Annotated in this window: 105 protein-coding genes, 1 tRNA gene, 2 pseudogenes and 1 riboswitch (1 of these 109 only partly in view); of the genes and pseudogenes, 10 read left to right on the forward strand and 98 right to left on the reverse strand. The window is 47.1% G+C overall.

Annotated elements, in window-relative coordinates:
- Positions 1-261: 261 nt before the first annotated feature.
- From ACRYI5_RS02770 to ACRYI5_RS02825, 12 genes and pseudogenes are all read right to left on the reverse strand, one after another.
- Complete coding sequence (locus tag ACRYI5_RS02770; RefSeq protein WP_448224195.1) at positions 262-804, reverse strand: SAG1386/EF1546 family surface-associated protein; 543 nt, start codon at positions 802-804, stop codon at positions 262-264.
- 54 nt (positions 805-858) lie between these two features.
- Positions 859-2,370: a RecQ family ATP-dependent DNA helicase gene (locus ACRYI5_RS02775; RefSeq protein WP_448224196.1), complete on the reverse strand. Its 1,512-nt coding sequence runs from the start codon at positions 2,368-2,370 to the stop codon at positions 859-861.
- Positions 2,336-3,394 (reverse strand): helix-turn-helix domain-containing protein, encoded by a 1,059-nt coding sequence (locus ACRYI5_RS02780; RefSeq protein ID WP_448224197.1) that lies wholly within the window; start codon positions 3,392-3,394, stop codon positions 2,336-2,338. Before ACRYI5_RS02780 ends, ACRYI5_RS02775 begins: the two co-directional genes overlap by 35 nt.
- 146 nt (positions 3,395-3,540) lie before the next feature.
- Entirely contained in the window at positions 3,541-4,140 is a 600-nt protein-coding gene (locus ACRYI5_RS02785) for an ECF transporter S component (RefSeq protein WP_448224198.1), read from the reverse strand.
- 138 nt (positions 4,141-4,278) lie between these two features.
- A riboswitch (FMN riboswitch) is annotated at positions 4,279-4,402 on the reverse strand.
- A 56-nt stretch (positions 4,403-4,458) separates the two neighbouring features.
- Positions 4,459-5,199, reverse strand: coding sequence for a pseudouridine synthase (locus tag ACRYI5_RS02790; protein WP_407879479.1), 741 nt, complete (start codon positions 5,197-5,199; stop codon positions 4,459-4,461).
- A 3-nt stretch (positions 5,200-5,202) separates the two neighbouring features.
- Positions 5,203-5,841 carry an SMC-Scp complex subunit ScpB gene (gene scpB, locus ACRYI5_RS02795; protein WP_407879478.1) on the reverse strand — a complete coding sequence of 213 codons (639 nt, stop codon included), beginning with the start codon at positions 5,839-5,841 and terminating at the stop codon, positions 5,203-5,205.
- Positions 5,828-6,634: a segregation and condensation protein A gene (locus tag ACRYI5_RS02800; RefSeq protein ID WP_448224304.1), complete on the reverse strand. Its 807-nt coding sequence runs from the start codon at positions 6,632-6,634 to the stop codon at positions 5,828-5,830. Before ACRYI5_RS02800 ends, scpB begins: the two co-directional genes overlap by 14 nt.
- 64 nt (positions 6,635-6,698) lie before the next feature.
- Positions 6,699-7,058 carry an N-acetyltransferase gene (locus tag ACRYI5_RS02805; RefSeq protein ID WP_407879477.1) on the reverse strand — a complete coding sequence of 120 codons (360 nt, stop codon included), beginning with the start codon at positions 7,056-7,058 and terminating at the stop codon, positions 6,699-6,701.
- Positions 7,059-7,090: 32 nt separating this feature from the next.
- On the reverse strand, positions 7,091-8,008 hold the full coding sequence (gene xerD, locus ACRYI5_RS02810) for a site-specific tyrosine recombinase XerD (protein ID WP_407879476.1): 918 nt from the start codon (positions 8,006-8,008) through the stop codon (positions 7,091-7,093).
- Positions 7,992-8,888 carry a CvfB family protein gene (locus ACRYI5_RS02815; RefSeq protein ID WP_448224199.1) on the reverse strand — a complete coding sequence of 299 codons (897 nt, stop codon included), beginning with the start codon at positions 8,886-8,888 and terminating at the stop codon, positions 7,992-7,994. Before ACRYI5_RS02815 ends, xerD begins: the two co-directional genes overlap by 17 nt.
- 213 nt (positions 8,889-9,101) lie before the next feature.
- Positions 9,102-10,517: pseudogene (pyk, locus tag ACRYI5_RS02820) on the reverse strand (pyruvate kinase); the annotation flags it as partial.
- 181 nt (positions 10,518-10,698) lie between these two features.
- Positions 10,699-14,103 carry a DNA polymerase III subunit alpha gene (locus ACRYI5_RS02825; protein ID WP_448224200.1) on the reverse strand — a complete coding sequence of 1,135 codons (3,405 nt, stop codon included), beginning with the start codon at positions 14,101-14,103 and terminating at the stop codon, positions 10,699-10,701.
- Positions 14,104-14,274: 171 nt separating this feature from the next.
- Here ACRYI5_RS02825 and ACRYI5_RS02830 point away from each other — a divergent pair, with 171 nt between their 5' ends.
- Complete coding sequence (locus ACRYI5_RS02830; RefSeq protein WP_407879471.1) at positions 14,275-14,466, forward strand: YjzD family protein; 192 nt, start codon at positions 14,275-14,277, stop codon at positions 14,464-14,466.
- Between the two features lie 86 nt (positions 14,467-14,552).
- On the opposite strand, the gene ACRYI5_RS02835 is transcribed toward ACRYI5_RS02830, so the two are convergent.
- The 20 genes from ACRYI5_RS02835 to ACRYI5_RS02930 all read right to left on the reverse strand — a co-directional run bounded on the left by ACRYI5_RS02835 (position 14,553) and on the right by ACRYI5_RS02930 (position 39,515).
- Positions 14,553-15,140 (reverse strand): TetR/AcrR family transcriptional regulator, encoded by a 588-nt coding sequence (locus tag ACRYI5_RS02835; RefSeq protein ID WP_448224201.1) that lies wholly within the window; start codon positions 15,138-15,140, stop codon positions 14,553-14,555.
- A 304-nt stretch (positions 15,141-15,444) separates the two neighbouring features.
- Positions 15,445-16,683, reverse strand: a complete 1,239-nt coding sequence (pepT, locus tag ACRYI5_RS02840) for a peptidase T (protein ID WP_448224202.1) — start codon at positions 16,681-16,683, stop codon at positions 15,445-15,447.
- A gap of 56 nt (positions 16,684-16,739) precedes the next feature.
- Complete coding sequence (locus tag ACRYI5_RS02845; protein ID WP_448224305.1) at positions 16,740-17,543, reverse strand: Nif3-like dinuclear metal center hexameric protein; 804 nt, start codon at positions 17,541-17,543, stop codon at positions 16,740-16,742.
- The gene (locus ACRYI5_RS02850) at positions 17,518-18,234 is read right to left on the reverse strand and encodes a tRNA (adenine(22)-N(1))-methyltransferase (protein WP_448224203.1); all 717 of its coding nucleotides are present in this window, start codon (positions 18,232-18,234) and stop codon (positions 17,518-17,520) included. Before ACRYI5_RS02850 ends, ACRYI5_RS02845 begins: the two co-directional genes overlap by 26 nt.
- A 177-nt stretch (positions 18,235-18,411) precedes the next feature.
- Complete coding sequence (gene rpoD / locus ACRYI5_RS02855; RefSeq protein ID WP_407879464.1) at positions 18,412-19,545, reverse strand: RNA polymerase sigma factor RpoD; 1,134 nt, start codon at positions 19,543-19,545, stop codon at positions 18,412-18,414.
- Between the two features lie 65 nt (positions 19,546-19,610).
- On the reverse strand, positions 19,611-21,446 hold the full coding sequence (gene dnaG, locus ACRYI5_RS02860; RefSeq protein WP_448224204.1) for a DNA primase: 1,836 nt from the start codon (positions 21,444-21,446) through the stop codon (positions 19,611-19,613).
- Positions 21,447-21,649: 203 nt separating this feature from the next.
- On the reverse strand, positions 21,650-22,033 hold the full coding sequence (locus tag ACRYI5_RS02865; protein WP_448224205.1) for a DUF488 domain-containing protein: 384 nt from the start codon (positions 22,031-22,033) through the stop codon (positions 21,650-21,652).
- A 98-nt stretch (positions 22,034-22,131) separates the two neighbouring features.
- On the reverse strand, positions 22,132-24,222 hold the full coding sequence (glyS, locus tag ACRYI5_RS02870) for a glycine--tRNA ligase subunit beta (RefSeq protein WP_407879459.1): 2,091 nt from the start codon (positions 24,220-24,222) through the stop codon (positions 22,132-22,134).
- Positions 24,222-25,196 (reverse strand): glycine--tRNA ligase subunit alpha, encoded by a 975-nt coding sequence (gene glyQ / locus ACRYI5_RS02875; RefSeq protein ID WP_407879487.1) that lies wholly within the window; start codon positions 25,194-25,196, stop codon positions 24,222-24,224. Before glyQ ends, glyS begins: the two co-directional genes overlap by 1 nt.
- A gap of 311 nt (positions 25,197-25,507) precedes the next feature.
- Entirely contained in the window at positions 25,508-26,194 is a 687-nt protein-coding gene (locus tag ACRYI5_RS02880; RefSeq protein WP_448224206.1) for an SDR family NAD(P)-dependent oxidoreductase, read from the reverse strand.
- 24 nt (positions 26,195-26,218) lie between these two features.
- Positions 26,219-27,088, reverse strand: a complete 870-nt coding sequence (gene recO / locus ACRYI5_RS02885; RefSeq protein WP_448224207.1) for a DNA repair protein RecO — start codon at positions 27,086-27,088, stop codon at positions 26,219-26,221.
- A 73-nt stretch (positions 27,089-27,161) separates the two neighbouring features.
- A complete protein-coding gene (gene era, locus ACRYI5_RS02890) occupies positions 27,162-28,100 on the reverse strand; it encodes a GTPase Era (protein WP_407879454.1) in 939 nt (312 codons plus the stop codon).
- Positions 28,101-28,123: 23 nt separating this feature from the next.
- Positions 28,124-28,525: a diacylglycerol kinase family protein gene (locus tag ACRYI5_RS02895; protein WP_448224208.1), complete on the reverse strand. Its 402-nt coding sequence runs from the start codon at positions 28,523-28,525 to the stop codon at positions 28,124-28,126.
- Complete coding sequence (gene ybeY / locus ACRYI5_RS02900) at positions 28,503-28,985, reverse strand: rRNA maturation RNase YbeY (RefSeq protein WP_448224209.1); 483 nt, start codon at positions 28,983-28,985, stop codon at positions 28,503-28,505. The genes ACRYI5_RS02895 and ybeY overlap by 23 nt, the downstream gene beginning before the upstream one ends.
- A gap of 25 nt (positions 28,986-29,010) precedes the next feature.
- Positions 29,011-30,021, reverse strand: coding sequence for a PhoH family protein (locus ACRYI5_RS02905; RefSeq protein WP_407879448.1), 1,011 nt, complete (start codon positions 30,019-30,021; stop codon positions 29,011-29,013).
- Positions 30,022-30,166: 145 nt separating this feature from the next.
- A complete protein-coding gene (locus tag ACRYI5_RS02910) occupies positions 30,167-36,439 on the reverse strand; it encodes a mucin-binding protein (protein ID WP_448224210.1) in 6,273 nt (2,090 codons plus the stop codon).
- A gap of 367 nt (positions 36,440-36,806) precedes the next feature.
- Positions 36,807-37,250, reverse strand: coding sequence for a GatB/YqeY domain-containing protein (locus ACRYI5_RS02915; protein WP_448224211.1), 444 nt, complete (start codon positions 37,248-37,250; stop codon positions 36,807-36,809).
- Between the two features lie 121 nt (positions 37,251-37,371).
- Positions 37,372-37,560, reverse strand: a complete 189-nt coding sequence (gene rpsU / locus ACRYI5_RS02920; RefSeq protein WP_017261952.1) for a 30S ribosomal protein S21 — start codon at positions 37,558-37,560, stop codon at positions 37,372-37,374.
- A 131-nt stretch (positions 37,561-37,691) separates the two neighbouring features.
- Positions 37,692-38,618, reverse strand: a complete 927-nt coding sequence (locus tag ACRYI5_RS02925) for a deoxyribonuclease IV (protein ID WP_448224212.1) — start codon at positions 38,616-38,618, stop codon at positions 37,692-37,694.
- Between the two features lie 21 nt (positions 38,619-38,639).
- Entirely contained in the window at positions 38,640-39,515 is an 876-nt protein-coding gene (locus tag ACRYI5_RS02930; protein ID WP_407879442.1) for a YitT family protein, read from the reverse strand.
- Positions 39,516-39,637: 122 nt separating this feature from the next.
- Between ACRYI5_RS02930 and ACRYI5_RS02935 the strand changes: the two genes are divergently transcribed.
- Positions 39,638-40,255: a hypothetical protein gene (locus tag ACRYI5_RS02935; protein WP_407879441.1), complete on the forward strand. Its 618-nt coding sequence runs from the start codon at positions 39,638-39,640 to the stop codon at positions 40,253-40,255.
- A gap of 138 nt (positions 40,256-40,393) precedes the next feature.
- On the opposite strand, the gene ACRYI5_RS02940 is transcribed toward ACRYI5_RS02935, so the two are convergent.
- The 4 genes from ACRYI5_RS02940 to hisS form a co-directional block, all read right to left on the reverse strand.
- Positions 40,394-41,731: an NAD(P)H-dependent oxidoreductase gene (locus ACRYI5_RS02940; RefSeq protein WP_407879440.1), complete on the reverse strand. Its 1,338-nt coding sequence runs from the start codon at positions 41,729-41,731 to the stop codon at positions 40,394-40,396.
- Between the two features lie 13 nt (positions 41,732-41,744).
- Positions 41,745-42,353 (reverse strand): NADPH-dependent FMN reductase, encoded by a 609-nt coding sequence (locus ACRYI5_RS02945; RefSeq protein WP_407879438.1) that lies wholly within the window; start codon positions 42,351-42,353, stop codon positions 41,745-41,747.
- Between the two features lie 188 nt (positions 42,354-42,541).
- Positions 42,542-44,329 carry an aspartate--tRNA ligase gene (aspS, locus tag ACRYI5_RS02950; RefSeq protein WP_407879436.1) on the reverse strand — a complete coding sequence of 596 codons (1,788 nt, stop codon included), beginning with the start codon at positions 44,327-44,329 and terminating at the stop codon, positions 42,542-42,544.
- A gap of 22 nt (positions 44,330-44,351) precedes the next feature.
- Complete coding sequence (gene hisS / locus ACRYI5_RS02955) at positions 44,352-45,647, reverse strand: histidine--tRNA ligase (protein WP_448224213.1); 1,296 nt, start codon at positions 45,645-45,647, stop codon at positions 44,352-44,354.
- A 394-nt stretch (positions 45,648-46,041) separates the two neighbouring features.
- On the opposite strand from hisS, the gene ACRYI5_RS02960 reads away from it, so the two are divergent.
- Complete coding sequence (locus ACRYI5_RS02960; RefSeq protein WP_448224214.1) at positions 46,042-46,908, forward strand: N-acetylmuramoyl-L-alanine amidase; 867 nt, start codon at positions 46,042-46,044, stop codon at positions 46,906-46,908.
- Positions 46,909-46,979: 71 nt separating this feature from the next.
- Here ACRYI5_RS02960 and dtd read toward each other — a convergent pair whose 3' ends face one another.
- From dtd to ACRYI5_RS03115, 31 genes are all read right to left on the reverse strand, one after another.
- Complete coding sequence (gene dtd / locus ACRYI5_RS02965; protein WP_448224215.1) at positions 46,980-47,417, reverse strand: D-aminoacyl-tRNA deacylase; 438 nt, start codon at positions 47,415-47,417, stop codon at positions 46,980-46,982.
- 31 nt (positions 47,418-47,448) lie between these two features.
- Entirely contained in the window at positions 47,449-49,692 is a 2,244-nt protein-coding gene (locus tag ACRYI5_RS02970; protein WP_407879432.1) for a RelA/SpoT family protein, read from the reverse strand.
- 239 nt (positions 49,693-49,931) lie between these two features.
- The gene (locus ACRYI5_RS02975) at positions 49,932-50,336 is read right to left on the reverse strand and encodes a hypothetical protein (RefSeq protein ID WP_448224216.1); all 405 of its coding nucleotides are present in this window, start codon (positions 50,334-50,336) and stop codon (positions 49,932-49,934) included.
- A 109-nt stretch (positions 50,337-50,445) separates the two neighbouring features.
- Entirely contained in the window at positions 50,446-51,204 is a 759-nt protein-coding gene (locus ACRYI5_RS02980; RefSeq protein ID WP_407879429.1) for an RsmE family RNA methyltransferase, read from the reverse strand.
- A gap of 2 nt (positions 51,205-51,206) precedes the next feature.
- Positions 51,207-52,157: a 50S ribosomal protein L11 methyltransferase gene (gene prmA, locus ACRYI5_RS02985; RefSeq protein WP_407879427.1), complete on the reverse strand. Its 951-nt coding sequence runs from the start codon at positions 52,155-52,157 to the stop codon at positions 51,207-51,209.
- A gap of 26 nt (positions 52,158-52,183) precedes the next feature.
- A complete protein-coding gene (locus tag ACRYI5_RS02990; RefSeq protein WP_407879486.1) occupies positions 52,184-53,209 on the reverse strand; it encodes a zinc-binding alcohol dehydrogenase family protein in 1,026 nt (341 codons plus the stop codon).
- Positions 53,210-53,349: 140 nt separating this feature from the next.
- Positions 53,350-53,691 (reverse strand): hypothetical protein, encoded by a 342-nt coding sequence (locus tag ACRYI5_RS02995; RefSeq protein WP_407879426.1) that lies wholly within the window; start codon positions 53,689-53,691, stop codon positions 53,350-53,352.
- Between the two features lie 33 nt (positions 53,692-53,724).
- A complete protein-coding gene (gene lepA / locus ACRYI5_RS03000; RefSeq protein ID WP_448224217.1) occupies positions 53,725-55,569 on the reverse strand; it encodes a translation elongation factor 4 in 1,845 nt (614 codons plus the stop codon).
- A 309-nt stretch (positions 55,570-55,878) separates the two neighbouring features.
- On the reverse strand, positions 55,879-57,000 hold the full coding sequence (dnaJ, locus tag ACRYI5_RS03005) for a molecular chaperone DnaJ (protein ID WP_448224218.1): 1,122 nt from the start codon (positions 56,998-57,000) through the stop codon (positions 55,879-55,881).
- Positions 57,001-57,148: 148 nt separating this feature from the next.
- Complete coding sequence (dnaK, locus tag ACRYI5_RS03010) at positions 57,149-59,002, reverse strand: molecular chaperone DnaK (protein WP_448224306.1); 1,854 nt, start codon at positions 59,000-59,002, stop codon at positions 57,149-57,151.
- A gap of 24 nt (positions 59,003-59,026) precedes the next feature.
- The gene (gene grpE / locus ACRYI5_RS03015) at positions 59,027-59,602 is read right to left on the reverse strand and encodes a nucleotide exchange factor GrpE (protein WP_448224219.1); all 576 of its coding nucleotides are present in this window, start codon (positions 59,600-59,602) and stop codon (positions 59,027-59,029) included.
- A 45-nt stretch (positions 59,603-59,647) separates the two neighbouring features.
- Complete coding sequence (gene hrcA, locus ACRYI5_RS03020) at positions 59,648-60,697, reverse strand: heat-inducible transcriptional repressor HrcA (protein WP_448224220.1); 1,050 nt, start codon at positions 60,695-60,697, stop codon at positions 59,648-59,650.
- Between the two features lie 188 nt (positions 60,698-60,885).
- Positions 60,886-61,851, reverse strand: coding sequence for a riboflavin biosynthesis protein RibF (gene ribF / locus ACRYI5_RS03025; protein ID WP_407879421.1), 966 nt, complete (start codon positions 61,849-61,851; stop codon positions 60,886-60,888).
- 39 nt (positions 61,852-61,890) lie between these two features.
- A complete protein-coding gene (gene truB / locus ACRYI5_RS03030; RefSeq protein ID WP_448224221.1) occupies positions 61,891-62,799 on the reverse strand; it encodes a tRNA pseudouridine(55) synthase TruB in 909 nt (302 codons plus the stop codon).
- 179 nt (positions 62,800-62,978) lie between these two features.
- A complete protein-coding gene (rbfA, locus tag ACRYI5_RS03035) occupies positions 62,979-63,341 on the reverse strand; it encodes a 30S ribosome-binding factor RbfA (RefSeq protein WP_407879418.1) in 363 nt (120 codons plus the stop codon).
- 35 nt (positions 63,342-63,376) lie between these two features.
- Positions 63,377-66,196 carry a translation initiation factor IF-2 gene (gene infB, locus ACRYI5_RS03040; protein WP_448224222.1) on the reverse strand — a complete coding sequence of 940 codons (2,820 nt, stop codon included), beginning with the start codon at positions 66,194-66,196 and terminating at the stop codon, positions 63,377-63,379.
- 13 nt (positions 66,197-66,209) lie between these two features.
- Positions 66,210-66,521 (reverse strand): YlxQ-related RNA-binding protein, encoded by a 312-nt coding sequence (locus tag ACRYI5_RS03045; RefSeq protein WP_407879415.1) that lies wholly within the window; start codon positions 66,519-66,521, stop codon positions 66,210-66,212.
- Positions 66,518-66,820 (reverse strand): RNase P modulator RnpM, encoded by a 303-nt coding sequence (gene rnpM, locus ACRYI5_RS03050; protein WP_407879413.1) that lies wholly within the window; start codon positions 66,818-66,820, stop codon positions 66,518-66,520. The genes ACRYI5_RS03045 and rnpM overlap by 4 nt, the downstream gene beginning before the upstream one ends.
- A gap of 31 nt (positions 66,821-66,851) precedes the next feature.
- Positions 66,852-68,018 carry a transcription termination factor NusA gene (gene nusA / locus ACRYI5_RS03055; RefSeq protein ID WP_407879412.1) on the reverse strand — a complete coding sequence of 389 codons (1,167 nt, stop codon included), beginning with the start codon at positions 68,016-68,018 and terminating at the stop codon, positions 66,852-66,854.
- Positions 68,019-68,058: 40 nt separating this feature from the next.
- Positions 68,059-68,541, reverse strand: coding sequence for a ribosome maturation factor RimP (gene rimP / locus ACRYI5_RS03060; protein WP_407879411.1), 483 nt, complete (start codon positions 68,539-68,541; stop codon positions 68,059-68,061).
- 151 nt (positions 68,542-68,692) lie between these two features.
- Positions 68,693-73,012, reverse strand: coding sequence for a PolC-type DNA polymerase III (locus ACRYI5_RS03065; protein WP_448224223.1), 4,320 nt, complete (start codon positions 73,010-73,012; stop codon positions 68,693-68,695).
- A 75-nt stretch (positions 73,013-73,087) separates the two neighbouring features.
- A complete protein-coding gene (locus tag ACRYI5_RS03070; protein WP_448224224.1) occupies positions 73,088-74,797 on the reverse strand; it encodes a proline--tRNA ligase in 1,710 nt (569 codons plus the stop codon).
- A gap of 67 nt (positions 74,798-74,864) precedes the next feature.
- A complete protein-coding gene (rseP, locus tag ACRYI5_RS03075; protein ID WP_448224225.1) occupies positions 74,865-76,127 on the reverse strand; it encodes an RIP metalloprotease RseP in 1,263 nt (420 codons plus the stop codon).
- Positions 76,128-76,199: 72 nt separating this feature from the next.
- Positions 76,200-76,979 (reverse strand): phosphatidate cytidylyltransferase, encoded by a 780-nt coding sequence (locus ACRYI5_RS03080; RefSeq protein WP_448224226.1) that lies wholly within the window; start codon positions 76,977-76,979, stop codon positions 76,200-76,202.
- 52 nt (positions 76,980-77,031) lie between these two features.
- On the reverse strand, positions 77,032-77,799 hold the full coding sequence (locus ACRYI5_RS03085; protein ID WP_448224227.1) for an isoprenyl transferase: 768 nt from the start codon (positions 77,797-77,799) through the stop codon (positions 77,032-77,034).
- A 288-nt stretch (positions 77,800-78,087) separates the two neighbouring features.
- Positions 78,088-78,651: a ribosome recycling factor gene (frr, locus tag ACRYI5_RS03090; protein WP_407879404.1), complete on the reverse strand. Its 564-nt coding sequence runs from the start codon at positions 78,649-78,651 to the stop codon at positions 78,088-78,090.
- Positions 78,652-78,653: 2 nt separating this feature from the next.
- Positions 78,654-79,376, reverse strand: coding sequence for a UMP kinase (pyrH, locus tag ACRYI5_RS03095; protein ID WP_407879402.1), 723 nt, complete (start codon positions 79,374-79,376; stop codon positions 78,654-78,656).
- A 92-nt stretch (positions 79,377-79,468) separates the two neighbouring features.
- Positions 79,469-80,344 carry a translation elongation factor Ts gene (gene tsf, locus ACRYI5_RS03100; RefSeq protein ID WP_448224228.1) on the reverse strand — a complete coding sequence of 292 codons (876 nt, stop codon included), beginning with the start codon at positions 80,342-80,344 and terminating at the stop codon, positions 79,469-79,471.
- A 106-nt stretch (positions 80,345-80,450) separates the two neighbouring features.
- Positions 80,451-81,209 (reverse strand): 30S ribosomal protein S2, encoded by a 759-nt coding sequence (gene rpsB / locus ACRYI5_RS03105; RefSeq protein ID WP_407879400.1) that lies wholly within the window; start codon positions 81,207-81,209, stop codon positions 80,451-80,453.
- 177 nt (positions 81,210-81,386) lie between these two features.
- Positions 81,387-81,665, reverse strand: a complete 279-nt coding sequence (locus ACRYI5_RS03110) for a GIY-YIG nuclease family protein (protein WP_407879484.1) — start codon at positions 81,663-81,665, stop codon at positions 81,387-81,389.
- On the reverse strand, positions 81,665-82,432 hold the full coding sequence (locus ACRYI5_RS03115) for a tRNA1(Val) (adenine(37)-N6)-methyltransferase (protein WP_448224229.1): 768 nt from the start codon (positions 82,430-82,432) through the stop codon (positions 81,665-81,667). Before ACRYI5_RS03115 ends, ACRYI5_RS03110 begins: the two co-directional genes overlap by 1 nt.
- A 156-nt stretch (positions 82,433-82,588) precedes the next feature.
- Between ACRYI5_RS03115 and ACRYI5_RS03120 the strand changes: the two genes are divergently transcribed.
- Both ACRYI5_RS03120 and ACRYI5_RS03125 read left to right on the forward strand, forming a co-directional pair.
- On the forward strand, positions 82,589-83,323 hold the full coding sequence (locus ACRYI5_RS03120; RefSeq protein ID WP_448224230.1) for a lysophospholipid acyltransferase family protein: 735 nt from the start codon (positions 82,589-82,591) through the stop codon (positions 83,321-83,323).
- Between the two features lie 135 nt (positions 83,324-83,458).
- Positions 83,459-84,157 (forward strand): annotated as a pseudogene (locus ACRYI5_RS03125) (MerR family transcriptional regulator); the annotation flags it as partial.
- Between the two features lie 131 nt (positions 84,158-84,288).
- Here the strand turns inward: ACRYI5_RS03125 and ACRYI5_RS03130 are convergent.
- The 4 genes from ACRYI5_RS03130 to ACRYI5_RS03145 form a co-directional block, all read right to left on the reverse strand.
- Positions 84,289-86,133, reverse strand: coding sequence for an ABC transporter ATP-binding protein (locus ACRYI5_RS03130; protein ID WP_448224231.1), 1,845 nt, complete (start codon positions 86,131-86,133; stop codon positions 84,289-84,291).
- Complete coding sequence (locus tag ACRYI5_RS03135; protein ID WP_448224232.1) at positions 86,133-87,884, reverse strand: ABC transporter ATP-binding protein; 1,752 nt, start codon at positions 87,882-87,884, stop codon at positions 86,133-86,135. The genes ACRYI5_RS03130 and ACRYI5_RS03135 overlap by 1 nt, the downstream gene beginning before the upstream one ends.
- An 82-nt stretch (positions 87,885-87,966) precedes the next feature.
- Complete coding sequence (locus ACRYI5_RS03140; protein WP_407879393.1) at positions 87,967-88,191, reverse strand: YneF family protein; 225 nt, start codon at positions 88,189-88,191, stop codon at positions 87,967-87,969.
- A gap of 103 nt (positions 88,192-88,294) precedes the next feature.
- Positions 88,295-88,534 carry a DUF896 domain-containing protein gene (locus ACRYI5_RS03145; RefSeq protein WP_407879392.1) on the reverse strand — a complete coding sequence of 80 codons (240 nt, stop codon included), beginning with the start codon at positions 88,532-88,534 and terminating at the stop codon, positions 88,295-88,297.
- Between the two features lie 235 nt (positions 88,535-88,769).
- On the opposite strand from ACRYI5_RS03145, the gene lexA reads away from it, so the two are divergent.
- A complete protein-coding gene (gene lexA, locus ACRYI5_RS03150; RefSeq protein WP_407879391.1) occupies positions 88,770-89,399 on the forward strand; it encodes a transcriptional repressor LexA in 630 nt (209 codons plus the stop codon).
- 61 nt (positions 89,400-89,460) lie between these two features.
- Here the strand turns inward: lexA and ACRYI5_RS03155 are convergent, their stop codons facing one another.
- Positions 89,461-89,901: a nucleoside 2-deoxyribosyltransferase gene (locus tag ACRYI5_RS03155; RefSeq protein WP_448224233.1), complete on the reverse strand. Its 441-nt coding sequence runs from the start codon at positions 89,899-89,901 to the stop codon at positions 89,461-89,463.
- Between the two features lie 288 nt (positions 89,902-90,189).
- Between ACRYI5_RS03155 and ACRYI5_RS03160 the strand changes: the two genes are divergently transcribed.
- Positions 90,190-90,816, forward strand: a complete 627-nt coding sequence (locus ACRYI5_RS03160) for a hypothetical protein (protein ID WP_448224234.1) — start codon at positions 90,190-90,192, stop codon at positions 90,814-90,816.
- Positions 90,817-90,906: 90 nt separating this feature from the next.
- On the opposite strand, the gene ACRYI5_RS03165 is transcribed toward ACRYI5_RS03160, so the two are convergent.
- Positions 90,907-92,073 carry a hydroxymethylglutaryl-CoA synthase gene (locus ACRYI5_RS03165; protein WP_448224235.1) on the reverse strand — a complete coding sequence of 389 codons (1,167 nt, stop codon included), beginning with the start codon at positions 92,071-92,073 and terminating at the stop codon, positions 90,907-90,909.
- Positions 92,074-92,307: 234 nt separating this feature from the next.
- Here ACRYI5_RS03165 and ACRYI5_RS03170 point away from each other — a divergent pair, with 234 nt between their 5' ends.
- The 3 genes from ACRYI5_RS03170 (at position 92,308) to ACRYI5_RS03180 (ending at position 94,328) form a co-directional block, all read left to right on the forward strand.
- On the forward strand, positions 92,308-92,616 hold the full coding sequence (locus tag ACRYI5_RS03170; protein WP_448224236.1) for a hypothetical protein: 309 nt from the start codon (positions 92,308-92,310) through the stop codon (positions 92,614-92,616).
- An 80-nt stretch (positions 92,617-92,696) separates the two neighbouring features.
- Positions 92,697-92,785: transfer RNA gene (locus ACRYI5_RS03175), tRNA-Ser, on the forward strand.
- 778 nt (positions 92,786-93,563) lie between these two features.
- Positions 93,564-94,328 carry a MucBP domain-containing protein gene (locus ACRYI5_RS03180; RefSeq protein WP_448224237.1) on the forward strand — a complete coding sequence of 255 codons (765 nt, stop codon included), beginning with the start codon at positions 93,564-93,566 and terminating at the stop codon, positions 94,326-94,328.
- Positions 94,329-94,417: 89 nt separating this feature from the next.
- Here ACRYI5_RS03180 and ACRYI5_RS03185 read toward each other — a convergent pair whose 3' ends face one another.
- The 25 genes from ACRYI5_RS03185 to ACRYI5_RS03305 form a co-directional block, all read right to left on the reverse strand.
- On the reverse strand, positions 94,418-95,014 hold the full coding sequence (locus ACRYI5_RS03185) for a CadD family cadmium resistance transporter (RefSeq protein ID WP_448224238.1): 597 nt from the start codon (positions 95,012-95,014) through the stop codon (positions 94,418-94,420).
- Between the two features lie 189 nt (positions 95,015-95,203).
- On the reverse strand, positions 95,204-96,079 hold the full coding sequence (locus ACRYI5_RS03190) for a peptidoglycan amidohydrolase family protein (RefSeq protein ID WP_448224239.1): 876 nt from the start codon (positions 96,077-96,079) through the stop codon (positions 95,204-95,206).
- Positions 96,079-96,498 (reverse strand): phage holin, LLH family, encoded by a 420-nt coding sequence (locus tag ACRYI5_RS03195; protein ID WP_448224240.1) that lies wholly within the window; start codon positions 96,496-96,498, stop codon positions 96,079-96,081. The genes ACRYI5_RS03190 and ACRYI5_RS03195 overlap by 1 nt, the downstream gene beginning before the upstream one ends.
- Positions 96,491-96,721, reverse strand: coding sequence for a hypothetical protein (locus tag ACRYI5_RS03200; RefSeq protein ID WP_448224241.1), 231 nt, complete (start codon positions 96,719-96,721; stop codon positions 96,491-96,493). The genes ACRYI5_RS03195 and ACRYI5_RS03200 overlap by 8 nt, the downstream gene beginning before the upstream one ends.
- Complete coding sequence (locus tag ACRYI5_RS03205) at positions 96,714-97,124, reverse strand: hypothetical protein (protein ID WP_448224242.1); 411 nt, start codon at positions 97,122-97,124, stop codon at positions 96,714-96,716. The genes ACRYI5_RS03200 and ACRYI5_RS03205 overlap by 8 nt, the downstream gene beginning before the upstream one ends.
- 168 nt (positions 97,125-97,292) lie before the next feature.
- Positions 97,293-97,592 (reverse strand): hypothetical protein, encoded by a 300-nt coding sequence (locus ACRYI5_RS03210; RefSeq protein ID WP_448224243.1) that lies wholly within the window; start codon positions 97,590-97,592, stop codon positions 97,293-97,295.
- A gap of 20 nt (positions 97,593-97,612) precedes the next feature.
- On the reverse strand, positions 97,613-98,062 hold the full coding sequence (locus ACRYI5_RS03215; RefSeq protein ID WP_448224244.1) for a hypothetical protein: 450 nt from the start codon (positions 98,060-98,062) through the stop codon (positions 97,613-97,615).
- Positions 98,062-99,120: a hypothetical protein gene (locus ACRYI5_RS03220; protein WP_448224245.1), complete on the reverse strand. Its 1,059-nt coding sequence runs from the start codon at positions 99,118-99,120 to the stop codon at positions 98,062-98,064. Before ACRYI5_RS03220 ends, ACRYI5_RS03215 begins: the two co-directional genes overlap by 1 nt.
- Before the next feature lie 45 nt (positions 99,121-99,165).
- A complete protein-coding gene (locus tag ACRYI5_RS03225) occupies positions 99,166-100,221 on the reverse strand; it encodes a hypothetical protein (RefSeq protein WP_448224246.1) in 1,056 nt (351 codons plus the stop codon).
- A 174-nt stretch (positions 100,222-100,395) separates the two neighbouring features.
- Positions 100,396-101,526 carry a hypothetical protein gene (locus tag ACRYI5_RS03230; protein ID WP_448224247.1) on the reverse strand — a complete coding sequence of 377 codons (1,131 nt, stop codon included), beginning with the start codon at positions 101,524-101,526 and terminating at the stop codon, positions 100,396-100,398.
- Positions 101,526-103,151, reverse strand: coding sequence for a phage tail protein (locus ACRYI5_RS03235; RefSeq protein WP_448224248.1), 1,626 nt, complete (start codon positions 103,149-103,151; stop codon positions 101,526-101,528). The genes ACRYI5_RS03230 and ACRYI5_RS03235 overlap by 1 nt, the downstream gene beginning before the upstream one ends.
- Positions 103,148-103,978, reverse strand: coding sequence for a phage tail domain-containing protein (locus ACRYI5_RS03240; protein WP_448224249.1), 831 nt, complete (start codon positions 103,976-103,978; stop codon positions 103,148-103,150). Before ACRYI5_RS03240 ends, ACRYI5_RS03235 begins: the two co-directional genes overlap by 4 nt.
- A 13-nt stretch (positions 103,979-103,991) precedes the next feature.
- The gene (locus tag ACRYI5_RS03245; RefSeq protein WP_448224250.1) at positions 103,992-108,215 is read right to left on the reverse strand and encodes a tape measure protein; all 4,224 of its coding nucleotides are present in this window, start codon (positions 108,213-108,215) and stop codon (positions 103,992-103,994) included.
- A complete protein-coding gene (locus ACRYI5_RS03250; protein ID WP_448224251.1) occupies positions 108,216-108,380 on the reverse strand; it encodes a hypothetical protein in 165 nt (54 codons plus the stop codon). It abuts the gene before it with no gap.
- A 47-nt stretch (positions 108,381-108,427) separates the two neighbouring features.
- A complete protein-coding gene (locus ACRYI5_RS03255) occupies positions 108,428-108,892 on the reverse strand; it encodes a phage tail tube assembly chaperone (protein ID WP_448224252.1) in 465 nt (154 codons plus the stop codon).
- A gap of 84 nt (positions 108,893-108,976) precedes the next feature.
- Entirely contained in the window at positions 108,977-109,666 is a 690-nt protein-coding gene (locus tag ACRYI5_RS03260) for a phage tail protein (RefSeq protein ID WP_407881248.1), read from the reverse strand.
- A complete protein-coding gene (locus ACRYI5_RS03265) occupies positions 109,659-110,060 on the reverse strand; it encodes a DUF806 family protein (RefSeq protein ID WP_448224253.1) in 402 nt (133 codons plus the stop codon). The genes ACRYI5_RS03260 and ACRYI5_RS03265 overlap by 8 nt, the downstream gene beginning before the upstream one ends.
- Positions 110,060-110,458 carry an HK97-gp10 family putative phage morphogenesis protein gene (locus ACRYI5_RS03270; RefSeq protein ID WP_407881245.1) on the reverse strand — a complete coding sequence of 133 codons (399 nt, stop codon included), beginning with the start codon at positions 110,456-110,458 and terminating at the stop codon, positions 110,060-110,062. The genes ACRYI5_RS03265 and ACRYI5_RS03270 overlap by 1 nt, the downstream gene beginning before the upstream one ends.
- 5 nt (positions 110,459-110,463) lie before the next feature.
- On the reverse strand, positions 110,464-110,805 hold the full coding sequence (locus tag ACRYI5_RS03275; protein ID WP_448224254.1) for a phage head closure protein: 342 nt from the start codon (positions 110,803-110,805) through the stop codon (positions 110,464-110,466).
- Position 110,806: 1 nt separating this feature from the next.
- Positions 110,807-111,109: a head-tail connector protein gene (locus tag ACRYI5_RS03280; RefSeq protein ID WP_448224255.1), complete on the reverse strand. Its 303-nt coding sequence runs from the start codon at positions 111,107-111,109 to the stop codon at positions 110,807-110,809.
- A 56-nt stretch (positions 111,110-111,165) separates the two neighbouring features.
- The gene (locus ACRYI5_RS03285) at positions 111,166-112,338 is read right to left on the reverse strand and encodes a phage major capsid protein (protein WP_448224256.1); all 1,173 of its coding nucleotides are present in this window, start codon (positions 112,336-112,338) and stop codon (positions 111,166-111,168) included.
- 3 nt (positions 112,339-112,341) lie between these two features.
- Positions 112,342-113,031 carry a head maturation protease, ClpP-related gene (locus ACRYI5_RS03290; protein WP_448224257.1) on the reverse strand — a complete coding sequence of 230 codons (690 nt, stop codon included), beginning with the start codon at positions 113,029-113,031 and terminating at the stop codon, positions 112,342-112,344.
- A complete protein-coding gene (locus ACRYI5_RS03295; RefSeq protein ID WP_407881236.1) occupies positions 113,021-114,172 on the reverse strand; it encodes a phage portal protein in 1,152 nt (383 codons plus the stop codon). Before ACRYI5_RS03295 ends, ACRYI5_RS03290 begins: the two co-directional genes overlap by 11 nt.
- A 5-nt stretch (positions 114,173-114,177) precedes the next feature.
- Positions 114,178-114,363: a hypothetical protein gene (locus ACRYI5_RS03300; protein WP_407881235.1), complete on the reverse strand. Its 186-nt coding sequence runs from the start codon at positions 114,361-114,363 to the stop codon at positions 114,178-114,180.
- A gap of 9 nt (positions 114,364-114,372) precedes the next feature.
- On the reverse strand, positions 114,373-115,343 hold the 3' portion of the coding sequence (locus tag ACRYI5_RS03305; RefSeq protein WP_448224307.1) for a terminase TerL endonuclease subunit. It continues 907 nt past the right edge of the window; the window shows 971 of its 1,878 coding nt (coding positions 908-1,878); its start codon lies beyond the right edge, outside the window — the gene reads right to left on this strand; the stop codon is at positions 114,373-114,375.

Consider the following 115,343-nt stretch of genomic DNA (forward strand, 5'->3'; position numbering starts at 1 on the left):
TGAGTGTCATTGTCGTGTCTTCTTTCTAATAACGGTTATTCTAAACGTTCCCGCCTTACTTCAACCGCTGGCACACGTCAGCAATTATTAACGATTGGTCACTGTTGGTTCAAGTTTATCATTAAAGCGCCGGCGCATCCTCTGATGTTCGTAACTAATGCTTTGATACGCGCCTAATGGTGCCAAAAAATGGCCAAATAAAAAGCAACCTTCCGATCAAGATTGCTTTTACCGAAAATTCGGCCGTTATTAAATTCAGTCTTACTTAACCCGCAATTGTTGTCCAGGAGCAACCTGCGATGAACTGCTTAATCCGTTCAACGTCAGTAATTGCTGTAACGTCAACCCGTTGTTCACAGCGACCCGGTATAAACCCTGACCAGATTCAACGGTAACGTACTTTTCGTCACTGCTGCTACTGCTGCTCGAACTACTTTCTGCTGAGCTTGATGTCGCACTTGACGCCTCTTCTGAAACAGACGAACTGCTTGATTCAGACTTTGCTGATGAAGACTTCGCACTGCTTGCTTTTTTGGATGACGACGATGAACTTGACGCCTTCTTCTTAGAAGATGACACGGCCACCTGTGCAGAATTTTGGGGATGGTTAAATGTGTTCATGTTTGACACAAAGTACCAAACCGGAATGGCTGCTAAACAGATGATTGCCAACACAAGCACCGTTGTGATCCATGAATTATGGCTGTTTCGTTTGCGTGCTGCGGTTCGTGATGATTCACCGTTATCCTCTGTAAATTGTTTGTCCCACGGCTTTTGGTCGCGGGGGTCGTTATTCTGGCTCATGACCGTTCCTCCCTGATGACTATACTACCTAATATCTTAGCATAGTCTGCTAGTTCAGTTAGTAAAGTTTTCGCTAAAAAGTGTTTGAAATTGTGTTTGCCATGATGGTAACGCCGGGGTCGCCGTCGTCGCCTTTTCCTCACGGGCAAGCCCTAACGCCGGTAGATCCACCGGCACACTGCCGGGTGCGCAGCAGGTTTCTGTATGCGGTTCACTCGTTTCACCAAACGCCTGGCGTAGCTGACTGCGTAAACACGTTTGATTTTGAGCGTAGTTGACGATCTGACTAAGGGCGTCTTGTCGCCACCGCCGCCGTTCGTTAAACCGGTCAATCACCGCCGTCTCACTCGCGCCATGATCCTTGTAATAGGCCACTAGACCAACGGCACCATCAGGCTGCTTTCCCGTTCCGTTGGCAAAAACATGGTGGATCACCCGCTCGTCCGGTAGTTGCATCTCTGTAAATGCCGCTGGCAGTTGCGAATCCCCTGGTGCGAGTAACAGTAGCGCAACACTTTGATTCCCGTCACGGCCGGCCCGGCCAATTTCCTGAACGTAATCGGTTAAGTTGCCTGGTAAGTGGTAATGGATCACAAACCGAATGTCAGCCTTATCAATGCCCATTCCAAACGCACTCGTCGCACACACCACTTGGAGTTGATCCTGCATAAACTGTTGTTGGACGGTAAACCGCGTTTGAGCGTCTAGCCCTGCATGGTAACTGGCCGCTGAAATCCCGGCTTGAACCAGCCGTTCCGCCCATTCATCCGCCTGGTTTTTACTAGAAAAGTAAACAATGCCCGGCATGACCAATTGCTGCACTAATTTAAGCAGCCGCTCATCCTTGTCTTGTCGCGATTGACATTGCTCAACGTCCAGGAAGATGTTCTTTCGGTCCACCGAATACAGTAATTCTTCGTGCGTTGAAGATAGTTTCAAGCACTCACAAATATCGGTTCGAACGTGCTGATCAGCCGTTGCAGTGAGTGCCAGCGTCAAGGGCTGGCCAAGCGTTTGCCGAACCGCACCTAAACTTAAGTACGCCGGCCGAAAGTCTGGGCCCCACGTTGAAATACAGTGCGCCTCATCCACCACAAACAGGCGTAATTGCACGCGTTGCAGCGCACTAATAACCTGCTCGTTTGCTAACATTTCTGGTGAGACATAAATGAAGCGATACGTCGCCAGTTGGTTTAAGACTGTGAGCTGCTCGGACCGGTTCAACGTTGAATTAATGGCGACGGCCCGCCGCTCACCCCGGGCATTTAACCGCCCAACCTGGTCTTGCATTAAGGACAACAACGGCGACACGATCAGACACCGACCGTTTAACAGATAGGTGGCCAATTCGTACACAAGTGTTTTTCCGCTCCCGGTGGGCAACACCGCAAGGACATCACGGCCGTGTTGCAAACTATCGAGCGCTTCAGCTTGGCCGGGGTGAAACGTTGAAAAGCCGAAGTGATCACGTAATGCGGCGTTGCGCTCTCTGGCAAAATCGACCGCGGATTGCGATAACTTTAAGCGCGGATCATTCGGTTTCACGTGGGTTGGTTCCTGAGTCATGTTTTGTCTCCCAAATTTGAACAAGTCGAAACGTAAAAAAATCGGCTGCTGCGGTTTGTGTTTCATACTGCCACTCATCAATGTTTTGCGGTTGCTGTTGACGAACTTGGTTAATAACGTCTGCGGTCAGCAACCGCTTATAAGGAAATTCATCCGCTGGCAACCAAATGGCTGCTTCCAACAAATGTTCATTGATGGTGCTAACCTTCAATCCGCGCTGCTGTTGAATCTGGGTTTGCGTTAGCCCTTGCTTGAGTGCGGTCAGTGTTTGATCCAGCGAAGGGGCTAACATCGGTTGCCAAAATGGCGCCACCAAGAGCGCAAGCCCGGTTGCTTCTGACTGTAAAAACACGGCCAAACTTAACCAATTGGCAATTTGCTGCAACTGGATCGTCCATCCAGGCACTGACCATAGCTGGCTAAGCTGCGTCGTGGTCGTTCCCGGATGTGCGGGGCCAACCAATTGACTGACAAATAGCTGTGCTTGGCGATCTGGTAAGGTTAGTAACCAATCGTGCAGTTGTCGCGGCACTTGGTCGACCGTCTTGGTTACCGTAAGTGTCTTAAACCATTCACGAACGTGCGCCCGCGCTTGTTCCGTAACACTAACCGGAAAATAGGTCATCTCGTGGTGCTGGGCCTGTGCGACTGCTTGGAGTCCCAACAAACCTGTTTCACTGACCTGTTGCCACGGCAGCCACCGTGCCTGTTGTCGGAGTGTTTCTGGCACGAGTTCAGTCATCGTCGTCACCGCTGTTTGCCATGCTGGAACGGCCGGTTTGGCAACCACCAATTGGCCATCCGGCGTCACAAGCACCTGCTGGCGTTTAACCAACTCATCAATTGCGTTCGTCATTTCTGCCCACGTTAGGTTTGGCAGAACGTTTGACCACGAGAGGACATCATACCGCAAACTCCAAAAAAGAATCGACACGGTCTTCCGGCCCTGTAAACAGTTAAATAGAACCTTTGGTCGGCGCGGTTGCGTCGGTGAAAGTAGTGCTAATAAAAGTGTCGGTGCCACGCGACCATCCTCCTGTCATTTTTTCGCTGGTGTTAGTGTAGCACATTCGCCGTCATCACCGCGATAAAGTCCCCGTTTGAATCTACGTAAACGATGTAAAAACGACTACCCAACACATCTGCTGGGTAGTCGTCTAACGGTTTATTTTAATGAACGTCAGCATGTGACTGACTTAACTGCTGGTGTTGCCGATTGAGCCAGGGCTCCATGCGAACGTAAACAACCCAGAAGGCGCCGCCAATAATGAGCCCCTTTAATAGGTTGAACGGAACCACAACGGAAACCAATAAGGCAGCAATATTGGTTGTCTGTGGTAACCCTCCCGCTTGAATGTACAGTGGAAACATGAGCCAGCCGTTTAGCACCGTCATGATGACCGTCAGCAGGACGGTGCTCACCAGAATGCCGACAGATAACGTGACACCCCGCCGCCATGGCGCTTTTTTCAATAGCCAGTAAAGTGGCAGGACGTACGCGATGTTTGCAACAAGGGCGATGCTGTCACCGATCAAACTGAACGGATTAACACCCTTAAACAGGAGGTGTAAGACGACCGCAATCACAGCGATCAGGACCCCATCCCCCAAACCATATAAAATGGTCCCAAGCAAGATGATCAACAAACTTAAATCCAATTTCATAAAGGTTGCCCCCGGCAAAATTGGAAATTCGATGAACATCACCACGGCAGCGACCGCCCCCAAGACGGCCACCCCAATCATTCTTCGTAACGCTGTGTTTCCCATAACCATGTCCTCCTAAATTAGTCCGTAAACCATTTAGGATCATCTTCGTTGGTTGACCACAAAAAAAGTCCACCCCTTGCTTCTTCAGGAAACAATGGATAGACAAATTAACCCACGTTAAGAACCACGTGAACTGTTGTCAATCTTCTTTATACCAGACTTTACTGTCGGCCTCGGAATTCCACCAAGATCAATCCTAATTACTTAGGAGTCGCGGGCTATCACCGCCGGTCGGGAATTACACCCTGCCCTGAAGACGAACCAATTTAATTTAATTTACTAGTGCAGTATAACACAATATTGTTAAACCGCAACTAATTACCGTCGCCGAGGAACCCGTTGCTCAGTAACGGCCTCACGCAAGGCAGTGATTTCTGTCGCCTTTAATTCACGGTAATCACCAGACGTCATCCCCAACAGATCAAGGGGGCCGTAGCTATCGCGCCGGAGCTTTTCAACTGGTGTCCCGATTGCCTTTAACATGTTTTTAACTTGGTGATTGTGCCCTTCATGGATCGTTAACTGAATGATGGCCGTTTGCTTTCGCTTATCAACACTCAGGACTTTGCTCCGAGCGGGCGCCGTTTTATGACCATCGACCACTAGTCCATGACGCATTTGTTCCAGGGCTTCATTCGTTGGAATGCCCTTAACCTTTGCAACGTAGGTCTTGTCCACCTTGTATTTAGGGTGCATTAGTTGGTTGGCCAATTCACCGTCATTCGTCATTAACAGTAAGCCGGACGTATCGTAGTCCAGGCGACCAACGGGATAGATGCGTTGGGTCACGTCCTGAAATAGATCCACAACCGTCGTCCGCCCCTTGTCATCATGCGCCGTTGAGACAACACCACGCGGCTTGTACAACAGGTAGTAAACGAATTGTTCTTGTTGAATGGCAACGCCGTCGACCTGAATGGCGTCCTCTGGCCCAACCTTTGTGCCAAGTTCTTTGATCACTTCACCGTTCACCTTAACGTGACCGGAAGCAATGAGCGTCTCTGATTTACGCCGGGACGCAATCCCCGCCTGTGCCATAACTTTTTGTAGTCGTTCCATGTTTTAGTCCTCTTGACTTTCTTCTGACTTCTCGTCAGTATCTTCATTCGTCGAACCAGTTGCCTTGGTCAGCTGATTAGTGAACGCGGCCAGGAACAAATCACCCGTTTCTGGTTGGTCCTCATCCAACTGCTCCGTTTCTGGCAGTGGTGGTAATTGATCTAAATTGGTAAGTCCAAAGTAGTTTAAAAAATAGTTGGTCGTGGCATACAGAATCGGTCGCCCAGGTTCATCCTTACGCCCCTTTGTTTCCACAAGGTTGCGGAGAACCAATTTCTGTAGCGTTGTGGTACTGGAAACACCACGAATTTCATCAATATCGACCCGCGTGACTGGTTGCCGGTACGCTGTGATGGCGAGCACCTCCAGTGAGGCCTGCGACAGGTTCGTTGCAAGTGGTGCTTCAAAATAGCGTTTGATGATCGGTGCCAATTCCTTTTTCGTTGCTAACCGGTAGAGGTCATCTGTTTCCAGTAAACATAGCGGTGAATTTTCATCTGTCTGGTACCGAGTGGCCAGTTCATCCAACAGTGTACTGATGGCCGGTCGCATAAACCCGGTTGCATGGGCGATTTCGTTAATTGAAATTCCTTCGTCACCCGCCACAAACAGGAGGGCCTCAATTTGCTCAATGTTCGTCATTTGTTGTCTCATTCCCAAAAATTGTTAAATCAGCTTCCGCTAACGCGGCTTCGTTTTGCTCCCCAGCGTACACCATGATCGGCTCATTTGCTTCTGCCTGCTCAAACCGAACCGCACTTAGCTTCGCTAACTCCAGGACGGCTAAAAAGGTGGTCACCACTTCGTCAGTCGTTGGCTGCGCCGTAAATAACGCGTCAAATGTCGTGGGCCGTACCTGATCGAGCTGTGTTAACACGACATGCATTTGTTCGCGTAACGAAAACTGTTCTGTTGCCACCGTTTTAAATAGTGGCTGTGTCACTTGCCGCCGACTGAGCATTTTTTCAAACGCCGCTTGCAGGTCGTCCAAATTAAGACCGGGGGAAATCGGTGCCAGCGTAATGTCGTCCGGCACCGCACTGGCTGCCCGGGTAAACTGTTGCTTACGGTCTTGCTCTTTATCGCGCAACTCATTGGCTGCCTGCTGATAACGCCGGTATTCCAGTAACTGGCTCACTAACTCTGCCCGCGGGTCCAGCACTTGACCATCTTCTTCGGTCAATTCTGGTTCTGCTCGCGGTAACAACATCCGACTTTTAATGGTCATCAACGTTGCCGCCATGACCAGATATTCACCAGCAACATCCAACTTCATTTCCTTCATCTGGTGAAGGTAGCCGAGATACTGGGCCGTAATGGCTGAAATTTGGATATCGTAAATATCCATTTCTGAACTCCGAATCAAATGGAGCAACAGGTCGAGGGGGCCCTCAAAATCGTTAATTTTAATGGTAGGTTGATTTGCCAACGCCAAGTTGATGGCAGCTTCGCGGTCATGTGCTGTTTGTCCGCGCCGCTGGCCACTTGACGGGGTCTGATCAGCGGCCGTCAAGGTTCTGCCACCGGAGAATTGTTGGCGTCATTTCGATGGTTCCCATGATCCGGCGTTCCGGATACAACTTGGCAACGGCATCAAGGATGGCGTTTCTCGTACTATCGTTCCGTTCTTGCGGTGACAAGACCAGCAGGCGAACCAGCACAACATCGCCCGTTAATTCCACACCAAGAACCCCTGTAAACTGTTGATGGTCATTACGCCACAAATACATTTGTCGCGCTGAAACCTCGGTGTACCACCGCATCTCCGTTTTCAAATGGTCCATGTTTCGAAAATCCGGTAAGAAGGCTAACAAGCCCATTGTGGTTTTCTCGTAATCATCGCGATACTTCACTAACACGTCGTTGTTGCCTCCCATCATGATTTGTTTGGTTAAGCCCGGGGATGTGCCTTTCGGTAAACATCCGCCAAGCGCTGTTTTGAAATGTGCGTGTAGATTTGGGTGGTCGAAATATCAGAGTGGCCCAGCAATTCTTGAACCACCCGCAGATCGGCCCCGTTTTCTAAAATGTGCGTAGCAAACGAATGCCGCAACGTATGCGGCGTTACATCCTTATCGATATCCGCTGCCCGAACCATGGCCTTTAAATTTTTCCAAACCCCTTGACGCGTCAATTGGCGCCCGTGGGCATTCACAAAAATTGCCGTTGTTGGCTGGTCCTTGATCAGCTTCGGGCGGATTGTTGTCATGTACGTCGTCAACCACTCACTGGCCAGATCACCGATTGGAATGATGCGCTCTTTGTCACCCTTCCCAACCGTTTGAATGAAACCCAGATCAAGGTGAAGGTTGTCACCCGTCAGGTTAATGACTTCGCTGACCCGCAGCCCCGTTGCATACATCACTTCAAGCAGTGTTCGATCACGGATGCCCAGCGGCTTCGTGACATCAGGCACCTGTAACAAACGATCCACTTCCGCCGTCGTCAATACCTGTGGCAAATGGCGTGCAGGCTTCGGTGGATCCACCTTTAGCATGGGATTTTGCGCAATAACACCATCCCGGGTTAAAAACATGAAGTATTTTCGCAGTGCTGATACCGTATGAATGACACTAGCACGCGCTTTGTCCGCCTCATCTTCTGCCTGCAAATAATTTAAAATCACGTAACGATCCACCCGACGGAGGTCCGTAATGTGGCGCCGCATTAAAAACGCATTAAACGCGCGTAATTCCTGCGCGTAACTCGTTAGACTATTCTTCGCTAACCCCCGCTCAACCTTAACGTAGGTGAGGTAGTCAGCCATGGGATCTGCCAGACTCGTTGGAACCTTACTTGGCGTTGTCATGACTTGCTGCCTTGAGCCCTGCCGCTGTTAACGTGATCCCCGTTGGCCCTTGTATGATCAAACGGTCCTTTAATAAATGACCAAGGGCGCGTTTAAACTGACCCTTACTGATCCCGAAGTATTCCTTAATGGCGTCTGGACTACTTTTATCCGTAAAGGGCAAGGTATGTTCTGCATCATGACTTAAGGCTGCTAAAAGCTGCCCGGCGTCATCACCAATTGCTTGGTAGGCCCGCGGCTTCAGTGAAATATTCATCCCACCATCGGGACGAACGCCAATCACCCGGCCGGTAACGGATTCACCAAGCCGTGGTTCGCGTTCACGTTCGGATGGATGAACAAATCCAAGGTAATAATCATCCGTTAAGACCAGCGTCCCAGCCAATTTTAACCGGTAAACGGTCGCCGTGACGTCCTGATTTTTCAGTTGTGGCGTCGCCCGCCGACTAATGGCCGTAAAGACGTCACTATCTGCCAAGTGTCCCCACAAGCGGTTCTTATTGTCCACGACCAGGCTGATCATCAACCGATCGCCCTTTTGTGGCATTAGGTTGGCAACCGTTGGTAATTCATCGACTGAAACGACGAAATCCTTGTTCGGTAAACCAACATCCACGAACACCCCAAGGCCATGAGCAGACCGGACAACCGTGCCAAACGCATAGTGCCCCACCTGGGCTTTAGGAATGTGGGTGGTTAACTGATAATCATGATGTTCATTTTCGTAGGCAAATCCCACCACTTGGGCACCGATCCCCAGTTTGTGGTCTGCTTCTTCTTTTGCAAATAGGAACGAAAAGCCGTTACTTTGAACGACGTAATTCTCGTCATTTTGATCGATCACCTTTGCTTCGATGACCCGACCGAGTAAATCATGCATAGCTGCCTCCACGTTGTCGTTTTCGTTTGTCCCATTATAGCAGAATGCGCGCCATCACGCGACCGCCGCCCGACTAACTCGCCACTCATTTTTCTTGAAATAAAAATGGCTGACTTCCTGAACTCAGGAAGTCAGCCATTTCAACTTGAAATTAATTCTCTAAACGGTCTTATGCCATAATTCCGTTTATTGTTAACGTAATAATGCTTAGTCGATCCGCATAACGCGCATGATATTCGTTGTGCCCTTAGTTCCAACAGGAACACCGGCAGTCACGATGATCGTGTCACCCTTTTCAGCCAAGCCTTCTTCAACAACACGCTTCTTCGCTAATGCGAACATGTCATCAGTACTTGCTGGAGCAGTGTCGATCACTGGGTAAACACCCCAGTTGATCATCAAACCACGTTGTGTGCGTTCGTCGAACGTTACGGCCAAGATGTCTGCGTTTGGACGGTACTTACTGATCATCCGGGCAGTGTGACCTGAAGCAGTCGCAGCAACGATTGTCTTAACGTGCAAGTTGCTTGCAGTCCGGGCAACGGCAGCAGCAACGGCTTCCGTAACATCTGAAGTGTCATAGTTGTGAACGGCGTGACCATCAACACTCAAGTCGTTTTCAGCCTTGATGTCGATCCGGTTCATGGTAGCAACGGATTCTACTGGGTAGTCCCCGTTAGCTGATTCACCAGACAACATGGTTGCGTCAGTACCATCAAAGACGGCGTTGGCAACGTCAGAAGCTTCCGCACGCGTTGGGCGTGGGTTTTCTTGCATGGAGTCCAGCATTTGGGTTGCCGTGATAACTGGCTTGCCCAATTCGTTACAACGACGGATCAATTCTTTTTGAACCAACGGAACGTTTTCAGGTGGAATCTCCACACCCATGTCTCCACGAGCAACCATCAAACCGTCAGAAACTTCAAGAATTTCATCGAAGTTGTCGATTCCTTCTTGTGATTCAATCTTAGGGAAGATTTGAACGTGTGGCATGTTCTTTTCTTCAAGTAAAGCACGGATGTCCAAGACATCTTGGGCCTTACGAACGAATGAAGCAGCAATGAAGTTGATTTCGTTATCTAAACCGAAACGAATGTCAGAAGCATCCTTTTCAGTGATCCCAGGTAAGTTGATGGAAACACCAGGTGCGTTAACACCCTTCCGTGAGCCCAACAGCCCGTTGTTTTGAACGGTCGTTACCAATTCCTTGTTAGCGTCGTCCTTTTCGTCGATCTTCATGTCGATCAAACCATCATCGAATAAGACGTGGCCACCAACATGAACGTCGTCGTACAAACCAGGGTAAGTAACGGCGATCTTATCGTGTGTTCCTTCAATGGAGTCGTCCATTGAGATCCGAACCGTGTCACCAATCTTGTAGGCGATTTTACCATCTTTTTGAACAGTGGTCCGAATTTCGGCACCCTTGGTGTCAAGCATGATCCCAACAGTCTTGCCAGTAATCTTTTCGGCTTCATGAACATTGTTCAAACGACCAAGATGTTCTTCATGATCTCCGTGAGAAAAGTTAAACCGGAAAACGTTGGCACCGGCCTCAATCAACTTAACGATCGTGTCGACATCTGTACTAGCAGGTCCCAGCGTACTAACGATTTTAGTTTTTTTCATAACAAAAATCTCTCCCTTTGAGTTGTGCCATCAAGTGGCGATTTTAAGGAAACACAATCATTTCCCTTTGAATACGGTACTTAGTTTAACACTTTTGTGCTCGGATTGTCGCCCTTTTCATCAGTTTTCAAAAATATTAATGAAAACGGTTGGCTTATTTTCATAACTTTGATGACGGTTTTTAAGATTCCGTCTGTTTCGGCCGAAAAACCACGTTTTTTTGACCAAAAATGTCCATTAGCTGTGACTGAATGATTGTTGGATCAGCCAGCCAAAACGCAGGTTGTAATTTAATCGTTGAATCATTGGTCTGGTCATGGAAAATGACCGGATTAGGACCTGCTAAGTGCGTCACCTGCTGACTAAACGTAGCCTGCGCAGTGGCTTTAGTCGCCGCCGTCACCTGTAAATACCAGGTTCCTGTCGCCGATTGTTGTGCTGGTTGTGGGGACTGATCTGACCCGGGCGCTTGCTGCATGTCACTGGCGAGTTGCAATTGGTCCGCCACGATTTCCATTTGGCGACCGGTATCGATCCGGCCACTGACCACCACGACTTGTTCAGACCGCAGCCACTCACTAACGGCTTTGTACAGTCGTGGAAATAATGTGATCGATAATTCACCAGACGGATCATTTCCACTTACAAAGGCCATCTTATCGCCCTTTTTGGTTCGAATTTCCCGAATTCTACTGGTGTATAAAACAACCGTGGCGCGATCACCAACCGTTAGATCAACCACCGGAACCGCGTGAAGGCGCTGACTAAGACCGGTATATTGTTCAACCGGATGCCCTGATAAGTAAGCACCAAGTACCTCGGCCTCGTGGGCAAGCTTTTTTTTGAGGGATAGATCTGGTTTATGGGCCACCTTTGACTTCATGCCTGCAATATCATCAAATAAATCAATGTTAATTTGGGCCCCGGAGATCACCCGTGGTAGGAGATCTAACAACTCGGCTCGGTTCAACCCAAAGTCATCGAACGCGCCGGCGTAGATCATTGCCGTCAACGGCTCTTCCTTTCGGTATTGCGGATCAATGTGGGTCACAAAGTCATCTAGATCCGTAAAGGCCCCGTGATCTGCCCGCACAGCCAAGATATTTGCCACAAAGTCGCGGCGCAGGCCCTTGATGTCGCCAAGACCAAATAAAATTTGGCCGTTTTTTAACGAAAAGTCTGGCTGACTCACGTTGACGTTTGGCCCGGCCACGTTTACCCCGTGCTGTTTTGCTTCTAATAGGTACAGTTTGATTTTAGCGGCGTTCCCCAAAACAGAGTTCAGCAGTGCCATAAAGAACGCGGCCGGATGGTGCACTTTAAGGTACGCCAGTTCAAACGCCATCTTACTGTACGCCACCGCGTGTGAACGGTTAAAACCATACGAAGCAAAGTTTTCGATGTAGTCATAAACTTGAACCGCAACGGCCTGCGTAAACCCTTTTTCAGTGGCGCCGGCGATAAACTCATCACGTAAGGCATCAATTTTTGCGTGGTCTTTCTTACTCATAGCCCGGCGCAAGAGGTCGGCTTTTCCAAGTGAGAAACCACCCATCACGGCCGCAACCCGCATAACTTGTTCTTGATACACAATGATCCCGTACGTTGGTCCGAGGATCGGTTCTAACACCTGTGCCGGATAGGTCACCGGTTCCTGCCCCTTTTTACGGGCAATAAACCGGTCGATGTTTTCCATCGGTCCTGGTCGGTACAGGGCATTCACGGCCACAACCAGTTCAAACGTCTCTGGATGTAACTTTCGCAAAACGTTCTTGATTCCGCTGGATTCAAACTGAAAGACGCCGTTTGTATCGCCGCGCTGGAAGAGGGCCAGCGTCTCTGCGTCGGTGAGCGGAATGTCGTTGACAGCCAGTGGTTTATCCGTCGTCTGTGCCACGGCGGCTAATGTTGCTGCCAAAATGGTGAGGTTACGAAGGCCAAGAAAATCCATCTTCAGCAGTCCTAACGCTTCCACCGTGTTCTTTGGAAACTGGGTGATCAGTAAACCTTCTGACCCTGACTGGACCGGAACGATGTTCGTCAATGGTTCATCACTCAATACGACCCCGGCCGCATGGGTTGAGGTGTGCCGCGGTAACCCCTCCACAGCCAGCGCCGTTTCAAACAATAACTGGTTATCGGCAATTAGATTTCGTAACGGCTGCGACGCTGCTTGGGCCTCTGTCAGTGTAATGCCTAAGCCATTGGGAACTGCTCGACTCCAATCGGCCAATTGGAACGTTGAAAGGCCAAAGACACGGCCCACATCGCGAAGGGCTTGCTTAGCGCCCAACGTTCCAAACGTCAGAATCTGGCCCACTTTATCCGCTCCGTAGCGATCACGAACATAGAGCAACAATTGATCCCGTTTGTCATCTGGAATGTCTAAATCAATATCCGGCATCTGCGCCCGCTGATCATTTAAAAACCGTTCGAACAACAGGTCATACATCAACGGGTCAACCTCGGTGATGGCAAGCGTGTACGCCACCAATGAGCCGGCTGCGGACCCACGCCCAGGCCCCGTTGTAATGTGGTGCTCATGCGCGTAGTTCATCACATCCCATACAATAAGGAAGTAATCATCAAAACCAAGATCGTGAATGACGGTCAATTCATGATCCAACCGCTTTTGGTAGCGGTCTTGCAGTGGGTTGTCGGTGCCGAGCCGCTCGACCAGGCCCTTTTCACACTGTTCCCGAAGAAACATCGCCGCTGGTTGTTCTTCTGGTGTCTTAAAATGTGGTAGTTGCGGCGCCTGAAACGTAAAGTCCACGGTCGCCTTCGTTGCGATGGTCGTTGTCGCAGCCACCGCATCGTGCAATCCAAGTTGTTCATAATGTGTCGTCAACGCCCGGGCGTCGCGTAAATACCAGGGACCCAGTTGTTGGCTGACGGCACCAAGGTTACTAATCTGTTCGCCTTTACTAATCGCCTGCAACACACTTGCCTTAAATTGATCCGTCGCGTCTAAATACTGAACGTGATTAACCGCGACCAGTGCCGTTTGCTGCGTTGTCGCAAACTCGCGCAGGTTTTCAATTGCAGTTGGTGATTGCTGATCGCTCACCCCTAGGTAAACTGCCTCAGCATCACCAGCCGTTTGTTGCGCCGTTAGCACCCGCCCGGCCGCCTGCTGTTGCCCGGTACTGATCAACCGGCCCGCTTCACTTTCCAAGCCGTTAATGATTGTCATGTGGGTCAGCCACGGCGCGATTGTGGCCAATGTGATCGCCAACGGCGCTTCCGCCGTCATTTTGGCAGACGAGATTTGAATGAGATTTTGGTACCCCACTGCGTCGTTTGCGATCAACGTTAGCGGAAACGTCTGGGTCTCATCCACAAGTCCGGTCAGCTCAACGGCTAAACCAATTAAGGGCTTGATCCCCACTGCTTTTGCCGCGTTAAAAAAGTCCACGACGCCGTACAGGACGTTGGTGTCCGTCAGCGCTAACGCACCGTACCCCCTGTCCTTTGCTGCCTGGACTAGGTCTTTGATTCGTGTGGGGCTCTGGAGCAAACTGTAGTTACTCATGACCGATAATGGAACGATTAACGGTGTTTGTTCCGTGTCTGTTTGTGTCACAGATCGGCCTCCTTTCAAACGTTTGTTCGTTCATTTATTATACCAAACCTTCATCTAGATTTCTGAACTTCCAATCCCGGAGCGACCGCTTTTTAATGAAGTTTTCGCTCATGAATTGAATTTCATGGGTAAAGTGGTAAACTACTAATTGAATTGAAAGGTGGTCACATTATGCGCTACTTAACTGTTATTTTTTGGGGCTTCATCTGGGGTGAAGTCATCGGTTACATCGGTGGCCAACTCGAATTGATGACATATAAACCTCTGGAAGTCGGCATTGTTGCTGCTATCGTTTGTTTAGTTGTCAGTGTCTGCACGGTTCTCTTGGCAGACAAGCCTGCACCAGTTGACGCCAATAAATAACGTAAGCTCGTTAGGTTCATTGATTGGCTTACGTAAACGTAAAAAAGCACCGATGGTTGTTATCAACCATCGGTGCTTTTTTGTGTTCATTTGTGTGGCTCAAGGAGCCGTAAAGAGATCATCAACGTCGTTTTGAGGTCTTCCACATCAGGCGTGACGTTAACCGTCGCTAACAGTCCCGTGCGCACATTAAAACAGTAATCGACCAATTCAGCAACCGTCAGCATGGTGGTCACCTCGCCACGCGCCTGCCCAACGGCCAGGGTCTCCGTTAATATTCTGGTGTACCGTTCATGAGCATCGCTCAATAAATCATGAACCTGTCCGTTATCCTCTTTAAACGCAATCAGAGCATTGATATAAAAGTTGGCCGTCGGTAAGTTTGCCGGCGTGAAATCATTCATCAGGAGTAACGCTAATTGTTCAAGGGCGTTTTTTTGCCGACCACGTGTCTGAACGGTGGTCAAAGATGCAAAAATTCCGTCTAAATAAACTTGAAACACCCGGGTGAACATTGCGTATTTATCACCAAACGCAAAGTACAAACTATTTTTCTTTAAGCCCGTTGCCTGTTCTAACTGCGCCATCGAAGCTTGATGATACCCATTTTGATTAAACACCGTGAGCATTTCTTGCAACGTTTCTTCTTCATCAAACGACTTGTTTCGTCCCATCGCTACCCACCTCATTTACTTGCTGAATCCATTTTACCAATACTTTACTGATTGGTAAAATAAGCCTACGATGATTTATGGAAATACTTTACCAATCAGTAAACTAAAGGGAGGTAACTTTATGACCGCACGTCATTTGTTGGGCAAGATTGGGCACTGGCTGGTTCTTGATGCTTATTTAACCTATATGGGGATCAGCACGTCCCATAATCATCCGTTAGATTAATGGTTCAGCACTTATTACGCATAAAAAAGAACCTGATCGTGTTGGCAACTTGCTCACACAATCAGGTTCTTTTTATGATTAATTTTTTGTGTTCAATTCACTGATCTTCAACAAGACATCAACGGCTTGTTCCATCGTTTCTAACGAAACGTATTCAAACCGACTGTGCATGTTTTCGCCACCAGCAAAGAGATTTGGTGTTGGAACACCCATGAAGGAAATCTTGGAACCATCCGTCCCCCCACGAACTGGGTAGATAACTGGCTTAATGTCCAAGTCTTCCATGGCCTTTTGGGCCAATTCAACGGAGGTCATATCCTTTTCCAGAACTTCACGCATGTTGTAGTATTGGTCCGTTAACGTGACGCTGATCCGGTCTTCTTCAAGATCTGCGTTCAGTTTTTCGGCAATGTCCAGCATCTGTTGCTTCCGTTGTTCAAACGTGGCCTTGTCGTGGTCACGAATGATGTACGTTAATTTAGCGTGATCAACCGTGCCGTCCATCTTGTACAAGTGGAAGAAGCCTTGACGGCCTTCTGTTAATTCAGGCCGGTCACCAGCAGGCAGCAGGTTGTGGTAATCAACCCCTACTTGTAAGGCATTGACCATCACACCCTTGGCTGTCGCGGTGTGAACTTCTTTTCCTTGAATGTCGATGACAGCTTGGGCAGCGTTAAACGTCTCGTATTCCAATTCGCCCAGTGGACCGCCATCAACCGTATAAGCAAACTTCACGCCAAAGCCCTTGGCGTCAAAGTGGTCGGCACCAGTTCCGATTTCTTCATCAGGACCGAAACCAACGTGTAAGTCACCGTGCTTAACTTCTGGGTGGTTGACCAAGTATTCCATGGCTGTCATGATTTCAGCAACCCCGGACTTGTCGTCGGCACCAAGTAACGTGGTCCCGTCAGTCGTGATCAACGTCTTGCCCTTGTAGTTGCGCAATGATGGGAATTCACTGACCTTTAAGGTCCACTTGCCATCGTCACTTAGTTTAATGTCGGATTCACCATCATAATCGTTAACGATTTGTGGCGCGATGTTTTCAGCATTAAATTCGGCCGTATCAATGTGGGCTAAGAACCCGATGGGATCACTGTCTCCACCATCATTAGCGGGTAAAACCGCCGTTACATAGCCGCTGTTTGGATCCGACTTGATGTCGGACAGACCGATTTCTGCCAATTCTTCAGCGATTGACTTCAAGAAGTCAACTTCGCGTTGTGCAGAAGGAATGGTCGTTGAATCTGGATCTGACCGCGTGTTGACCTTTACGTACCCGATAAACCGTGAGAGTAATGTGTCATATTTTGCCAAAATTGTCACGCTCCTTAAATTGTTTGTACCTACCTAGTGTACCCGATTTAATCCGCTTACACAAAGATAAACGGGTCGGTATTTGGTTTTGATTCAATAACGTCAATGTGCCACTGCTTTTCAACCGACCACTGCCGAAGCATTGCCGCCAGCTTAGGAATGCAGACCGCTTCAATGTGGTGACCTGGGTCCACCACGGAAAAATTAGCCGCTAACATATCATGACCCGTATGGTAGTAAACGTCCCCGGTGACATACACATCAGCCCCCGTTGCCTGGGCTTCATGGAAAAACTTTCCACCGTCGCCACCTAAAACCGCAACGCGGCTAACCAACCGGTCAGGTTCATGTGAAATCAGCCGTAATCCGCCCACCTTGAATTGCGTTTTACAGTATTCAGCGAACGCTTGCATCGACATCGATTCTGGCAAGGCCCCAACCCGCCCCATTTGTACCGTTGGCGCTTCTGGATTTGGGAGCCAACCACTGACCGCTGTTAATCCCAATGTCTCAGCAAGCCAATCATTCATGCCGCCGGGTGCATTATCCAAGTTGGTGTGCGCTGCGTAAACGGTGATATGATTTGCCACCAGTTTGCCGTACATGGCAAGTTGTGGATCAGCCACAAAATCCAAATTTTTTGCCGGTCGAAACATGACCGGATGATGTGCAAAAATGAAGTCGACGTTTTGGGCAATTGCTTCATCGACCACCTCAGGGCGCACATCCAGGGTGGTCATCACCCGGTGAATCTCCGCATGACGATCACCAATTTGAAACCCGGTTGGATCACCTGCTTCACGGTAACTGAGGGGGGCAAACGTTTCAAATTGATCAATTAAGGTTTGTGCTTGCATCAGATAACACTTCCTTTATTAAGTCTAGTTCACGTTGCAGTGCCCGTTGCTTCTCGGCTGGCACAACTGCGGCATGTGACACAGAAGCCAACACGCGTTCTGTCCGTTGCTGCTCATGTCGCCATTTTTCGATAAAGGCCGCGTTTGGTGCTTGTCGTAAAAACGGTCCAAAGCGTGCATCCAATTCGGTCAACATCACTGGCGCTGCCGCCTTTTCAGCAACCAACACTTCATAAATATGGCCATCATCCTTCATGATGGCTTCGGTCACCAATTCATACTGGTGTTCGACCAACCACTGGCGTAAGTGATATTCACCAACGTTTGGTTGAAGAACCAGACGTTCTTTACCAGTTAATTGCTGCCACCCGCGGGTCAAAATGTCGCTGATCAGGGTGCCACCCATGCCGGCAATGACAATCGCATCGAGATTATCCGTTGGGTTGATGACGGATAAACCATCACCCAGCCGGGCCTCGATTTGATCAGTGAGCCCTTGTGATTGGACCTCGGAACGGGCGTTTTCAAACGGCCCCTTCACGACTTCGCCCGCCACCGCGAACTGAATCAAGCCAGCCTTCGCAAGGTACGCTGGTAAGTAAGCATGATCAGACCCAATGTCTGCCATCCGTGCCCCATGTGGTACGTATTCGGCCACTTTCGTTAACCGTTTTGATAAATGATCTGCGTCCATATGAATCTCCTTCACTGTTTGTCACTTACCAGTATAGCAATCACCGCGTTATCCCGACAGGATTTTACAGAAAAAGTGGCAATAAAAGCCGCGGCGGTCGTCCTTCATCGTCAACCCACAAAAAAGCGCTAACGGATGATTAGACATCCATTAGCGCTTTTTTTGAGTTGTTCATTTTTATTCCAAGAAATCTTTAAGCTGCTTTGAACGACTTGGGTGGCGTAACTTCCGCAACGCCTTGGCTTCGATCTGACGAATCCGTTCCCGGGTCACACCGAACACCTTCCCAACTTCTTCCAACGTCCGGGTCCGACCATCGTCCAACCCAAACCGTAACCGCAACACATTTTCTTCCCGGTCAGTCAGCGTGTCCAGGACACTTTCCAACTGTTCCTTCAGAAGTTCATAGGCGGCGTGATCCGCTGGTGACGTGGCATCCTGGTCTTCAATGAAGTCACCCAGGTGAGAATCATCTTCTTCACCAATTGGCGTTTCCAATGAAACGGGTTCTTGCGCGATCTTCAAGATTTCACGAACTTTGTCCGTTGGCATGTCCATTTCGGCCCCAATTTCTTCAGGAATGGGTTCACGCCCTAAGTCTTGAAGTAATTGACGTTGAATCCGAATCAACTTGTTGATGGTTTCAACCATGTGAACCGGAATCCGGATCGTCCGCGCTTGGTCAGCAATGGCACGGGTAATTGCTTGACGAATCCACCATGTGGCGTACGTTGAGAATTTGAATCCCTTCCGGTAGTCAAACTTTTCAACGGCCTTCATCAAGCCCATGTTCCCTTCTTGGATCAAGTCCAAGAACTGCATTCCCCGACCAACATACCGTTTAGCGATGGAAACCACCAACCGTAAGTTTGCTTCAGCTAATTCTTGTTTAGCTTCTTCATCGCCTTGCTCAATCCGCAGGGCCAAAGCCACTTCTTCATCAGCTGACAGCAATGAAACCCGACCAATTTCTTTCAGGTACATCCGCACAGGATCATTAATCTTAATCCCGGATGGTGCGGCGTCACTTGCCTTTAATTCTTTAGCAGAAACATCGCTCTTCTTATTCTTTAACGCGTGTTCAGAGGGGTCACCATTTTCATCGACAACACTGATCCCGGCGTCCTCAACCTTTTGCATCAAATCATCGATTTGATCTGCGTCCAGTTTGAAGGGCGTCACGAGTTGCTTTTGCAAATCGTCGTACTGAACTTCTTTTGCCTTCTTGTGGTCCTTAATTAACCCATTAACGGCTGTGGTGAACTTTTTTTCATCAAAATTCTTTGCTGCTGTTTCTTGCTTTTCAGACATGCAAGGTCCCCCTTATTATTCACGATCCGATAAGAACAATTAGTTTACACTGACTTAAAAAATAATCAAGCATTCTTCATGGCCTGTTTTTGTTTATACAAATTAACCAGGTCCAACGTTAACTGATTTTGAAGATCACGGTTGTTCAACCGCTTGGCTTCGATCATGGCCAGGTTCTTTTGCCGAATGGCTTCATCTAGTGGCGCCTGGTGCATAATCAAATGCATACAGTCATCAACATCCGTTAAATCATTCCGCGTCACGGTCGGCCGTTCGGTTACCTCAATCAGCACCCGTTGCAAGGCATCATCATTGATGTAATCCAAAAAGCCGGCGATTTGAAGCTCCGCATGCGTTTGTTTAAACCCCTGTGCCAATAAAAACAGCGTTTGGTACTGGTCATGAACAAAGTGAAAATCTTGATTGGCCGTTACATGCAGCCACACACTTTGATCCGTAAGCATCCGTTCCAGTAACAGCTGTTCGGCACGCTCAACCTGCGATAACACAGCCCGTTCTTGCTCCACCTGTCGTGGTGGTGCTGCGGGCGCCAAATGCCCTTCGCCAGCCACTGTCGCTGGTGCTTGCCGTGACTGTAACATCTCAGCCAGCTGCTGTTTTAAACTTGCCTTGTCAACGTCAAAGCGCTCCGCCAGTTGATTGATGTACAAATCGCGCTCAACGGGGGCACGAACGCCAGCAATGATCTTTAGCACCTCATCCAGATACGTCAGTTGATCGCTTTGATTATCGAGGTTCCGACCACGGGCCAGATACCGCAACGCAAAGCCGACCGGCGTCTCTTTGGCCCCTTCATAAACGGCCCGAAAACGTTTCGCATCGTACTTACGCAGGTACTCATCTGGATCAAGGCCCTCCGGCATTTGAACCACGCCAAGCGTCATTGTGCTTTGTTCGCCAATCAATGACAGCGCCCGGTGGGTCGCGTTTTGACCGGCATCATCACCATCATATGAGACATACAAGGTGTGGGCGACCCGTTGTAAGATGCCGATTTGATCCGTTGTCAAACTGGTTCCCATGGAGGCAATCCCGTTTTTAATGCCCGCAGAATAAGCGGCAATCACATCCATGAACCCTTCAAACAAAATCACCGCGTCTGCTTTCCGAATCTCTGGTCGTGCAAGATCGAAATTAAACAGAGTATCACTTTTATGGAAAATATCCGTTTCAGGACTGTTCAGATACTTCGGTGCGTCTGGATCCTTGTGGAGAAGCCGGCCGGAAAAGGCAATCACCTTTCCACGCTGGTTACGAATCGTAAACATCACCCGGTTACTAAACCGATCCCGAAGCTGGCCATCCTGATTTTCAATAAACAAACCAGAACGCCGTAATAACTGATAATCAATCTGCCGCTCTTCAAAGAACGGTTTGAGCAACCCTTCACTGGGCGCAAACCCAATGTTAAACGCTTCGATGGTCTCATCGTCCAGACCCCGATCATGCAAGTATGCCAAGGCCTCTTCGCCTAGCTGGGTGTTAACTAACACGTGGTGATACAACTTGGCGGCATCCTCGTATAACGCGATTAACCGACTTGTTTGTGTATCAACTGGTGCGGACTCAACCTGCCGATACTCAGCCGCAATGTTGATGTTAGCATCATCGGCGACTTGTAAGACGGCCTCCGGGAAGCTGAGGTTATTTAACTCCATCAGGAATTTGAATACATTACCGCCCCGGCCACAACTAAAGCAATGAAAGATTTGCTTTTCTTCATTGACAGAAAATGACGGGGTGCGTTCTTCATGAAACGGACACAGGCCGAACAAATTCTTACCCGATTTTTTTAACTGGACAGTTTGGCCAACGACATCCGCAATGTTGACGGATGTCCGCACTGTTTCAATGACGTCTTCAGGAATTCGTGTTGCCACAACATCACCTCCAGTAACGGTTCATTTCATGAGTTCAGTGTCAATAATGAGCGTAAAAAGGCGCATCTTCCGTCTTCGTCACCAGTCGGCTTCGGGGAAACAAAAAATGCGACTCTAAAAATTGGCCCATTTACACACATAAAATATTATACACGCTTTCCAATCAATGTACAGGACTTTGATTCATGTTCAGAAAGTAATTCTTAGTCGGTCACTTTTGTCAACTTAGCCGGTAATTGTGTCAGCAAGTACGCCTTTAAGACAACGGCATTGTTATGCAACTCATCTTTCGCACCGTAAACAAGGGTCACATTCCCCTGTTCAAGCCCCGTCGCAACCTGTTCAATAAATTTTGGCGTTGCCGGATTGACCGCTAACTCAGCCGTATAGGCCGTGACAAACGTCGGAAACTGGTTTGGGTCATGCCCGAATTGTTGCCGGATCGTCGTGCTGGGTGCAATTGCTTTCGCCCAATCCGTCAACGCCGCCTGTTCTTTTGAGCGGCCACGCGCCCACAACCGGTCCACTAAAATACGCTGGCCGTCCGTCTCCATAACTGGTGCATACACCCGTTTGATTTGTAACATCTGCATCCCCCCATTCACACCAACAAATAAACCGCAAGGAGCGTTGCTCCTCACGGTTTACGATCGATCTTATTTTAACGCACTTTGGCTAATTTAGCTTACTTCACGATCAGCTGTTGTAAATCACCCAATTGAATCGTCAATTGCGTTAATTGAGCCAGCTGGTTCAACCGGTTCCGCCGCACAGCATCATCATCAGCCATGACCATGTTCGCTTCAAAGTACGCTTCAATGGCTGGCCGAAGATCAGCTAAGGCCCGGTAGTTTTCGTCCGGTGTCCGTTCGTCAAAATGACGTTTAACATCATTAACAGCGTCAAATAACGTTTGCTCAGAATCATCGTCAAACAGTGCTGGATCAACTGGTAATTCCGTCTGTGTTAATAACTCATCCTTCGTTAACCGGGCCACCCGGGTCAGTGCTTCAATGGCATCCTTAAAGTCACCATCGTTGGCATGGGCGATCAGTGCGGCTGCGTCGTCTAACATACTCAACACATCACTGGTCTTTGCGTTGGTTACGGCTTCAACGATATCATGACGAACATGCTGACCAGCAAACCACTGGCGAACCCGATCGTTCATGAACGCCTGGATCTGTTGCCGACTGTGATCCAAGTTTGCCATTAATTCAGGATTAAATTCAACGTGCTTATTGGATAAGGCAATTCCGAAGTCTTGCCCCATCTTCATCAGTGGTAAATGCCACTTTTGATCACGCAGAATCCGCACAATTCCAAACGCTTGCCGCCGCAATGCGTACGGGTCGTTTGAACCGTTTGGAATCATGTCGGCCGCAAAGAAGGACACGATGCTGTCGTACTTATCAGCAACCGCTAGCGCTGCCCCAATCCGTGATTTCGGCAATGCGCCTTCAGCAGAGATTGGCATGTAGTGTTCACGAATGGCTTGCGCAACACTTGGCTTTTCACCAAACAGCAACGCGTATTTTTCACCCATGATGCCTTGCAGTTCAGCAAATTCGCCGACCATTCCAGTCACAAGGTCAAACTTATAGATTTCGCTTGCTCGTTGTAAATCAGCAAGTTCTTCGTCAGAGAAACCGATCCGTTGCCCAATCAAATTGGCGATGATCCCGGTCCGCTTCATGTGTTCTGCCATGGACCCGATCTTGTCATGGAAACTAACGCCCTTTAACTTGTTGACATAGAAATCAATGTCGTGCTTTTGGTCTTCTTGGTAGAAGAACATTGCGTCCTCTAAACGAGCCGTCAGCACCTTTTCGTTTCCGGCAATCACATTATCTAAATGTTGGTCGTTCCCATTTCGAACAGAGACAAAGTTTGGCAGGAGCTTTCCTGACGCATCCTGAACGTAGAAGAAGCGTTGGTGGTCACGCATGGAAGTGATCAACACTTCGTCTGGAATCGTCAGGTACTTGTCGTCAAAGTGACCAGCAAAACTCGTTGGCCATTCAACCAAGTTGTTGACTTCTTCCAAAAGATCGTCGTCCACCGTGATCGTCCAACCATTAGTTTCGGCGATTTCAGCAATTTGCTGACGAATCCGGGCCTTCCGTTTGCCAGCGTCTGCGATTACGAATTGGCTAGTCAATGCTTCTTCATAATCAGCAGCCGTGGCTAGGTCAACTTCTTTTCCTAGGAACCGGTGGCCCTGTGTTGTCCGTCCAGTGGTGATGTTTAAAATGCTAAACGGAAGCACCTTATCATCTAACAACGCCACAAGCCAACGAATTGGCCGGACATATTGGAACTTAAAGCTCCCCCATTTCATCATGGTTGGGAACGTCATCGCCATGATCACGTCCTTCAAGCCAGTCAAAACTGTGGCAACTGGTTGGCCATCTTCGTGCTTGTTAACATAAACATAGTCCTCGCCCTTAATGGCCTTAAACGTGATGTCGTCAACCGTGGCCCCTTGGCCCCGAACAAAACCCTGCGCAGCCTTTGTCCAGTTGCCGTCTTCGTCTTGCGCGATCCGTTTAGCTGGACCCTTAACTTCTTCTTCAATATCTGGTTGTTGATCAGCCAGTCCGGAAATCAGGAGGGCTAACCGCCGTGGTGTCGAAAATGACTTAATTGCGTCAAACGTAATTCGTTGTTCATTTAGGTACGTTGTTGTCCGAGCAACCAGTTGATCAATACTAGGTGTGACCACATGCGCCGGAATTTCTTCTAAACCAACTTCAAGTAAGAATTCATGTGCCATTATTTAGCCTCCTTCTTTGTCCGTTTAGCTGCCTTAGCCGCTTTTTTCGCCTGACGGGCTTCCCAATCAGCCAAAACTGCCTGCCGTTGCTTGTCATCTTTGATCAACGGGAAGCCACGCTTAGCCCGTTCATCAATAAACGTTTGGGCAACGGTCCGCGCCATGTTCCGAATCCGGCTTAGATAGCCAGCCCGTTCAGTCACAGAAACGGCGCCCCGAGCGTCTAATAGGTTAAATGTGTGGGAACACTTCAAAATGTCATCGTAAGCGGGGTGCACGAGGCCCTTTGCCAGGTTGGCTTGGGCTTCACGCTCAAAGTCGTCAAACATCCGCAGTAACATTTCCTGGTTACTTTCTTCAAATGAATACTTACTGTGTTCGTATTCAGGTTCTTTGAAGATGTCGCCATACAAAACACCGTCGCTCCATTCCAAATCAAACACGGAGTTTACGTCCTGAATGTAAGAAGATAACCGTTCCAATCCGTAGGTCACTTCGGCAGCAACCGGGTTCATTTCCTGACCACCGACGATTTGGAAGTATGTGAACTGGGTGATCTCCATTCCATCCAGCCAAACTTCCCAACCAACACCGGCACACCCCATTGATGGGTTTTCCCAGTTATCTTCAACGAAGCGAATGTCATGTTCTAATGGATCAATGCCCAATTCACGCAAACTGTTCAAGTATAATTCCTGAATGTTCGCTGGGGCTGGCTTCATCAGCACTTGGAATTGGTGGTGTTGGTACAACCGGTTTGGGTTTTCCCCGTAACGGCCATCGGCAGGTCGCCGACTTGGTTCCACGTAAGCGGCGTTCCATGGTTCTGGACCGATGGCACGCAGGAACGTGTAGGGACTCATGGTTCCGGCCCCCTTTTCGGTATCGTAGGCCTGCATCAGCATACAGCCCTGTGCAGCCCAGTATTGTTGCAACGTAAGAATAATTTGTTGCACGGAAAGCTTTTGATCGATCTGATTTTCCATGATGGTCTCCTTTTAAAATAAAAACGTCCCTACACCAACACAATGTGTGTTGATGTAGGGACGTGACTAATTAATCGACGCGGTTCCACCCTACTTCCCAAAAGAATTCGGGCAGCTTGATTGGTTGTCGACTCGCAAAATGCCAATCGTTCGCAAGGATGACCAGGCTCACACTCTCCCTGGCTCGCTAAACGTCCTCACGACGACCCTTTTTGGTCCATGTCGACGGTATTAAATTACTTAACTCCCTCATCATAGACATTGAACAAACGGTTGTCAATCGTCGATGATTAGTTTTTTTACCATGGCACAATTTGATCCTGATAATCACGGAACCAAACGCCTGGTTCGCCTAAGTGTCGTTCAATAACATCAGCCAGCCCGCTAGCACTTTGCTCGACTGTTAGCGGGGCTTGCCCAGATTGGCGACCAAGATCCGTTTGGACCCAACCGGGATGAAGGAGTAGCAGCGCTTGCTGTGGTGAAGATGCACCGTAGCTTCGAACAAGTTGGTTTAGCGCTGCCTTACTGGCACGATACACATCATCACCGCCACGAACATTAAGACTCACGCTGCCTTGTCGTGAAAACGTCACGGCTAACGTGCCGTGGGCGTTCAACAACGGGGCCATTCGCTCAATGAAACGTACCGGTGCAAACGCATTGGTTAGCATGACCCGACTAAATTCACTTGCTGGCATTTCACTGACTGGGACATCTTTCGGTGCGATCCCCGCATTGACTAAGATCAAATCAAACCGTTGCTCTGCCAATTCACGCTGAAGATCAGTTACCGTTTGGTCAAGCGTAATGTCAACGGTCGCCGTTGTCACGTTCAACGCCGGGTTTGCTGTCGCAAAGGCCTCTAGCTCACTCTGTGAACCTTGCCGAACGGTCCCAACGGTCGACCACTGGCGGTGGGCCAGTTCCTTAACAAGACCAAGGCCAATTCCACGTGAGGCACCAACAATTAACGCTTTGTTCATCTCGTTACCTTCTCTCTTTGCTGACTAGGATTCATGTGACGTTGGCTCACCTGGTTCTGTTGAAGCCGCCGGTGGTTTCGGTGCTTCCTCCGATTTAGCCCGCTGCTTCAGCTGTTCACCGCGCGTCGCAAGTTGATCCTCCCACGTCGCCATCTGATCAATAAACCGTTTCGAACGTAGGTGCAACCCGACACTATTATCATAAATTAAGTCTAGGACACGCCGAAGCCCCCGTTTGGTTTTTGCCGAAACGTTGATCGTCGTTACCTTATCTAAATCGATCACTGAAAATTGCCGCAAGTAGAAGATGGTCCGGGCGTCCAGGTGGAGCCGGTGTTTATCCGTCGCAAAATGATTTTGACAAATGAGCCCACCAGCCGCTTCCGAATAATCAAACGGAAGGTCAGTCCGGCCGCAAATTGCACACCCCTGTAACTCAGGGGCAACCCCAAAGGCTGTCAGCAACTGGATTTCCATAATGTTCGTAATGATCTGTTCGTCGAGCCCCTCATCAATGAGTGTCAACGCCCGTTGCGTCTTCAAAAACCACTGGGGCACCACTTGACCATCACGAAACGCCGCGTCAATCAAGCTTAAAATGTACGTGGCGTAAGCATTCTTGTTGATATCTGCACTGATCGTTCGAAACTGGGTCGTTTGTTTGGCAGCGTTAATGAAACTAAGACCATCATCGTTCACGTTTCCGACGTAAGCGCCCATCATAAATGGTAACAGGGCGCTGTGGAGGCGAAAGCCCCGCCGTTTACCGTCCTTAATGAAAAACATTTTTTTGCCATATTCGCCGGTAAAAATTTTAATCAGCTGATCACGTTCGCGGTAATCCTGACTGTACATGATGATTCCATTAAACAAAACGTTTTGGTACGTTGCCATTCGTGACACCCCCTTAACGCAAGCAAGTCGCAACGGTGGTCTAACGGACCCCGTCACGACTTACTAAACGCAATTAATAGTCTTTTGCTTTATAGCCATATTCACGTAGCGCTGATGGCTTATCACGCCAGTGTTGGACCACCTTAACCCAGAGTTCCAGGTACACACGGTCACCCAAAAGCGGTTCGATGTCGGCCCGGGCACGTGACCCGATTTCCTTTAACATCTTACCACCTTTACCAATAATGATCCCCTTTTGTGACGTCCGGTCCACAACAATTGTGGCCGCAATGTGCACCAGTTCGTTTGGTTGACCATCAGCGTTTTTGCCCGGCCGGGTCTCACGCTTCATGGATTCCACTTCAACAGCAACGGAATGCGGAACTTCATCACGTGTTAACTGAAGGACCTTCTCCCGAACCAATTCAGCCACCACGAATCGTTCTGGGTGATCCGTAATTTGATCATCGGGGTAATACTGAGGCCCCTCTGGGAGATCAGCTGATAATTGAGTCAAAAATTCGTCAACATTATTGCCCTGCAACGCCGAGATTGGGTACACTTCCTTCCAATCCAATGCGTCTTTATATTGTTCAAGAACGGACATTAATTTGTCTGGGTGAATTTGATCGATCTTGTTAATCACTAGGTAAATTGGCTTATGAATGTCCTTCAACCGATCAATGATGTAGTTATCACCCGCCCCACGCATTTGCGTAGCGTTAACCATGAATAACACGGCGTCAACTTCGTTTAACGTTGAAACGGCCGAATTAACCATAAATTCATCCAGTTTACTGGTGGGTTTAAAAATCCCGGGCGTATCAATAAACACAATTTGTTCCGTGTTGGTTGTGTAGATTCCCTGAATTTTGTTCCGTGTTGTTTGGGCCACATTACTCATAATGGCCACTTTTTGGCCGATCACCCGGTTTAAAAAGGTTGATTTACCGACATTTGGGCGACCAATAATGGCCACGAATCCTGAATGAAACGCTGGTTGTTCCTGCATAACTTGTTAACTTCCCTTCGACGTTAAAATAATAGTTGCCAAACCCGTGGTACAAACACTAAACAGCCCGTAATGATGGCAAACATTGCCGCAACCACCACTGCGCCAGCAGCAACATCCTTAACCCGCTTGGCCGCCGGATTATACTGGCCCTGGGTCACTAAATCACTTAGGGCTTCCGCAATTGTGTTCGCAAATTCTGCGAGGATGACCGTAAAAATTGCAAGCGTGATCCATAGCCAATCCACACGGTTGATCTGCAAAATCAACCCACATAATAACGCTGCCAGTGCAAAGATGAGGTGGTAGCGCATGTTTGGTTCCGTATGGATCGTGTCCATGATCCCATCGATCGCGTGATAAAAGGCCTGGATGAAATGATGATTTTTGTCCGTCTGCCGCTTATCTGGTGAGGCCATAATCATCGAGGATCTTCCGTTGAAGATCAAACATCTTCTTTTCGTCTTCAGGCTCCATGTGATCAAACCCGTTCAAATGGAGGAAGCCGTGAATCGTCAAGAACCCAAGTTCCCGTTCATACGAGTGGCCAAGGTACTCTGCTTGCGTACCCACTTTATCAACGGAAATCATGATGTCGCCGATGTTTAGCGGAATCTCTGCACGCAGTTCGTCATCCATGATGATGGCGTCCTCGTCGTCAGGATCCTCTTCAATGGCAAAACTAATGACATCGGTTGGCTTGTCGACCCCACGGCACTCGTTGTTGAGCTTACGCATGGCGTCATTATTCATCAGCGTCACGGACATCTCCGTGTTTTCTGGCAAATCAATTTCTTGACTAGCTTTCTCAAGCACACCGCGAATCAGCGTCAACTGTGCTTCTGGCACACCAGCTTCTGTTTGATCAAAAATTTCTAAATCCATGGTTATCCTTTCATCTCACCCACGCCTATTGAGCTGTGGTTTGTTTCTCGTACGCGTTAATGATGCTTGCCACAACAGGATGCCGAACCACGTCATCGGCGCTAAACGTTACAAAACCGATGTGATCAATGTGTTGTAACAAATGATTGGCGTCAACAAGACCGGAGTGGGTTCCTCGCGGGAGGTCAATTTGTGAAATATCACCGTTAACAATCATCTTTGAGCCAAACCCAAGACGGGTCAAAAACATCTTCATTTGAGCATTCGTTGTGTTTTGTGCTTCATCTAAAATAACAAACGCGTTGTCTAACGTTCGGCCCCGCATGTACGCTAATGGCGCAATTTCGATGACCTCACGATCCAATAACCGTTGCGTGTGTTCAGCGCCTAAAATCTGGTACAACGCGTCATAAATCGGCCGCAGATAAGGATCAACCTTTTCTTTCAGGTCACCTGGTAAGAACCCAAGGCTTTCGCCGGCTTCCACGGCGGGCCGGGTCAAAATGATTTTTTCGACGTCCCCCCGTTTTAACGCAGCGACAGCCATCACCACGGCCAAAAATGTCTTCCCGGTCCCAGCAGGACCGATGCCAAACGTAATGTCATTATGACCAATGGACTGAATGTACTGCCGCTGACCATAATTTTTAACCCGGATGGCGCGGCCACGGTCATCCTTCAACAATGTCTGTTTATAGAGATCTTGGAAATAATCCAGAGTGTCCTTATGCGCCATGTTCATTGCCGAGACAATGTCAGCACTGTTAAGCGTGATGCCCTGTTTCATTAACTGAACTAAATTATCAATAATTTGAATCGTTTGCTTAACGTGATCTTCGTCATCACCGGACACGGTAATCAGGTCACCAAAGGGGTGAATTCTGACGGCCATTCCTTCAGCCAACAACGTTAGGTTCGCGTCATTGGCCCCAACTAAGCCAGCTTCTAAATCTGGTGTTGATAAACGAAAACTCCGTTCAAACGCATCGTGGTTGTCTGCCAAAAATGACACTCCTTTACCATAATATTCAGGCATAATGCCGGTGTGGTTACCCCTTATTTTAGCATAAAGCCCCCTAACAACAAACAATGTGTCAATCTTAGTCGTTCTGAACAACTAAAACTGCCCTGGCCACAAGTTTCATGACCAGAGCAGTTTTAGTTTATCCATTGTTCATTGTCTATTCGTGATGCTTTTTACGAAATAGGCTTAACCCTGCCAATAACGAGACTGCAGAGAGACCGACCAGTTCGGCCAAGGTTTCCGTCCGGTTGGTTTCACCAGTCTCAGGCAAACTAACCTGCTGGTTGTTAACGTCGTGATGGTCACGGCTCGTCTGCCCTGAAGTAGTTGCAGTAGTTGGCACCGTTTCGTGCTGGCCAGATTCAGAGCTGTCTGGCGCTGACGTCGTCGGTGTTGTTGGCGTTAATTGCCCAGGTTCCCCCGGCGTGACCGTTTCACCTGGGGTCGTAACTGGTTCATCACGCGCATAAACCAACGTTTGAACGTCGTCAGCACTTTGTGGCGTCACGTTAACCACGGTTGTTGCCGCCGTTAACGCATGGAAACCAGCAATTGATTTTGCCGGTTCGGCGGTAAACACAAGACCATCCTGTGTCGATGCCCAGTTTCCATACGTTGCTACGTTTGTAACCAAATCAAGTGTACCAGTTCGTGTAAACGAAATCGTCCGCACCAAATCTGGCGCTAATGGATTCCCCGCATCATCTTGATAATGAATGGTTTGGGTGACTGTCTTGGTTAGCTCATCCGCATTGGTTACCGGAACCACCTGATGTTTCAAACGAACGGTGTATGCCTTAGCCACACCATCCTGATCATACACAACACCTGTTTCTGGGAAGTCGGAACCAACCAGAACATAGTGTTTTTGTTCGTACGCCGCAACCTTTTCTGCGGTGGTATAGGCATCAGTTGTCCCATAAGCACCAGTCAGATCATCCACCGTCAACGTTTTCCCGGTTGTCTCATCAACATAAGTCACCGTCGCGGTTTCGTTGTTAATCGTATACGTGACTGTGATCGCTTTATCGGCGTCTCCATGAGCGACCACGCTACCATCCACCTGTGCCTGACTGGCGGTGTAACCCGTTAATTCAGGTGAAACCGTGGTGTCGTAATGATTCTTAGCGGTTGTCCAGTCGCCATAATTACCGAACGCACCTGTAACGGCATCAACCGTCGCCGATCGCGTGTACGTGACTTTCTGACTAACGCTTGGTTTTGCCATGGTGCCATCTGAGTAAACGTAGTTGATCGTCTGGGTGCTCGTTTCGGTCAGTGACTTCAAATCCGTTCCGGCTGGATACTTAGGTCCATCAGGATTGCTTGGATCAATTGGTTGACCCGGCGTCCCTGGGTTATCAGGCGTTACCGTCTTTGTGCCATGCTTTAGAGTCACCGTGTAATTCTGTGGTTCGTCGACATTGTACGTCAAGGTCGGTGGGAAGTTTGAACTAACCAGAACATAACCAAGTTGTTCATACTTAGTGATCTGTTCGGCCGTTGTGTAATCGCTAGTTGTTCCGTAGTCACCACTCAGTTCATCCGTCGCCAAAGTCTTTCCGGTCGTTTCATCAACATAGGTGACTGTGGCAGTTTCGACGTTTGGTGTGTACGTCACTGTGATCGATTTATCAGCGTCGCCGTGAGCGACCACACTACCATCAACTTGTACCTGACTGGCGGTGTAACCCGTTAACTCAGGTGAAACTTGCGTATCATAATGATCTTTTGCAGCAGCCCAATCTGTATACGTCACTTCGCCAGTCACGACATCGAATGTGGCATCACGCGTAAACGTCACTGTTTGCGTCGCGTCTGGCGCCGCCACTGTCCCATCCTTATAAACATACTTAATTGTCTGAGTGCTTGTTTCGGTCAGTGACTTCAAATCCGTCCCAGATGGGTACTTTGGTCCGTCAGGATTGCTTGGATCAATTGGTTGACCTGGCGTGCCTGGGTTATCCGGCGTTACCGTCTTGGTTCCATGATCAAAGATTACCGTGTAGGTCTTCGTCGTTCCATCATCAGTATCGTACTTAATCCCATCGACTGGGAAATCAGAACTAACTAGCACATAACCAAGCTGTTCATACTTAGCAATCTGTTCGGCCGTTGTGTAGGCGCTGGTTGTCCCGTAGTCACCACTCAGATCATCCGTCGTCAAAGTCTTTCCGGTCTTTTGATCAACATAATTGACTGCGGCGGTCTCCGCGTTTGGCGTGTACATCACAGTAACCACTTTGTCCGCATTGCTTTGTGTGACAACACTGCCATCGACTTGCGTTTGATCAGCCGTGTACCCGGTTAAGGTCGGCGAAACCTGCGTGTCGTAAGCATTCTTTGCCGATGCCCAATCGGTATACGTCACTGCGCCGGTCACGACATCAATTTTGGAATCACGCGTAAACGTCACTGTTTGCGTCGCGTCTGGCGCAGCCGCGGTCCCGTCCTTATAAACATACTTAATCGTCTGGGTGCTTGCTTCGGCCAGCGACTTCAAATCCGTTCCGGCTGGGTACTTAGGCCCATCAGGATTGCTTGGATCAATTGGCTGACCTGGCGTGCCTGGGTTATCCGGCGTTACCGTCTTGGTTCCATGTTTTAAGGTTACCGTGTAGGTCTTCGCCGTTCCATCATCAGTATCGTACTTAATCCCATCGACTGGGAAGTCAGAACTAACTAGCACATAACCCTGCTTTTCATAGGCCGCAATTTGGGCCGCAGTCGTATACGAATTAGTTGAACCATAAAGACCTGGTAACGATTTGGAGGACAGCTGTTTGTTAGCCGTTTGATCAAAGTACGTCACCGTTGCCTTTTCCGGATTTCCTCTGTAGGTCACCTTAATGGTCGTATCACCATCACCTTGTGGGACATTGCTTCCAGGAACTTGCGTTTTATTTTGCAAAGGACTATAGCCCGTTATGATTGGCGAAACAACGGTGTCATAGTTCCCTTTATCCGTTGCCCAGTCAGTATGGGTAACGTCACCCGTGGCTTCATCAATTGTGGCAGTTCGCTTATACGTGACCGTTTGAACTGAACTTGGTGCTGCGGTCGTTCCATCAGTGTAGACATACGTAATTGTTTGCGTGCTTGACGTTTCTAATGAATCATAATCCGTTTCGTCCGGATACTTTGGTCCATCTGGGTTGTTTGGATCAATTGGTTCGCCAGGTGTGCCTGGGTTATCCGGCGTTACCGTGATGCGCTTATGCGTAAAGTTAACCGTGTAGGCGTACACCTTCCCATACTCACTAAGTTCAATTGCGGTCGTGGGAAGATCAGTGTTTTCATATTGATAACCCTTGTTTTCCTGCTGAGCAATCAAGGCCGTTGCATCGTACGAATACGATGATGTGTACGGACCATTCTTAATATCTGTGGCCAACACAGTGCCAGTTTCTTGATCGACGTATTTCACCAAGATTTGGACGGGTTTAGGCGTGTAGGTAACATAAATATCACTAACCGGCTGAGTCGTTACAAAGGCCGTCGAAGCGGCAACGAGCAATTTGTCGCTATCGTAACCTGTGATAACCGGCGGAACCACTTCAGGAAAAAGGTTATTATCCGAAGTCCATGGACCATAAGTGACTTCACCCGTAACCGCATCGAATACTGCTTGACGCGTATAAGTCACTGTTAGCGTGGTCATTGGTGCGACGTTTGTTGTTTGATCTGCTAATGTGTAATGGATGATGCGTTTCTTCACTAAATTTAATGAGTCCTCATCCGTCCCAGCTGGATACTTTGGTCCATCTGGATTACTTGGATCAATTGGCTGACCCGGTGTAGCTGGGTTATTCGGAGTCACTGTCACCCATTTATGATGCAAGGTTACCGTGTACGCCTTAACTATCCCATCAGCATCATACACAACTCCGGTTGCTGGAAAGTCAGTTCCTGATGGTGTTAAAGCATACCCTTTTTGTTCGTAACCGGCTATTCGACTAGCAGGGGTATAGGCATCCGTTGTGCCAAAATCACCACTCAGGGTATCAACGTCGCCTAACGTCTTACCAGTCGTCCCATCCACATATTTGACCGTCGCTGTTTCTTTATTGGCCTGATAAACGTAAACGACCGTGCCACCTTCACCAGTCAGCTGACCACTAGCTGGTAGGCCAGTATTATCAGAAACTAGCGTGTAACCCACTTTTGGCTGCGCCGTTGTTGTGTAGTTTAAATAGTCAGCCGCGCTGGCATCCGTCCCGTGACTAGCGGTTCCGGTCGCGGTTGAATCAACGACCGTTGTGCCATCTGCGTTCGTGTGTTGGTAAACGTATTTCACGGCAACGTCACCAACCGTCAATGTGCCTGGTGTAATGGTTACCGCATAGTTTTGGTTAACCGCAGCCGTTGCGTCAAGTGTTGCCGTAATTTGTTTCGTACCAACGGTCGATAAACCATCATCTATTGTATAGACTAACTTTTCACCGTTGACTTCACCCGTTACCGTTGGTGTCAGGTTCTTGGTCGTTCCATCCGCCCACAATGTCTGATTTGGTAACGTAATGGTGGCAGGCGCTTTATCAATCGTTAATGTTCCATCGATATAACTCACATCGTAATTACTTACGTCAGCATCTGTTGTCCCAGTCATTGTGTATGTGCCAGCATTAGTAACAGTAGCTGTTGTTCCGTCGGTTTTTTCTACCGCTTTAAAGACCAAATTATCGTAATTAGTCCCCTTTGTAACGCTTGTCGTGGTGCCGTGAGCCTGACCATCATAAGTAACGTGTTGGTCATTCGCAACGGTTACCGTTAACGGTTCCTTATCGATCGTCAGCGTTCCAGTTGTTGCTGTTAATTTATAGTTCTTTGCTAAAATTGCCGCCTGTGTTGGGTCAGCTAAAGTATACGTTAAGGTGTATGTGCCAGCATTGGTATAACTTGTAGCACCACTACCGTCAGTAGCAATTGAGCTGAAGTCTAACTTATCGTAATTAGTGCCGCTGGTAACTCCTGTTCCTGGCGTATGTGCTTGACCATCATAAATAATTGTTGCTGGGACAGTTGCTACTGTTAATTTGGCGGCTGTAATAAAACTTGGATTTTGGTTAACAAACGTTGCATTAGCATCGAGAACATAATTTGTTCCCAATACAGCCTGAATTTTTGCTGCACCAGCCGGTGTCAACGTTGCAATGTAATTCCCGACATCTGCGCCGGTTAAGTTAGTTGTTCCTTGATAAGCATAGGTAAAGTCAGCCGTCGTCAAAACTGTTTGACCAATGGTTCCGTTAATATCAGCTGCCATATTGCTAATTTTGCCGTTTGAGATAATCAAGGCTTGATTACCAGAACCATCCCGAATAGAAATTAACGGAATCATCGTTAATTGCCCCGTATAAGTTTGAGTTCCTTGCAAAACCCGCATATCATTAGTGCCACTATTTTCCACAGAAGCTTTAATGGTGGCAGGCAAAATCTTTACATGGAAAGTATAGTCCGTTGCACCTTCCGAAAAGGTTGGCGTAATATCATCCGGGCTCATGGGCAGTACATACTGTCCAACACTATTTGGAGACTGAATAATGCTTTCCATTGCACCTTTTCCAGCGTCATTTAATGTGATTGCATAGTCACCCGGCGCCGTAAGTGTCGTTAAATCAGTTCCATCAGGATAAGTTATTGTATTTCCTTTAAGATCTGTATAGGTAATGCTCAAGTAGTTCTCAGCCGAAGGATCGTTTAATAATAAATACAGCAAGTTAACTTTTGTTCCATTTGCGTCAACAAAATAATTGCCAGGGTCATCCTGCATATATAGGGCTGCATCGTTGGCTGGCGATGTTGTTGGTGAACTAACATATAAGCCCAACTGCCCCAAATTAGCCGCACCTGTTTTATAAACCATTGAAATTGTTCCACTAGTAACTAAACTCACAGTTGGCGTTGCCACGGTGTCATTGGCCGTAACAATTCCTGTCGTTGCGACTTTCGGTGTTGCGAGCGCTTGACTGGCAACCGTTTCTGTTGCGGCGGCACTTGTCGTGGCAGCACTAGAACTAGCGGCTGACGTTGCCGTTGTTGTGTCAGTTTGTGAGCGTGTGTCTGTCGTCTTTGTTGTAGACGTTACGGTTGCTTGACTAGCCATCGACGAATCAGCACTTGTCGCAGACTGAGCCGTGGTGGCACTAGCTGTCGAATTTGCTTCACTTGTTGCTTGTGAATTGTCTGCCGCTGATGATTGTAAAGTCACCGCCTTTTGCTCAGTGAGCGGTGTGACTGAACTCCCCGTTGTTTCCGCGTCAGTTCCGTCATCTACTGTTGCCGCTTTTACTAACGTCGGTTGACTGACCGTTAAGCCTAATCCAATCGAAAAAAGTGTCATCCCAGCGGTGACCCACATTTTGCCAGACTTATACAGTTTATAATGTGTTTTACCTGGCCAACCCATCCTGTTTAAATCGGTTTTCATGTTATTGCCCCCAAAGCCTATCAATAAAAAATCAATCAACAAATTTTATTTTTTTGATTGTGTATTATTAAACAAATATTAATTAAGTAGTGAACAACTGTCTTGTGTTCTAACCACTTCTAAGTGTAACCGTAAACTTAATTAAATAACAGATAAATCATCAAAAATATATAAAAAAATTGTAAAAAACAATTATATTACTTATTCAAATTGTTTTTTATTAGTCATTCATCTAATGAATATTTAAACGAAATATGTAGTTTCGCGATGCTTCTTCAGACGGAAAAATTAGTTAGCATCACAAAAAAACATCACAACCGGAGTAATCTCCGTCGTGATGTCTTTAAGGTTAGCTTCAATAGTATTGTTAACTTAACAACGCCTTGACTGCTTGGTTAACCAGGTTCCCGTCGGCCTTTCCTTTAACCTTAGGCATTACGGCCCCCATTAACTTACCAAAGTCCGCCTTACTGGTTGCGCCAACTTGGTCAGCCGTTTCCTGAACCACCGCAGCAATTTCGTCTGCACTCATTTGTGCCGGCATGTATCGTTCAACAATTGCGATTTCGGCCTTTGTATCAGCCACCAATTCTGCCCGATCTGCCTTTTCAAATTCAGCAAGTGATTCACGACGCTGCTTTAAGCCTCGGGCGACGACAGTAACCCCTTCGTCATCCGTTAAATCGTGGCCCAAATCAATTTGTTCATTCATAACAGCCGATTTAAGCGAGCGAATGACAGTTAGGGTCTGTTTGTCCCGTGCCTTCATTGCCGTCTTCAAATCAGCGTTTAATTGGTCTAATAGTGTCATTTCTCATGTACCTCCCTTAACTAATGAATCTAGTATACCGCTTTTCCCAAAAACAGGGGGGCAGGCCTACACGAATAAAAACCATAAAAAAACGCCAGTTACAATAACTGACGTTTAATCATTAAAAGCGGCTCTTCTTGTTCTTGCGTTTACGAGCAGCCTCTGACTTAAGCTTGCGCTTAACACTTGGCTTTTCATAGAATTCCCGTTTACGGTATTCTTGAAGGGTTCCGTTCTTAGAAACGGTCCGTTTGAAACGCCGGAGAGCATCATCTAAGGATTCGTTCTTACGAACAACTGTCTTTGCCATTGTGAAATCCCCTCCCTTCGAGCGTTTAGTAACGGTTTTGTACGATTCGCACTTAACTGTCCTTAAAAGAGTATACAGAAACCATTGCCCAACGTCAATTACTAACAGCTAATTATTTTAAAATTCTGCAATCATTTTAGAAACGCATCAAACGGACGGTCTGCAATAATGTCCGCTGCTAAATGCGCATTAAATTGCCCGGCTTCCAATTCAGCAATTTCATAACCATAAGGTGACCGCTTCAGTTTCGGATTATTTTCTGGATCAACCGGCACATATGGTGTTTCCATAATCTTCGGAATTGTTTCAAACCGCGGATCATGGGCGATGGCGTTTAATCGGTCAAAGCCGATTTCACCATAGCCCAAATTGGCATGGCGATCTTTATGGGCTCCCTGGGGATTCTTAGAATCATTCAGATGAATGACCTTGATCCGGTCCAACCCAATAATTTGATCAAATTCACTCATGACACCATCAAAATCATCCTTAATGGCATAACCGGCATCACTGGTGTGACAGGTATCAAAACAAATGGAAATTTTTTCGTTTAACGTAACCCCATCAATCATTTCTGCCAGCTGTTCAAAGGTCGTGCCGACCTCAGTTCCCTTACCAGCCATGGTCTCAATCGCAATCTGGGCGTGTTGTTCAGGCGTTAAAATTTCGTTTAGCCCCTTTATGATGGACGCAATCGCAGCGTCCGGACCAGCACCAACGTGAGCACCAGGGTGTAAAACAATTTGTTCAGCCCCCAGCGCATCCGCCCGGCGCACTTCTTCACGTAAGAAATCAACCGCAAATGCAAAGTTTTCTGGTTTATAGGTGTTCCCTAAGTTCACAATGTAGGGCGCGTGGACGACAACATGAGCAAGCCCCTGCTCAGCCATGTAGTCGTGTCCGGCTTCAACGTTCATCTCGCTAACGGCCTTTCGCCGTGTGTTTTGCGGGGCCCCCGTATAAATCATAAAGGTACTAGCATGATAGCTAGCAGCCTCTTCAGCGGCGCCCAGTAACATTTTTTTACCACTCATGCTGACATGCGATCCAACTAACATTTAGTTAAACACTCCTTTGGTTTATAACCGTGGCTCATAAAAGTTCCCTAAGATCCGGGTAATGTTGCTTAACGAAACGAACGACCCAGGATCTGATTCATTGATGGCTTCCTGGAGCTCGCCGACCTCGTAACCAGAGATCACGGTAAAGAGAATTGCCTTTTCATCGTGCTTATAGGCCCCCTCGGCACCGTGAACAATGGTGATTCCCCGCCGAATGTGGTGCTGAACAGAATCCACCACCGTCTTCGGCCGGTCGGTAATGATCATCACTTGGAGCCGTTGCTGCCGGGTGTAGACCATGTCCATGACCCGGGCATTCACAAAGATCCCGATGGCTGAGTAAAACGCGTAGGGCCAGCCAAAGACGAACCCAGCGGCCACCACGATAAACGCATTGAACATCATGTTGATTTGGCCGATTTTCCGGCCGGTCGCCCGGCGAATCACGATTCCCAGGATATCCAAACCACCAGTCGAAATCCCGTAACGCAGAGCCAGCCCAGTCCCAAAGCCGTTGACTGCTCCACCAAAAATGGCACAAACAATGGGGTCGGTCGTTAAGGTAACGGGATGAAGCACCTTGATCATGACCGTGGATAGCCCAACGGCAATCACGGTGAACACAGTAAACCGGTGACTAATTTTAAGCCAGGCGAGGACAAATAACGGCACGTTTAGGAGAAAGAGCAATTCCCCGATTCCCAAATTAACACCCAGGTAGCGCGACGATAGTGTGTGGGTCAATTGTGCTGCCCCGGTAATCCCAGAAGAATAAATGTGACCGGGGTTCCAGAAGAAGTTTAGGGCGATGGAGACACAAATTGAGTAAATAAAGGCGGTTCCCAATCGACCCGTGTACTGATGCCGTTCGATTAACTGCTGTAAGTCATTCATGATTCAGATCCTTTTTAATTGATGGCCCCATTATAACAAAGTCCGCGCAATACTGGGCTAAAGTCAGCAGTTTTTAACCGGACCCACATGCTATACTAAGAGAATCAGATTTGGAGGTCTTCATGAATACACAAGCAAATAGCTTTTATAAAGAACCCTGGTTTGGCATTGTTTTAACCGTTATTTTCTTTCCAGCCGGCATTTACGTGATGTACAAATTCGGCCCGTGGAAAAATAAGACAAAGCTCATTCTTGCCATCTGTTTATCCCTTTTATCCATTGGTGTCTGGACCATTGCTGGTCTTGCCCCTTCATCGGGAAACCCCAAGGTTGGTGAAACATGGCTCGACACAAGCCACTCGACCAAAACAGTCGCGGCAAAAACGACCCTGCACATGACAGTCGATCACAATGGTCACGTCCGTTTGACTGGAACCACTAACCTTCCGGAAAAAACAAAACTCCATGTGGTCATTACCGCCAAAAACACGGTGGTTGGTGATGATGTTACGGTTACATCGGAGAAGACGTTTAAGACAAGCCCACTCACTGTCAACGGCGACCCACTGACGCCAGGCACCCTGACCGTTCACCTCACGTCAGCAAAATGGTCTGAACAGCCAGCTTCAGTCACCAAAACATTGGGGACTCATGGTCAACAACTTCGTGGTAAAGAAACCTCAAAGCATCAGCAAACACGCACCATTGATTTTAAACGACAGGTGACCTACGAGCAGTAATCTCGGTGAGGCCCATTGTTATAATATAAACACATTCAAAAAGCGGCTGCTTTCCCGTCTATGGGAAAGCAGCCGCTTTAATTTACAGACCGACAACTTGCGTCGGTTAGTCACCACCGCTATTCACAAAGCTGTGACTTAGTCGTCCACAGAGGCACTAGTTGTGTCATCTGTTTCAGGCTCAACCGGCTTTTCTACTGGTGTGGGCGTTACCGGTGCAGCTACCGTTTCTTCGCCTTCATCCATGTCCACCGAAGCACTGGTTGTGTCGTCTGTCTCAGGTTCAGCAGGTGCCATTGCGGCAACCTTAGGCGTTGCCTCTTTCTCTGATGCACCAGAGACGGCGTCCGGTGCATCCGGATCAGCCACAAGCTTCTGCCCTGTTTGTGAAAGATAGTAGTTAATGGTTGGCATCAAATCGAGCACGTATTCATTGATCCCCATGTACTGATCTTTGCCGTCGTGCATGGCCCGGTAATAGTGCATGATAAATTTATCAGGCCCGTTACCCGGAATTGCCATCTTCACTTCTGGTGTCTTACCAGTCCGCAAGGCGTTAATCACTTCAGCAACGTGCTGTTCCGCCCGCTTTGGGTGAACCATGGAAAGCGCACTTCCCACTTGACCAGGTACACGTGGTGCCAGCATCTTCTTGGCTGGCCCTTGTTGGTTGTAGTACAAGAACTGGTTGTTGCTATCAGCGTACGTCAATTCCATCGGCATCGCGTTCAAAAAGGCGTTCAGTTGATCAACCGTTAACAACCCCCGGTCCAACTTCACGTAGGTATTTCCACTGACAGCATGGGTCTTTTCTGCCGCTTGTTCCAACCAATCATCGGCGCTCATATCAACGCCATCAACCGTTGTATCAATGTGGCCGCTCGCCGTTAAGTCTTCTGCCGCTGCGCCAGTTGGTTCTGCTGGTTCGTTTAACGTGTTAATGACCCGAACAAAGTTCAAGAACTTTGCTAATGTGCTCCCAAGAAAATCAACCGTCCGTTGGTCAACCAGTTGTTGGTTATCGTCAAACGCGTCCTTAACGTTTGCCAATAAGAATTCGTTTCCGGGCATCACAATGGCGTTAACACCAGGTGATTCCAAAATTTGCCGCAGCATTAGCTGAGCTCGTGATGAGCCTTGATCGTAATAAGACGCTCCCACGATCATAACTGGCTTATCGTTCAGCGGATGAACGTTGTAAGATAACCATTCAATGACGCTCTTCAAGCTGGCCGTCAACGTGTGATTGTGTTCTGGTGTGCTAATGATCACCCCGTCTGCCGCTTCAATTTTATGAGTTAAGTATTGAATGGCAGGACTATTGGTTTGGTCATCACTCTCGTTAAACAGTGGGACATCATTGATGTCTAACAATTCAATCTCAACCTGGTCACTGAAGTGGTTGGCAATAAACTTTAATAACATCCGATTATATGAATGATCGGCAATGGAGCCGGCAATTCCAACTAATTTCATTTTTCCGCGCCTCCTATAAATTATCCCATGAGAAATTGGCCGCTTCTTTTTGGTCCTGAGCGGTCGTGTGGTTCAGTTGCTTTGTCATGGCAACAAACGTTTCAAAGTCGGCGAACAGACCATCTAGCTTGGTCACTTGTTCTTGATCAGTTAAGTTCCCGTCTTCATCAAACGCCTGCAATGAGTGTGCCAACAAAAATTCTGAACTTGGCATGATCCGGGCGCGTAATTCTGGTGAATCAAGAATTAACCGTAAGTGCCCCTGTGCCCGTGAAGAACCAAGGGAACCGTATGAAGCACCAGTGATCATGACCGGTTTGTCCACAAATGGGTGAATCCCGTAAGATAACCATTCCAAGGCGTTCATTAAGGCCGCAGGAACTGAGTGATCGTATTCTGGGGTGCTGATAATTACACCATCCGCATGATCGATTTTATCCGCAATGTTCGTGGCCACTGCGGGCACCTTCATGTTTTCTGGTTTGTTAAACAACGGTAAATTGGTGATTTCGACAATTTCAATGGTTGCTTGGTCGTTAAAATGCTGTTGCATGAACTGCAACAGTTGCCGATTCGTTGAGTGATCAGCATTCGTGCCGACGATTGCAACGTACTTATTCATAGTTCTCCTCCAACAATAGCAAAGTGGTTTACTTACAATAATAGATTCCTTTATTCAAACATATTGTAAGTAAATTCACAACACTTGGCAAAGAAAGTCACTGACTTTTTTTATCGAACCAGTGGTAATTGCCATTTTTACCCACTAAAAAATCGTCGCGAGCAGGGCTCACGGCGATTGCTTGATTCTTATTTATCTTCTGACGTTGCTGCCGGTTCATTGACCGCCAGCGATAATTCTGTTAATTGGTGATCAGATACCTGACTTGGGGCCTCTGTCATCGGTTCTGTTGCCTTTGAATTCTTTGGAAAGGCAATGACTTCACGAATGTTGTCAGCGCCCGCTAATAGCCGGGCAAACCGGTCTAACCCGATGGCTAAACCACCATGTGGTGGGAACCCGTAATCCAAGGCATTCAGCAGGAAGCCAAATTGGTCATTGGCCCGCTCTGGCGTAAACCCAAGGGCTTTCAACATTTTTTCTTGTAGCTCACGCGTGTGGATCCGGATTGAGCCACCACCAAGTTCCAAACCATTTAAAATGATGTCGTAACTTTGGGCATGGGCCTTGTAAGGATCTTCACCATCATTCAAGTAGTGTTCATCGCCTTCATTTGGCATTGTGAATGGGTGGTGCGCTGGGACCCATCGTTCAGCCCCTTCATCGTATTCAAACAGTGGCCAGTCAATCACCCACAAGAACGCAAACTTATCGGCGTCGATCATGTCCATTTCCTTAGCAATCGTTGTCCGCAAGTAGCCTAAACTATCTGCAACAACTTTGCTTCTGTCAGCGACGAACAGGATCAAATCACCATCATTAGCTGCTGTCGCCGTCGTAATGTCATCAAACTGATCGTTGATGAACTTGGCAACCGGGCCGTTGAAGGCACCGTCAACGACCTTGACCCAGGCCAACCCCTTAGCACCGAACCGTTTGATGTAGTCTGTGAAGGCGTCGATCTGTTTTCGTGAGTAGTGGTCCGCCCCGTTTGGCACGGCAATGGCCTTCACCTGACCACCGTTTTCAACGGCGCCACTAAAGACCTTAAAGCTACTGTCAGCCATCAATGCTGACAGATCCTTTAATTCCATGTCAAACCGTAAGTCTGGTTGGTCCGTTCCGAACCGATCCATGGATTCTTGCCATGTGATTCGGTTGAATGGCAACGTCACGTCCATGTTCAACGTGTTCTTCATCACCCGGGCGATCAGCCCTTCCGTCATGTCCATGATGTCATGTTGACTCATGAAACTGGTTTCCATGTCAATCTGTGTAAATTCAGGTTGCCGGTCACCACGGAGATCTTCGTCACGGAAACACCGCGCAATTTGGTAGTAACGGTCAAACCCAGCGCCCATCAATAACTGTTTAAATAACTGTGGTGACTGTGGCAATGCGTAGAAATGACCTGGATAGATCCGACTTGGCACCAGGTAATCTCTGGCCCCTTCTGGTGTCGACTTCGTTAAGTCTGGCGTTTCGATGTCGATAAAGCCATTTTCATCAAAGTAACTGTGCACAGCCTGGGTGATCTTACTTCGCATGATCAATCCACGTTGCATCTCTGGCCGCCGTAAATCAAGGTAACGGTACTTTAACTTCAGGTCTTCAGCGGCTTCCACCCCGTTTGAAATATCAAACGGCGGCACCTTTGACCGGTTCAAGATTTCAGCAGCGTTAACTTCCACTTCCACCTTCCCGGTCTTCATGTCCGGGTTAACTTCCTTTGCACTTCTGGCCTTGACCGTTCCGTTAATTTTAATAACGAATTCGCTCCGCATTTCTTCAGCAGCTGCTAACGCTGCTTCACCATTGGCCGCACTGAAGACCAGTTGAACTAGGCCTTCACGATCACGCAGGTCAATAAAAATCAGCTTTCCTAAGTCCCGGCGTTTTTGGACCCACCCCTCAAGGGTGACTTCTTGGCCTTCATAGCTTTCATCAATGAGGCCCGCATATTGTGTTCGTTCCATTGTTGAACTCTCCTTTTATTGCCTAATCTTCTTCAAAATAACGGTCAAAAATCTGACCAAAGTCGGCAGTCACATCCGCCATTGGCACCGTTACTTCTTCGCCAGAGGCCATGTTTTTAAAGTTGACCGTTTGACTTGCCAACTCCTTTTCACCAACGGTCATTGTAAACCGTGCTGAACGGCGATCGGCCGTCTTAAACTGAGCCTTTGGTTTCCGGTTCAGGTAATCCCGGTCCGCACTGAAGCCAGCGTGGCGAATGGCCTGCACAAGTTGGAGCGTTGTGCTGCTGGTTTCTTCACCGATACCGACAACGTAAACATCAAGTGGCATTTCGGTTGGCATGCTGACTGCTGCTTGATCCAGCAGTAATAAGAGCCGTTCCAATCCGATCCCAAAACCAAAGCCAGGTGTTTCTGGGCCACCCAATTCTTCAACCAACCCGTTGTAACGACCACCACCACAGATGGTTGTCCATCCGTGCCCTAAAACAGACGCGTTACTTTCGATTTCGAAAATTGTGTGGTTATAGTAATCCAGACCGCGCACCATCGTTGCATCCACTTCAAACGGAATTGATAATGACGTTAGCATCTCCTTGACGGCGTCTAAATGGGCTTGTGCCGCTGGCGTCATGAAGTCAAGGATGGATGGCGCATTTTCAACAATGACCTTGTCTTGGTCTGCTTTACTGTCCAACACGCGTAATGGGTTTTTGTGTAAGCGGGCCTGTGAATCCTCACTAAGTTCGGCAAAATGAGGTTCCAAATAATCAACAAGTGCTTGATGGTACGCTGCCCGTGTCTCCTGGTCACCCAGTGAATTGATGGCTAACTTCAAGCCTGACAGTCCCAATTGGGTGAAGAAGTCCATGGCCATGGCCATTACTTCAACATCAACTGCTGGTGAATCACTCCCGAAGGCTTCAACCCCGATTTGATGAAATTCACGCATCCGCCCAGATTGTGGCCGTTCATAACGGAACATTGGTCCCATGTAGTAGACTTTGTATGGCTTCTCTTGTTCAGGCGCGTACAGTTTATTTTCAACGTAGGCCCGAACAACCCCAGCCGTTCCCTCTGGCCGTAGCGCAATGTGGCGATCGCCCTTATCATGAAAATCGTACATTTCCTTGGTAACGACATCGCTGGTGTCTCCGGCAGACCGTGAGAAAACTTCGAAGTTCTCAAACAGCGGTGTCCGAATTTCATGAAATTGGTAATTATCAAACAGCAGTCGGGCCGTTTCTTCCACGTAACTCCACTTTGCTGATTCACCGGGTAAAATATCTGCGGTCCCTTTTGGGCGTTGGTATTTCATAATCTTGACCTCCAAAATTGTTAGCATAACAATGCAACGTGATCGTTAATGGTGCCGAAAAAATAAAAAAACACCCCTGACGTTAAATTCAAGGGTGCTTGCGCACGGTACCACCTTTATTGGTTCTCACGGGTAACGTCATTTGCGACGGGATTTTCATCCACCTAGAAAGTGTCTTCATGTTGCTGATTATGCAAGTTTTCACCACCCACTTGCTCTCTTGGTTAATCGGCACCACTAATGGTCTTCCATCACCGGTTTTAATATTGTTATATCGTGTTTAAAACTTAGTTTAGTTTTGCCCATCTGTCAAGTCGATTCACTGAATTTGCGGTTTGAACCCGGAGAATTTGCTATAATTGGTCTAATTTACTAAATAAGGATTGAAAAAACTATGAATTTTTTGAAACAACGTTGGTTTCAGCTCACGGTCACCATTGCCGTGACCATTACCGTCGGGCTTCTTCTCTTTTGGCTAACCCGTGAGCAAACGGTGACGGTCAGTGTGGACAACCTTAACGTGCATTCTGGCCCCAGCTTATCGGATAAAACCATTCATAAGGCCAAGCTTAACAGTCGGCTGGTGAAAATTGGCGAAAAAAACTTGTGGTACCACGTTCGTTATGATGATCGTCACACCGGGTGGGTTGCCAGTTGGTTAGTTGACCGGCGGACAAACCTGAAGAAGGCCACCTCCCTTTCAGAGGCGACAATTGTGATTGATCCCGGTCACGGTGGCGCTGATTCAGGCGCCCTGCACACCATGGATGCCACTAAAGCAAAGGACATGGAAAAAACGTACACGTTGAAGGTTGCCCAGGCGGTCGCTAGCGACCTTCGCCGCCGCGGTGCCCATGTCATCATGACCCGCGACACGGATAAATATGTTGGCCTTGCACCACGACCAGCACTGTCAAACGAGGTTCAAGCTGACGCATTCATCAGTATCCACTTCGATTCATCTCCGGCCGTTAATCAATCCTCTGGGCTAACGACCTACTATTACCATAAAGGGACGTCATACGTGCTTGCAGAAGCATTAAACAAGCAGATGAACCACTACCCCATGCCTAACAAGGGCATTCAGTTTGGTAACTTCGAGGTCATTCGTGAAAACCAACGGCCCGCTGTGCTTCTAGAAATGGGTTACATTAACGACAAGAAGGACTTTCGAACCATCAGCGGCATAACGTATCCCTACCGGGTGGCGCATTCCGTTACAACCGGTTTGGATCAGTATTTTGCCGCTAAGGCCCAGTAGCACATAGATCTACTTCAATTTAAAAAGACGGACCGCCCAAGTTAGTTGGGTGATCCGTCTTTTTTGTTGTCTTAGTCACGTTCGAACAGTAAGGTCACTGGGCCATCATTGACCAAACTCACCTGCATGTCGGCACCAAATTCGCCGGTTTCAAGTGGAACGACCGCCGCCAATTGTTGGTTCAGTCGCGCCCATAGTGGTTCAGCAATTTCAGGCGTCGCTGCCGTTGAAAAGCCCGGCCGGTTGCCATGGACAAGATCCGCGTACAACGTGAATTGTGACACGGATAAGATCGCGCCCGCCACGTCTTGCACACTCTTGTTCATCTTGCCATCCTCATCGCTAAACAACCGTGAATTCAGAATTTTTTTCGCCAGGTAGTCCACCGTTTGCGCAGTATCGGTTGACGCAATTCCGACCAACAGTAATAATCCGTGGTCAATGGCGCCCACCTGCTGGCCATCAATGGTAACGGTAGCCTGCCGAACCCGTTGTGCTAACACCCGCATCCTTAACACCCCTTCTTAAAAATACGACAAATTAATGGGTTGCTCGTAAAACTTCGTAAACATCCGGAACATTCTTGATGTTATCCATAATGTGATTCAATACCTCAACGTTACGGACACCAACGGTTGCGGAAACAACAACCATCTTGTTGTGATCAACCTTGCCGCTAACCGATGATAGGAATTTTGTGGTGTTGTTGATGACACGCAACACGTCATTTAACATCCCGTTACGATTGTAGCCGCGAACTTCGATGTCAGCGTTGTAGTTGGTGCGGTTGTTTTCTGGATCCTCCCACACAACATCAACGATTCGTTCACCGTGTTCTTCAGCTGCACGGACGTTTGGACAGTCAGCCCGGTGAACGGAAACCCCGCGGCCCTTCGTAATGTACCCAACGATGGGATCGCCAGGCACTGGTGAACAACAGTGACTCAAACGAACAAGGAGGTTATCGACCCCCTCGATGATGACCCCATCAGAAGAGGAGCGTTTGGCATCGTCCTTAGCCGCAATCGTTTGTGGTTCTTCGGCCTTTGGTTTGTCGCCGTTATCGGATAAAATCTCCCGCTCCGCTTCTGCCTGGCGATCGGCCTCTAGCTGCGCCCGTTTATCAGACGTTAACCTGTTGGCGACACCCATTGGTGCTGCGTCACCAAAGCCAATGGCCGACAATAGATCATCCGTTGACCGATAGTGCATCCGTTCAGCAACGTTAGCCAAATTTTCATCCGTCATGATTTCCCGCGCATCAAAATTCAGTTCACGAAGCTGATGCATGACCATGTCACGGCCACTAGCAATGTTATCATCACGATCTAGCTTCCGGAAATGCTGTTTGATCTTATTCCGTGCCCGCCGTGTGTGCACAAGGTTGACCCAGTCACGACTCGGCCCACTTGAATTTTGTGACGTTAAAATGTCAACGATGTCCCCCGTCTTAATTTCGGAATCCAGGGGGACAATCTTCCCATTCACTTTGGCACCAGTGGTGTGGTTACCGACCTGCGTATGAATGATGTAGGCCATATCAAGTGGCCCGGCACCCTTTGGCAGTTCCAGTACATCACCCTTTGGTGTGAACGCGTAAACGGAATCCGTGAATAGATCCCCCTTGACGCCTTCCATGAAGTCGTCCGCATTTGAGGCGTTATTCTGCAATTCGATGATCTGCTTAAACCAATTTAACCGGTCATCGTTTGACGTCTCCTGCACTTCATCCGTTTGCCCTTCTTTGTACGCCCAATGCGCAGCAACCCCGTATTCAGCGATCCGGTGCATGTCTTCCGTCCGGATCTGAATTTCAAGTGGTTTGCCCTCTGGTCCGATCACCGTGGTGTGCAGTGATTGGTACATATTCGCTTTTGGCATGGCGATGTAATCCTTAAACCGCCCAGGCATTGGCGTCCAGTGGGTGTGAATGGCCCCTAAAACGCCGTAACAATCACGAATTGATTTCACGATCACCCTAATGGCAAGCAGATCATAGATTTGGTCAAACTGTTTGTGCTTATCAACCATCTTTCGGTACACAGAATAGATGTGCTTCGGACGCCCATACACTTCGGTTTCGATGCCGAGGTCACTGATTGCACCGTTTAATTCGTCAATGGCCTCATTGATGATCTCGATCCGTTGGTTACGCTTAGAGTTCATCAAGTGAACGATGCGGTAATACTGTTCTGGGTTAAGGTACCGCAAGCTCAAGTCTTCCAGTTCCCACTTAATGGTGCTGATCCCTAACCGGTCCGCCAATGGTGCGTAAATCTCTAACGTTTCGTTAGCAATGCGGCGTTGCTTATCCGGCCGCAAATGCTGTAACGTTCGCATGTTGTGCAAGCGGTCGGCAAGCTTCACGATGATTACCCGAATATCATGTGACATCGCCAGCAGTAACTTTCGGTGGTTTTCCGCCAATTGTTCTCTGTTTGACCGGTACTTGATTTTTCCGATCTTAGTGACCCCATCAACAATTTCAGCCACGTCATTACCGAACAGTTCACGCAGGTCATCTAACGTTGCCACTGTGTCTTCCACAACGTCATGTAAAAAGCCGGCCTCAACCGTTGCCGGGTCCATTTTCAGATCTGCCAAAATGGCGGCAACCTGAATTGGGTGCATGATGTAAGCCTCACCAGATTGGCGCTGTTGGTCAGCGTGAACCCGGGCCGCAAAATCATATGCCTCGCGGACTTCTGCCACGTGGTCATCGTTCATATAGGTGCCCACCTGGGTCATAACCTCTTCAGCGGTCCAAATGTGTTCTTTTGACATCGTCTCACCCCAATAAAATTAATGAATTGTTTTCCTTATTTTAACCGAATTGTCAAATTAAACAATCCTAACGAGCTGAAATCCGGTCTAATTAACGGATTTTCTGTTAATTGACCGAAAAATGAGCCTCGTCGACTGATCAACCCTGATCAGACACAAAAAAACTGACCACCATCGTTTCAGGGGTCAGTCTGTTTACGCTAAGAACACTTTCAAAAAGTGCCGTTAACCTTTTTCAATTAGCCCTGACTCCCCACAGTTGGTTGTTCAGTCGTCTGTGACTGCCGTGGTCGGGTTGGTTGTTGGCCCACCATAGAACCAGCATTAAAGCCAACCACAAAGTAACTGATACATGCGTAGCCAATGGCCATGTAATAGGCATAATCATGTGCGTTCGTTTTGAACAGAAATGTCGCTACGGCAAAGACCATCGGGAAAATCACCACGTGCCAATTATCACGCTGTTGGCGACTAACACGCCACCCCACGAGAATTGCATACAGGCCGTTAAACCCAATGAGAAGCCACAAAACCTTATGGTACACCGACAAACTGGAGAGATTAACCAGCCATGGCAACACCGCGCCAACAACCAATCCACCCAGCCAATATTGCCAGCCGCTATGTTTTTTAAAATAACTCATACTATCGCCACGCTTGTTATCGAATTTTAATCATAGTGGTTATTATAGTCAATTTTCTACGTGGCGTCACAAAAACATCGTGCCCTTAAGGTTTTCTTTCAAACTTCTGCTAGGCAAACAGTTCAGTCGCATACGAAACGGCGCTTAAAAAGTACAGCGGTGCCGTTTCTGTCCGTAAGATCCGGGGGCCAAGACCAGCCGTTACATAACCAGCAGCGGTAATCTGGGCCGCTTCGTCCTGACTCAACCCGCCTTCAGGGCCAAAAATGGCCGTGACCCACTGACCCGGTTGAAGTTGGGTCAATGTTTGGGCTAACTGTGCCTGTTCCCCCTGCTTGGCGGCTTCTTCCCACGCTACCAGTCCAGCATCAGTGGGCAGTGTTAAGGCCGCTGTCAACGATTCACAATAGCGAACGGTCGGGATAACCAACCGGTGTGACTGTTGGGCCGCGTTTGTCGCAATCTCTTGATAACGACTAATTTTCTTAGCCGCTTTTTGCTTCCATGACGCAACCGCCCAAGCTGTGGGCACAAACACAATTTCAGCAACCCCAAGTTCTGTCGCTTTTTGTGTGATCAATTCTGCCTTGTCACCCTTTGGCACACCACAAACGATCCGGGTGTGAACTGGCAGCTCCACCGTGCTCGGTTTAAATGCGGTCACGGTCATCACCGCTTGTTTATCGTCTGGCGTCAACGTGGTCAGTTGGGCTTCCAGAAGCTGATGTTCCCCGGTAACAAATTCGGCGGTTGTTCCCACCTGGGCCCGAAGCACTTGAACAAAATGTTTATAAAGGGCGGGTGTCAGTGAAAACGTTTCGCCCACCGTCGTTAACACCAGCTCGGTCGGTAAAAAGTAATGTTGCATGACTAATCATCAACCCCCGGTTTTTGTGCAATAATGCCATACCAGTCTCCACGACGCATAACTTCAACGATCCGATAGCCGGCCACTTCAAGCTGCTCTTTAATCAGCGGATACTTGTCGACAATGATTCCACTGAGCAAGAAAAGGCCGTGTTCTGGTAACAAGGGCGCCGTTTGCGGAATCAATGGCACCAGAATCTCAGCAAGAATGTTCGCCACGATGATGTCTGCGTGCTGGTTTACGCCAGCCAACAAGTCGTTTGCTGCCACCTGGACATCGCTGGCAACCGGGTTTAATGCCAAGTTACTATTGGCAGCATCCACGGCAATTTGATCAACATCATATGCATACACGTCGCCAGCCCCAAGTTGTTTTGCCGCAATGGACAACACCCCAGAACCAGTCCCGACATCTAGCACCGTTTCACCACCACGGACCACCATTTCCAACGCTTGCAACATCAATGACGTTGTCGGGTGAGTCCCGGTACCAAAGGCCATGCCGGGGTCTAAAACCAGTAACTTTTCATCGGCTGAGGTCGGTTCATAATGTTCCCAGCTTGGCACCACGGTTAGGTAGCGGGTTACCCGAACCGGATGATAATACTTTTTCCACGCTGTGGCCCAGTCGTCATCTGCCACTGGCTTGACCATGACACTCGCGTCACCAGCATCCAGGCCAAACGTTGTTAATTCAGCCAAGCGGGTCTTGATTGTGGTTAATGCTTCCGCCATGACAACAGTCTCTGGATAGTACGCCGTGACCACCGCACCCTGATCCAAATGAGGCACACTCTTCTTATCCAACAGTTCACCCGGAAACTCCGCTTGAAGCGCAAGAAAATCGGCGGCGTCCTCAATTTTGGTCCCGGTCGCCCCGGCGTCCATTAAAATGTTACTAACGGCCTCAACGGCCTCGTTCGTTGTTGTTACTGCAACTTCAGTCCACTCCACGTCTCGTTATTCCCCTTTTCGATTGGTTACTGCATGACCGATCCGTTAAACGGCCCGGTCACGACCACTTTGCCGGTCATCTTATTGGCTTCAACCAGTTGATGGGCTGCCCGTAAACTAGCTGCATTAATCCCGTCAGCAATGGTTTTGGTCAGGGTACTTTGCAGGGCCCCAGCATCCACCAATGTCGCAATTTGGGCCAGCTCACGTCCCTGGCTTGCGAGGTCCTGCTGGTAGTCTGTTTTAGCAAACATGTACTCCCAGTCAAAGCTGGCTGCCTTATTTTTCAACAGGCCCAGTGGTAGCGGCCCCTGATTTTCAACGATCGAGGCGACATGACCAAACGCCTTCACAAGCTGTGCTGCCTGTTCAAAGTACTGATCGGTTGAATGCAAAATCAAAATTCCGTCAAAGCCATCAATGTTTTCCGCATGGGCTTGCTCAACTAAGTTTTCCCGGTGGTTAAACACCCGGTCAGCGCCCAGTTGCTTAACCCAGGCAATGGTTTCCGGACGGGACGCCGTAGCTGTCACCGTCAAACCAGCCCACTTTGCTAGCTGAATGGCCATGGACCCGACACCCCCGGCGCCATTAATGATCAAAAGTTCCTGACCGCGATTCGCATTGACGGCGTTAGTGAACCCCATCTTTTCAAACAGCACTTCACTTGCGGTCAGTGACGTTAATGGCAATGCCGCAGCCGCAGCATCCGTTAAGGTCGCTGGTGCCTTTGCGACGATGCGTGCGTCCACAACCTGTTGCTCAGCATTTGACCCATCACGCCCAGTTGTGCCGGCATAATAGACCCGATCACCAACCGCCACATTATCAACTAGCGCACCCGCGTGGATGACCGTCCCAACGGCATCATAGCCCAGAATTTTAGCAGCCGTTAAGTTTTGGCGTAACTTCGTATCCACTGGATTAACGGACACAGCAGTCACCGCGACCACAACGTCATGATCACCAGCGACTGGTGCTGGCCGTGTGCCATCCACCATCGCCGCTGGTTCATTAATGCTTGTTGCTGCAAACGATTCGATTACCTTCATCATGAATTCCTCCTCGTTATTCTTGTCTGTGTCCATTGTGCCAAAATTAAGACCAAAATACCATGGAGAGATCTTCTTTAACTAAGGCACAACAAATAAAGGACTGGTTGACGTCACTGTCAATCAGTCCCTTTATTTACTTACGATTGGCGATGGTGCTCATGACGTCCTGAAACACGTCTTGCGTGAACATAACGTTCACGGCCATCTTCGGTTAAGATGTGGCTAGCCAAATAATCCAGCAGCTCGTCCTCATTTTGAAAAACGCGCGGATTGTGCTGCCCATGAAGTCGCAAGTCAATCTCATCGATCTTCAAGCGACCCGTCCAACCATGACTATACTTCACAATTAAACGGTTATTAACCTTTTTCTTTCCAAACCGGAGGACGTACACGTGTTGCGGAACCATCATTGGCCGAATGTACGTCTTCTCATAACGGAACTGATTTGCCTTCAAAAACGCTTTTGTCCGTGTTAGCATCCGCTTACCCCCTTTAGTCTTATCTTTTTACAGTTATGATTTTGCTTTGTGGCTTTCTTCTTCATCCGTCTGAAGGACTGCCATGAAGGCCTCTTGCGGCACATCAACGATCCCAACAGACTTCATCCGTTTCTTCCCGGCTTTCTGTTTTTCCAACAGCTTCATCCGCCGAGTGCGATCCCCACCATACAGGTGAGCGGTCACGTCCTTCCGGTACGCCTTAATATCCGACCGGGCCACCACCTTAGAACCAATGGCTGCCTGAACCGGAATTTCAAAGTTCTGCCGGGGGATGATCTTCTTTAACCGGGCAACAATCGTCCGGCCACGGTTTGCCGCAAACTCACGGGCAACGATAAAGCTTAACGCATCAACCTTATCACCGTTTAACAGGATGTCAATTTTCACTAAGTCACCTGGACGATAACCACTCAGCTCGTAATCCAATGACGCATAACCACGGGTACTACTCTTCAAGCGATCAAAGAAATCAAAAATGATCTCTGAAAGTGGCATGTAGTAAATCACGTTCACCCGGTGGTCATCCAAGTATTCCATGGTGTCAAAATCGCCACGTTTTCGCTGACATAATTCCATGACGGCACCGACGTAATCATTCGGCACCATAATGGTTGCCTTAACGTAAGGTTCGTTAATGGTCTTAATGTTTGACGGTTCTGGCATTTCAGACGGATTTTCCACCACGACCTGCTCGCCATCCGTCAGATCAACATGGTACGTCACTGACGGTGCGGTGGTGATCAAATCGAGGTCAAACTCCCGTTCCAACCGTTCCTGCACGACATCCATGTGGAGCATTCCCAGGAACCCACAACGGAACCCAGAGCCCAGCGCTTGTGATTTTTCAGGATCAAACGTCAAGGCAGCGTCATTCAACTGCAACTTTTCAAGTGCTTCACGCAGATCGTTATACTTCCCGTTGTCTGTGGGGTATAACCCGGCAAACACCATTGGGTTCATCTTGCGGTAACCTGGTAAGGCGGTTTCCGTTGGATGAATTGCACTGGTGACCGTGTCACCAACCTGCGTGTCCGCGATGTCTTTAATGGAAGCCGTGATATAACCCACATCACCAGCCATCAAGATATCACGTTTGATGGGTTTTGGTGAGTTGACCCCCACTTCCGTGACTTCATACTCGGTCCCGGAGTTCATCAGCCGAATCTTATCACCGGGTTTCACCGTTCCTTCAACGATCCGTAAACTCAGGACGACACCACGATAATCGTCATAAACAGAATCAAAGATCAACGCCTTGAGCGGCTTTGTCAGGTCTCCCGTTGGTGCAGGCACTTCTTGAACGATTTGTTCCAAAATTTCGGTGATCCCGATTCCGCTCTTTGCACTTGCCAAAACAGCATTGCTGGCGTCGATCCCGATGTCTTCCTCAATTTCTTCACGAACCACTTCAGGCTGGGCCGATGGTAAATCAATTTTATTGATGACCGGGAGAATCGCCAAGTCATTATCAATTGCTAAATAGGTGTTCGCCAACGTTTGGGCTTCGACCCCCTGAGCGGCGTCAACCACCAACAAGGCGCCTTCACACGCTGCAAGTGATCGTGACACTTCATAGGAAAAATCGACGTGCCCTGGTGTGTCGATCAAATGGAAAATGTACGTTTCCCCATCTTTTGCGTGGTAATGTAATTCCACGGCGTTTAATTTAATTGTAATCCCACGTTCACGTTCTAACGGCATATCATCCAAAACCTGATTTTGCATTTCGCGTTTTGAAATGGTGTCCGTTAGTTCGAGGATCCGGTCTGCCAGCGTTGATTTACCATGATCAATGTGCGCAACAATCGAAAAGTTTCGAATGTGCCGCTGCCGTTCGGCCATTTGTTGGTGATCCATACGTGTCCTCCTTTTGAATCCGACCCTGATGATCGCGATTCGTTTTCATAAACGGTTGGCTGACAATAACTGTCACTGGCGCCGGTCCCGTTGTAACCCGCTGCGCCGACTTCGCTAATGTGAAATCCTAAACATTTATTATAGCAATGATTATGTGAACACACAATTTTTATCAAACGTTTGTGCCCACTTTTTTGCTGGTCACTCAATTAGTAACGGGAACTGATCATTAATTGACTGTCATTTTAGAACGCAAGCAAGGCACCCATGAACAACATCTGTCCAGGGGTGCCTTGTCATTAATCACTATTAACGCCGGCCAAAGAGGCCGCCGTGACCATTTGGCACTGATTCGCCACTTGCTTCCGCAAAGGCCTTCAGTGCTTCTTTTTGCGCCTTATTGAGGCCCTTTGGTGTCTGAACCTTCACCGTAACCCGTTCGTCACCATTGCCGTTACCACGCAGGTGCGGAACACCCTTACCGCGCAAACGGAAGGTCGTTTCGCTTTGCGTTCCAGCAGGGATCTTCAGGTTAACGTTACCGTGAACCGTCTTGACTTCCACTTCGTCACCTAACGCAGCTTGCGCAAACGTTAATGGTTGGTCAAAGTAGATGTCCGTGCCGTCACGCTTGAAGTCCTTACTTGGTTGCACCGTGAAGACAATGTACAGGTCACCATAAAGGCCACCATTTGTCCCGGCTTCACCCTGACCTTGCAGCCGCATTTGTTGACCATCATCAACACCAGCAGGCACGCTCACTTCGATCTCGTGGCTTTCGCTCACGTGACCATTACCATGACAGGTTGGGCACTTTTCTTTAATTTCCTTACCCGTTCCACCACAAACGTCACAAACCTGTTGTGACCGCATCTGACCAAGTGGCGTGTTGCGAACTGTTTCAACGTAGCCAGAGCCGCCACAGTTGTGACACGTGACGGGTGAAGTTCCGGGTTTGGCCCCATTACCACCACACGTCTCACAAACTTCTTCACGGTCGTATTTGATCGTGGTCTTTTTCCCAAAAATCGCTTCCTCAAACTTCAGCGACATGGAATACTGCAAGTCTTGACCTGGTTGTGGCGCGTTAGGATTCCGTCGGGCACCGCCACCGCCGCCACCAAACATTTGGCTAAAGATGTCATCAAAACCGAAGCCCTGACCGCCGCCAAAGCCGCCCTGGTTAAAGCCACCTTGACCACCAAACTGCTGACCAGCATCACCGTATTGATCATACTGCTGCCGCTTTTGTGGGTCACCGACCTTTTCGTACGCATCAGCCACTTCTTTAAACTTATCTTCTGCGCCGGGCTCCTTATTCAAGTCCGGATGGTACTTTTTTGAAAGCTTCCGGTACGCCTTCTTAATCTCGTCCTGTGATGCATCCCGGCCAACGCCAAGCACATCATACGGATCTCTTCCTTGAGACATGTGTGAACCCCCAAAATTAACTTGTGACAACCGACTCGCCAAGTGACGATCAGCCATTTATTGCGTAAGTGTAACACAAACCAACCCGTAAAACGCACAAAGAGTCAAAGATGCGCCTGCGCCTTTGACTCCCCGTCGTTACCTATGCTTACTTTTTGTCGTCTGGGTCAACTTCCTTGAAGTCACCGTCAACTGTGTCATCACCACCGGCACTGCCGTCAGCGCTACCTGCAGCTGAGCCATCAGCACCAGCTTGTGAATCAGCATTTTGTTGGTACAACTTGACCGTCAAGTCTTGAACGATCTTGTTCAATTCATCCTTCTTGGTCTTCATTTCATCGATGTTGTTGTCATCTTGGGCCTTCTTCAATGCATCACGCGCATCAGTGGCCTGCTTGACTTCTTCATCAGAAACTTTCCCCTTCAGGTCTTCCAACGTCTTGTCAACTTGGAACAAGAGTTGGTCAACTTCATTCTTCAAGTCAGCTTCTTCTTTACGCTTCTTATCAGTATCAGCGTTTTCGTCGGCTTCCTTCTTCATCCGGTCGATTTCTTCGTCGGACAAACCAGAATTACTCTTGATCGTAATCTTTTGTTCTTTGTTTGTTCCAAGATCCTTGGCAGAAACGTTCACGATCCCGTTCTTGTCGATGTCAAATGTCACTTGGATCTGAGGAACACCACGAGGGGCAGCAGGGATGTCTGCCAACTGGAAGTTTCCTAAGGTCTTGTTGTCGTTTGCCATTGGCCGTTCACCTTGCAACACGTGAATATCAACGGCTGGTTGGTTATCCGCGGCAGTCGAGAATGTTTGGCTCTTTGACGTTGGAATCGTTGTGTTCCGGTCGATCAGCTTCGTGAACACACCACCCATTGTTTCAATCCCTAATGACAATGGCGTAACGTCCAAAAGCACAACGTCCTTCACGTCACCAGTGATCACACCACCTTGAACGGCTGCCCCTAAGGCAACGGCTTCATCAGGGTTAATGGAGTGGTTAGGTTCCTTACCGGCCAATTCCTTAACGGCTTCTTGAACGGCTGGGATCCGAGTTGACCCACCATTTAAGATAACTTCATCGATGTCATCCATCGTTAAGTCAGCGTCACGCAAGGCGTTTTGAACCGGTGTCTTGGTCCGTTCGATCAAGTCAGCCGTCATTTGGTTAAATTGCGCACGGGACAAAGTTTCTTCCAAGTGAAGTGGGCCGTTGTCACCGCTTGAGATAAATGGCAAGCTAATTTGGGCTTCGTTAACCCCTGACAGGTCCTTCTTCGCCTTTTCAGCAGCATCCTTCAACCGTTGCATGGCCATTGTGTCGCTTGACAGGTCGATGCCGTTTGTCTTCTTGAAGTTGTCGACTAACCAATCGATGATCTTTTGGTCAAAGTCGTCACCACCAAGACGTGTGTCACCATTTGTTGACAGAACGTCGAAGACACCATCACCTAATTCAAGGATGGAAACATCAAATGTCCCACCACCAAGGTCGTAGACCAGGATCTTTTCGTCTTTATCCTTCTTGTCCATCCCGTATGCCAAGGCAGAAGCCGTTGGTTCGTTGATGATCCGTTCAACCGTTAAGCCGGCGATCTTACCAGCATCCTTGGTTGCTTGACGCTGAGCGTCATTAAAGTAAGCAGGTACTGTGATAACAGCCTGATCAACCTTTTCACCAAGGTAATCTTCAGCGAAGCCCTTGATGTATTGCAAGATCATTGCTGAGATTTCTTGTGGTGTGTACTTCTTACCTTCGATGTCAACGGTGTAGCCGTCTTCACCCATGTGACGCTTAATGGAACGAACCGTGTTGGGGTTCGTGATTGCTTGGCGTTTAGCCACTTCACCGACCTGTGTTTCACCGTTCTTGAATGAAACAACAGATGGTGTCGTCCGGTTACCTTCTGGGTTAGCGATAATCTTTGGTTGACTACCTTCGAGCACAGCAACTGCTGAGTTCGTGGTCCCTAAATCAATTCCAATAATTTTAGCCATTTTTATAAACTTCCTTATTATTTAATCTAATTATTGTGCAACGACGACCATGGCCGGCCGTAACACACGATCCTTTAGCATGTAGCCCTTTTGCAACACCGTCACAACCGTTTCAGGCGTTTGACCCGCTTCTACTGGGACAGTTTGCACTGCCTGGTGAAGGGTTGGGTCAAACGGCTTGTTCAACGATTCAATTTCCGTCACGTTGTTTTGTGCTAACGCTGCTTGCAAATGATCGTAAACCATCTGAACCCCATGTTGCAACTGTTTAGCTGCTTCATCTTCAGCCGGCGTTTGTAGCGCCCGTTCAAGATTGTCCAATTCAGGGACAATATCATGGGCCAGTTGTTGACCATCATACTTCATCAACTGGGCCGTTTCCTTTTGGTTACGTTGCTGAATGTTGGCGATTTCCGCTTGTGCCCGTAGGTACTTATCTTCCATCGCGGCAACTTGAGCCGTTAACTCAGCAATTTCATCTTGTTCCACGGCTGCTTCTGGCTTTTTTTTGATGTCCTTTGCAGTTGGGTCCGTGGCCTGTGATGTTGTCGTGTCTGATGCACTTTCTGCTTGTTCAGCAGTTTGACTGTCATCTTTATGAGACAAATTTGCCACCTCCATTCATTTCATTTGTGATCATCCTCAATGCACTTAATCCTCATCAAGGTGTCGATAATAATCTAAAAGCTTGGCGGCAAGTTCCTCACGAAACGCCCCGACCAACCCGATCATCCGCGAATACGGCATCCGGGTTGGGCCAAGCACAGCAATCATGCCACGACCATGAGCCCCAACATCGTACGTGCCGGTCACCAAACTATAATCTTTCAACAAGTCATTCGTGATCTCGTCACCAATCTGGACTTGAACCTGACTGTCTGGTGGACTCAGTACGCTTGCGATGTCATCCGTTGTATCAAAGAGTTGGTACAACGACTTGAAGTCATGAAGGTCATGATTCGTCGAGAAATTCAGAAGGTTCAGTCGACCGCCAACAAAGTAACGGTCAGCCGCAGCTTTATCCAGCACTTGCCCAAAGAGATTCAAAAATCCGTTTGGCGTTTGCATGTACTGACTCACCTGGGCTGGAATCTCAACCCGTAATTTCTCCATAACCTGCGTTAATGGCAAGCCAACCAGTTGATCATTGATCAACCGGACGACCGCCTCAAGCTGGTCACTGTCCATGTCACGTGGCAGGACAAACGTCTGGTTCGCCACATCACCGCTATCCATGACCAAAATGGCCATGACCTGCCGGTTACCTAGTGGTACCAACCGAAACCCGCTTAAACGGGCATCAGCCTGTTCAGGCCGCAACGTAAACGCCGTGTACGACGTTAATTTTGACAACAGGTTAGCGGATTCTTCAACGATTTCATCAATCTTTGAAAATGAGCCACTCAACTCATTTTGAATCAGCTGAATGTCTGTATGATCCACCACATTGTCATTGACCAAGTGATCCACGTAATAGCGGTAGCCTGCTAAGGATGGCACCCGCCCAGAGGACGTATGTTCCTTTTGCACGTAACCCGCTTCTTCTAACGCCGCCATATCATTACGAATGGTGGCAGAACTCACGTGGATCGGTAGCCACGTTGCCAAGGCCTTTGAACCAACCGCAGCCCCAGTCTCCGTATATGCACGGACAATTGCTTGTAATACCATTTTTTGTCGATCTGTTATCGTCTTATTCACCCCTTTTAGCACTTACGCTATTTGAGTGCTAAGAACAGTTACTAATATAACAACTTGGTCAAAGAAAGTCAAACAAATTCATAATTCAATTTGACTTTTTTATTGGAAAAATTAATCAGCCGTTTGCCTATAAGAAAAGCCGGCTTACGACAGGAATGTCCTAAGCCGGCCCTTAAAAGCGAACGTCCCTAATCACCAATTGTTTCAAGAGGTTTGGCGTGATCAGCCATGAATGCTCTGGTCGCCAATGCATCCTGATCTAATTGTGCAACGAGGTCGTCGACCCCTGAAAACTTCACCTGATCACGGAGATGGCTTCCCCAGGCGACCACCACTTCTTCCCCATAGATCTGTTGATCAAAGTCCAGCAGATTGATTTCGATCGTCACGGGCCGGTGGTCACCAAACGTCTCATTGCGACCAATTGACGCCATGCCTGGGTACCACACGTCGCCTAATTTAAGCCACACCGCATAAATGCCGATGCCTGGGAGCCGTTCAGTCACCACGGGATCGATGTTTGCCGTTGGATAACCGAGTGTCCGACCACGCGCCTCGCCATGAACGACGATCCCGGTTGTTTGGTACGTGTACCCCAACAGTTGATTTGCGTCGGCCACGTCGCCGTCATCAATGGCCTGCCGAATCCGGGTCGAACTGTCCTTTGCATCCTTCACGGACACTTGGCCAACTTCCACAACGTCAAACCGCCCGTTCGCATACGCGGGGAGCTGCTTCATGCTGGCAACGTCAACCTTGCCGTACGTATGGTCAAACCCAGCCACAACGGCCACGGCGTGCAACCCGACCATGTAGTCGTCCACAAACGTTTGTGGCTGTAGCGCAGACAGTTGCGATGTGAAACTGACCCCGTAGACGATGTCGACACCCAGTTGCTTCAGTAACGCTAGCTTCCGGTCGAACCGGGACAGGTACCGAAACACCTCGGGATTATTTTGATAGACCAATGCTGGTTGGTGCGTATATGTCAGCACCGCTAACTTCACTCCCCGTTCATCGGCCAACTTTCGCGCCCGGTTAATGACCGTTTGATGACCGAGGTGAACACCATCAAAAAAGCCCATGGCTAACACGACCGGCGTGTCGGGAATTTGTGCCTGCTGATAGGGTTGTCGTAAATAAATGACTTGCACTGTTTTTTGCCACCTTTATGGAAACATTCTTTTCATTGATTATAGATGATTAGAAAACATCTTCAACGGTTTTGCCGCTTTACCGTCGGCAGAGCGTTGGTACAACGCTTTAACCTGACCGCCAAATCGAACGGCGACAACATCAGCATCGCCTAACACAGCGGGTTCAAGCCACCCCCCATTTGTGACTAACTGCCATTGATCTGGCGTTAAATCAACCATCGGGTAATGGGCCAACGCGTATTCGATTGGAAGAAGCTTGGCGTTAATTGTTTCGTCAGCCACTGCTTGTTCTACCGCCTCTAACGTTAACGCTTGTGATAATGTGAAGCCCCCACTTTTGATCCGGGTCAAATCACTCATCACTGCGGGAACATTCAGTTGCTCACCAAGTTGAACCGATAACGTCCGGACATACGTCCCCTTACCACACCCGATTTCAAACGGAATCGTTTGGGTGCCAGCGTGTTCATCAAAGGTGCTGGGACCCGTTTGCTTGAAATAGTCAACGTGAATTTGTCGAACAGGCCGGGCCACCGTTTCACCGGCCCGGGCATATTCATAAAGTTTGCGGCCATTGACCTTGACTGCAGAATACATTGGCGGAATTTGTTCAATGTCGCCCGTAAGTGCCTCCATGCCCTGCATGATTTGGGCGTCTGTAAACGGTTGTGTTAACGCCGTGCGTGTAACTTCCGCGCCGTCAAGATCCTCAGTTTCCGTTGCAAACCCGAGCGTCACGGTGCCACGGTACACCTTACCAGAAGCCATCAAGTACGGAACCACTTTCGTTGCGGCACCAATACAAACCGGTAAAACGCCGTCCACATTTGGATCCAGCGTGCCCGAATGGCCAATTTTTTTCGTGTGCAAGATTTTGCGGAGCTTAAAAACAACATCATGACTTGTCATGCCACGTGCCTTGTTAATCGGGAGAATGCCTTCCATCGTTCAAAACCTCACTTTTCATCTGTCAAAAACGACTCTGAATGAGCCGATAACGTTCATCATTATACCGTAGGGTTGTGAAAAAAGCGACTGCACGCACCGGCCGGCTGCTTAAGCCGACAAACAAAAAATCACCCGGTGACTGGACCATAATGGCCAATCACCGAGTGATTTTTTAGTTAATCGCGTTCTTGTTGGTGCAGTTTATTGATCAATTCATCAATGTGACTGCCGTACTGAACGGATTTATCCTGAACAAAGAAAATTTCAGGCGTCTTGTAGATGCTCAACCGCCGCCCGAGTTCCCCACGAATGAGGCCACTAGCCTTTTCCAAACCAGCAGCTGTTTTTTCGTTGTCACTGGCTTTATCTGACAGAATGCTGTAGTACAACGTTGCTTCCTGTAGATCACCAGTAACTTCAACACCCGTAATGGTTACGCCCGTCACACGCGGATCCCGCACACGCTTCAACAAAATGTCCGTTACTTCGCGCTGGATTTCTTGTTCCAGCCGACCAACACGATATTGTTTGCTTGGCATTATCTTCACCGCCTTATCTTTCGTTATGGTAACGCTTAGTCAATCGGAACTTCCTTCATAACGTAAGCTTCAATCACATCACCGACCCGTAAGTCGTTGTAACCTGCAATGGTCAACCCAAGGTCAAAGCCGGCTTTAACCTGCTTAACTGAGTCCTTGAACCGTTGAAGTGAACCTAACTTACCTTCGTAAATAACCACACCATCACGGATCAAACGAATTCCGGCGTCGCTACTAATGTAACCTTCAGTAACCATCCCACCGACAACCGTTCCGACCTTTGAAACCTTGTACAGTTCACGAACTTCAACTTCACCAGTGACTTCTTCCTTATAAACTGGTTCAAGCATTCCCTTCATGGCTGATTCGATTTCATCGATGGCGTTGTAAATCACGTTGTGCAGACGAATGTCCACACCATCGCTATCGGCCTGTGACCGGGCTTGTGCGGTTGGCCGCACGTTAAACCCAACAATGATGGCGTTTGAGGCAGCTGCTAAGGTAACATCACTTTCGTTAATGGCCCCAACGGCTTGGTGAATGATGTTAACCCGAACACCATCAACCTGAATCTTCTGGAATGAAGTTGCTAAGGCTTCAACGGAACCCTGAACATCAGCCTTGATGATGATGTCAACTTCCTTCATTTCGCCTTCCTTCATCGTGTCGAACAGGTTGTCCAACGTGACGTGGGTTGAGTGCGAACGTTCTTCAATCAGTGCCCGCTTAGCCCGTTCTTCACCGGCAGCCCGGGCAGATTTTTCGTCTTCAAAGACAACGAACTTGTCACCGGCTTCTGGAACATCGTTCATCCCAGTGATTTCTACTGGTGTAGCTGGCGTTGCTTCCTTAACTGTCCGACCACGGTCATTGTTCATGGTCCGAATCCGGCCGTAGGTGTTCCCAATAACGATTGGGTCCCCGATCTTCAACGTTCCTTCTTGAACAAGCACCGTTGCGACAGAACCACGGCCCTTATCCAACCGGGCTTCAATAACTGATCCCAACGCACGTTGGTCTGGATCAGCCTTTAATTCCATCATGTCAGCTTGCAACAGAACCATGTCAAGCAGTTCATCAAGGTTCTTGTCGTACTTCGCAGAAATTTCAACGAAGATGGTTTCCCCACCCCAGGCTTCTGGAATCAGGTTGTATTCAGCCAACTGTTCGATCACGTGGTTCGGGTTGGCACCTGGCTTATCGATCTTGTTAACCGCCACGATAATTGGTGTCTTCGCTGCCTGAGCATGGTGAATCGCTTCAATTGTTTGTGGCATGACACCGTCATCCGCCGCAACCACTAAAATCGTAATGTCGGTGATGTCCGCACCACGCGCACGCATTGCAGTAAAGGCCGCGTGTCCTGGTGTATCGATAAAGGTGATCTTACGACCCTTCAATTCAACTTGGTAAGCACCGATCTTTTGCGTGATCCCACCAGCTTCACCAGCTGTGATGTGAGAATTCCGCAATTGGTCCAGCAATGTCGTCTTACCATGGTCAACGTGTCCCATGATTGTTACGACTGGTGGCCGGTCAACTAACTTAGTTGGATCTGTTTCTGCTTGCTCTTCGAAGAACTTGTCGATGTCGGCAATATCTTCCTTTGGCTTTTCTTCAGCGGCAATGCCGTAATCAGCAGCCAAAATTTCAATGGTATCCTTATCCAAACTTTGGTTTTGGTTGACCATCACGCCAAGCATGAACAACTTTTTGATCAATTCAGCTGGTTCGCGGTGCAAGATCTTCCCTAAGTCCTGGGCGTTCATGCCAACATCGTACATCAAGACTTCTGGTAATGGCCGTTCTTTCCGCGTTGGTGCTGGTTGAGCCTGCGTTGTTTGCTTGATCCGTTGGTTCTTTCTGTTCCGCTTTTGGTGCTTTTGACCGTATTGTTGTTGACCACCACGGCCACCGCGACGGTTGTTATTGCCACCAAAACGGTTACCACCATTCCCACCAGCGGCGTTGTTCCCAAAGCGGTTGTTACGTGCGCCAGTGTTGTTACTTGTTGAGGCACTCCCGTTGGTCCGATTGCTGCTGGTTGATTGGTTCTGGCTTGGCCGTGAGTTGGTGTTACTTGGCCGTGATGAACTCGTTGAGCGGTTGTTGTTGCTACCACTACGGTTACCATTGCCGTTATTACTACTGCCGTTCCGGTTATTGTTGTAACCGCCAGTCCGGTTGCCGCTGTTGTTACTGCGGTTTGTTGACTGTGAACCATTGCGGTTACCACCGTTTTTGCTATTACTGTTGTTCCGGTTGTAGCTACCGTTACTCCGGTTCGTTGATGTTGATGATGACCGGTGTTGGTTATTACCACCATTACTTGGCCGTTGGGCGCTCGTTTGGTGGTTGCTACTTGTTGACCGTGGTGCTTGACTGGTTGCTGATGCAGAAGCCTGTGACTTTGGTGCTGCTGCACTTGCCGAGGCACTCTTTGGCGCTGCCGAACTTGTTGCTGGCTTTGCAGCAGCGCTGGTCGTTTCAGCTTGCCGATTTGAAGGCCGATTGTTGTTGGTCCGCGGGTTATCTAGGTTCATAATTCGTCCCTCGCCGTGCAAGTTTGCACCGCCGTTGCGACCAAAGTTCGTATGGCGATGGTCAGGCTTCTTATTGTTATTGATCAAATGGTGAACAACCTTGTGTTTTACGGGTTGTTCATCATTGCTGGTTGCTGCCGGCTTTCTAGCTGGGCGGCTCCCGATTGTGTTTCGTAAGGTCTTCTCTTGATCATCACTGACCGTTGCCATGTGATTATTAAACTTCATTCCCTTGGCGCTTGCCTTGGTTAAGAGATCCTTGCTCGAAACATTAAGTTCCTTTGCGAGTTCATAGATACGCTTGTTGGCCATCCTTTCACTCTCCTCATTTCAAATTTTCAAGTAATGACTGCATTTTTTTAGCAAAGCCGGCGTCATTGACACCAATCGCAAACCGTTGTCGGCCTGTCGCTTGACTGAGTTCTGCCACGGTAAACGCGGTACTCAATGGAATGCCATAAAAATGTGCTTTATCGCTTAATTTTTTACTTGAGCTTGCCCCCATGTCGCTTGCTAACCATAACAGTGCTAATGACTGGTCTTTAATGGCGGCGAGGACCATGGGTTCACCAGTTACGAGTTTCCCCGCCCGTTGCGCAATCCCAAGTAAATTCAGTAATTGTTGTTCAGTTGTCATTTGGCATCGTCACCAAACAGTTGCCGCCGGGCTTGTTGATGGTCAACGTAAGCAATGAGTTCTTCGTAAAACTCATCACTGACCTTCATGCCAAACGCTTTGTCCAAACTGTGATTATGTTGTGCCTTTTTAGCAGTTTCAACGTTAATACTAACGTACGCGCCCCGGCCATTTTGTTTCCCAGTTGGGTCGATGGTAATGACGTCTTCTTTGCTTTTCACAACCCGGATCAATTCCTTTTTAGGGAACATCTCACCGGTTACGATGTCTTTACGCATGGGTACTTTACGCTGGTGCATCAAAATTCCCCCTTTGATCGCCAACTAGTGGCTAGTCGTCGGCCCGCTGATCATTAACGGGTTCGTCAACGGTTACCTCAACATCTGCCAGTTCCGTTGGTTCAGAACCTGCTTCAACGTATTCTTGGTCTTCAGCATCCTCAAACAGTGATTTTGCTTCTGTTTCAGACTTAATGTCGATCTTAAAACCAGTTAACTTGGCAGCTAACCGGGCGTTTTGACCACGTTTACCGATTGCTAATGACAACTGGTAATCAGGGACAACGACCGTGCAAGCGCGTTCGTTTTCTGGATCAAAGACCACGTCAATGACTTCGGCTGGGTTCAATGAATTCGCCACGTACTGCGCGTCATCTTCCATCCATTCCACGATGTCCATGTTTTCGCCACCCAGTTCGTTCACGATGGCTTGGACCCGTTGACCACGAGGGCCAACACAAGTCCCCACGGGGTCAAGGTTTGGATCGTTTGACTTCACAGCAATCTTGGCACGGTCACCAGCTTCACGGGCGATTGAAACAACTTCAACCGTTCCATCGTAAATTTCTGGGACTTCTTCCTCGAATAACCGCTTCAATAATTCTGGGTGGGTCCGACTAACAAACACTTGTGGGCCCTTGGCGTTGTTTTCAACCCGGGCCACGTAAACCTTGATGCGGTCATGCATCTTGTAGGTCTCGTTTGGCATCTGGTCGGAATTCGCCATAACGGCTTCAATGGTGTTAGAACCGCTCCCGAGCGTAACGTACAGGTAACGCGTGTCCTGACGTTCCACTTCACCGGTCACAACTTCATCCATGTACTGACTGTACTCAGCGTAGATCAAGCCCCGTTCGGCTTCACGCACCCGTTGCATGATGACTTGCTTAGCCGTTTGAGCCGCGATCCGGCCAAAGTTCTTCGGTGTCACTTCCACCTTGATCTCATCGCCCAGTTCGTACGCCTTATTGATGGCTAATGCATCTTGTAAACTCATCTGAAGCTGAGAATCTTCCACTGTTTCTGAAACGGTCTTTACGGCGTAAACCTTAATGTCGCCCTTCCGATCGTTGAAAACAACGTCAACGTTTCCAGCCTGGTTGTAGTTGCGTTTGTAAGCTGCGGCAAGCGCTGCTTCCAAGGCCTCAACCACAACCTCTTTTTTAATCCCTTTTTCCTGTTCGAGGGCGTCTAAGGCGCCCACCAATTCTTTACTCATGTTTGTCGTACTCCTTTAGTCACGATCGCGTGCGCTGAACTTACATCCCGCTGAAATCAATGGCCAGGCGGGCGCTGGCGATAGCTGACCGATCAATGGTAATTGTTTTACTAATTCCCTTAACTTTGTACACCAACGTCAATTGCTCTGGTGTTAACGCGGTTAACGTTCCTTCAAAGACCTTCACCTTTTCAATCGGTTGGTACAGTGAAATATGAATGTATTGGTTCACAGCACTTTGAAAGTCTGCTTCCTTCTTCAACGGCCGCTCAGCGCCCGGTGATGAAACCTCCAAATAGTAGGCTTGGGGGATTGGATCAGGATCTGCTGCGTCTAAGCTTGCGCTCAGTTCATCGTTTACGATAACGCAATCATCGATGGTAATTCCACCTGGTTTGTCAACGTAAACGCGGAGATACCAGCTCTTGCCTTCCTTAACAAACTCCACATCCACTAACTGGAAGTGATGTTCGTCAACGATTGGGCGCACCATGTCGGTGACCGTCTCTACCACATTGCTCAAGTAGTCCACCTCCTTATTTTTCCCTGAAAAAAGAGCGAGCCGAAAACGGCTCACTCTTAGATTAAGAGTCTTAAATTACATTGAACACTATAACACACAGACCTGGTTGACGCAACCACCAGCCCCGTTACACCAGTGATAACACCGATTTCTAAAAGAGGCTCAACTGGTTTTCGTCTGGTAAATCATCCAACACATGGTTTTCCGTCAGGTAATCAATAATCGTGGCGGAAACCTTGCCTCGCTTGCTCAAGTCTTCCTTCGATAAGAACGGCTTATCCTCACGGGCTGCCACGATCTGTTTAGCAACGTTATCACCTAACCCTGGCACTGCATTAAACGGTGCCAGCAGTGTGTCACCATCGATCAACCAGCTTTGGGCATCGGAACGTTCAACGTCGATCATCTTAAACGCGTATCCACGTTCCAACATTTCGTTGGCTAATTCTAACACCGTCAACAGGTTCTTTTCCTTTGTTGACGCTTCATTTCCCTTGTCCGTAACAACCTTCATGGCACCCTTAACGGCTTCTTTACCATGCGCCATGGCGGTTAGGTCAAAATCATCGGCCCGAACGGAGAAGTAGGCAGCGTAATACAACATTGGGAAGTAAACCTTGAAGTAAGCCACCCGCAGTGCCATCAAAATGTAGGCTGAGGCATGGGCCCGCGGGAACATGTACTTGATCTTCAAACATGAATCAATGTACCACTGGGGCACATCCGCTTCCCGCATCGCGTCCTGCCATTCGTCTGGAATTCCGCGACCCTTCCGCACATGTTCCATGATTTGAAACGACATTTCGGAATCAAGGCCATAGTTGATCAAGTCGGTCATGATGTTATCACGACACCCGATCACGTTGGCAATCGTCGCCGTGCCATCCTTGATCAACTCTTCCGCGTTTCCTAGCCACACGTCGGTCCCATGGGACAGTCCTGAGATCTGAAGCAGTTCAGAGTAGTTCTTCGGGTGGGTCTCTTCCAACATTCCCCGAACAAACCGGGTCCCAAATTCGGGAATCCCCAGTGTTCCGGTCTTACTGAAGATCTGTTCTTCCGTAACGCCTAAAATATCCGTTCCAGAAAATAGCTTCATAACACCGGGATCATCCGTTGGGATCGTTTGTGGATCAATCCCGGACAAGTCTTGCAGCGTCCGGATCATGGTTGGATCATCATGACCCAGAATATCGATCTTTAGGATGTTGTCATGGATCGAATGGAAATCAAAGTGGGTCGTTTTCCAAGCAGCGTCCTGATCGTCAGCCGGATACTGAATTGGTGTAAAGTCGTAAATGTCCATGTAATCCGGCACAACGATAATTCCGGCCGGGTGCTGACCCGTTGTCCGTTTGACACCAGTTGCCCCGCTTGACAAACGGTCGACTTCTGCTTGCCGCAGATTAAGCTCGTGGTCCCGTTCATAGGCCTTCACGTACCCGTACGCCGTTTTATCCGCGACGGTCCCAATCGTCCCAGCCCGGAAAACATTGTCCTCACCGAACAACACTTTCGTATAGTTATGGGCGATCGGCTGGTAGTCACCAGAGAAGTTCAAATCAATATCGGGCACTTTGTTTCCCTTGAACCCCAAGAACGTTTCAAACGGAATGTTTTGGCCGTCCTTATCCAGTGGCTGCCCACACTCTGGGCAATCTTTATCCGGTAAATCATAACCCGAACTGTATTCCCCATGCGTATAGAATTCACTGTACTTACAGTCAGCATTCTTACACAAATAGTGCGGCGGTAAGGGGTTAACTTCAGTGATTCCGGCAAACGTCGCCACCACGGAGGACCCAACGGACCCCCGCGAACCAACCAAGTAACCATCCTTGTTAGATTTATGCACCAGTCGTTGAGCAATCAGGTAAATAACGGAGAACCCGTTCCCAATGATTGACTTCAACTCCCGGTCGACCCGTTTCTGAACAATTTCTGGCAACGGATCACCATAGAGCGCATGGGCGGTGTCCATGGTCCGGGTCCGAATTTCATCTTCGGCCCCCTCCATCCGTGGCGTATACAGTTTGTCCTTCAGTGGATGGATTTCATCGACCATGTCGACAATCTTATTCGGATTGGTGACAACCAGCGTTTTTGCCTGTTCTTCACCCAGAAAACTAAATTCTTTCAGCATTTCATCCGTTGTTCGGAACTGGACATCTGGTAGTGAGTGCCGGTTCAGTGGGTTGGCCCCCCCCTGTGAGCTAATCAAAACCTTCCGGTAAATGGCATCGTGAGGGTCCAAATAATGAACATCCCCCGTCGCAACAATTGGTTTATCTAATTCATCAGCAACGTTAACTAACGATTCAATGATTTCTTCAAGTTTTGCGTTGTCATGCACCAACTCACCTTCAATCAGTGGTTTGTACACTGGCTTTGGCTGTACTTCAAGATAATCATAATACCGGGCCCGTTTGCGCGCCTCGTCTTGCCCCTTTTGCATGGCCGCCTCAAACACTTCACCTGAGGCACAAGCTGACCCCACTAAGAGGCCCTCCCGTAACCGGTTCAGCTCACTTCTTGGGACACGTGGTACCCGGTAGAAGTACTTAATGTTTGAGAGGGACACCAATTCAAACAGGTTCTTTAACCCGGCTTGCGTTTGGGCAATCACGGTTGCATGGAACGGCCGCGCATGTTTGTACGCATCATTGTCACTCATGTGTTCATTTAACTGATCATGATAAACGATGTCGTAACGTTCCTCAGCGTCTTTAAGGAAAATCATCGCCAGATAACCAGTTGATTCTGCATCATAAATGGCCCGGTGATGGTGTTCTAGTGACACGTTAAATTTCTTTGCCAACGAGTTTAACCGGTACCCCTTTAACGTTGGGTACAGGAAGCGCGCTAACGTTAACGTATCGATAATCGGATTACTAATTTCCGGAAGATCATGCCGCACGTAACCCGTGTTCATAAAGCCCACGTCAAACGTCACGTTATGACCAACCAAAATGGCGTCGCCATACCATTCGCGGAATAGTTTAAAGACATCCACTTCAGATTTTGACCCGGCAACCATGTCATCCGTAATGCTGGTCAAATTCGTTGTCGTTTCGGAAAGGTGAAAGCCTGGATCAATAAATTCTTCAAATTGATCAACCACGTTCCCATCCACCATTTTGACGGCGGATAATTCGATCACCCGGTCGTAAATTGCGGATAACCCCGTCGTTTCCACGTCAAAGATGACGTACTCATGGCCCTTTAGGGGCTCATGAGCATCGTTCAGGCCAATTGGCTCGCCATCATCCACCAGGTTGATTTCAACCCCGTACAACATCTTCAACCCATTTTTTTCCGCTGCATGAAACGCATCTGGAAACCCTTGGAGCCCCGAATGGTCCGTAATCGCAATCGCTTTATGACCCCACTTCGCAGCCCGTGCCACAAAGTCACCAATGTTGTTTGTGGCGTCCATCGTACTCATCTGCGTGTGCAAATGAAGTTCGACCCGTTTTTCATCCGCTGGTGCGGTATCTTCACGCTCCGTGTGTGTGACCACCTGGAGATCATTTGCAATCACGGCTAGATCCCGCGAAAAGTTATCTTCCTGAACGGAACCACGCACTTTGACCCACGCCTTTTCTGGGATGGCAGCAAAGTTGGCCTCGTCATCCTCATTCCGTGAAAACTTCTTCACCAAAAAAGAGGACGTATAGTCGGTGATCTTTAACGTCAATAACTGACGCCCGGACCGTAAGACCCGAATTTCCTTTGCAAAAACATAACCCTCAAGTGTGACACTACGTTCTTCTTCGGTGATCTCATCCATTCGGCGAATGGGTTCGTCGTCCTTGATTTTCCGGCCCATCGTAACGGGACCATCAACCGTTGGGGCACTAGAACGTTCAGCGTTCTTTTTGGCAATCACAGCCGTGGCTTTCGTGACCATTTCCTCATCACGTTTCGCCTTTTCCGCTTCATGCTCAGCCAAACGTTGTGCTGAGGCCGCCTCATCCACCGTGGTGGCAAACGTTAGCGCCGGAAAGCCCAGCCGCTGGTACGTTGCCGTGAGGGCGGACAGCGTCTCACCGTTCAAAAAGTCCGAGACCACTTGGTTCGGTGCCGTAATGACGATGGTCTCACCCTGCATGACGGGGGCGGGACCGTCGCATAATTGCCGAGCAAACTGGTCGTTTAGCCCACTGTGACTAACCGCCCACTGCCAATAACGATCAATCAGCGCCAGTGTTGGTTGTGCAGTCCGCGTCGCAATCTGAAAGTCGATGGTCGCAATTTCACTAAACGCCTGATTAAGCCGCTGAGTGAAGTCCATAAACGTTTCAAACGGCAAAATATCTTCAAATAAGAAGCCAAAACTCCACGTTCGACTTTTTTCATGAACTGTCATGGCCGTAATCGCACCTGTTGCATACGGTGCGGTTGTTGCTTGGTCTTCAAGGTTCAATTGTTGTAATAATTTCTGAAATAATTCCTGTTGATCTAACGCCACGAAAATGCGGCCTCCCCACATATAAAACCTTGAGTGACGTAAAGCGCGACAAAGGGCATTGCCCCTGTCACTAGACTAAGCAATCCCCTTAAATAAAATCCCAACTGTTTCTGTTAGTTCTTCCTTCCGGACTTCAAGCGCTTCGCCTGTCTTCCGTAGTTTAACTTCAACGATTCCGTCGGCGGCCTTCTTTCCGACCGTCACCCGTAATGGTAACCCAATGAGGTCAGAATCAGCAAACTTCACGCCGGCCCGTTCTTTGCGGTCATCGACCAGAACCTTGTAACCCGCATCCGTTAACGCTGTTTCTAATTCATCCGTCAACGCCTGTTGTTCAGCGTCCTTTGTGTTGACCGGAATCAGGTGAACATCAAATGGTGCAATGCTCTTTGGCCAGGCAAGACCGTTTTCATCAGCACTTTGTTCAGCAATCGCTGACAGTAACCGACTCACACCAATCCCGTAAGACCCCATGATGACGTCTTTTTGCCGACCATTTTCATCAAGGACTTGGGCACCCAGCGCCTTTGAATACCGGGTCCCCAATTTAAAGATGTGCCCAATTTCAATCCCACGATTGAACTTCAAGACCCCTTCACCATCTGGAGAAACATCGCCTTCTTGAACCAAACGAAGGTCGACAAATTCGTCAACACGGAAGTCACGATCCAAATTCGCATTCAGATAATGGAACCCGTTTTCGTTGGCCCCAACCGGCATGTTGACCATGTCCGCAACGTCTTGATCAGCGACAACCTTGATGTCTTCGTTTACACCAACTGGTCCCAGTGAGCCAAAGTCTGCGCCCAAGAAATCTTCGGCTTGTTCCGTGGTTGCCATTTCTAAATCAACAGCGTTAACCGCATTCTTCAGCTTCGTTTCGTTGACCTCATGATCACCGCGAATCAATACGACCAGTGGTTCGCCATCGGCAATAAAGAGCATCGTCTTCAGCGTCTTGTTGGCGTCTAGGTCAAGCCGGTCAGCGATTTCCTCGATCGTCTTTTCACCAGGTGTGGCAATCTTTTCAAGGTCACGCAATTCTTCGTGTGACTTCTTTGGAACGTACAAACTGGTTGCCGTTTCAATGTTTGCTGCGTAATCGCTGCTGTCAGAGTACGCGATGGTGTCTTCACCAACTGCGGCAATGGCGTTGAATTCACGTGACTGCTTTCCACCCATGGCCCCTGAATCTGCCAGGATCTCACGGTAATCTAAGCCACAACGGTCAAAGACGTTCCGGTAGGCCACTTCCATCTGTTTGAACACCCGGTCCAAACTTTCGGTGTCACTGTGGAAGGAGTAAACGTCCAACATCAAAAATTCACGACCACGCAACAGGCCATAACGAGGCCGGTCTTCATCACGATACTTTTGTTGGATTTGGTACATCACTAGTGGTAACCGCTTGTAGGACTTTACTTCATCACGAATGAAGCCGGTGAAGGTTTCTTCATGGGTTGGTCCAAGGATCAAATCCCGATCATGACGGTCCTTTAATTTATACATCGTTTGACCGTACGTGTCGTAACGGCCTGATTGCTTCCATAAATCAGCAGGCAGCAATGCTGGTGCCAGCATTTCCACGGCGTCGATCTTTGCCATTTCTTCACGGATGATCGTTTCAACGTTTGTTAACACTTGGTAGGCCAGTGGTAAGTACGCGTAAACCCCAGCAACAACTTGGCGAATGTAACCGGCCCGCAGCATCATCTGGTGGCTAACGGCCTCGGCATCACTTGGCGTTTCTTTTAACGTCGGAATTAACATTTTACTCTGCTTCATTAATAATTTCTCCTCATATGTAACGGCTCAACCGAACCGTTTGATAACCATCATTTGTAAACGTCAATTAGTGCACGAAGTATCGCATGATGTCGTTCCACGTTACCAAGATCATCAGTAACATCACAAATCCAAACCCAATAATCGTGACAACACCCTCGGCCTTTTGAGAAATCGGCTTCCGGCGAATTGCTTCAACGATGTTTAATAATAACTTACCACCATCCAGAGCTGGAATTGGCAATAAATTGACGATCCCAAGGTTAAGTGACAAGAACCCTAACCAGTACAAGATCCCCGTCCATCCCGCCTGTGTGGCAGTCGCTGTATTGGCGTAAATGGCAACGGGACCACCCAGATCGTTTAGGCTAAAGTGCGTAAACAAGTGACCGAGTGACGCAAACAACATTGTGGTCGTGTTCCAGAAGCCGCCAAACAGTTTGGCCATAAAGCCTGTTTCCATTCCGCGCTCAATCCCCACTGTCCGACTCTTAGTGCCGCCGGTCGTGGTTGTTTTCGGTGTTAAGGTTACCTGCTTTGTTTGCCCATTATGGCGAACTGCCAACCTCATGTCACCCTTTTTATCCGCCGCAATGGCAGTTGTTAAGGCTGTCCACGTTTTTGTCTTCTGGCCGTTCACGGCAACGATTTGATCACCTTGCTTGATGCCAGCCGTTTGGGCGGGGGAATTCTTCACCACACCAGAAATCGTGTTGCCATTACTAGCAACACCACCCATGGCAAACCCCATAATGGCGAACACAAGCCAAGCCAAAATGAAGTTGTTCAGTGGGCCGGCAAAGTTCGTTAAAATCCGGTTCCACAATGATGCAGATTGAAATTGAACGTCCCGAGGCGCAATTAACACTTCGGTGCCATCGGCTTCAATAATGGTCGCATCATGATCCACTGAATACCGGGTCACCTGACTTTCGTCCCCATTCTCATACCCGTCAATGACTAACGCATCAACAAGGTCTGCATGGGTTACGATCACGGGAATCCCGTTAAAAAGCGTTGTCTTGTCACTTGCGTTGATCCGGGTAACTTTGCCCGCCTCGCCAACCATGACACTCACAGGCGTCCCTGGTTGAAGCTGGTCGTCCTCATCTTCCGCGGCCCCCGCCATTCGGACGTAGCCACCTAACGGAAGTAAACGAACAGTGTATAATGTTCCGTTTCGCCGGGTCCAAAAAATCTTTGGCCCCATCCCGATCGAAAATTCACGAACTAAGATTCCAGACCGTTTAGCAAAGTAAAAATGGCCAAACTCGTGAACCACGACCAGAATCCCAAAAATAATGATGAATGCAACAATTGTTTTAATCATTGACTGGCATTCCTTTCATTGATTCATAACTAACGGTTCCTGCTGATTTTACCAATTGTGGCGCCTTGTTGCTTAAAATAACCCAACCAGGTGCAACACAGGTAAGACAAACAACAAACTATCAAACCGGTCCAAAATCCCACCGTGACCTGGCAAGATCTTACCAGAGTCCTTCACGCCGTAAAAGCGTTTCAAGGAGGATTCAACCAGATCACCCAGTTGACCACATACACTAAACAGGATGGTTAAAAGCGTCATCGTGACCAACCCGTACTGTTGTGGGAAGAAGTAACACCAGACGGCCCCAACGATTACGGCAACAACCGTTCCACCAATTGACCCTTCCCAGGTCTTATTTGGTGAAACCTGTGGTGCTAGTTTGTGGCGCCCAAGTTTCCGGCCGATCATGTACGCACCAGAATCCGTTGTCCAGATGACAAAGAGGATGTAAAGCAGGGTCGTTAACCCAGCCTGCCGTGCTTGAACAAAGTAATAAAACCCGGTCCCAACGTACAGCATGGCAAGGGTCAAGACCCCGGCATCATCAAAGGAAAAGTGGTTGCGTGTAAACACTGTGTGCAGCAGTAGCGCTAAGACCACAACGAAAAACAAAAAGTCACGACTGATGGGTAAGTCACGTAACCACGCTGAGGGTGCGAGAACCACCAACACCCCAATAAAACTCATAATGGCTTCTGGCGAAACCACCAATTTCTTTTTCATCACCAGGACTTCACCCATGGCGACACCGGCGAGCACAATGGCTGCCAACTGAATTAACCAGCCACCATAAATAATCACCGGAATAAAAATCAACAAGGCCACAACGGCCGTAATGACACGCGTTCGCATAACAAACTCCTTACTGGTAGCCGGCCACTTTAGCCCACTCCATTTTTAATAATTATTTCTTAACGCCGCCAAAACGACGATCCCGTTGCTGAAAGGTCACGATTGCGTCTTCAAGATCAGTGCCAGAAAAGTCCGGCCAATAACCAGTTGTAAAGACCAATTCACTGTAAGCAATCTGCCATAGTAGGAAGTTACTAATGCGTTCTTCACCACTCGTTCGAATCAACAGTTCCGGATTATTGTATGGGGCAAGTGGTGCGGTCATGAGGGCACCATCGATTGTTTTGGGATCAATATCCGCCACCGCTAACTGACCCGCTTTCACCTGTTGCGCAATTTGCTGAACAGCCGTCACAATTTCTGCCTGACCACCATAATTTAGCGCAAAGTTTAGCACCATTCCGGTACAATGAGCCGTTTTTTCAATGGCATCATGCACAGCCACCTGCGTCTTTTCCGGGAGCTGATCCGTGTACCCCATAACATTGACGCGCACGTTTTCAGCCACTAGTTCAGGCACAAACGTATCGAAGAAGTCGATGGGAAGTTGCATTAAGTAGTTAACCTCTTTTTCGGACCGCTTCCAGTTCTCCGTTGAAAAAGCGTATAACGTCAACACCTTAACGCCCAAATGGCTAGCTGCCATTGTGACCGTCTTAACGGTGTTCATGCCCTCTTTGTGCCCCGCAATTCGCGGTAAGTGACGTGCCTGTGCCCACCGACCATTACCATCCATGATGATTGCAATGTGGTTTGGAACCCGTGCCATGTCAATCGTCCCGGTTGTTGTCTGTGCCGGTTCTTTTTTTCGTCCAAACAAAACGACGTCCACCTTTCAGTTACATTTATCTAGTTTAACAAAAAGACCGCTCATTTACATTAAAATCAGTGGTTTCACGCATTTTGCTGCCAGTTACTTAAGATTATGAACGAGAAATGAAGACCGGTCAACTGTGATGCAACAACCCGTAAATGATCCCGTCACTAATGGCGCCCCTCACTCATGATTCGCCGGTTGGCATGACCACCATTTACTAAAAAATGATCGACCTCCCGTGGGAAATCGACCATTTTTTGAAGGTGCTTATTAACAAGCAGTTACTGTTAATTAGACGTTCATTAATTCTTTTTCTTTATCAGCGGCAATGGCTTCGACATTCTTGATGGCAGCGTTCGTGATCTTTTGTGCTTCTTCTTCAAGATCATGTAACTGGTCATCAGTAAAGTCGCCGTTCTTATGGCCTTTCTTCAAGGCATCCATGGCGTCCCGACGAACGTTCCGTACGGCAACTTTACCCTCTTCAGCCTTCGCATGAACCTGTTTGACCAGGTCCTTTCTAGTTTCTTCCGTCAACTGTGGAATCACCAAACGAATGGCATTTCCGTCGTTAGCGGGGTTGATGCCTAAGTCGGACACTAAAATTGCGTGTTCGATGGCATCCAAACTTGTCTTATCAAATGGTGTCACCAGCAAAACCCGTGCTTCAGGAATTGTGATGGACGCCATTTGGTTGATGGGTGTTGGTGCACCGTAGTAGTCAGCTGTGATGTTTGACAACAACCCAGCGTTCGCACGACCGGCACGAATATTCCCTAATTCACGGGATAAGGCGTCGCCCGCTTTTCCCATCCGTTCTTGTGCATCCTTTAAAATTGGTTCGTTAACAGCCATTGTTAGTTCCCCTTTACTGTTGTTCCGATGTTTTCACCCTGAACGACACGTAATACATTGCCTGGTTCGTTAAAGTCAAACACAACCAGTGGAATATCATTTTCCATCGACAATGATGACGCCGTGGTGTCCATGACGTGCAAGCCCTTGTTGATAATGTCCAGGTGCGTTAATGTTTCAAACTTCTCGGCAGTTGGATCGATGTTTGGATCGGCAGAGTAAATGCCGTCCGTCCCGTTTTTAGCCATCAAAATGGCGTCAGCGTTGATTTCTGTTGCCCGTAATGCAGCCGCAGTATCCGTTGAGAAGTATGGTGAGCCAGTGCCACCAGCAAAGATCACAACCCGGTTCTTTTCCAAGTGTCGAACTGCCTTGCGGCGAATGTAGGGTTCAGCAATTTGCCGCATCTCAATGGACGTTTGAACCCGGGTTGGAACCCCAAGACTCTCTAAACTATCCTGAAGTGCCAGCGCATTCATGATGGTTGCCAACATGCCAACGTAATCTGCTTGGGCACGTTCCATGCCCATCTCAGAACCCGCTTCGCCGCGCCAGATGTTCCCACCACCGACAACAACCGCAATTTGAACGCCAAGGGCGTACACTTCACGCAGTTCCTCAGCCACCGTTTTAATCTTTGGTGGGTAGATTCCAAAGCCTTGTTCACCAGCGAGTGCTTCACCACTCAGCTTGAGCATTACCCGTTTGTACTTTACATCAGCCATAAGACCAACGTCCTCCTTGTCCTCGTTCACAATGTCAGTGAATGTCGTCTCACAAAAAAGGCGCACGCAATGTACGCCCCCTTCTCGTTTAACTACTTGATTTGACCCATAACTTCGTCAACAAAGTCATTGGCCTTCTTTTCCATTCCTTCACCAACTTGGTAACGAACGAAAGAAGCAACGGTTGCGTTTTTTGACGCAACGTATTGCGCAACGGTCTGATCGCCATCCTTAACGAATGGTTGGTCATTTAATGAAATGTTTGATAACCACTTGTTCAAACGGCCTTCGATCATGCGTTCCTTGATGTTTTCTGGCTTGCCGGCCAGGTCATCTTCGTTTGCAAGAACTTCTTTTTCGTGAGCCAAACGGTCAGCAGGCACTTCCGTACGGTCAACGTATTCAGGGTTGATGGCAGCAACGTGCATCGCAACGTCCTTAGCTGTTTCAGCATCGCCACCATCCAGAACGATCAATGATGCAATTGAACCACCCATGTGCAGGTATGAGCCAAAGGTTTGGTCATCAGTCTTTTCAACCACTTCAAAACGACGCAGGCTGATCTTTTCACCAGTCACTTGCGTTGCTGAAATAATGGCATCGTTTAACGTCGTTGTTTCGTTTGCCTTCAACTTCAAAGCAGCTTCAACATCGGCAGGCTTTTCCAATGCGATTTGTGCAGAAACAGTGGCCAAAACGTCTTTGAACGTGTCGTTTGAAGCCACGAAGTCAGTTTCTGAGTTCAATTCAACGATGGCAGCGCTGTTTCCGTGAATTGAAACTTCCGTTAACCCTTCAGCAGCAATCCGGTCACTCTTCTTTTCAGCCTTGGCAATTCCCTTTTCACGCAGGAAGTCCAATGCCTTTGCTTCGTCACCATCAGTGGCAACGAGGGCTTTCTTGGCGTCCATGATTCCGACACCAGTTTTTTCACGTAAATTCTTAACTTGAGCTGCTGTAATTGCCATTTGAGATGGCCTCCTCTTATTTATCGTTCAAAAATTGAGAAAAAAGCTGACTATCAATCTCAGGCCACAACGGTCTTCACTGATAGCCAGCCTAAGGTTTTAATGCTTAGTTGTTTGCGTTGTCGCCTTCAACGGCTTCAACGATGTCTTCCATTGAATCCCCAGCTTGGTCAGCTTGGTCTTCACCCTGACGGCCTTCGATGATAGCGTCAGCCATCTTAGAAGAGATCAGGCGAATGGCACGGATTGCGTCATCGTTTGATGGGATGATGTAATCGATGTCGTCTGGGTCTGAGTTCGTGTCAACCATGGCAACAATCGGAATGTTCAACTTGTGTGCTTCTTGAACAGCGATTTGTTCCTTACGAGGGTCAACGATGAACATAACATCAGGAATCCCAGGCATGTCTTCGATCCCACCTAAGAACTTTTCAAGCTTTTCACGTTGCTTCGTCAACAAAGCAACTTCCTTCTTAGGCAAACGGTCAAATGTACCGTCTTCAGCCATCTTCTTTAAGTCCTTCAAACGCTTGATCCGCGTTTGGATGGTGTTCCAGTTAGTCAACGTTCCACCAAGCCAACGGTGGTTAACGTAGTACATACCGGCACGAGTTGCTTCTTCTTCGATTGAGTCTTGCGCTTGCTTCTTCGTCCCAACAAATAAAATGTTAGCACCCTTAGCAGATTCGTCCTTAACGAAGTTGTAGGCAACGTCAGCCATCTTAACCGTCTTTTGCAGGTCGATGATGTAGATGCCGTTCCGTTCAGTAAAGATGAATGGCTTCATCTTTGGGTTCCAGCGACGAGTTTGGTGACCGAAGTGGACACCGGCTTCAAGCAATTGCTTCATAGAAATAACAGCCATGTGTTAAATCCTCCAAATAAAAGTGTTTTTTCCGCCCCCGTTCTCACATAACCATGCCACTCATCCCTGAGCACCGACATTGCTATCAAACGAGGTGTGAATTGGTTTTTTTAAACCGAAAAAAATTATATCAAATAATCACGGGTCTGACAAGCCTTTTCCCTGCATCACACCCGGTTATTCAAATGGTTGAACCCCATGGGCAGATAAATAGGCCACCTTTTTGACCCGTGACTGATGTTTAAACGCATATTCCGCCTTCAATGCACTTGACTTATCGGCAAACGCCTCAGCATATAAAAGTGTCAGTGGGTGGCGAAACGCTGGCTTGGTGTACTTTGCCCCCTTGCCCGCTTGGTGGGTGGCAAACCGGCGGCCCACGTCATCCGTGAAGCCGCCGTAAAGGGTGTGGTCAGCGCAGAGAATTACGTAAAAATAATACGGTTTGCTTGCCATCATGACACCGGCTTTGTTGGACCGTAGAGCAAATCATGCACTCGGCCGATGTAGTTTCCCTGATCATCCGCCACGACCACCGGTGGTAAAATTTTTAACCCACCAGGACGACCGTCCTTAATGGCATCCACCAAGAACATGTTTGCATCCCGCCCTGCTTTCGGATAAACGAACTGGATTTTCTTGGGGGCTAACCGGTGTTTTTCTAGGAGCGCCATCATTTCTAAAAACCGGTCTGGGCGAAACACAAAGTACGCATGCCCAGTCATCTTCAACAGTGTTGATGTAGTTTTGATCACCTGCTCAAGAGTGGTCGTTAATTCATGCCGGGCAATGGCATAGTGTTCATTTGGATTTTTTTGTGAGGTTGGTGCATCCTTAAAGTACGGTGGGTTACACGTCACGACGCTGACACTGTCCGGTTTGATCACCGTGGGCGCCTGTGCTAGATCAAGATTTAGTACACTCATCCGGTCTTCTAAGTTATTCAACTCAATTGACCGTCCAGCCATTTCTGCTAACCGTGGTTGTAATTCCACCAACTGAATTTGGCCCTTTGTCTTGGGGCTAAAGAAGAGCCCAACAGCACCATTACCGGCACAAAGATCAACCGTCAGTCCGCGTCGTGTTCGGTCGGGTTGGGCAAAATCTGCCAGTAAAACTGCATCCAGTGAAAAGGCAAAAACACTTTGACTCTGGATAATTTGAATGTTGGCCCCGTACAACTGATCAATTCGTTCATCAGCTGCTAAATGTGGTTCTCCCATCTTTATTTCCTTTCGATACCATGATTGACTTGCATTACACGTCACAGTTATTCATACTCTTAACAGATTATTAGGGTCGGTTTCGGGAATTGCAAGTTATTCTGAATGACTTATGACCATTTTACCGGAAACGACTGGCTTATTGGAGGAATGCCTGTGTTCTATTCATTTATTCGTGTTGTTGCTCGGGTGATTTTATGGATTGTTAACGGCCGCGCCCGCTTTTTACACAAAGATCGGTTGCCAGCGGGCACTTACATTTTAGTTGGGCCCCACCGGACGTGGTTTGATCCAATCTATTACGCCCTGGCCGGCGCACCCCGAAAGTTTTCATTCATGGCAAAAAAAGAGCTGTTTGATAACTGGTTCATCCGCTTTGTTCTAAACCATGCGAATGCCTACCCGGTCGACCGGGACAACCCCGGCCCATCGGCCATCAAGACCCCCGTGAAACTTCTAAAGCAAGGTGAATTGTCAACCATCATCTTTCCGTCTGGCACCCGCCACTCCAGCGAATTAAAGGGTGGCGCCGTGGTCATTGCCAAATTAGCTGGTGTGCCTTTGGTTCCCACTGTGTACCAGGGCCCGCTAACCTTCCGGAGCCTCCTGTCACGTAAACGGGTCACCGTTAGTTTTGGTGACCCCATCATGATCGACCGAAAATTCAAAACGGACGCTGCTGGTCAACAACAAATCGACCAGCAGTTACAAGCCGCATTTGACGCCCTGGATAAAGAAATTGACCCTAACTTCCACTACGTTGATCCAAACCAAAAAATGTATGACGCGTACCAAACTAAACAGGCAACGGAAAAAGAAACCGCGGCAAAAGACGCTGACAATCTTGAACAATTGCAAGATAAAGCAACTGATGATCATTCGCATCGGTAAAATTTAATGACTTTCACCCCCGCTGTTACTGATCGTGCAAACAAGCATAATCAGTAGCAGCTTTTTTTCTAACCACTTGACCTTAACGCTACGTCAACGTTTATTATTTATCTTGTAAGTGAGGAGATACTATCGATGACCTATTCAGTAACGGAACTAGCAAACTTAGCCGGTATTTCAACAAGAACCTTGCGTTTTTACGAAACAAAGGGTCTGCTAACGGCACAACGACATCCGGAAAATAATTATCGTTATTATGACGAAAACGCAGTTAACCAACTACAAAAAATCATGTTTTTAAGATTATTTGACTTGCCGTTAAGCAAAATCAAAATCATTTTACAATCATCCGAAGCAGACCAATATCAGGCTTTAAATGAGCAACGCATAAAAATTATTGCTGAACAGGCTCGGTTAACTAATCTACTTACCTCGCTAAACCAAACACTCGCAACCATGAAAGGCGTGTCAATCATGACCGATACAGAAAAATTCGCAGCGTTTAAAACAAAGGCAATCAGTGATAACGAAGACCAATACGGCAAAGAGATTCGCAAACAATACGGAACCGACGTAATTAACCGGAGCAATCAAAAATTCAATGCCCTCTCTGAAGAAGAATCAACTCATTTACAACAGTTAACTCAGGAAATTCTTACAGCACTTCAACCATTAGTTGGGACACATGATTTTGACCAGCCTGCCGCAAAGGCCATTTTCGACCTGCACAAGGCTTTTTTGACGATGACCTGGCCAGATGGTCAGTACTCTCCCGAAGCACACAAGGGCCTGGCAGCCATGTATGTTACCGACCCACGGTTCACCGCCTATTACTAAAAGGGCACTGGTAAAAAAGGGGCGGCCCAAACGTTAAAAGCAATCATCGACCATTACGCTTAGACCGATTGCAATAATTGTCAATCACAAAAAGTCGCCATTCAGCAAATTAGCTGAGTGGCGACTTTTTAGTCACGGTTAACATCAATTGATTCCGTTTCCTGGTCTAGCAACGCATCACGGTGCTCCGCATCGCTCGCCGTTTGTAACTGATACATATCGTAATACCGGCCACCCTGCGCCAAGAGTTCAGCATGCGTCCCGCGTTCAACGATTCGGCCTGCATCCAATACTAAAATCTGGTCTGCCTCCCGAATGGTCGACAACCGGTGTGCAATGGCAATGGTTGTCCGGCCGGCCTGTAGTTTCTTCAAACCGTCCTGAATCAACGCCTCTGTCTCCGTATCAATGTCCGCTGTTGCCTCATCCAAAATCAGGACCTTTGGATCATGTGCCACCGTCCGGGCAAATGAGATCAATTGACGTTGACCACCGGAATAACTGGTCCCGTGTTCGATCACCTTTGCATGATACTTCCCGGGAAGCCGGTCGATAAACTGATCCGCCGAAACGAAACGCGCCGCTGCGACCACCTGGTCATCACTGATTTTGTCATCAAACATCCGAATGTTTGAGGCAATGTCGCCGTAAAACATGAATGAATCCTGCAACACTAACCCAAACTGCCGCCGCAATTCCGCCATGTCGTACTCCCGAATGTCGCGGCCATCGATCAAAATCTGTCCTGAACCAAATTCATAGAAACGCATTAAGACATTGATGGTCGATGATTTCCCCGAGCCGGTATGACCAACTAAGGCCACCGTTTGCCCTGGTTTAACCGTAAATGACACATCGTGCAGCACATCATGAACGCCGTCATAACTAAAGTTCACGTGCCGGAATTCAATTTCACCGCGGGTGATCTTCGCGCCAGCCACCGGATGTTGCTGTGGTGCAAGTGTTTGATCATCCATCACGGTCAAAATCCGGGAACCCGCAACGATTCCATCCTGAAAATCAGACAGTGAGTCCATCATCGTGGACATCGGATTATATAAATTATCCAAATACAGCACAAACGCATAAATCGTCCCCGCCAAAACGAAGTGATCCATCGCATTGATTCCAAACAACCACAAAACGGCCACTTCACTCAATGCGAACAGCAACTGAATGACGGGACTCAACAGTAATGAGTTAATCCGAATCATCGCTTTACGCGTCCCGTAATAAGCTTCGTTAGTTTCGTCAAACGCAGCGTTCATCCGGCGTTCCTGACGAAAATCCTGAATGACGCTAATTCCACTGATTGACTCCGCCAGTGTTGCGTTGAGCTCACTCAAACGCTCACGCATGGCCCGGTAAACCCGGCTACTGAAGTGCTGATAGTACCAAATCACAAACAACAGCACCGGAAGAAAGGCCAGCACGGCAAACGCCACGGTCACATTTGTGGTAAACATCGCGTATAGTGACGTCACCACAGAAAACAGCGCAATAATTGCTGCCGAAAATAAGGACCAAAAGGTTTGAAAGGACATCGTGTCATTTGTGAGGCGCGATAAAATCGAACCCGCTGGCACCCGATCGAAGTAACTCATGCCCAGTGAATGTAGCTTTCGGAAAAGCTTCACCCGCACATTTTCCAGCATGTACTCGCCGCCCATTGCGTACAAAAATTCTTGTGAAAATTGAAATAATGCTTTGATTAACGTGCCTAAGAAATAAAAGCCTGCAAAGAACAAGACCACCCGGAGACCGGCGTTGTTCACCCGTAAATAATGATTCATGTAAGTCTGCATCAATTTTGGTAATGCCACGTTCACAAGGCTAACCATAAACGCAAAGACGATTGCCCAAATGAAGGACCACTTATATGGTGCTGCATATGGCAATAACCGTTTGATCACCGTTCGTTGCTCTTTCATGGTCATGCTTTTATGCCACGCTGATTGTTTATTTTCTGCCATTAAGCATTGCCACCTCCAATCGCATCCGCTAACTGTTGTTGTTCATACATGCGTTCGTACCAACCGTGCGCTTTCACTAACGTTGCGTGATCGCCACGCTCGGCAACGTGTCCATCGGCTAACACAAGAATCTGGTCAGCGTTCACGACCGCGCTCAAACGGTGGGTTGCGATAATCGTCGTTTTTCCGTTTCGGGCAGCTCGTAACCGCTCTAAAATTTGCGCTTCCGTTTTCGCATCAACCGCAGATAACGCGTCGTCCAAAATTAGCACTTCTGGGTCAACTAACAGGGCCCGTGCAATGGCTAACCGCTGCTTTTGCCCACCCGATAGAGACACACCGCCCTCACCAACTTCTGTATCATAACCATTCGGCATGGTTGCAATCTCCACGTCAAACGCGGCAATGTGCGCCGCTGCGTCAATTTCTGCCTGGGTCGCCTGTGGTTTAGCAAACGCGATGTTTTCGCGAATCGTTGACGAAAACAAGAAACTATCTTGAGGCACATAGCCCAAAACACCGACATAGGCATCCAATGTATAGTCGCGGATGTCATGACCACCGATCGTAATTTCACCGGTGTATGCATCAAACTGACGGAGTAATAGCCGCATAACGGATGACTTCCCCGCCCCCACACGGCCCACTAAGCCAAGCGTTTGACCCGCGGGCAACGTGAAGTGAACGTCAGTCAATTGGTTGCCCGTTTCATCAGGATAATGAAAGGCCTCAATATTAAACGTTAATTCGCCGTGTGCGGGCGCAGATAACCCCGCCGTCTTTTCGACGATGCTGGACTGCTCATGCAGCAATGTATTAACCCGGTCGTACGACGCATTCCCCCGCTCCATCGTGTTAAATAACTGACCAATGGCAAACATTGGCCAGATCAACATACTAATGTAGGCGATAAACGTCACCAGTTGCCCCAGCGAGATTACGCCAGTTGTCACATACCGACCGCCTAAAATGATTGTCGCAACGTAGGAAAGTCCAATAATAATTGTGACTAATGGATCAAAAAGTGCGTCTAGCCTGTTGGTCCGCCGATTAATGGCGATCGTCTGCTTCACTTGAGTTTCAAAGTCTGCTTCGTCTTGTTGCTCCTGACCAAGTGTTTTAATGACCTTGATTCCCTCGATACTTTCCTGGGCCTTATTGTTAAGCCGAGAAAACGCGGCCTGTGATTCACCAAAGGCCACGTGAATCTTTGTTCCCAAATACCGGGCAACAACTGCGATCAATGGTAGTGGTAACACCGCAAGAATCGTTAGCCGCCAATTAACAAGCACCAGCATGGCAATTAACGTTGTTCCCCCTGTGATGACGGAATCTGCAAACTGCAAGATCCCCCCACCAGCCACTCGCTGAATGGCAGAAAGGTCGTTTGTTGCATGGGCCATTAAATCACCGGTCCGGTAACGCTGATAAAAGCTCGCGTCCATCTGCATAAAGTGCCAGTACAACCGTTCCCGCAGCGTTCGTTCAAGGTTTGCCGCACCGCCCCAAATCGACGTTCGCCATAAAAAGCGGGCGGCATAAGCACCTAACGCCACAGCAACCATGAGGCTAAGGTCCAGTGCTAACCGGGACCCTGTCAATTGGCGTTTCCCCATCAAATCAACTAAATCCCCGAGGATCCGGGGTGGAATAACGCCAAGGAGCGCCGTGATCAATAACCCAAGAACACCCCGTAAATAGCGCCGCCGTTCCGTTTTAAAATACCAGGCCAACTTTCTAAAAATTGCCATAACTCACCAACCTCTCTCAATTCAAATGAAACGACAAAAAAACGGATAGGAATAATCCTATCCGTTACTTTAATTACATGAATTAACCTTTACGTGCCTGACTTTGCATGGTGGCAAGCATTTGCTTAAGCTTCTTTTCAGAAGGCTTTTGCCCCATTTGCAACATCATTGTCCGTAACATCTCTTCAGTAATTGGAGGATTATTCTTAAGGTAGTTTTGCATGTAACGGCGTGCAAAGAAAAAGCCGCCGACAACGCCAGCCACTGCCGCTACGATAATAAGTAAGATCCACAACCCTGTTGACATCAAATACCCCTCCTTTACGTTTAAATAAAATACATCTTATTATACTACACAACTAATCGGCGGATGAAAACCCTTTAACCGAAAAAATCTTCATTAACGTTAATTAATCGTCACGCAAGCCTTTATCACGTTGAACTTGGCGAACCTTTTCCGGTGTCACTTCATTACCATTCTTATCGAAGACCTGCATCATCTCAACTTGTGAACGGAATGATTTCCGGAAGTTTGCAAGGAATTCCTCGCGGAGCTTTTTTTGTTCGGCTTGTTCGTCCTCAGTCAGTCCGCCATCTTTTGCTTTCTGAGCTAATTCGTTAATCCGAGCACGCAATTTTTCTGGTTCCATTATTCAGTCACTTCCTTAATTCAGCTTTGACAGCTATTATACAAGATTATTGCCAAAAGAGGAAAAGATTTGCAATGTAGCGAACATTTGTTTGACCCTGTTCGTAAAATATGCTAAGTTTTAAATAACAAAAAGCGTCGCTCGGCGTTTCCGATCCATCATGGGCACCATTTTCGGCCACCCGTTTGTGGTGTACAAGACCCATGGCGACGACATTTAATAACGAGGTGTAAACATGGCAAAAGGTGCTGCAACGAAGCAAATGGCTGTTCTCCAGTTCATTTATGACCGGGTTAACGAAAAAGGTTACCCGCCAACGGTCCGTGAAATCGGTGAAGCGGTTGCGTTATCGTCAACATCCACCGTTCACGGTCACATTGACCGACTCCAAAAAAAGGGCCTCCTGGTTAAAGATCCAACAAAACCCCGGGCCATTGAACTAACGGACGCTGGTCTAACCGCCCTCGGCATTTCAACGACCCCTAATGAGATTCCGGTTCTGGGTGTCGTCGCTGCTGGGGAACCCATTTTAGCGGTTCAAGACGCAACCGACTACTTCCCCATTCCCCCAGAATTAACCGAATATGATGGCGACTTGTTCATGCTCACCATTCGTGGTGACAGTATGATCAACATGGGCATTTTGACTGGTGACCGGGTCATTGTCCGCCGCCAACAAAATGCAGACAATGGTGACATCGTCATTGCGATGACTGACGAAAATGAAGCCACTTGTAAACGATTCTTCAAGGAATCCGATCACTACCGGCTTCAGCCAGAAAATGATCACATGGCGCCCATCATTCTTAACCAAGTTTCCATTTTAGGTAAGGTTGTTGGCCTCTACCGTGACTCTGTTTATTAGCATTATTTAACCACACAAAAATCCCTGAACGCAGTTAGCCGTTCAGGGATTTTTTTACTGATTATTGAACTTTGCCTGGGTAGGCTTGATTTGGTAAGGCATCAAAATCAAGATCTGCAATGGCTTCAGCCGTTGTCACGTAAGTCACTGCCCCCTTAGCCAACATTAAGTTAACAAGGCTATCCTTTTCGTGAAGTAAAACTACCTGCTTGCCCTTAGCCACGGCGTAACCAATTTCAAACGCCGTCCCGCTATCAACTGAATCTTCAGTGAAGTCGGACACGGCTACAACAATATCGGACCCGTTAAGGTTTTCTAAGTCATGGTTATAGGCCGTTTCTTGCCATTCAGGACTCCCAAAGGTCAATTCGGGAAACTGCGACTTCCGGGGGCTAAAGACATCCCCAATGGTTGCGTTGGCGGCTAAGGCTGCTTCAACGCGCTTAACCCGGTCAATTTGTTCTTCATCAAAAAAAGGACTTGCTAAGTAAATTGATTTCACGTGTGTGTTCCTCCTCAAGTAGTATTCTCAGTATACTCGATTAGCGAACATTGTCACCGTGATTCCGAAAACTCATTCATATTTTTTAGTAAATCCTCATGATAATGGCAATCGGTTCACCATTTATGAATCTAAATCGAAACATTGTCCACAATCTTCTGCTTCACATACGTTTATCACTAATTTCCACAATTTCCACCACTCAATTCATTAATGGCCCCTTTTTCAGTGGCGGCCACAATGGTACACTTAAAAGACAACATTACCCAATGAAATCGAGGAATAATCATGATCTTTTTGGCCGTTTTCGGTGGCATCGCGTTGATCCTTGCCGTTTTTTACCTGCTCAACTCAATCCAGTCTTACGGAACCTGGCGTTTTGCCACCCTATTAGTCGTCGTTTTTGCCCTCATTACTGGGTACGGCGTCGTTAAGCTCCCCGTCTGGCACCACCATGGTTCATGGAGCATGCAGTCATCTTCCAGCAGTTCGACCACTAAGGCAGCATTAACCAAAGCTGCCTCGGTATTCAATCCGAACCAAGCTGCCATTGATGGTGAAACGGCCGGCCAGAAGAGTGCGGCAACCGCTAACGCACAGAGCCAGGTTAAATCACAACTGGCAAATGCCTTCAGTAGTCTTGGTACCGTTACACTTGACGCTGACACAAAGACATACACCATTCATCCAACCAATAAGGATGCCGTTAAAGCTCTGGAGGAGTTAGAAAAAACGCCAAGTGACGCTGAGGAAGCTAAATGGCCAACCATGACAGACCATTTACGGGCCTCATCCGCCAACATCAGTAAATCCTTGAAGGACGATTACACCCTGGCCATGGTTAGCCCGGACCAATCAGGCAAGGTTTTGTATAGTGCAAAAAACGGTAAAACTGTCACGAACTTCATTAAATAATCACCGTTCCGTTTAGTCCTGTTGATCATCCTTGATCGACAGGACTTTTTTCAGCCAAAAAACGGCAATCCCGTAGGACCACCGTTTTCATTAACCACGATTTAAATATTGGCGCTGTTCGTTCTTAATGCCTGTTAACACAAATTGGGCTGGGTCCGCACTGATATCAAGCTCCCGATCCGTGCCGTTGGTTGGCAATTGATCTGAAAATAGCGCTTCGTATGTGGCCACATCAACCGGCGTCCGGTTATTAAGTAGTTCCGTAATCGCTGCCTTATTGAACCCCTGGCGATAATCTGGTTGCAGTCGGCCAGTATAAAACTCACCTTCTGCCCCGGAGCCGAAACTAAAGAGTCCTAAACGGGCACCAGCAGCGAGCTCACCGTTTGCTAATAGTGACAGCAGGCTCAGGTACAAAGAACCCGTGTATAGATTCCCCACATGACGGTTCCATTCACGGGCGGCCTCAAAGTTCGTCGTTAGTTTCGTCGCCTGTGTGTCATCCACTTCTGGTAAAACCGTTCGCAACGCTTTAAGTCCCATTTTTGTAAACGGCAAATGAAAGAGAAATGCATCAAAATCCATCGCCGATTGATCAAATTGCGTTTTAAATCGTTGCCAGACATCCTGGAAAAAATCGATGTAAATGTTGGCTGAATAATGCCCGTCAACCCGTGCTTCCGTCGCGTAAACTGGCCGCCAAAAATCCATAACATCACGTGTTAAATACATACTGTCCGCTTCAATTGCCATGATTGTGGGCTCCGTGCTCATCACCATGGCAACCGCGCCGCCGCCCTGCGTGATTTCTCCAGCCGTTTCCAACCCGTACCGGGCCACATCCGCCGCCAGAACTAAGACACGCCGGTCAGGATGGGCTAACAGGTAGTCACGACCCAGTTGTAACGCTGCGGTCGCTGAATAACATGCTTGCTTTACTTCAACTGCCCGGGTGTGTTCAGTCAGCCCTAACAAGTGCTGAACGTAAACTGCGGCGGCCTTCGAATTATCAATGCCTGATTCAGTCGCGAATAAAATCAGATCAATTTGATCACGATCAGTATCGTCAAGCACCTGAGCAGCAGCGTTTGCGGCCATTGTGACGACGTCTTGTGTCACCGGCACGACCGCCATCTCTGACTGCCCAATGCCAATGTGATACTTCGCCGGCTCATCACCACGCGCATTGGCGAGATCCGTCATGTCCAGTACGTAATGCGGTGTGTAGAACCCCATTTTATCAATTCCAACGTTCATGAGTTGCCATCCTTATTCTGTCTTAATTAAAACCATTTTAAGTCGTTGATTGTTGAGTTAACTTTAACCGCTGTTTGATTAACAGTCAAACATCACTGGCTCGGCATGGTTACTTTTTAAGGCGCTCATAATAATCACCCTCGTCAATCAAACTCGTTATTGCTATCAGGATGGGACAGGATTAAAATGGAAATTAAATAAACGCGAACGTACATTCGCCAAAGGAGTTCCATTATGGACCACGAAACGTTTAAGGCTTATCTTGAAACCAACTCAAACATTTGGCCGATTTACTATGAACAGGCCCTCGCCTTTCAACAGGCGCGTAACCAACGGCGGTTAGCGGCAAAACAATGGAATGACACCCAACTTGACCGGACCGTCGATAAAATGTTTGTTCCCGTCCTCGAGAACATTTATAACCGGATTGCCGCTGCTCTCGGAAGTAACGTGACCGATGATCACGCGTGGCGAACGTTTATTGAAAGCAACCACGTCTTTGAAGACATTGAAGAATCCATGACTGAGATCGAATTCAATTAGTTAATTCATTACCCGCTCACTTTATCCCCTCACAATGCTTGTCAGTCCGGCAATTTATGCTATACTAATTAAGTACTTTTGGAGACGTGGCAGAGCGGTAATGCAACGGACTCGAAATCCGTCGAACCCGTTTATAGCGGGCGCGCAGGTTCAAATCCTGTCGTCTCCTTTTTGACCCGTTATTGAACGGTCACGAAGAAGAACAAAAAACAAGCAAAACCCTTTTATATCAAGGGTTTGGCTTGTTTTTTTGATTTTGACCAGTCACTGAATAATCACTGAAATATTAAAAGTGTGTGCACAAGGTGTGCACAAATGTATTTTTAGTTACAAGATGGCCATTTAATTTAAAGTCAGAAATGGTTCTGTTTTTAATGAATTTCTCTTAAATTGGTATACCAAATAAAGTGGACTTATCATATGCTGAATGATTACTTTTGAGTAATGTAGCAGTTTTATATCTGCTCAATTAATCTTAAAATTACACCCCATTACATTAATAAATCTCGCTTGAAATCGCCGGAGTGAGGGCTATTTTTAGATAAAACTTTATGAATCTAACCAGAAGATTACTGTAAGTAACAACTGTTCTTTTGGCATAAAACATTATGCTACAATTCAAGTGTACAAAATACTGATTAAAGGTGGTTACTATGAAACAGTCAAAGGTTCTTCGAAATATTGTCGCTATACTAATGTTTGCCGTTACCTTGGGTATGGCCTTCCCTGTTTTAGCTGATTCGAATCAGCATTTCTTAACCGTAAACTATACTTGGAAGAATACTGATTCTTTAGGAACTTCGCCAGCAAGCCAAACCGATAAAGTAAGTATAGGAAGCAGTTACAAAATAAAAAGATTGTCCGCACCGGGGTATTCAGTAGATTTAAATGCTTCGACATATTATGCCTTCGCTGTTAGTACAGTAACATATCCTTACCAAGAGGTAATGGATCATTTTCAAGGTGTCCCATTAGATGATGTTATGCAAATGCTTCATGACAATGAATTTCCTTCTGGAAGTTCAACAGATTTTGACGCAATCGAAAATTGGTCAACTGTTTTAATTCCAAATGATGAAACTGTAACTGTCAACTACGTTTCGTCTGATGGCAAAAAGTTAGACTCAAAGACAATTGATACTAAGTTTAGTCGAACCATCACGATTGACCAACCTAGTTTTGATGGCTACACCATTGCCGCTAATCAACCAAGTTCATATAAAGTTGATAAGGACGGTGCTGGCGCTAACGTTGTAACTATTACTTATGATCCAGACGCTTCATCAAGTTCTGAAAGTTCGAGTTCGTCGAGTTCATCATCAAGTTCTGAAAGTTCAAGTTCATCAAGTTCTTCGTCGAGTTCCAATGCTTCAAGCAGTTCTTCCTCCAATTCTAGCAACGTCGCTAGTTCAAGCGTTTCTGAGAGTTCTTCATCAAGTTCCAGCGTAACTTCGAATGGTCAATCATCAGCTGCTAACCAGTCAAATTCACAAAGCAGTAACGATCAATCTATTGTTGCTACCCTTGTCAAAGAAGATTCTTCGAGCAATAACTCATCAAACACCCCAACGCAACAAACTAACAACCGCGACACGTCTCATCACGCTAGCTTACCAAGTACCAGTGCAATTGGTTACACAACCAGCATCATTGGCATTATCATCTTAGCTGGTGTCACCACCTTATTCGTAATTAAGAAACGAAATCACTAATAAAAAAGCCGCAACTCCCTAAATTAATAGGAAGCTGCGGCTTTTTAACAATTCCACCAAAATATTTATTTAATGATGGTCGGCTACGTTTATCCTAACAGGTGTTTAATGGTCCCGCTTTCGAATAAGATGTACGTACCCAGTCCGATATAAATAATGGCAGTGATATAACGCCCATAATTTTCAAGTATTTCTGCAACTTTTGGTAACCGCGATAACTCGTAACCAATTAGACAGAACAGAGTTAACATGACTACAAAAGTGATTAAGATGATGATTAAGTTGGGAATTGTGCTTTGAGTAAACAGTGGTACATAAATACCAATGTTATCTGCACCACATGTTGTTATGGTAATAAGTGCCACGCTGAAAACAACATTTTGTTTTTTCTTAATCTCATTTTCTACCAGTTCATCATCATCTTTTTCACCAAAAACAAGCAATTTTAGTCCCATTAGAATTGGGATAACACCAAGCAATCCTAATATCCACTCTTGAGGGATAAAACCTAAGATAAACGACATAATCAAACACGCAACCACCAAAATAGTAGTGCCGATCAAGTCGCCCAGATAGACAGACCATTGTTGCGCCCGATTCGTAGATCCAAAAATCACCATTAAAATTACTAAATAATCAATACTAGTTGAAATATATGCTGTAATACCAGTTAAAACGGCTTGCATTGTGTTTCTCCCTCTTAAAAAGTAAAAAATACATATGAAACATTTATCATATGTATTGGATTATACACGTCCTTTAAATTTCAAGTCAACGAATCATAAATGTCTGGAGCAAATTAAGCGTTTGTCATTAAACAAAAAAAGCTCTAACCTCCCGCAACATTGGGAAGTTAGAGCCTTTTTCATTAGTATCTATGCTTTTAAACACGCGTCTGCGTTGAACCAAATCAATCCATAATCTGCTCCAAGATCAATCGCGATTGCGTTTGAACCTTCGTCGTAGTCTGCGATTAACCACTCGTCTTTATCGAACTTAAAATGGTTGCCTGGAGTGGCATCATTTTGGTTAAGGTTATCAGTCAATGAAACAAATACTAGGGGCACGCCGTTGTCATCCCAGCTTAATTGATCGCTAGAACTGTCCGCAGATAGTTCATGTGACAGCCCCTGCCAACAACCGTTAGTAAACTCGACCTGATCAAGTAACCAGGGGTGCCCATTGAACTTGACCCAACCGCCAGCATCCTTAAATTGCTGAACAGCTGACTTATCTCGTGATGGCGCTGGAACCGGCTGTGGTGTTGGTGTCTGTTCATTGCCATTACCAGTCAGCCGATAGACGTAATAATACGGATAGCCATCCAATGAAGCAAAGTAGTCATACCCTAGCTCTTGCACAGCGGTCCCTTCTTCGCCTCCCGTGTAATAACAAGTCGAGATACAGTTATTGTCTGGATCACCACTCGTCATTACCATAATGTGACCACCGGCGCCAGCAGATGAGCCCCGCTGGCCCCAGATAACAATATCCCCAGGTTGAGCATTCCAACCATTTTGGTCGTTTTCTACGATACACTCAAACCCATTGGCTTTAAGATACTCGTGAATGGTTTCCGTGGAATACAGATAGCTGTAACGACCAGCACCAGCTTGATACAGCGCCTCCGTCATGGACCCTGAACAGTCCGCCGTTCCATCACTACCATTTCTGGAACCATACATACTGTAAGTTAATTGGCCTTCACGGTCACGGAACCATTGAATAACGGCATTTGTATCAACTGACATTACTTTGCCCCCTTGTCTTGTGGCTTAACTGGACCGCCGGTTTGCGGTTGTTGCTGTAATTTTGCCTGTTGCTTAATGGCTGGCGCGTCAGTTTGAGCAAACGCCTGGTAGGCACGTTCAACTGTATCTTGGACACGCTGGTCATCAACGTTAATCCCTTTGTCTGCCAATGCCTTATTAACGCGTTGCACTGCGGCGCTCTTCTTTGTGGCCCCAGTCATGTTGTAATTTGTGGCTAAACCCTGAACCGCTGTATCAGCTAAATTCAGGAGTAGTTCTTCAACCTGGCGCCCTTTAGAAGCCTTTTGCGTGGCTACCCATTGATGTAGCATGGGTGACAATAAACCAAAATAGGCCCACGTAAAAAGGCCACTGGCTAACAGCCAAGTGACCACATCATTAATATTTAACTTACTCATTCTTCTTCTCCTTTAATTCTTCGAGTTCCCTTTTTAACGCGTCACGTTCGTTGATGACGTCTTTATAGTTCCGGTTAAGCTGGTCTAAACTCATTTGTAGAATTTTGGTCTGGCTGTTCGTGTGCGAATTTCGCCAGGCAAAAAACGCTGGCACTAGGCCAGTTAAAAACGGGAAAAGGCCGGCATCCTTAATTACCTCAAAAAACTTGGCCAAGTTATTCATCGAAATCACCATACTTCGTGATCCCGATTGAGAGCCATAGGCCCATTAAAGCCAGTGCCCACGATGAGTTAGGAAAACCATCAAAGGCCCGCAAAATGAAAATACCTGAATAGACGCCAAACAAAAAAGCACTAAACGTGATTAACGGACGTTTAATGCTTTGTACATGTCGGATAATACTAAGTAGCATAGCCGCTGCAATAGCAATCAGCAGGAACCCGAACCATTCGTCATCGATCCACCCTATAAGCCAGCCAAAACGTTCTTGAGCATGTAAATAGTCGGGATTACAAATGACGTAAAGGCCCTCGGCAAAGTAAAATAGCGTAATCCCCAAGGCCCCGAAGTTCGAACGGAACAACACGCGATACCACGCTTTAAAACGTCTGAATTGAGTACGCAATCGTCACACCTTCTTTCGATTTAGAATTTATGAATATTACGTACCGTTAAGCGGTCAATTCATTAAACTGGTCTTGCGTGATGATTCCATTGTCCAAATAAAACTGGAAGTATGAAGCACTGGCACCCCATGATTTAAATACCTTTAAATCGTCAAATGTAGGAAACATTATACGTTCGCCCCTTTCGTCGTCTCGTTACTTGCAGTTAAGGCCGCTACCTTTGCATTCAAGGCCGCCACCTGTTGCGTTAAGTTCATCATCAGCAACTGATCGGTTGTGGGTTGATTTGCTGTCTGATCCGGTGTTGCTGGTAAACGGTCCCCAGTCCACCCGTTCGACGCCGGGTTGTAAACGATGTTGCCCACCAGTCCAGTAATTGGCGTTGCTGTGGCGTTTTCTGGTACCGAATCTCCAACACCAGCACCGGCGTATGCAAATGTTTTCGGGTCATATTTGTAGTATTCCATTTTTTTCTTCTCCTTATCGTTTAGTTACTTGCTGGGTAGTCGTCACTAGTGATTGCGGTGCCTTTGGCATTTACCCAAGATGAATCTGGATTGTCGGTCACTGCGGACGGAATAACGAACGCCCGAGTTGCCAAACTGCCATCTGGGTTAACAACCAAGAATCCAGAGGCCCAGTCAGCTGGCTTGCCATCAATGATTCCTGGCGCACTTTCTGCCGTTAAACAATTATTGGTTGTTGGTCTGAATCCAGCTGGGATAAAACCTGCATCCGTGAACTGTACCCATCCCTTGACCTGCTTCCGGTTATCGTCGACTGAGAATGAGTACATAACTGTGTTTCCAATCCGCTTGGCGGTAACAATGTACCCATTTGGGTGATGTCCGGTCCACGTAAACACTTGCTTTTCTCGAGATAAATAATTATTTAATGCTTCATCCCAATTGGGTTGCCCCTTTGTAATTAATCCCATTATCCGACCTCCATAAATTTAATGTCATTGATTGCCTTAAAACAGATGTACTGATTATTTTTCTGATCTACCACGGTAAGCAACTTCCCATCATCACTGATATACGTGTTACCAGCAACGACCCGTAGATTTTTAATGTACAAGTCCATCACGGTTGAATCATCCCCATGCACTTCGCATTTAACCTCAATCTGCTCAACAGGTTTGTAGCTGACTGGATCAGTCTGCGGCTGGCCTGCACCGTAGTTATAGGTGAAAGCCACCACGCTTGGCAGCGACCCAGTAAACTTAACGTTCTGCACCTGTGGTGCAAACACGCCCACGATTTCATCAATTTGTTTTTGAATTGAATCGAGTTCGTTCTGTAACAGTGCAATCCGCTGTGGCATTGATCCCGTCGCATCGTCTAGCTGCTTTTTGATGTTGTTCATGTAGGCAGTAAATGCGTCTAAATCACCACTGGCAGTGGTTTCTGCGTTGGTCAAAATGCCTTCAAACTTCTGGTACTCGGTTTGAAATTGATCGTACAGTGATTTGTACAGAGCATCTAATTTGGTTTGGAAATCACTATCGAAATCGTGATTGGTCACTGATAGTGTTGTAAATCCATTAGGCATGACGGATAAACTAAAGTTAACTGTTCCTAGGATTTGCGGGCCTTCCGACACCTGTAACATCAACTGCTTATACGAGCCAGACGATAAAAACCATTCCTCAGGAAGCAGGAAGATTGCCCGGCCAATTCCCCAGTTATCTTTATCACTATCCGCCACACCATCGAAACTTAAATGCTGCACCTTGATCTTGCTTTCAGCATCTTCACCGTACAGTGTTAGTGACGTGTTTTGCGTGAAATGCAACGTCTTCTGGTTGCTCGTCACACGAATTGGCAACGGCCGCAAGCGATCGCCCATACGAGGGTGCATGGGAATCTGATAGCTCACAATTTTTGGATTAGTGATGTCCACGCTACTATACCCGTTGACAGAATCATCAACCGGCACTTGATCCCATTTAGTCGGGTCATTTACATAATCATTATTGAAGTTTTGATCCATTTCTTCACACCTTTCTATTTTTGAGTAAATAAAAAGAACTTGCTGCTAGAGCAGGTTCTTTTTAAAAGCAGTTTGATAAAGTGACAGCGAATCAAATGCGACCCACCAATTATCATTAAGCTGTTTAATGTAACTATCGTCAATTGTTAAGCCAACCGGTGACATCAATTGCGGTGCCACGTAAAAATGGCCGTCATCATCTTTAACGTGATGTTGTCGCAACACATCTGTCAGCAACGACAAATCCGCATTAATTGGTGTGAACACGTTCTGCAATTCTAGATAAAGCGCGCGGTCAAGACTATTACTAGTTAACTCACTAATCGTAGTAACCACTAACGTATCATCGTATTCATAATTGAACCGTGTTAACAACTCTTTAAGCCATCGCGTAAATAGATTCAGATTATTGTTCATCACCCATTTAAGGTCGTGAACGCTCGTTATCGGCATCTCTTTAACGGCCCATTGTTTCACTAGTCCAAAATGACGCGGCATGTAACTCAACCCTTCAATCGGTTTTAAAGACGACCAGTTGGTCAGATCGTTGTTGGCCGCGGTTGAATAATACAGCCGCCGTTTCGGAATCCATCCGGCCCATGGGTCGCTGAACAGTACCCATTGACCATCGATCAGGATCATCTCTGGCCCTTCATCGTTTAACCCACTTTGAATGTCAGGAAAATTCGTGGAAACCGGCGTGTAGGGTCCTTGCAACGCGTCACTCTGATACAGTCGAACAACTAGATCACGTTCGCGGATCCATAAATAATACTGCCCATTGATAACATTAATATTCGGATCAATCGGGCTGCCCTTAACGTAGTCTGCGACCACCTTTTTGCTGGTGGTCATGTCAGTGGAACCCGTGACCGGGTCAAAATCGACAACATACAAATCGAAATCTTGTTCAGTCCCGTTAGGCGGCGTCTGTGCGTAGACGATGTGCCAGACGTTCTTGTCATTCGCCCATTCTGGGGCCCATGTCATGCAACCTGGTTTGTCAATTGGATAAGGCAGTTGTTCAAACTGTTCCCAGTCCTTTGTGCGTACAATACCACCGGTATAAATGATGTACCAGTAATCATCGGACTGTGCCATCGACGGATCCCGCCAGCCGAAGTCATACTGTTTTAACTCAGTCCAGTTGATCCCATCGTTCGAAGCGATTAAATGACTGATCGTCGGCGCCGGCCATTTAATTTCATCGAACGTCATTGCTAAATAGGAATACTGTTGCGTTTGCTCAAGTAATGTCGTAACTACACCCCCTCTCTAGTATTTAAGTGGAATCCGCGCGTCAATCGCCCGTGGGAAATTGCTACTAACACTGAACATGTATGTGGCACCTAACGTCACACCGCCCGTAACTAAACCAGACATCACCACGTTACCAACCCCGGCGTTAACTTGGCTCACACCAATGCCGACCACTTTATCAACTGCTAGCTTAGGTGTACCCGTCAAGCCGGTAACATTAATGGCATCCCATTGGACATTGGCAGCTTGTTCACTAGCACTTAAAATCGCTGCGTTGACCTTTAAATAGCCACTATTAGCTGACAAACGAACTTCCTCCGCCACCGCGCTGCCAACCTGCCAATTGGCATTAAATGGCGTAACGTTGGCAGATAAATCTGTCACAAGTGGATATTGGTTGTCTTCCAAATCGGCTAAAGCTGGCACAAAATCGTGCTGCTCAAAAACAGCGCTAACAACCATGCATTGTGGTGAATCGCTGTACCCGCAACTAATCCGAATGTAGGCTGTGGAAGCAACTGCATATTTATAGAACTCGATGATTGACCGGGGGCGGTCACCGGTGCCTTTAGCCGTGATGGTCCAGATGGTTGAGCTTAAATACTTTTTGTTGGCGTCAAAGTAAGCCACAGTCAACTGATCATTAGGTTCAGCGCCCCAGCCAACACAGACTAACTGCGCCGTTGAATCGTAGGAAATCAAATCAGAAGTGATTGCCTTAGCATTACTAACCGTCGGCAGGCCACTAGAATCTAATGACTTACCAACTGTCTGCGTTTTGTTAATCCAGTAATTTACAGGTAACCCATACTTTTGAGTTAATGCAAGGTCTGACTGTTTGGCCAAGCCACTTACGTCAGGAACCTTGACTGCACCGACTGCGGTAGCTACATCCGCTTTGGTTGCCACATCCGGCTTATCTGGAATACTGGCCCAAGTGGTCACCGGAATTACGATCTTACCAATTGCGTTATTGATGGCATTCTTAACATCATCAATGGTTACTGAATTGGAAGGAATAGACGCCGTAACCTGCTTAATTAACGCATCTACTTCACCCTTCGTGTAAACTCTAGCTTCATGAGTTTTCGTGTCCCAAAGTAACGGAACCAAAATTTTAACGGCTTCTTGCACGCTCATTGACATTACGATCCACCTCCCATTTCTTGCAACGCCTGGATAGTATCTTGATCTGTGATCATCGCGTTAGTATAGAGAGCTTCGTTTGTACTGTCTTTAATTTTCACTAACCCATCCTTAATACTGGTAATCTGTCTTTGATTGGCTGACAGACCATCAAAGAAATTACGACGTAAATTATTAAGAGTGATTTGTGCTGGTTTACGACTAAACGGAAATGATTGAATTGCGACGGTTTCAACGATTGTCTGGTAGTCAGCAGTCAATACCTGTAACGTCCACTTATCGCCAGGGTTAGGGACTTCATTACTTGCCAGCGTTAACGTAATCGTTGAACTCGGTTCACTTTGCATCTGACTAAGTGCGTAGGCCTTCATGGCATCAGGATTATCAATTGAATCAGAACTAACATCATCTCCATCACGTTCACCCCACCGTGTAACGCTGTCATCGTTTACAACAATAAAAGGATCGAATACAGGAACCTGGGTTGTTTCTGATTCAGTACTAGATTCAGTCACCCCCTTAGGTCGTCCAACTACTACTTGACCGTCAACAGAGGCATATTGATAAGTCCCTGTGTCATTCACTCCTGCTGGATATGAACACTGTAATACCTTTGTGTCATCGCCACGGAACTTCTCCAGCAAAATGAAAGTGTGCCCATTTGCACCGCCACCATTTGCACCACCAGTAACAACTACGTCACCACGTTGCGCATCGTTCAAATCGATCTGATCGAAATAGGTGTGTGCGCCTGTGACATCACTGTCCATGTAGGGCGTTGCCCAGGCATAATCTAAGACGCTAAAGCCAGCTGCTTTCATACAAGACCAGACAAAGCCAGAACAATCGAACGAGTTTGGCCCCGTTCTAGCAGCCATCGAATAACTAGCACCTTTTTGCTGTTCGCCCCAGTTAATCATGGCTTCAATCTTATCCTGCCCATTGCCTCCGGTCGTCGTTGTATTTGTTACATCGCGCGTAACTGATGATGAGGCCATCACAGTATTTACAATGGTTGTTGAATCGTACTGCATTTGAACTTCTTCTGTATTATTCCGATATCTAAAGACGTTATCAGTATCGTGCGTAAAATTCTTTTCGTCGTAAATATTAATAACGTAGTTGTCGGGGTAATATGCGTAGACGTGGAAGTTTTCCATAATGGTGCTCAATCCGTCGCTTAGAGAGCAATTCCCGAAGTCAGTTAACGTTTGGTTGCCAAATTCACCATTAATTTGATAAGAACATCCAGTATTTAAACCATCTAATAGAAAATCCAACGCAGAATTAATGGAATACGATTGAGCGCCATCCTTTTTATTCCGTTGCCGTCGGTAATTCAATTGATAAAAGACGTGTGTAGCGGTCACCGTCTTAATTCGTTGACCGTCTTTAAAGTCATCCGTAACCTGTTTAGTGATGTATTCTTGGCTGTCATACCAAACAGAGCTCTCTACCTCTAATAAATCAAAAGCTATTGATGAATCATCATAAGCCGTAAAGTCGAGTTGAAGTTCACTGTTTTTTTGCCATGTTTTTTCAAAACTATCAAAATCAACGTTAGCCAAGATCTCTGTGTACAGGCGTTTAGAGTCCTGAATAACGATTTTATCTTTTGTGTTCATCGCAAATAAATAAACGGAAAACTAAACGTCACGTTTGGATTGTTCAAGCCTGTTATCGCAATCTGATTGTTTCCTTGTTCAAGTTGCAAGTGTCCAAAATCTGTTTCTGATCCAATTGAATTACCATTTAAATACGATCGAACACCATCAAGCACAAACGTATCTGTATTCGTTAACACATGCTTACATTGGATACTGGTGTTATTCGTTGTGTTTGTTAGTGTGAACGCTCCACTGCCTTTAACTGTAATTTTAACCTGATGACGATTTATATAAGGATCAATGGCTACGTCGCTTGGATTGTAAACGTTAAAGTTATTGCTCAAAAAGTTGAAAGGAACTTCTCGTAAAGGCAAGTGCATTCCCAGCCCTATAAGCTCATCTTGACTAAAAATATCATCTGAATTTTTCAAACTAAAACGAAATCCATATGGATTATCAAATTGGACATCGAAAGCCGTATCATACATGCCATCTGCTTGCGATACGTCGAACGGTTTGGGAATAACATACGCACATTTAAAGGGCTCAACACCGTCGCGTATCCGAATCAACTCTCTTGACATCAACAAACGATAGACATCATCCATCGCAACGCTAAAACCCTCAGCAGATCCCTCTTCAAGGTTTAAATGGGCCGTTACAGTTGAAGGATTGAAATTCACTGTCTGAATCTGCTCACCATCTGAACCTGGCAGCGTTAGATACTGTGGTGTGAGTTGCGGTGATCCATAATCAATTTTTAAGACGTCAATAGAACTAACTGAGGCAGCCAGATCAATCTCTGGCTGCCCTCTTTTCTGAATAAACAAATGTCCTAATCCCATTTAATCAACCTTTCTAAGACCCTTGAAAATCTCGTAGTGCTTGGTAATTGCTCATGTGATTGGCAAGACTAGGCATATCAATTCCCAATGCGCTAACAATGCTAATCAGCGTATTTGTTAGCGTATTGTTTTGCTCTAATAGCGTATTGTTTTTCTGCATGAGCTTTACAACAGCAGTATCTTGATTTGCACCATCATTTCGTTCCTTCGATCCCTGATAGTCGTTTTGCTGGTCTTCACTAGCAAACATTCCCAAGACTTCCATCAATAACTGATTAGCTCTGCTTCGCTTAGTTATATCCATCGGAATGATCGCTTCTTTTTTGTTACCTTCGGCAACTTCGATAAGCTGATTTTGCGAAACAAATCCACCATTGGCATAACCGTGACCGTTACCTAAAAACGACAGATTATTACCATACCGTTTTTTCGCATAATTCAATCCGGCAAGAATATCATCAAAACCATTTTGCCAATTTTTATGATTTGGGAATGCATTTGCCAAAAATGTTGCCATTTTGGTTTGCATTAATCCAAGGGCAGGACCAGATCCATCACCATCTGGATCGGCGCCTGGTTGTTTTGCTTTTTCGTTCCCGCCTGATTCCGTTTGAATTTGTCTAAGAACACGGTTGACCATGCTGTCATCTGTTGAAAGACCATTCATTTCCAACGCTTTCTTTACCTGGTCGCGCCAACGTTCGACGCCTGAACCTGCGGGAGCACTTAGGTCTTCGTTCAACTTGTCAAACAGGTTTTTAAACCACTTTTCTCCCTGTTTAATAATGTAATGACCACCGGATGGAGCAAATGCACTGGTAAAAGGTGTCATCTTCTTAAATCCGCTAATATAATGGTCAAATACCTCTGTGACCTTCTTAACTGGATTTTTAAAGAACTCGGTAACGGCTTTAGTCTTGTCGCCGATCCACTTCTCGACATCACCGACCTTATCACCAACCCAGTTGGCTGCCCCACCGACAGATGACTTAATGCTATCCCCAAGCCCTGTACCATCGGCAAAATGATAAACACCCTGTGCGTACATATAATCCCGAGTATCGCTGGCTTTAACAACAGCATCACCGGCTTCTAGCGGCGCCAATACATCTTGACCCTGGACAATTTGTTTACGGCCATCAGCTTTAACGATCATTTCTTTATTGCCGGTTTCAGGACTATCGTGTCCATCGTTCAACATGGCGATCATGTTGTGTGTAACTCGACCATTAGCTGTACCGTTAGCAAATTTAATTGGGGAAATTGCTTTGGCATCGCCCCCAAACAGATGAATAACATCATCAATCCCATTAATACCGGTGTTAATAATGTCCACAACGCCTTTCATAGCGTCGTGTGCAATATTCTTAATACTCTTCCAGGCAGAGTTCCAAATGTCGCCGAGAGCGTCTCCAAATCCTTTCCAATTTTTCTGAAAGGTGCTTGTAAAAGTATCTAGCCATCCGTGTAACGACTTTCCAAAAACATCACTGTTGTTATACATATCGTTCCAATGATCGGAAAGTGAATTTCGCGTATTGTCCCAGTGAGTACCCCAGCTTTTTTTGAAATTACTGGACCAGTTTCCAAAGGATTTATTAGTGTTGTCGTACCACTTTCCAGTAGTAGAAGACATGTCGTTCCACTTGGATCCCAGATATTTGTTCATGTTATCCCAGTGCGATTGCCAATATTTCGCCATCGGCTTGGCCCAGGAAGCTTGAGTTTTATTCCAGGAATTCCATCCATCCGAAATGCTATGGCCGATATCCCCTAATCCTTTACCAACAGGTTTAGAGATGTTACTGCTCCACCAGCCGCCTACTGATTTACCGACTTTTTTAAAGCCATCTTCAAATGGCTTACTAATGTTTTTCGACCACCATTTGCCAATCTCGCTAATGACGTTGCTAAAGATCTTAACAAGTGGCTTTAACAGAATCATTGCTAAACCAACAGGAAACGCAATAGCTATAATCATAGCCTTGCCTAGTCCCTTAAATAGCTTACCAACGACATTAGTAAATGATTTCCAGCCTTTTTGAAAAGACTTGCCAACGTTACTAAGCTGTTTACTTATTGCTTTTTCCCAGCCGAGATCACCAGTAAATAATTTACCGATTGTTTTAAAAGCATTACCAACAACTTTTACTATCCCCTTGAAAACGTTCTTTACGACCTTACCAATGCCATTAACGAAGTCACGGAACTTTTTATTGTGCTTATACAGCTCAAATAGAGCAACACCCAGTGCAATAACGGCAGAGGCAATCGCGATAAACACATTTGCTTTCATGGCTACATTCAGTGCCTGTTGGGTGATTATTTGCGCTTCTTCTGCGGTCTTAACACCTTTGATGCCAGCTGTAACAGCACCGATCCCTTTAGCTAACGCAGTCACACCGCTCATTAACTTTGCTGTTGCAAAAGCCGCTACTAAAGCACCGCCAACACCCTTAATTACATTTTCATGCTTAGCTAAGCCACCAAGCAGTTTATTCAATGTCTTAATCGGGTCTTGGCTTTTTTTGGATTGCCCACCCATTACACCAAATGCTGATCCGATTGCATTAATCGTGCCGCTAACGACACCCCAAGCACCATCGAATAATAACTTGGCAATCGTGGCAATGCTTTTAGCAATGCCCATCAAATCATCTTTATGTTTGGCAATATAATCTAAGGCCTTAGTAGCACCAGCAGTCATCGTACTGATGCCAGCAGAAATTCCATTTGCATAGGTTTCCATCGATTTATCAGACGTCAATTTGAGCAAGTCACTTTTAACGGATTTACTCATACTAAACGATGATTTTTCAATGTCCCCAAACAACTTTGAAGTGCGACTAGAAAGGTACATCGACATCCCCTGATAGGACGTCATGGCTTCGGTAGTACCCGTCTTGTATTTCTTGCCCAAGTAATCAAGCGCTTCTTCGAACTCTTTAGCACTTAACTTCCCTTGAGACGACATTTGTTGCAGTTCCTTCATGGACTTTCCGGTTGCCTTTTGGATGGCTTCGCCGAACATTGGGAACCGATTAATCATGACATTTAAATCTTCTTGTGACGCTTTACCGCCGGCAACAATTTTAGCGAACTGTTCGCCAGATTCAGCTAATGCGTCATTAGTCATATGTAACGTTGAACCCAACGCTACGAAAGAGTTGGTCCAGTTCTTAGTTTCAGTCACATTGCTATGCACGTGATAGAACGACTGGGCCATTTTATTGATCGTATCAGTCGAGTAGATAGTTGATTGGCCCAGTTTATTGATGTAATCAATCAATACCTGCCCATCACGAGGGGCCTCGGTAGTCAGAGAGTGCCATACCGTCTTCATGGTATCTTGCTCTTTATTAAAGTCAGCACCGGCCTGAATAGCCTCGTGAATTTTTCCAGTTAACGCTTGAATACCACTCGAAGCTAATCCGCCAACAAAGGTGCCAGTCATCACGTCACGGAAACTACGAGTAGTTTTTTCAGCATGCTCCGTCTCACCTCTTAAAGATTTAACGCCATTGCTAACCTTTCCAAACCATGTGGTTGGCTCCCTAGAAATGGTTTCTTCAAGAGATTTGGCAGAGCTTTTCGCTTCAGCATACGCTTTAGCAGTCTCATCAATACGGATTTTCTGCCGACTGTACGCCTCACTTGAAGTGCCTGATTCATGAGCAATCTTTTCTAATTCAGTTTCTTGAAGCTTCTGCTGTTCAGTCAGATTCTTCATGGCAGAATTAAGGCCATTCAGCTTTTCTTTTTCAGCGTCAGACGCGTGACCCTCTGCTATCAATCGATTGGCGTGTGCTTCTGACGCCTCGGACGCCATTTTGTAGCCACGTTGCAGATCTGATAATCCGCTGGTGTAATACTCCAGAGATTGTTTAGAATGGTTTTGCTGTGCTTCATATGAAGCTAACTGCCGTGTAGCACCGTCGATCTGATTTTGAAGTTTAAGGTACGTTTCAGCATCTTGTCTGTTAGCAGTGTCTAAGCCTTCTTGACGAGTACGCAGTTCATCAATCTTTTTCTTTTGAAGATCAATTACATTGCCCAGACCATCAAATTTAGCTTGAGCCGCGCCCATACTGTCACCAACAGATTTTAAAGCGACTTCATCAGCCTTCCATGCATTTATACCGGAACGGACAGCATTAGTTAGCCCGCTCATACTGCTAGTAGCACTGACAGTGTCTATAGCAATCTTTGTCGCCATTTCATTTTGAACTTTTACCAACTATGCACCTCCGTTCATTTGTTTAAACGCATCGGCTGGATCAACTGGACGTTCATCACGCTCTTTAGCCGCCAACACTTCCATAAATTTGAAATAATCTTCATCATCGATATCTTTTGGTGTAACACCTGATTCAAAAAGTAACCGTTTCTTTAGCAAGCCCATGTCCTCATGCTCGTTTTTTAGTTCTTTGATGGCTTGATGTAACCGGACTAACCTTTTTTTGGGTCTTCAGACTTAGCCTTTTCAGCTTCAACCTTCTTATCAAGTTCGAAATCAGCATCAGAACGGCCCTTAATACGACCAATGACGTACATCAAATACTCACCTAAGCCATCAAATTCAATTGATTCTTTGGCATGATCGACCTGTTTATCTGTCAGTTTCAGAATTGTTTGAAGAAAATCGAAGGATTCCTTGGTAAAATCGCGTTCTTTCTGAATTGATTTAACCATGTTTAACCGATCTTTCTTATCTAAGGATTTTTGCTCCTCTGGTGTTAGTTCTTTCTTGTCTTTCTCTGTTTTCGCTTCCTCAACTTCTTCACGGGCATCGTCTTCATCCATTTGTAAAAGTTTAATCATCATTTCGTCTGCCATATCGACTACAGAAATGGTTGGTTTTACTTCGATAAGCTTATTAATGCCGATCTCTTTTGCTTTTAATTTAATTGTCATACGGTCCAAATCTCCTTATTTACTAAAAGCGCCTAATAGCGTCCTACTTTCGTCTCATATCAAGTCGTCTCTGTCTATTTTCTACTAGTGAACCGTGGTTGTATCTGTGTTTGATGCACCACTATCAGTCTTTGTTCCAGCTTTTAATACGTAGCCACCAAAGACCTCTGCGTACATTGCTGCTTTGTCGAACCCTTCTTCAGCAGATGACCAAGTCTTGAATGGTTGTTGATTGCCTTTGCTATCAAGAAAGACATCGTCCTTTAATGGTGTCAATGCTGCATAACTCAATGTAGTATTTGCATCCGTTTCATTTGCGTTATCAGTACCGTGGTTATGGCCCGCTTCAATTAATTCACCGTTGGCAAACCCTTCGTAGTAGTCATTACCGTCAAAACCAGTAGAACAAATTAGCATCGCGACGTGCGGCTTGTTGCCACCCCGGAGCGTGTAACCACCCTTTCCGTCACTGTCATAGCCTTTAAGTGTCTGCAACAATTTGTGACCCATGTCGAGCATTGTAATTGCTACTTCTGGTGCGGACTTACCATGTGATTCACGCTTAGCTTTGTTATTGGCCCACTGAATGGTCCCCTTGGCTTCAAGTCCTGTGATATTAGCAGTTGTTGCACCTTGACCATCGCCATCGACCAATTCAATACCATCTGTACCAACGCCGCCTTTTGATGGATCTGTTACTAGCATCCCCAAATCATCATTCACCCCAAAGGTGATCCCTTTAATACCATGAAAACTTGTACTTCCGTTAGCCATGTAAATCTTCCTCCGTTAAATTCAAATTTTTTGTAAAATAAAAGACCTTCGACATCTGTCTGGTGTCTGGGTCTTTGATGTGGTCTCTTGATTGTGAGACTGACCAACCATTTTTCTCAAATAGTTTAGCCAATCCAATTTCTGCCCCCATCATGTTAAATTCATGATCTAAGTGATCTTTGTAAAATATTTGAACCTCAACGCCAATGGACCAGCCCTTGAATTGGCTGTTACCATATCGTGCAGGTTCGTTTAAATACTCTGTTACCAATACGTCTGTAGTATTGGTGTTCCCGATTACGTCATCGGGAATTGAAGTGCGATAAACATTACCAATCCAGTCTAAACTTGCTGATTTAATTAACTTTTGACCTGTAATTGCGGGCAATTCCATTACTTGTCACCGCCAATTTCGTCATCATAGACCTGTTTTTGAGCCTCGAAAATTGCTTGTTCAGACTCTCTTCGGGCATTGTCAACAAAGTGATCGCCATGAATCGACTTAGTCCCATCGTTCAGAAATCTAGCAATATAAGCTTTTCTGCCAAAACCAACCACACTAGAACCATTTTTCTCGCCATCCATATCGGTGTTTTGGCTCATCACGGCATCAGCTAAATGTGGTTCTTTGACGTCCTTATGATTGGTATAATGCTTGCCTTTTGTAGCATTCCGCAGATCACTTTCAAAAACCTTCGCTCCGGCCCCGGTCATTTTTGACTTTGTGGCTGTATCAGGAATCAACTTTTCGGCCTGGCTAATAAAGCCTTCCAAATCATCTGACAAACTCACTTTAGTTACCTGACTTTCTTTCTCAATTTAAGCGTGACCAGGTCATAACCAACTGGCATTCCTGAAGCGTCTTTCGACACATCTGGCAAATCGTAATCATTGCCATCAAAGCTTGCTTTTAACGATTTATTAATTCGCTGGTCACTTCTTACTGCCAATACAATTGTGTCTTCAAGCTCAGTCCCCATTAACTGGTAGTCTTGAGCAAACGTGCGATTGTATAAGGCACAATGCACCTTAAAATCAGGAACAACAACAATGTCATAATCGCCGCTTCCATCATTTTCGACACGCTCAGTATGACCGAAACTAACTGTTTTGTTTAATCGGCTGACCGTTATTTTCACGTTATTGCCTCCGAATCTTCCAGCGTATCCCATTAATCATATAAAGGTAGCTTGGCGGATACGCTAAGCCAGTCGTAGTTAACTCACCACGGCCAAAGTACGTAAAGTCTACAAGCACACGGACGGCTTGATTGAATCGTTCGAATTTTCGATATTTTTTAACGTCAATCATGTCATCTATTGCGCCCATAACATCTTCCTCAGCCATATTGATTAACTGCTGCAGTATTTCGTCATCTCCGTCAACGTTTAAATACTGCTGCATATTAGCAACTGTCACGCCGATTGCTTCTTCATCAGCCATGGCTGCTACCTCCTAATTATTTACTAGCTTTTGCATCATCTTCGCTAGAACCGGCACTATTTGCTCGCTGGCGCAGTGACAGTTACAAAGTAACCTGCATTCTTATCAGCAGCCTCTACACCAAACCGGAAGGCTGCACCAAGATACCGGCCATAAACCTTGCTTTCTTCCCAAGCTAGGGTCACTTGTTGCCGGTCTGTGAACAAGACGGCCCGCTTCAAGTCACCGATAAACGCCTTTTGATCACCAGCAGCACTACCCAGCAATGTGTCACCGACGACGAACACAGGTACACCAAGCAAAGTACCTTTTGAAGTGCCTGCAGCGATTGAATCGTTGCCATCATGAAGCAAGTACCGGCCATTCTTATCTTTCAACGTATCAAGGGTGTTGAATAGTGATTGGGTAACAACCATTGAGCGCGTGTATGCTGGATCAAGCGCAACGTTTAAAATGCCCTTCAAGTCGTCAATTAAGGTTTCAGCAGTTGTAGCCTTAGCAGTGAATCCTTGTAACACCGGAGCAATCATGGCGTTATACGTGTTGATTGACTTTTCATTAATGGATTGTCCGACTAATGCTGTTAAATCAACTTGTGTGTCTGCAATGGCTTCTTCAGAAAGAGGAATTGCACCACGATAAGTTGCTACAGACCAATCAACTTCATCAAATTGAGGCTCTGCTAGTGCTGGGTTTTCCTTTAATTCGTCAACAGAGCTGAATCGATCTGTTGCACGCTTCAAAATTGGATAAGTCCCCTTTGGAGTGGTAACGGAAGTCTTATTAACCAGCGTTGATAAATCGACTACTGAATTAACTTCTGCGGTTGGATCATAAATAATCTGTGTTGGAATAAGCACGCCAACTTCTTTTGAAGAAATCTGTTGTGCGGAAACATCATCAGAGACCTTAGTACCGTGTGAATGAATGAAATCATTAATGCCAGCCTTTTGGCGTTCAATCGTCGTCTCGTGCCCAGAACCTGGAATTTTTGTTCCTTGATGTTCATCAATTGTTTCATGATCTGCTGGCTTAGTTTCTGGTAATGAATTAATTTGATCTTCGATTGCGTCACGACGGGCCTTAGTAGCCGTTAATTCGTCATTCATTTTTGTGAACTTTTCTTCATCAAAGTCATCTGATTGAATTGCTACTTGCATTTGTGCGTTGAGATCTGAAGCCTTAGCGCTTACCTTGTTGAATAGTGCCTGTAATTGATCTTTATTCATTTGTTACATTCCTCCGTTAAAAATAGCCAGCTTAGCTTGCACGAGTTTTTCGTGTGTACTAGGTTGGCGATTCTGTGTTTGTTTTAGTTTTGTATTTTCGGCGACTAACGCCTTAATCTTTTGTACTGACTGATAACTAGCATTAAGTGACCCTACTGAATTAGTAACTGGTGCAAAATCCTGGATTTCGTCCGCCAACCCTAACTCAATGGCTTCATTGGCATCTATCCATTTTTCTTGATCCATTAAATCTAGCCAGTCTTGCACTGGTTTCCCAGTTTTGGCTGCATACATGTTGGCGATTGCCTTATTGGTAACCTGTAACATATTAGAAGCATGTTCCATGTCGTGATAATTGCCATCAGCACCACCAGAAGCGTTATGAATCATCATTTTTGCTCCTGGCGCCATCTGAACCTTATCAGCACCCATAGCCACAATTGTGCCCGCTGAATAAGCATTAGCCACAATTTGGACGGTTACATTGCCTGAATACTGCCTTAACGCAGTGCACATTGCTGTTGCCGGGTCCACTTCGCCACCATTTGAAGCAATTTCAACAACTACATCTGAACCATCTTCCGGTAATTCGTTGATTACATCTGCGGGTGACACAACCGTCTGTCCAAACCAATCACGATAGATAGGTGCATCATCATCATTTGTAATCGTGCCGTTTACTTTAATTGCCATTCTTTGTCCCTCCTTCCCAATTTGCGTCGTACTCTGGCAAACCATTAGGCAAAAAGCCAGAGCGTTGCAACATCCACTGTGCCTGATTAGGGCTCAACGCCTTTGACGTGACTAAATCATTAATCTGACCAATCATTGTCGAATCATCTACGTCTAACATGTCCTTAATGTCTAGATCAAGGTCTGGGGCGTGCAATTTCAGTTTCAACTCATCCAGGATTGGATGAACGTACGTATTTAAATTAGATAAGTACAGTGCCTTTATTTGGTCACTGTTGCTGTGCTGGCTTTCGGTTGAGGTTCCACCGCCCAACATATCACTGGGAACACCAAACGCTTTTGAAATTTGATCAGCCGAGAAACTGGCGTTTTCATTCAATGCCTTAAAGACGTCAGCCTTCATCTGGAACTCGGAATAATCAAATCCATCAGGCAAAACCATTAGTCGGCCTGCATTATCTCCTGCGTTGGCTTCTTCGAAAGCGTTACGAGCATCAGACGGATCTAAGTCGTCATTGAGCATACCGGTAATTTTTAATTTACCAGCTGCATTAATTTGATTGTTTAATGATTTTAAATTAGAATCCATCGTCTTCTTGGCAACCGTCAAAGCATCACCTAAACTGTCTAATGGGGATCGCCCAATCAAAAAGCGATAATCTGGGTCTGGCATCAGTCGAAAATGAAGCATTTGATCGTCTCTTAGTGTTAGCTTTGGGCGTTCATTATTCTCCATTACTGAATAAACTATGCCTGTATTACCTGGCAAATAGTCCAGTTGCACATCAGCAGGCGGTAAATGCTCTAAATTACCGCCAATTAGCGGCACATATGCATTACCAGATAGGCAAAGCTGAATCAAAATGCTTTGCCAAAAAGAAAATCGACTAATTAGCCTGCTTGGGCTCTCTAGTCGATTAAGTGCTGCATGATTTTCAGTTTTAAAATGAGCAGAGGCGACATCACTCGCGATTCGGTTAATAACAGCAAACACATTGGTGTTTTTTAAAGCATTATCCGCATTTACGTACGCAATCGGTGTTCCGCCCACGCTTGACCAGTAGAAATCACCTCCCGAGCTGGGATAAACCATATCCCTGACCTTTTTTCGATGATAATTGTTTGGTGTCACAAGCCCCACTCAACTCATCCCCTTTCTTGCACCAGGGCTTTGGCCACTAACACCATCGCTAATCCTGTGGCAAACAGTCCGACAATGAGGTTAAAAAAATAGGCCGCAATGACAATCATTGTGAGCCCACCAATAAATAGCACTGTTTCTAACCAGTTAGCCCAAAAACTCGCTAACATTTCAAAAAATGTTTTTACCATGCTTTCCTCCTAGCCTCCAAACATTGATTTAAAATACTGCTTCCGTTCCGCTTTGTTTAAGTCATTTAACGGATTGTAATTTTCATCGTGATAATCTTCAAAGAAGAACTTAGCCTGTGAGTGTGCGTTAATTAACGCGTCTGAAGTATCAATGTGATCACTTGTGCGATTCTGTCGATCAATCTTGATGGCGCCACCTTTATCTTCTTTGATGATGGCATTATTCAATCCGTCAATTAGTAGCGGGTCATTTAGAACTTTTACATCGCCATTGATAAATCTAACCTGAAAATCCTTTGTCGGTTCAGATAGATTAAAAGAAGTTGGTGCGAGTGAGAAATAAGGCCACTTTGGCTCATAATATTGCACCTTCTTTAGGAACCACGAAGCCAAGTTAGGGTCAGCAACTACTGCTTTGACGTTCAATTCATTAGTTCTAACAAAATTAAGCAGCCACTCCCAAACTTGTTGTTCGTCAATGGTGCCACTAGGCTGCCTGGTCACTTCGCAAAAGCCCTGATCTTGAAGCTGTACGTAATCTAATCCATCTTGCTTACTCTTAGCTTCAATTGACTTAGCTCTAGCAAATGGGATGAAACTGTACTGCTTAGCAAAGAACTTATCGCCTTGCTTAGACCGATACGGAAATATGAACCCAAATGATGTATTGTCATTGACCTGACTTGCGTCAAAACCGATAAACACATCTCTTCGATTAATATCAAAGTCATCTACAATTCCGCTACGTATCGTGCTCAAACCAAGATAACTATTTTGAAATTGGCGGCTCCAAATGTTCATCGACTTATTAGCAAATGAAGCTAACGATCCTTCACGTTCCTGGTTGTCGCGCAAGTCTATCAATGCCTGCCTTAATTGCTTTTCTTGACCAGATAGCCCCAATAATGGATTCGATTTCTCCCAACTGGTTGGTTCAAAAACTTCATTCTCATCATCTTGCGCGTAGATGACCATAAATG

This window comes from Furfurilactobacillus sp. WILCCON 0119 (assembly GCF_053471565.1).

Coding starts and splice junctions, on each gene's coding strand:
- lepA (WP_448224217.1), bottom strand. CDS start 55,569: ATGGATCACCAACAAATGGCCGAACGGCAGCGGCACATTCGAAACTTT.
- recO (WP_448224207.1), bottom strand. CDS start 27,088: ATGGCAACGTACCAAAACGTTTTGTTTAATGGAATCATCATGTACAGT.
- glyS (WP_407879459.1), bottom strand. CDS start 24,222: ATGGCACATGAATTCTTACTTGAAGTTGGTTTAGAAGAAATTCCGGCG.
- ACRYI5_RS03045 (WP_407879415.1), bottom strand. CDS start 66,521: ATGACAACTGAACAACAATTACTGAATTTACTTGGGATTGCGCAACGG.
- rbfA (WP_407879418.1), bottom strand. CDS start 63,341: ATGCCAAGCAAACAATATCGTGTTGGTCGGCTGGAACAAGAAATCCAG.
- ACRYI5_RS03210 (WP_448224243.1), bottom strand. CDS start 97,592: ATGGAATACTACAAATATGACCCGAAAACATTTGCATACGCCGGTGCT.
- ACRYI5_RS03240 (WP_448224249.1), bottom strand. CDS start 103,978: ATGGGATTAGGACATTTGTTTATTCAGAAAAGAGGGCAGCCAGAGATT.
- ACRYI5_RS02975 (WP_448224216.1), bottom strand. CDS start 50,336: ATGAGTTATTTTAAAAAACATAGCGGCTGGCAATATTGGCTGGGTGGA.
- ACRYI5_RS03170 (WP_448224236.1), top strand. CDS start 92,308: ATGGACCACGAAACGTTTAAGGCTTATCTTGAAACCAACTCAAACATT.
- ACRYI5_RS03080 (WP_448224226.1), bottom strand. CDS start 76,979: ATGCGAACGCGTGTCATTACGGCCGTTGTGGCCTTGTTGATTTTTATT.
- ACRYI5_RS02960 (WP_448224214.1), top strand. CDS start 46,042: ATGAATTTTTTGAAACAACGTTGGTTTCAGCTCACGGTCACCATTGCC.
- ACRYI5_RS02940 (WP_407879440.1), bottom strand. CDS start 41,731: ATGAAATTAGTTGGAATTGCCGGCTCCATTGCCGATCATTCATATAAT.
- frr (WP_407879404.1), bottom strand. CDS start 78,651: ATGGCTGTTAACGAACCAATTTTAAAGGATGCACAAGAACGGATGGGA.
- ACRYI5_RS02880 (WP_448224206.1), bottom strand. CDS start 26,194: ATGAACAAAGCGTTAATTGTTGGTGCCTCACGTGGAATTGGCCTTGGT.
- ACRYI5_RS02790 (WP_407879479.1), bottom strand. CDS start 5,199: ATGGAACGACTACAAAAAGTTATGGCACAGGCGGGGATTGCGTCCCGG.
- ACRYI5_RS02775 (WP_448224196.1), bottom strand. CDS start 2,370: ATGACTCAGGAACCAACCCACGTGAAACCGAATGATCCGCGCTTAAAG.
- ACRYI5_RS03070 (WP_448224224.1), bottom strand. CDS start 74,797: ATGAAGCAGAGTAAAATGTTAATTCCGACGTTAAAAGAAACGCCAAGT.
- ACRYI5_RS02930 (WP_407879442.1), bottom strand. CDS start 39,515: ATGAATGACTTACAGCAGTTAATCGAACGGCATCAGTACACGGGTCGA.
- ACRYI5_RS03285 (WP_448224256.1), bottom strand. CDS start 112,338: ATGAATAAAGATCAATTACAGGCACTATTCAACAAGGTAAGCGCTAAG.
- truB (WP_448224221.1), bottom strand. CDS start 62,799: ATGGAAGGCATTCTCCCGATTAACAAGGCACGTGGCATGACAAGTCAT.
- era (WP_407879454.1), bottom strand. CDS start 28,100: ATGCAGGAACAACCAGCGTTTCATTCAGGATTCGTGGCCATTATTGGT.
- ACRYI5_RS03220 (WP_448224245.1), bottom strand. CDS start 99,120: ATGGATCAAAACTTCAATAATGATTATGTAAATGACCCGACTAAATGG.
- ACRYI5_RS02935 (WP_407879441.1), top strand. CDS start 39,638: ATGAATACACAAGCAAATAGCTTTTATAAAGAACCCTGGTTTGGCATT.
- ACRYI5_RS03190 (WP_448224239.1), bottom strand. CDS start 96,079: ATGTCAGTTGATACAAATGCCGTTATTCAATGGTTCCGTGACCGTGAA.
- ACRYI5_RS03195 (WP_448224240.1), bottom strand. CDS start 96,498: ATGAGTAAGTTAAATATTAATGATGTGGTCACTTGGCTGTTAGCCAGT.
- ACRYI5_RS02815 (WP_448224199.1), bottom strand. CDS start 8,888: ATGCATGATTTACTCGGTCGGGTCATCGAAGCAAAGGTGATCGATCAA.
- ACRYI5_RS03180 (WP_448224237.1), top strand. CDS start 93,564: ATGGATCATTTTCAAGGTGTCCCATTAGATGATGTTATGCAAATGCTT.
- rseP (WP_448224225.1), bottom strand. CDS start 76,127: ATGATTAAAACAATTGTTGCATTCATCATTATTTTTGGGATTCTGGTC.
- rnpM (WP_407879413.1), bottom strand. CDS start 66,820: ATGCACCAGCGTAAAGTACCCATGCGTAAAGACATCGTAACCGGTGAG.
- nusA (WP_407879412.1), bottom strand. CDS start 68,018: ATGAGTAAAGAATTGGTGGGCGCCTTAGACGCCCTCGAACAGGAAAAA.
- lexA (WP_407879391.1), top strand. CDS start 88,770: ATGGCAAAAGGTGCTGCAACGAAGCAAATGGCTGTTCTCCAGTTCATT.
- ACRYI5_RS03290 (WP_448224257.1), bottom strand. CDS start 113,031: ATGGCAATTAAAGTAAACGGCACGATTACAAATGATGATGATGCACCT.
- ACRYI5_RS03200 (WP_448224241.1), bottom strand. CDS start 96,721: ATGAATAACTTGGCCAAGTTTTTTGAGGTAATTAAGGATGCCGGCCTT.
- rpsB (WP_407879400.1), bottom strand. CDS start 81,209: ATGGCTGTTATTTCTATGAAGCAATTGCTTGAAGCCGGTGTCCACTTC.
- ACRYI5_RS02835 (WP_448224201.1), bottom strand. CDS start 15,140: ATGGGACGAAACAAGTCGTTTGATGAAGAAGAAACGTTGCAAGAAATG.
- infB (WP_448224222.1), bottom strand. CDS start 66,196: ATGGCCAACAAGCGTATCTATGAACTCGCAAAGGAACTTAATGTTTCG.
- ACRYI5_RS03225 (WP_448224246.1), bottom strand. CDS start 100,221: ATGGCACAGTCCGATGATTACTGGTACATCATTTATACCGGTGGTATT.
- ACRYI5_RS02990 (WP_407879486.1), bottom strand. CDS start 53,209: ATGAAGGTAATCGAATCGTTTGCAGCAACAAGCATTAATGAACCAGCG.
- dtd (WP_448224215.1), bottom strand. CDS start 47,417: ATGCGGGTGTTAGCACAACGGGTTCGGCAGGCTACCGTTACCATTGAT.
- ACRYI5_RS03140 (WP_407879393.1), bottom strand. CDS start 88,191: ATGTCAACAGGGTTGTGGATCTTACTTATTATCGTAGCGGCAGTGGCT.
- ACRYI5_RS03130 (WP_448224231.1), bottom strand. CDS start 86,133: ATGGCAGAAAATAAACAATCAGCGTGGCATAAAAGCATGACCATGAAA.
- ACRYI5_RS03185 (WP_448224238.1), bottom strand. CDS start 95,014: ATGCAAGCCGTTTTAACTGGTATTACAGCATATATTTCAACTAGTATT.
- ACRYI5_RS02980 (WP_407879429.1), bottom strand. CDS start 51,204: ATGCAACATTACTTTTTACCGACCGAGCTGGTGTTAACGACGGTGGGC.
- ACRYI5_RS02925 (WP_448224212.1), bottom strand. CDS start 38,618: ATGTTAGTTGGATCGCATGTCAGCATGAGTGGTAAAAAAATGTTACTG.
- ACRYI5_RS02785 (WP_448224198.1), bottom strand. CDS start 4,140: ATGGGAAACACAGCGTTACGAAGAATGATTGGGGTGGCCGTCTTGGGG.
- ACRYI5_RS02905 (WP_407879448.1), bottom strand. CDS start 30,021: ATGCCTGAATATTATGGTAAAGGAGTGTCATTTTTGGCAGACAACCAC.
- ACRYI5_RS02830 (WP_407879471.1), top strand. CDS start 14,275: ATGCGCTACTTAACTGTTATTTTTTGGGGCTTCATCTGGGGTGAAGTC.
- ACRYI5_RS03215 (WP_448224244.1), bottom strand. CDS start 98,062: ATGGGATTAATTACAAAGGGGCAACCCAATTGGGATGAAGCATTAAAT.
- ACRYI5_RS02910 (WP_448224210.1), bottom strand. CDS start 36,439: ATGAAAACCGATTTAAACAGGATGGGTTGGCCAGGTAAAACACATTAT.
- ACRYI5_RS02865 (WP_448224205.1), bottom strand. CDS start 22,033: ATGTTACAAATCAAACGGGTGTATGCACCAGTTATGGAGACGGACGGC.
- ACRYI5_RS02945 (WP_407879438.1), bottom strand. CDS start 42,353: ATGAATAAGTACGTTGCAATCGTCGGCACGAATGCTGATCACTCAACG.
- ACRYI5_RS03280 (WP_448224255.1), bottom strand. CDS start 111,109: ATGGCTGATGAAGAAGCAATCGGCGTGACAGTTGCTAATATGCAGCAG.
- dnaJ (WP_448224218.1), bottom strand. CDS start 57,000: ATGTCTCAAGGAAGAGATCCGTATGATGTGCTTGGCGTTGGCCGGGAT.
- ACRYI5_RS02915 (WP_448224211.1), bottom strand. CDS start 37,250: ATGACACTATTAGACCAATTAAACGCTGATTTGAAGACGGCAATGAAG.
- ACRYI5_RS02970 (WP_407879432.1), bottom strand. CDS start 49,692: ATGTCAAAAGAACACATTTGGACCGCTGAAGAGGTTATGACCCAGGTG.
- ACRYI5_RS03235 (WP_448224248.1), bottom strand. CDS start 103,151: ATGAACACAAAAGATAAAATCGTTATTCAGGACTCTAAACGCCTGTAC.
- ACRYI5_RS03260 (WP_407881248.1), bottom strand. CDS start 109,666: ATGGCTAACGGAAGTACAAGTTTTCATGGTATTAAAGGGATCACCTTT.
- xerD (WP_407879476.1), bottom strand. CDS start 8,008: ATGACAACGCCAAGTAAGGTTCCAACGAGTCTGGCAGATCCCATGGCT.
- ACRYI5_RS03160 (WP_448224234.1), top strand. CDS start 90,190: ATGATCTTTTTGGCCGTTTTCGGTGGCATCGCGTTGATCCTTGCCGTT.
- ACRYI5_RS03255 (WP_448224252.1), bottom strand. CDS start 108,892: ATGACAATTAAATTAAAAGCAAAAGAGATCGGCATTAATAAGCTTATC.
- hisS (WP_448224213.1), bottom strand. CDS start 45,647: ATGAAATACCAACGCCCAAAAGGGACCGCAGATATTTTACCCGGTGAA.
- ACRYI5_RS03265 (WP_448224253.1), bottom strand. CDS start 110,060: ATGGAATTGCCCGCAATTACAGGTCAAAAGTTAATTAAATCAGCAAGT.
- ACRYI5_RS03250 (WP_448224251.1), bottom strand. CDS start 108,380: ATGGGCTTGCTAAAGAAACGGTTACTTTTTGAATCAGGTGTTACACCA.
- ACRYI5_RS03300 (WP_407881235.1), bottom strand. CDS start 114,363: ATGGTAAAAACATTTTTTGAAATGTTAGCGAGTTTTTGGGCTAACTGG.
- scpB (WP_407879478.1), bottom strand. CDS start 5,841: ATGACGAACATTGAGCAAATTGAGGCCCTCCTGTTTGTGGCGGGTGAC.
- ybeY (WP_448224209.1), bottom strand. CDS start 28,985: ATGGATTTAGAAATTTTTGATCAAACAGAAGCTGGTGTGCCAGAAGCA.
- ACRYI5_RS03165 (WP_448224235.1), bottom strand. CDS start 92,073: ATGAACGTTGGAATTGATAAAATGGGGTTCTACACACCGCATTACGTA.
- rpsU (WP_017261952.1), bottom strand. CDS start 37,560: ATGGCAAAGACAGTTGTTCGTAAGAACGAATCCTTAGATGATGCTCTC.
- ACRYI5_RS03145 (WP_407879392.1), bottom strand. CDS start 88,534: ATGGAACCAGAAAAATTGCGTGCTCGGATTAACGAATTAGCTCAGAAA.
- ACRYI5_RS03230 (WP_448224247.1), bottom strand. CDS start 101,526: ATGTCAATGAGCGTGCAAGAAGCCGTTAAAATTTTGGTTCCGTTACTT.
- ACRYI5_RS03110 (WP_407879484.1), bottom strand. CDS start 81,665: ATGGCAAGCAAACCGTATTATTTTTACGTAATTCTCTGCGCTGACCAC.
- pyrH (WP_407879402.1), bottom strand. CDS start 79,376: ATGGCTGATGTAAAGTACAAACGGGTAATGCTCAAGCTGAGTGGTGAA.
- ACRYI5_RS02850 (WP_448224203.1), bottom strand. CDS start 18,234: ATGGACGCAGATCATTTATCAAAACGGTTAACGAAAGTGGCCGAATAC.
- tsf (WP_448224228.1), bottom strand. CDS start 80,344: ATGGCAATTACAGCAGCTCAAGTTAAGAATTTACGTGAAAAAACTGGT.
- ACRYI5_RS03115 (WP_448224229.1), bottom strand. CDS start 82,432: ATGGGAGAACCACATTTAGCAGCTGATGAACGAATTGATCAGTTGTAC.
- ACRYI5_RS02895 (WP_448224208.1), bottom strand. CDS start 28,525: ATGATTATGGCCTCACCAGATAAGCGGCAGACGGACAAAAATCATCAT.
- rpoD (WP_407879464.1), bottom strand. CDS start 19,545: ATGTCTGAAAAGCAAGAAACAGCAGCAAAGAATTTTGATGAAAAAAAG.
- aspS (WP_407879436.1), bottom strand. CDS start 44,329: ATGGAACGAACACAATATGCGGGCCTCATTGATGAAAGCTATGAAGGC.
- ACRYI5_RS03135 (WP_448224232.1), bottom strand. CDS start 87,884: ATGGCAATTTTTAGAAAGTTGGCCTGGTATTTTAAAACGGAACGGCGG.
- ACRYI5_RS02995 (WP_407879426.1), bottom strand. CDS start 53,691: ATGCTAACACGGACAAAAGCGTTTTTGAAGGCAAATCAGTTCCGTTAT.
- ACRYI5_RS02770 (WP_448224195.1), bottom strand. CDS start 804: ATGAGCCAGAATAACGACCCCCGCGACCAAAAGCCGTGGGACAAACAA.